General features: G+C 72.6%; 98 protein-coding genes, 2 tRNA genes and 1 riboswitch (2 of these 101 only partly in view). Of the genes, 41 read left to right on the top strand and 59 right to left on the bottom strand.

Going from position 1 to position 114,615, the window contains the following annotated elements; all coding sequences use genetic code 11:
- Window positions 1-390, bottom strand: the start of a protein-coding gene (locus tag CRV15_RS17640; RefSeq protein ID WP_174391377.1) for a 5-(carboxyamino)imidazole ribonucleotide synthase. Its footprint begins 750 nt before the window's first position; only the first 390 of its 1,140 coding nucleotides appear in the window; it begins with the start codon at window positions 388-390; the stop codon falls past the left edge of the window.
- Between the two features lie 187 nt (window positions 391-577).
- On the opposite strand from CRV15_RS17640, the gene CRV15_RS17635 reads away from it, so the two are divergent.
- Window positions 578-1,102: a GtrA family protein gene (locus CRV15_RS17635; RefSeq protein ID WP_003956731.1), complete on the top strand. Its 525-nt coding sequence runs from the start codon at window positions 578-580 to the stop codon at window positions 1,100-1,102.
- A 114-nt stretch (window positions 1,103-1,216) separates the two neighbouring features.
- On the opposite strand, the gene CRV15_RS17630 is transcribed toward CRV15_RS17635, so the two are convergent.
- Together CRV15_RS17630 and CRV15_RS17625 are read right to left on the bottom strand one after the other, a co-directional pair.
- On the bottom strand, window positions 1,217-2,488 hold the full coding sequence (locus CRV15_RS17630; RefSeq protein ID WP_003956730.1) for an ATP-binding protein: 1,272 nt from the start codon (window positions 2,486-2,488) through the stop codon (window positions 1,217-1,219).
- 271 nt (window positions 2,489-2,759) lie between these two features.
- Window positions 2,760-3,437, bottom strand: a complete 678-nt coding sequence (locus CRV15_RS17625; RefSeq protein WP_003956729.1) for a response regulator transcription factor — start codon at window positions 3,435-3,437, stop codon at window positions 2,760-2,762.
- A gap of 502 nt (window positions 3,438-3,939) precedes the next feature.
- Between CRV15_RS17625 and CRV15_RS17620 the strand changes: the two genes are divergently transcribed.
- Window positions 3,940-5,433, top strand: a complete 1,494-nt coding sequence (locus CRV15_RS17620) for a peptide MFS transporter (protein WP_003956728.1) — start codon at window positions 3,940-3,942, stop codon at window positions 5,431-5,433.
- A 128-nt stretch (window positions 5,434-5,561) separates the two neighbouring features.
- Here the strand turns inward: CRV15_RS17620 and CRV15_RS17615 are convergent, their stop codons facing one another.
- From CRV15_RS17615 to CRV15_RS17600, 4 genes are all read right to left on the bottom strand, one after another.
- Complete coding sequence (locus CRV15_RS17615) at window positions 5,562-6,560, bottom strand: neocarzinostatin apoprotein domain-containing protein (protein WP_003960698.1); 999 nt, start codon at window positions 6,558-6,560, stop codon at window positions 5,562-5,564.
- Between the two features lie 29 nt (window positions 6,561-6,589).
- The gene (locus tag CRV15_RS17610; protein WP_009996373.1) at window positions 6,590-7,288 is read right to left on the bottom strand and encodes a hypothetical protein; all 699 of its coding nucleotides are present in this window, start codon (window positions 7,286-7,288) and stop codon (window positions 6,590-6,592) included.
- A gap of 221 nt (window positions 7,289-7,509) precedes the next feature.
- Window positions 7,510-8,040 (bottom strand): ATP-binding protein, encoded by a 531-nt coding sequence (locus tag CRV15_RS17605; protein ID WP_003960700.1) that lies wholly within the window; start codon window positions 8,038-8,040, stop codon window positions 7,510-7,512.
- A gap of 221 nt (window positions 8,041-8,261) precedes the next feature.
- Window positions 8,262-8,630, bottom strand: a complete 369-nt coding sequence (locus CRV15_RS17600; protein WP_003960701.1) for an STAS domain-containing protein — start codon at window positions 8,628-8,630, stop codon at window positions 8,262-8,264.
- A gap of 272 nt (window positions 8,631-8,902) precedes the next feature.
- Between CRV15_RS17600 and CRV15_RS17595 the strand changes: the two genes are divergently transcribed.
- The 5 genes from CRV15_RS17595 (at window position 8,903) to CRV15_RS17575 (ending at window position 13,534) form a co-directional block, all read left to right on the top strand.
- Complete coding sequence (locus CRV15_RS17595; protein WP_003960702.1) at window positions 8,903-9,823, top strand: RNA polymerase sigma factor SigF; 921 nt, start codon at window positions 8,903-8,905, stop codon at window positions 9,821-9,823.
- 430 nt (window positions 9,824-10,253) lie between these two features.
- Entirely contained in the window at window positions 10,254-12,020 is a 1,767-nt protein-coding gene (locus CRV15_RS17590) for an ATP-binding protein (RefSeq protein WP_003960704.1), read from the top strand.
- Window positions 12,017-12,463, top strand: coding sequence for a roadblock/LC7 domain-containing protein (locus CRV15_RS17585; RefSeq protein WP_003960705.1), 447 nt, complete (start codon window positions 12,017-12,019; stop codon window positions 12,461-12,463). The genes CRV15_RS17590 and CRV15_RS17585 overlap by 4 nt, the downstream gene beginning before the upstream one ends.
- Window positions 12,460-12,819, top strand: coding sequence for a DUF742 domain-containing protein (locus CRV15_RS17580; protein ID WP_003960706.1), 360 nt, complete (start codon window positions 12,460-12,462; stop codon window positions 12,817-12,819). Before CRV15_RS17585 ends, CRV15_RS17580 begins: the two co-directional genes overlap by 4 nt.
- Window positions 12,797-13,534 carry a GTP-binding protein gene (locus CRV15_RS17575; RefSeq protein ID WP_003960707.1) on the top strand — a complete coding sequence of 246 codons (738 nt, stop codon included), beginning with the start codon at window positions 12,797-12,799 and terminating at the stop codon, window positions 13,532-13,534. The genes CRV15_RS17580 and CRV15_RS17575 overlap by 23 nt, the downstream gene beginning before the upstream one ends.
- Window positions 13,535-13,649: 115 nt before the next feature.
- Here the strand turns inward: CRV15_RS17575 and hutI are convergent, their stop codons facing one another.
- The 7 genes from hutI to hutU all read right to left on the bottom strand — a co-directional run bounded on the left by hutI (window position 13,650) and on the right by hutU (window position 23,028).
- On the bottom strand, window positions 13,650-14,822 hold the full coding sequence (gene hutI, locus CRV15_RS17570; protein WP_009996381.1) for an imidazolonepropionase: 1,173 nt from the start codon (window positions 14,820-14,822) through the stop codon (window positions 13,650-13,652).
- Window positions 14,823-14,913: 91 nt separating this feature from the next.
- The gene (locus CRV15_RS17565; protein WP_230864129.1) at window positions 14,914-16,632 is read right to left on the bottom strand and encodes a glycosyltransferase; all 1,719 of its coding nucleotides are present in this window, start codon (window positions 16,630-16,632) and stop codon (window positions 14,914-14,916) included.
- 260 nt (window positions 16,633-16,892) lie between these two features.
- On the bottom strand, window positions 16,893-17,417 hold the full coding sequence (locus CRV15_RS17560; RefSeq protein ID WP_003960710.1) for an NUDIX domain-containing protein: 525 nt from the start codon (window positions 17,415-17,417) through the stop codon (window positions 16,893-16,895).
- Between the two features lie 78 nt (window positions 17,418-17,495).
- Complete coding sequence (locus tag CRV15_RS17555; RefSeq protein ID WP_003960711.1) at window positions 17,496-17,675, bottom strand: hypothetical protein; 180 nt, start codon at window positions 17,673-17,675, stop codon at window positions 17,496-17,498.
- 116 nt (window positions 17,676-17,791) lie between these two features.
- Window positions 17,792-19,177 (bottom strand): formimidoylglutamate deiminase, encoded by a 1,386-nt coding sequence (locus tag CRV15_RS17550; RefSeq protein ID WP_003960712.1) that lies wholly within the window; start codon window positions 19,175-19,177, stop codon window positions 17,792-17,794.
- A complete protein-coding gene (locus tag CRV15_RS17545; RefSeq protein WP_003957454.1) occupies window positions 19,168-20,376 on the bottom strand; it encodes an allantoate amidohydrolase in 1,209 nt (402 codons plus the stop codon). The genes CRV15_RS17550 and CRV15_RS17545 overlap by 10 nt, the downstream gene beginning before the upstream one ends.
- 984 nt (window positions 20,377-21,360) lie before the next feature.
- On the bottom strand, window positions 21,361-23,028 hold the full coding sequence (hutU, locus tag CRV15_RS17540; protein WP_003957453.1) for a urocanate hydratase: 1,668 nt from the start codon (window positions 23,026-23,028) through the stop codon (window positions 21,361-21,363).
- 102 nt (window positions 23,029-23,130) lie between these two features.
- On the opposite strand from hutU, the gene CRV15_RS17535 reads away from it, so the two are divergent.
- On the top strand, window positions 23,131-24,444 hold the full coding sequence (locus CRV15_RS17535; protein ID WP_003960713.1) for a type III PLP-dependent enzyme domain-containing protein: 1,314 nt from the start codon (window positions 23,131-23,133) through the stop codon (window positions 24,442-24,444).
- 158 nt (window positions 24,445-24,602) lie between these two features.
- A complete protein-coding gene (locus tag CRV15_RS17530) occupies window positions 24,603-24,923 on the top strand; it encodes a hypothetical protein (RefSeq protein ID WP_003960714.1) in 321 nt (106 codons plus the stop codon).
- Window positions 24,924-24,983: 60 nt separating this feature from the next.
- Here the strand turns inward: CRV15_RS17530 and CRV15_RS17525 are convergent, their stop codons facing one another.
- Entirely contained in the window at window positions 24,984-25,190 is a 207-nt protein-coding gene (locus CRV15_RS17525; RefSeq protein WP_003957450.1) for a DUF397 domain-containing protein, read from the bottom strand.
- On the opposite strand from CRV15_RS17525, the gene CRV15_RS17520 reads away from it, so the two are divergent.
- The 3 genes from CRV15_RS17520 to CRV15_RS17510 all read left to right on the top strand — a co-directional run bounded on the left by CRV15_RS17520 (window position 25,191) and on the right by CRV15_RS17510 (window position 27,277).
- Window positions 25,191-25,577 (top strand): hypothetical protein, encoded by a 387-nt coding sequence (locus CRV15_RS17520; RefSeq protein WP_003957449.1) that lies wholly within the window; start codon window positions 25,191-25,193, stop codon window positions 25,575-25,577. It abuts the gene before it with no gap.
- 168 nt (window positions 25,578-25,745) lie between these two features.
- The gene (locus CRV15_RS17515) at window positions 25,746-26,900 is read left to right on the top strand and encodes an NsdA family TPR-like regulatory protein (RefSeq protein ID WP_003957448.1); all 1,155 of its coding nucleotides are present in this window, start codon (window positions 25,746-25,748) and stop codon (window positions 26,898-26,900) included.
- Between the two features lie 11 nt (window positions 26,901-26,911).
- Window positions 26,912-27,277: an ASCH domain-containing protein gene (locus CRV15_RS17510; RefSeq protein ID WP_003960716.1), complete on the top strand. Its 366-nt coding sequence runs from the start codon at window positions 26,912-26,914 to the stop codon at window positions 27,275-27,277.
- 49 nt (window positions 27,278-27,326) lie between these two features.
- On the opposite strand, the gene CRV15_RS17505 is transcribed toward CRV15_RS17510, so the two are convergent.
- The 3 genes from CRV15_RS17505 to CRV15_RS17495 all read right to left on the bottom strand — a co-directional run bounded on the left by CRV15_RS17505 (window position 27,327) and on the right by CRV15_RS17495 (window position 28,643).
- Window positions 27,327-27,533, bottom strand: a complete 207-nt coding sequence (locus CRV15_RS17505) for a DUF397 domain-containing protein (RefSeq protein ID WP_003960717.1) — start codon at window positions 27,531-27,533, stop codon at window positions 27,327-27,329.
- 64 nt (window positions 27,534-27,597) lie between these two features.
- On the bottom strand, window positions 27,598-27,804 hold the full coding sequence (locus CRV15_RS17500) for a DUF397 domain-containing protein (protein ID WP_003957445.1): 207 nt from the start codon (window positions 27,802-27,804) through the stop codon (window positions 27,598-27,600).
- The gene (locus tag CRV15_RS17495) at window positions 27,801-28,643 is read right to left on the bottom strand and encodes a helix-turn-helix domain-containing protein (protein WP_003957444.1); all 843 of its coding nucleotides are present in this window, start codon (window positions 28,641-28,643) and stop codon (window positions 27,801-27,803) included. The genes CRV15_RS17500 and CRV15_RS17495 overlap by 4 nt, the downstream gene beginning before the upstream one ends.
- 529 nt (window positions 28,644-29,172) lie before the next feature.
- Between CRV15_RS17495 and CRV15_RS17490 the strand changes: the two genes are divergently transcribed.
- Window positions 29,173-29,412: a hypothetical protein gene (locus tag CRV15_RS17490; RefSeq protein WP_029182944.1), complete on the top strand. Its 240-nt coding sequence runs from the start codon at window positions 29,173-29,175 to the stop codon at window positions 29,410-29,412.
- Here the strand turns inward: CRV15_RS17490 and CRV15_RS17485 are convergent.
- Window positions 29,409-29,975 (bottom strand): hypothetical protein, encoded by a 567-nt coding sequence (locus tag CRV15_RS17485; RefSeq protein ID WP_003960722.1) that lies wholly within the window; start codon window positions 29,973-29,975, stop codon window positions 29,409-29,411. The two genes, CRV15_RS17490 and CRV15_RS17485, sit on opposite strands and share 4 nt — an antisense overlap.
- A 97-nt stretch (window positions 29,976-30,072) precedes the next feature.
- A complete protein-coding gene (locus tag CRV15_RS17480; RefSeq protein WP_003957440.1) occupies window positions 30,073-30,909 on the bottom strand; it encodes a MurR/RpiR family transcriptional regulator in 837 nt (278 codons plus the stop codon).
- A gap of 150 nt (window positions 30,910-31,059) precedes the next feature.
- On the opposite strand from CRV15_RS17480, the gene CRV15_RS17475 reads away from it, so the two are divergent.
- Window positions 31,060-31,494, top strand: coding sequence for a hypothetical protein (locus tag CRV15_RS17475; RefSeq protein WP_003957439.1), 435 nt, complete (start codon window positions 31,060-31,062; stop codon window positions 31,492-31,494).
- A 438-nt stretch (window positions 31,495-31,932) separates the two neighbouring features.
- Here the strand turns inward: CRV15_RS17475 and CRV15_RS17470 are convergent, their stop codons facing one another.
- Complete coding sequence (locus CRV15_RS17470) at window positions 31,933-33,330, bottom strand: cystathionine beta-synthase (protein ID WP_009996390.1); 1,398 nt, start codon at window positions 33,328-33,330, stop codon at window positions 31,933-31,935.
- Between the two features lie 186 nt (window positions 33,331-33,516).
- On the opposite strand from CRV15_RS17470, the gene CRV15_RS17465 reads away from it, so the two are divergent.
- The 3 genes from CRV15_RS17465 to CRV15_RS17455 all read left to right on the top strand — a co-directional run bounded on the left by CRV15_RS17465 (window position 33,517) and on the right by CRV15_RS17455 (window position 37,292).
- Window positions 33,517-34,548 (top strand): SGNH/GDSL hydrolase family protein, encoded by a 1,032-nt coding sequence (locus CRV15_RS17465; protein WP_003957437.1) that lies wholly within the window; start codon window positions 33,517-33,519, stop codon window positions 34,546-34,548.
- 107 nt (window positions 34,549-34,655) lie between these two features.
- On the top strand, window positions 34,656-35,876 hold the full coding sequence (locus CRV15_RS17460) for an acetyl-CoA C-acetyltransferase (protein ID WP_003957436.1): 1,221 nt from the start codon (window positions 34,656-34,658) through the stop codon (window positions 35,874-35,876).
- A gap of 501 nt (window positions 35,877-36,377) precedes the next feature.
- Window positions 36,378-37,292, top strand: coding sequence for a hypothetical protein (locus CRV15_RS17455; protein WP_003960724.1), 915 nt, complete (start codon window positions 36,378-36,380; stop codon window positions 37,290-37,292).
- A gap of 86 nt (window positions 37,293-37,378) precedes the next feature.
- On the opposite strand, the gene CRV15_RS17450 is transcribed toward CRV15_RS17455, so the two are convergent.
- Window positions 37,379-37,741, bottom strand: coding sequence for a hypothetical protein (locus CRV15_RS17450; protein WP_003957434.1), 363 nt, complete (start codon window positions 37,739-37,741; stop codon window positions 37,379-37,381).
- A gap of 99 nt (window positions 37,742-37,840) precedes the next feature.
- Between CRV15_RS17450 and CRV15_RS17445 the strand changes: the two genes are divergently transcribed.
- Window positions 37,841-38,071 (top strand): DUF4287 domain-containing protein, encoded by a 231-nt coding sequence (locus CRV15_RS17445; protein ID WP_003957433.1) that lies wholly within the window; start codon window positions 37,841-37,843, stop codon window positions 38,069-38,071.
- 116 nt (window positions 38,072-38,187) lie between these two features.
- On the opposite strand, the gene CRV15_RS17440 is transcribed toward CRV15_RS17445, so the two are convergent.
- Both CRV15_RS17440 and CRV15_RS17435 read right to left on the bottom strand, forming a co-directional pair.
- The gene (locus CRV15_RS17440; RefSeq protein WP_009996395.1) at window positions 38,188-39,066 is read right to left on the bottom strand and encodes a Bax inhibitor-1/YccA family protein; all 879 of its coding nucleotides are present in this window, start codon (window positions 39,064-39,066) and stop codon (window positions 38,188-38,190) included.
- Window positions 39,067-39,500: 434 nt separating this feature from the next.
- Window positions 39,501-39,583 (bottom strand) — tRNA-Leu (locus CRV15_RS17435).
- Window positions 39,584-40,143: 560 nt separating this feature from the next.
- Between CRV15_RS17435 and CRV15_RS17430 the strand changes: the two genes are divergently transcribed.
- Entirely contained in the window at window positions 40,144-40,914 is a 771-nt protein-coding gene (locus tag CRV15_RS17430) for an ABC transporter ATP-binding protein (RefSeq protein WP_003957431.1), read from the top strand.
- Between the two features lie 83 nt (window positions 40,915-40,997).
- Window positions 40,998-43,550: an ABC transporter permease gene (locus CRV15_RS17425; protein ID WP_003957430.1), complete on the top strand. Its 2,553-nt coding sequence runs from the start codon at window positions 40,998-41,000 to the stop codon at window positions 43,548-43,550.
- 353 nt (window positions 43,551-43,903) lie between these two features.
- Here CRV15_RS17425 and CRV15_RS17415 read toward each other — a convergent pair whose 3' ends face one another.
- From CRV15_RS17415 to CRV15_RS17355, 12 genes are all read right to left on the bottom strand, one after another.
- Complete coding sequence (locus CRV15_RS17415) at window positions 43,904-45,220, bottom strand: SAM-dependent methyltransferase (RefSeq protein ID WP_003957428.1); 1,317 nt, start codon at window positions 45,218-45,220, stop codon at window positions 43,904-43,906.
- Window positions 45,221-45,633: 413 nt separating this feature from the next.
- Window positions 45,634-47,013: an NAD(P)/FAD-dependent oxidoreductase gene (locus tag CRV15_RS17410; RefSeq protein WP_003960728.1), complete on the bottom strand. Its 1,380-nt coding sequence runs from the start codon at window positions 47,011-47,013 to the stop codon at window positions 45,634-45,636.
- A gap of 366 nt (window positions 47,014-47,379) precedes the next feature.
- Window positions 47,380-48,324, bottom strand: coding sequence for a Ppx/GppA phosphatase family protein (locus tag CRV15_RS17405; protein WP_003957426.1), 945 nt, complete (start codon window positions 48,322-48,324; stop codon window positions 47,380-47,382).
- A gap of 131 nt (window positions 48,325-48,455) precedes the next feature.
- Window positions 48,456-49,046 carry a DUF501 domain-containing protein gene (locus CRV15_RS17400; RefSeq protein WP_003957425.1) on the bottom strand — a complete coding sequence of 197 codons (591 nt, stop codon included), beginning with the start codon at window positions 49,044-49,046 and terminating at the stop codon, window positions 48,456-48,458.
- A gap of 108 nt (window positions 49,047-49,154) precedes the next feature.
- Entirely contained in the window at window positions 49,155-49,625 is a 471-nt protein-coding gene (locus CRV15_RS17395; protein WP_003960729.1) for an FtsB family cell division protein, read from the bottom strand.
- Window positions 49,626-49,868: 243 nt separating this feature from the next.
- A complete protein-coding gene (eno, locus tag CRV15_RS17390) occupies window positions 49,869-51,155 on the bottom strand; it encodes a phosphopyruvate hydratase (RefSeq protein ID WP_029182945.1) in 1,287 nt (428 codons plus the stop codon).
- A 313-nt stretch (window positions 51,156-51,468) separates the two neighbouring features.
- Window positions 51,469-52,230 carry a LysM peptidoglycan-binding domain-containing protein gene (locus CRV15_RS17380; RefSeq protein WP_003957420.1) on the bottom strand — a complete coding sequence of 254 codons (762 nt, stop codon included), beginning with the start codon at window positions 52,228-52,230 and terminating at the stop codon, window positions 51,469-51,471.
- A 2-nt stretch (window positions 52,231-52,232) separates the two neighbouring features.
- Window positions 52,233-52,443: riboswitch (cyclic di-AMP (ydaO/yuaA leader) on the bottom strand.
- Between the two features lie 260 nt (window positions 52,444-52,703).
- Window positions 52,704-53,744 (bottom strand): LysM peptidoglycan-binding domain-containing protein, encoded by a 1,041-nt coding sequence (locus tag CRV15_RS17375; protein ID WP_009996400.1) that lies wholly within the window; start codon window positions 53,742-53,744, stop codon window positions 52,704-52,706.
- A 158-nt stretch (window positions 53,745-53,902) separates the two neighbouring features.
- Entirely contained in the window at window positions 53,903-55,252 is a 1,350-nt protein-coding gene (locus CRV15_RS17370) for a cytochrome P450 family protein (RefSeq protein WP_003957418.1), read from the bottom strand.
- Between the two features lie 230 nt (window positions 55,253-55,482).
- Window positions 55,483-56,469 carry a nucleoside triphosphate pyrophosphohydrolase gene (locus CRV15_RS17365; RefSeq protein ID WP_003957417.1) on the bottom strand — a complete coding sequence of 329 codons (987 nt, stop codon included), beginning with the start codon at window positions 56,467-56,469 and terminating at the stop codon, window positions 55,483-55,485.
- A 19-nt stretch (window positions 56,470-56,488) separates the two neighbouring features.
- Window positions 56,489-57,148, bottom strand: coding sequence for a SurA N-terminal domain-containing protein (locus CRV15_RS17360; protein WP_003957416.1), 660 nt, complete (start codon window positions 57,146-57,148; stop codon window positions 56,489-56,491).
- Window positions 57,149-57,272: 124 nt separating this feature from the next.
- Window positions 57,273-57,704, bottom strand: a complete 432-nt coding sequence (locus CRV15_RS17355) for a GtrA family protein (RefSeq protein ID WP_003957415.1) — start codon at window positions 57,702-57,704, stop codon at window positions 57,273-57,275.
- Window positions 57,705-57,983: 279 nt separating this feature from the next.
- On the opposite strand from CRV15_RS17355, the gene CRV15_RS17350 reads away from it, so the two are divergent.
- On the top strand, window positions 57,984-59,492 hold the full coding sequence (locus tag CRV15_RS17350; RefSeq protein ID WP_003957414.1) for an FG-GAP-like repeat-containing protein: 1,509 nt from the start codon (window positions 57,984-57,986) through the stop codon (window positions 59,490-59,492).
- Window positions 59,493-59,568: 76 nt separating this feature from the next.
- Here CRV15_RS17350 and CRV15_RS17345 read toward each other — a convergent pair whose 3' ends face one another.
- The 3 genes from CRV15_RS17345 to CRV15_RS17335 all read right to left on the bottom strand — a co-directional run bounded on the left by CRV15_RS17345 (window position 59,569) and on the right by CRV15_RS17335 (window position 64,211).
- Window positions 59,569-61,137, bottom strand: coding sequence for a serine/threonine-protein kinase (locus CRV15_RS17345; RefSeq protein WP_003960734.1), 1,569 nt, complete (start codon window positions 61,135-61,137; stop codon window positions 59,569-59,571).
- Entirely contained in the window at window positions 61,134-61,841 is a 708-nt protein-coding gene (locus CRV15_RS17340) for a hypothetical protein (RefSeq protein ID WP_003960735.1), read from the bottom strand. The genes CRV15_RS17345 and CRV15_RS17340 overlap by 4 nt, the downstream gene beginning before the upstream one ends.
- Window positions 61,842-62,018: 177 nt before the next feature.
- A complete protein-coding gene (locus tag CRV15_RS17335; protein ID WP_009996402.1) occupies window positions 62,019-64,211 on the bottom strand; it encodes an N-6 DNA methylase in 2,193 nt (730 codons plus the stop codon).
- A 397-nt stretch (window positions 64,212-64,608) separates the two neighbouring features.
- Between CRV15_RS17335 and CRV15_RS17330 the strand changes: the two genes are divergently transcribed.
- Window positions 64,609-65,529, top strand: coding sequence for a DUF4352 domain-containing protein (locus CRV15_RS17330; RefSeq protein ID WP_009996404.1), 921 nt, complete (start codon window positions 64,609-64,611; stop codon window positions 65,527-65,529).
- A gap of 221 nt (window positions 65,530-65,750) precedes the next feature.
- On the opposite strand, the gene mfd is transcribed toward CRV15_RS17330, so the two are convergent.
- Window positions 65,751-69,281 (bottom strand): transcription-repair coupling factor, encoded by a 3,531-nt coding sequence (gene mfd / locus CRV15_RS17325; protein ID WP_009996409.1) that lies wholly within the window; start codon window positions 69,279-69,281, stop codon window positions 65,751-65,753.
- Window positions 69,282-69,623: 342 nt separating this feature from the next.
- On the opposite strand from mfd, the gene CRV15_RS17320 reads away from it, so the two are divergent.
- A complete protein-coding gene (locus CRV15_RS17320) occupies window positions 69,624-70,118 on the top strand; it encodes a SigE family RNA polymerase sigma factor (protein ID WP_003953731.1) in 495 nt (164 codons plus the stop codon).
- Window positions 70,111-70,659, top strand: coding sequence for a hypothetical protein (locus tag CRV15_RS17315; protein ID WP_003960739.1), 549 nt, complete (start codon window positions 70,111-70,113; stop codon window positions 70,657-70,659). Before CRV15_RS17320 ends, CRV15_RS17315 begins: the two co-directional genes overlap by 8 nt.
- 191 nt (window positions 70,660-70,850) lie before the next feature.
- Here the strand turns inward: CRV15_RS17315 and CRV15_RS17310 are convergent, their stop codons facing one another.
- Entirely contained in the window at window positions 70,851-73,430 is a 2,580-nt protein-coding gene (locus CRV15_RS17310) for an ABC transporter permease (protein WP_003953733.1), read from the bottom strand.
- Complete coding sequence (locus tag CRV15_RS17305) at window positions 73,427-74,215, bottom strand: ABC transporter ATP-binding protein (protein ID WP_003960740.1); 789 nt, start codon at window positions 74,213-74,215, stop codon at window positions 73,427-73,429. The genes CRV15_RS17310 and CRV15_RS17305 overlap by 4 nt, the downstream gene beginning before the upstream one ends.
- A gap of 454 nt (window positions 74,216-74,669) precedes the next feature.
- Between CRV15_RS17305 and CRV15_RS17300 the strand changes: the two genes are divergently transcribed.
- From CRV15_RS17300 to CRV15_RS17290, 3 genes are all read left to right on the top strand, one after another.
- Window positions 74,670-75,176: a hypothetical protein gene (locus tag CRV15_RS17300; RefSeq protein WP_003960741.1), complete on the top strand. Its 507-nt coding sequence runs from the start codon at window positions 74,670-74,672 to the stop codon at window positions 75,174-75,176.
- A 403-nt stretch (window positions 75,177-75,579) separates the two neighbouring features.
- Window positions 75,580-75,834, top strand: a complete 255-nt coding sequence (locus tag CRV15_RS17295) for a DUF6332 family protein (RefSeq protein WP_003953735.1) — start codon at window positions 75,580-75,582, stop codon at window positions 75,832-75,834.
- 471 nt (window positions 75,835-76,305) lie between these two features.
- Entirely contained in the window at window positions 76,306-77,967 is a 1,662-nt protein-coding gene (locus tag CRV15_RS17290) for an MFS transporter (RefSeq protein WP_003960745.1), read from the top strand.
- Window positions 77,968-77,973: 6 nt separating this feature from the next.
- Here the strand turns inward: CRV15_RS17290 and CRV15_RS35965 are convergent, their stop codons facing one another.
- From CRV15_RS35965 to CRV15_RS17275, 3 genes are all read right to left on the bottom strand, one after another.
- Window positions 77,974-78,861 (bottom strand): coiled-coil domain-containing protein, encoded by an 888-nt coding sequence (locus tag CRV15_RS35965; protein ID WP_003960746.1) that lies wholly within the window; start codon window positions 78,859-78,861, stop codon window positions 77,974-77,976.
- Window positions 78,862-79,170: 309 nt separating this feature from the next.
- Window positions 79,171-81,714 carry an SUKH-4 family immunity protein gene (locus CRV15_RS17280; RefSeq protein ID WP_003960747.1) on the bottom strand — a complete coding sequence of 848 codons (2,544 nt, stop codon included), beginning with the start codon at window positions 81,712-81,714 and terminating at the stop codon, window positions 79,171-79,173.
- Window positions 81,715-81,721: 7 nt separating this feature from the next.
- A complete protein-coding gene (locus CRV15_RS17275) occupies window positions 81,722-82,774 on the bottom strand; it encodes an SMI1/KNR4 family protein (RefSeq protein WP_003960748.1) in 1,053 nt (350 codons plus the stop codon).
- A 252-nt stretch (window positions 82,775-83,026) separates the two neighbouring features.
- On the opposite strand from CRV15_RS17275, the gene CRV15_RS17270 reads away from it, so the two are divergent.
- Entirely contained in the window at window positions 83,027-83,542 is a 516-nt protein-coding gene (locus CRV15_RS17270) for a YwqJ-related putative deaminase (RefSeq protein WP_003953743.1), read from the top strand.
- Window positions 83,543-83,552: 10 nt separating this feature from the next.
- A complete protein-coding gene (locus CRV15_RS17265) occupies window positions 83,553-84,044 on the top strand; it encodes an SUKH-3 domain-containing protein (protein ID WP_003953744.1) in 492 nt (163 codons plus the stop codon).
- A 237-nt stretch (window positions 84,045-84,281) separates the two neighbouring features.
- Here the strand turns inward: CRV15_RS17265 and CRV15_RS17260 are convergent, their stop codons facing one another.
- Window positions 84,282-85,604: a sensor histidine kinase gene (locus tag CRV15_RS17260; protein ID WP_003960749.1), complete on the bottom strand. Its 1,323-nt coding sequence runs from the start codon at window positions 85,602-85,604 to the stop codon at window positions 84,282-84,284.
- A 332-nt stretch (window positions 85,605-85,936) separates the two neighbouring features.
- On the opposite strand from CRV15_RS17260, the gene CRV15_RS17255 reads away from it, so the two are divergent.
- The 6 genes from CRV15_RS17255 (at window position 85,937) to CRV15_RS17230 (ending at window position 90,794) form a co-directional block, all read left to right on the top strand.
- Window positions 85,937-86,010 (top strand) — tRNA-Gln (locus tag CRV15_RS17255).
- A 103-nt stretch (window positions 86,011-86,113) separates the two neighbouring features.
- On the top strand, window positions 86,114-87,559 hold the full coding sequence (gene glmU / locus CRV15_RS17250; protein ID WP_003953746.1) for a bifunctional UDP-N-acetylglucosamine diphosphorylase/glucosamine-1-phosphate N-acetyltransferase GlmU: 1,446 nt from the start codon (window positions 86,114-86,116) through the stop codon (window positions 87,557-87,559).
- Window positions 87,560-87,674: 115 nt separating this feature from the next.
- Window positions 87,675-88,649 (top strand): ribose-phosphate diphosphokinase, encoded by a 975-nt coding sequence (locus tag CRV15_RS17245; protein WP_003953747.1) that lies wholly within the window; start codon window positions 87,675-87,677, stop codon window positions 88,647-88,649.
- 262 nt (window positions 88,650-88,911) lie between these two features.
- Entirely contained in the window at window positions 88,912-89,493 is a 582-nt protein-coding gene (locus tag CRV15_RS17240) for a 50S ribosomal protein L25/general stress protein Ctc (protein ID WP_009996418.1), read from the top strand.
- A gap of 145 nt (window positions 89,494-89,638) precedes the next feature.
- Window positions 89,639-90,238, top strand: a complete 600-nt coding sequence (gene pth / locus CRV15_RS17235; RefSeq protein ID WP_003953750.1) for an aminoacyl-tRNA hydrolase — start codon at window positions 89,639-89,641, stop codon at window positions 90,236-90,238.
- 103 nt (window positions 90,239-90,341) lie between these two features.
- Window positions 90,342-90,794 (top strand): hypothetical protein, encoded by a 453-nt coding sequence (locus CRV15_RS17230; protein ID WP_003953751.1) that lies wholly within the window; start codon window positions 90,342-90,344, stop codon window positions 90,792-90,794.
- A gap of 134 nt (window positions 90,795-90,928) precedes the next feature.
- Here CRV15_RS17230 and ppc read toward each other — a convergent pair whose 3' ends face one another.
- Window positions 90,929-93,658: a phosphoenolpyruvate carboxylase gene (ppc, locus tag CRV15_RS17225; protein ID WP_003953752.1), complete on the bottom strand. Its 2,730-nt coding sequence runs from the start codon at window positions 93,656-93,658 to the stop codon at window positions 90,929-90,931.
- A 221-nt stretch (window positions 93,659-93,879) separates the two neighbouring features.
- Here ppc and CRV15_RS17220 point away from each other — a divergent pair, with 221 nt between their 5' ends.
- A complete protein-coding gene (locus tag CRV15_RS17220; RefSeq protein WP_003953753.1) occupies window positions 93,880-94,866 on the top strand; it encodes an acyl-CoA desaturase in 987 nt (328 codons plus the stop codon).
- Window positions 94,866-95,546 (top strand): TetR/AcrR family transcriptional regulator, encoded by a 681-nt coding sequence (locus CRV15_RS17215; RefSeq protein WP_003953754.1) that lies wholly within the window; start codon window positions 94,866-94,868, stop codon window positions 95,544-95,546. Before CRV15_RS17220 ends, CRV15_RS17215 begins: the two co-directional genes overlap by 1 nt.
- 469 nt (window positions 95,547-96,015) lie before the next feature.
- Here the strand turns inward: CRV15_RS17215 and CRV15_RS17210 are convergent, their stop codons facing one another.
- A complete protein-coding gene (locus CRV15_RS17210; RefSeq protein ID WP_003960752.1) occupies window positions 96,016-96,858 on the bottom strand; it encodes a methyltransferase domain-containing protein in 843 nt (280 codons plus the stop codon).
- A gap of 209 nt (window positions 96,859-97,067) precedes the next feature.
- Between CRV15_RS17210 and CRV15_RS17205 the strand changes: the two genes are divergently transcribed.
- Window positions 97,068-97,565 (top strand): MarR family winged helix-turn-helix transcriptional regulator, encoded by a 498-nt coding sequence (locus CRV15_RS17205; protein ID WP_003953756.1) that lies wholly within the window; start codon window positions 97,068-97,070, stop codon window positions 97,563-97,565.
- Here the strand turns inward: CRV15_RS17205 and CRV15_RS17200 are convergent.
- The 9 genes from CRV15_RS17200 to CRV15_RS17160 form a co-directional block, all read right to left on the bottom strand.
- Complete coding sequence (locus CRV15_RS17200) at window positions 97,524-98,306, bottom strand: LuxR C-terminal-related transcriptional regulator (RefSeq protein WP_009996421.1); 783 nt, start codon at window positions 98,304-98,306, stop codon at window positions 97,524-97,526. The genes CRV15_RS17205 and CRV15_RS17200 overlap by 42 nt on opposite strands.
- Before the next feature lie 302 nt (window positions 98,307-98,608).
- Complete coding sequence (galK, locus tag CRV15_RS17195) at window positions 98,609-99,727, bottom strand: galactokinase (RefSeq protein WP_003960754.1); 1,119 nt, start codon at window positions 99,725-99,727, stop codon at window positions 98,609-98,611.
- A complete protein-coding gene (gene galE / locus CRV15_RS17190) occupies window positions 99,724-100,683 on the bottom strand; it encodes a UDP-glucose 4-epimerase GalE (protein WP_003960755.1) in 960 nt (319 codons plus the stop codon). The genes galK and galE overlap by 4 nt, the downstream gene beginning before the upstream one ends.
- A complete protein-coding gene (gene galT / locus CRV15_RS17185) occupies window positions 100,680-101,723 on the bottom strand; it encodes a galactose-1-phosphate uridylyltransferase (RefSeq protein ID WP_003960756.1) in 1,044 nt (347 codons plus the stop codon). Before galT ends, galE begins: the two co-directional genes overlap by 4 nt.
- A 260-nt stretch (window positions 101,724-101,983) precedes the next feature.
- Window positions 101,984-102,691: a response regulator transcription factor gene (locus CRV15_RS17180; protein ID WP_009996424.1), complete on the bottom strand. Its 708-nt coding sequence runs from the start codon at window positions 102,689-102,691 to the stop codon at window positions 101,984-101,986.
- A 258-nt stretch (window positions 102,692-102,949) separates the two neighbouring features.
- On the bottom strand, window positions 102,950-104,560 hold the full coding sequence (locus CRV15_RS17175; protein ID WP_003960758.1) for an outer membrane protein assembly factor BamB family protein: 1,611 nt from the start codon (window positions 104,558-104,560) through the stop codon (window positions 102,950-102,952).
- 81 nt (window positions 104,561-104,641) lie between these two features.
- Window positions 104,642-106,630, bottom strand: a complete 1,989-nt coding sequence (locus tag CRV15_RS17170; RefSeq protein WP_003960759.1) for an outer membrane protein assembly factor BamB family protein — start codon at window positions 106,628-106,630, stop codon at window positions 104,642-104,644.
- 218 nt (window positions 106,631-106,848) lie between these two features.
- Window positions 106,849-108,645: an ABC-F family ATP-binding cassette domain-containing protein gene (locus CRV15_RS17165; RefSeq protein WP_003953764.1), complete on the bottom strand. Its 1,797-nt coding sequence runs from the start codon at window positions 108,643-108,645 to the stop codon at window positions 106,849-106,851.
- Window positions 108,646-108,812: 167 nt separating this feature from the next.
- On the bottom strand, window positions 108,813-109,628 hold the full coding sequence (locus tag CRV15_RS17160; protein ID WP_003960760.1) for a class I SAM-dependent methyltransferase: 816 nt from the start codon (window positions 109,626-109,628) through the stop codon (window positions 108,813-108,815).
- A gap of 321 nt (window positions 109,629-109,949) precedes the next feature.
- Here CRV15_RS17160 and CRV15_RS17155 point away from each other — a divergent pair, with 321 nt between their 5' ends.
- The 3 genes from CRV15_RS17155 (at window position 109,950) to CRV15_RS17145 (ending at window position 112,048) form a co-directional block, all read left to right on the top strand.
- Complete coding sequence (locus CRV15_RS17155; RefSeq protein ID WP_003960761.1) at window positions 109,950-110,255, top strand: hypothetical protein; 306 nt, start codon at window positions 109,950-109,952, stop codon at window positions 110,253-110,255.
- A gap of 81 nt (window positions 110,256-110,336) precedes the next feature.
- A complete protein-coding gene (locus CRV15_RS17150) occupies window positions 110,337-110,723 on the top strand; it encodes a hypothetical protein (RefSeq protein WP_003953768.1) in 387 nt (128 codons plus the stop codon).
- Between the two features lie 77 nt (window positions 110,724-110,800).
- Window positions 110,801-112,048, top strand: coding sequence for a helix-turn-helix domain-containing protein (locus CRV15_RS17145; RefSeq protein WP_003953769.1), 1,248 nt, complete (start codon window positions 110,801-110,803; stop codon window positions 112,046-112,048).
- Between the two features lie 844 nt (window positions 112,049-112,892).
- Here the strand turns inward: CRV15_RS17145 and CRV15_RS17135 are convergent.
- Complete coding sequence (locus tag CRV15_RS17135; protein WP_003960765.1) at window positions 112,893-113,867, bottom strand: 4-(cytidine 5'-diphospho)-2-C-methyl-D-erythritol kinase; 975 nt, start codon at window positions 113,865-113,867, stop codon at window positions 112,893-112,895.
- On the bottom strand, window positions 113,864-114,615 hold the 3' portion of the coding sequence (gene rsmA / locus CRV15_RS17130; protein WP_029182946.1) for a 16S rRNA (adenine(1518)-N(6)/adenine(1519)-N(6))-dimethyltransferase RsmA. The gene runs 82 nt beyond the window's last position; the window shows 752 of its 834 coding nt (coding positions 83-834); its start codon lies beyond the right edge, outside the window — the gene reads right to left on this strand; it ends in the stop codon at window positions 113,864-113,866. The genes CRV15_RS17135 and rsmA overlap by 4 nt, the downstream gene beginning before the upstream one ends.

Genomic DNA, 114,615 nt, shown 5'->3' with positions numbered 1-114,615 from the left:
GGAGACATCGGCGGGGTCCGTCACGATGCGATGGCGGGGGCAGGGCACGCCAAGACCGGCCAGGCGGGCCCGCATCCGGCCCTTGTCCTGGGCGTGGAGCAGGGCGTCGGGGCCGGGGCGGACGGGGATGCCCTCCGCCTCCAGCGCCCGGAGATGATCGATGGGGACATGCTCGTGATCAAAGGTGATCACATCGCAATCGCGGGCGAACTCACGGAGCGTGTCCAGGTCGCGATGGTCGCCAATGACGACATCGCCGACCACCTGGGCCGCTGAGTCCTGCGGAGTGTCGCTGAGGAGCTTGAAACGGATGCCGAGGGGGATGCCCGCCTCGTGGGTCATACGGGCGAGCTGACCGCCACCGACCATGCCGACTACCGGGAACGTCACCCCCTTAGCGTATCCGCCGCCGTCCGCCCGGCCCCGGGACCTCGCCTCTGTGACCCACCGTCGCCACTTATGACCATGTGTGACGACCTCGCGCCACACCCTCGTTCAGGTGATCGGGCGGCGATCCGGGCGGCTGGTTAGCATGACGGGGTTGGCGATGTCGAGGTGATGGGGCTGGACTCTCACGATGGGTGAACGTGGCGGAACGCTGCGCATGCAGTTCGACCAGCTCATGCGCGAGGTCGCCAAGTTCGGGGCGGTGGGCGGCGCGGGTGTGGTGGTCAATCTCGCGGTCTTCAACCTCGTCCGCGCGACCACCGAGCTGCCCGTCGTACGGGCCTCCCTGATCGCCAACGCGGTCGCCATCCTCTTCAACTATGTGGGGTACCGCTACTTCACCTACCGCGACCGCGACAAGAGCGGGCGCACCCGCGAGATGTCGCTGTTCCTGCTCTTCAGCGTCATCGGCAGTGTGATCGAGAACGGAATCCTCTACCTGGCGACCTACGGGTTCGGCTGGGACGGTCCGCTCCAGAGCAACGTCTTCAAGTTCTTCGGCATCGGGGTCGCGACGCTGTTCCGCTTCTGGTCGTACCGGACCTGGGTGTTCCGGGCCCTGCCGCAGGAGCGGCGGGAGGCCGGGGGGACGGCGGAATCGTTCCTGGAGCCCCCGGGGCCCGCCACCGAGCAGGCCGTCCCCACCCAGCGCTGAGCCGCCGGGCGGGCGCTGGACCGGCGACCGGGGCTCCGGGGCGCTGGACCGGGGCGCTGAGCCGACGGTCGGGGCTCCGAGGGCGGTCAGCGGATCGTCGGCGGGGGCGGGCGGTCAGCGGATCGTCGGTGGCTCTTCCCGGTCCCTGGCCTTCTTCGCGACCCGGCTGAGGAAGAGCGCGAACACCGGCGGATGCTGTTGCAGCAGCTCCAGCCGCCCGCCGTCCGCCTCCGCGAGATCGCGGGCCACCGCGAGGCCGATACCCGTGGAGTTCCGTCCGCTGATCGCCCGCTCGAAGATCCGGGCGCCGAGGTCGGCGGGGACGCCGGGGCCCTCGTCGGTCACCTCGATCACCACCTGGTTGCCGGTGACCCGGGTGCGCAGCGCCACCGTGCCGCCGCCGTGCATCAGCGAGTTCTCGATCAGCGCCGCGAGGACCTGGGCGACCGCGCCGGGGGTGCCGATCGCGGTCAGGTCCTGCTTGCCGGAGCAGACCAGCGCACGGCCCGCGCTGCGGTAGGCGGAGCGCCACTCGGCCATCTGCTGCTGGACGACCTCGTCCAGGTCGAAGAGGATCGCGGAGCCGGTCCGCAGGTCGCGGGAGTTGGTCAGCAGCCGCTGCACCACGTCCGTCAACCGCTCGACCTGGGTGAGGGCGATACTCGCCTCCTCCTTCACGGTCGCCGGGTCGTCGGTCGCGAAGATCTCCTCCAGCCGCATGGAGAGCGCGGTCAGCGGGGTACGGAGCTGGTGCGAGGCGTCCGCCGCCAGTCTCCGTTCGGCGGTGAGCATCCGCGCGACCCGGTCCGCGCTGGCGTCCAGGACATCGGCGACCCGGTCCAGCTCCGGGACCCCGTAGCGGCGGTGCCGGGGCCGGGAGTCGCCCGAGCCGAGGCGCTCGGCGGTCTCGGCGAGGTCGGTGAGGGGGGCGGCGATGCGGTTGCCCATCCGGACGGCGAGGACGATGGCGGCGACGATCGCGATCACCGCGACCCCGCCGATGATGAAGAGGCTGCGGCCCACTTCGCCGGTGATGGTGGAACGGGGGGCCTCGACGGTGACCGTCTCGCCCTTCTCGCCGACCGCCCGGCCCACGATCGCGCCCTCGCCGGGGCGCTCGCCGATCTCGATGGGCGGCTGGCCGGGGATCTCGATCAGGGCGTACCGCTTGGTGCCGCTCTGTTCGGCGAGGATGTCGGGGTTGACGGGCTCGCCGCCGATGAGCCGCCCGTCGACGATGCTGGCCAGGCGGGTGGCCTCGGAGCGGACGTTCTGCTGGGCGCTGCTGGTGATGGTGCGGGTCTCGACGATGACGAGGGAGACGCCGAAGACGGCGATGACGACGAGGACGACGGCGAGGGTGGAGTGGATGAGTCGTCGACGCACAAAGCCCTCCGGGCGGGTGGGGTGTCTCTGGCGGTGGCCCTGCCGGGCTTGGTTCCATGCTTGGGGTGTCGGGCTGCCCGCACCGTGCAGGCCGTCGTCGGGGGCCAGCCCCCGAACCCCCGCGCCTCAAACGCCAGCGAGGCTTGATTTTGCGCGGGCCGATCTCCCTCCGGAGGGGCACCCCCAAGGGGCTTCAATTCAGGCCCCCGCTCCTCGCTCTCCCCCAGACTCCGTCCGTGGGAGGACCCCCAGGAGGCCGATTTTGTGCGGGTCAGCTCTTCTCGAAGCGGAAGCCGACGCCGCGGACCGTGGCGATGTAGCGGGGGTTCGCCGCGTCGTCGCCGAGCTTCTTGCGGAGCCAGGAGATGTGCATGTCGAGGGTCTTGGTGGAGGACCACCAGGTGGTGTCCCAGACCTCGCGCATGAGCTGGTCGCGGGTGACGACGCGGCCCGCGTCGCGGACGAGGACGCGCAGGAGGTCGAACTCCTTGGCGGTGAGCTGGAGCTCCTCCTCGCCCATCCAGGCCCGGTGGGACTCGACGTCGATGCGGACCCCATGGGTCGACGGCGCGGGCGCGGGCTCGGTCGCGCCGCGGCGGAGGAGGGCGCGGACCCGGGCCAGCAGCTCGGCGAGGCGGAAGGGCTTGGTGACGTAGTCGTCGGCCCCGGCGTCCAGGCCGACCACGGTGTCCACCTCGTCGGCGCGCGCGGTGAGCACCAGGATGGGTACGGTGTGGCCCTCGGAGCGCAGCCGTCTGGCGACCTCCAGGCCGTCCATTCCGGGCAGCCCCAGATCCAGCACCACGAGATCGACGCCGCCCGCGAGCCCGGCTTCGAGCGCGGCGGGGCCGTCCTCGCGCACTTCGACCTCGTACCCCTCGCGCCGCAGCGCGCGGGCCAGTGGCTCGGAGATGGATGCGTCGTCCTCGGCGAGCAGTACACGGGTCATGGCAGTGATGGTAGTCCGCGAGAGGGACCCATCGGGGCGTGATCCATAACCCCTGCGGGTCCCAGGGGTGATCACGAATGCGACCTTGGATTCAGGGCATACGGTTCCAGGGTCGCCTGTGATCCATATCTCAAGTCCTTCCATATCCGACACTGTCGTGTCGTATGGTGTCGTGTACGCCTGTAGCACTACACGAAGACCCTTGGGCCTGCCGCGCGAGCAGCCAGTAGGAGTACGTCGCGGCCGATTCCCAGGGGTCTCTTCATGTGCGCGGGGCCGGATGCTTCCGGGCCCGATGACAGTGAATGACCTGTGGGCCGGGCCCCGGGCGCAATGACGCTCCCGGGGCGTGGTTCCCGTTATGGAGATGTCCTTCCGTTCCCGGCCGGCCGGGGACCAGCCCCCGGGCGTGGGGTGGGGCGGATTCCGTATCGGTGCCGGCCACCCCCCACCGGGCGCGTCCCGCCGATCGAGCGGCGCGTCCCGACAGCAAGGAACGACCATGGCGTCAACCCTGACGAAGGATTCCGCGGCCCCGGCCGAGAAGACCTTCCTCGGCCACCCGCGCGGCCTGGCCAATCTCTTCATGACCGAGATGTGGGAGCGGTACAGCTTCTACGGCATGCGAGCGCTGCTCGTGCTCTACCTGTCCACGAACGTGGCCGACGGTGGACTCGGTATGAAGGACGCGACCGCGGTCGCGATCTACTCCGTCTACAACGCCATGGTCTACCTGCTCGCCCTCCCGGGCGGCTGGCTCGGTGACCGCGTCTGGGGCGCGCGCAAGGCGACGGCGATCGCCGGTGTGATCATCATGATCGGCCACTTCCTGCTGGCAGTGCCGGTCGACGCCTCGTTCTTCGTCGGTCTCGCGTTCATCGCGGCCGGTTCGGGTCTGCTGAAGTCCAACATCTCCACGATGGTGGGCCAGCTCTACACGGACAAGAACGACCCGCGCCGCGACGGCGGCTTCACGATCTTCTACATGGGCATCAACCTCGGTGCCTTCGTCGCCCCGCTGACGATCGGCTGGGTCGGCCAGAAGGTCGACTGGCACCTGGGCTTCGCCATGGCCGGTGTCGGTATGGCGATCGGTCTGCTCTTCTACTTCGTGGGCTTCCGCCACCTGGCCGAGGAGTCCTCCCGGGTGCCCGCGCCGCTGCCCGCCGAGGAGCGCGCGAAGCTGGTCAAGCGCGCCCTGATCTGGCTGGGTGTCGCGGTCGCCGCGTACGCGGTCGTCGGTCTCTCGGGCGTCTTCACCGTCGACTGGGTGCTGTGGCCGCTGACCATCCTGGGTCTGCTGCTGCCGACCTGGTACCTGTTCCGCATCAAGCGGGACAAGGACCTGACGGACGTCGAGCAGTCCCGGATGTCCGGCTTCATCTGGTTCTTCGTCGCCGCCGCCGCGTTCTGGGCGATCTACGACCAGAGCGGTTCGGTCCTCTCCCTGTTCGCGAAGAACGACACGCAGGACGCCCTCTTCGGCTTCGAGTTCCCGACCACCTGGTTCCAGTCGCTGAACCCGCTGTTCGTGATGGCGCTCGCGCCCCTCTTCGCGATGCTGTGGGTCGCGCTCTTCAAGCGCGACAAGGAGCCCAGCACAATCTCGAAGTTCGCCATGGCGCTGGTCCTGGTCGGCGGTTCCTTCGGTGTGATGATGGTGGCCCAGGGCATGGCCTCGGGCGACACCAAGATCTCCCCGATGTGGCTGGTCACGGTCTACTTCATGCAGACCGTCGGTGAGCTGTGCCTCTCCCCGGTGGGTCTGTCGCTGACCACCAAGCTGGCCCCCCAGAAGTACGCGTCCCAGATGATGGGCGTCTGGTTCCTCGCCATGACGGCGGGCAACTCCGTGATCGCCCTGCTCCAGCTCCTCGGCGCGCCGACGGACTCGCAGGTGTGGTTCGCGAGCCAGGGCATCATCGCCGCGCTCTCCGGTGTCGCGGTCTTCATGTGGCGCCGCAAGGTCAAGGCGCTCATGGGCGGCGTCAACTGACGTCCGCACCCGTCTGACAGCCGACGGACACGAGAAGGGCCGCCGCCCGGCGCACACCGGGCGGCGGCCCTTCTCGCTCTCTCCGGGCAGTGGCCGGCCCCGGGGCCGCGCGGCGGGTCGGCGGTGGATCAGGGCGGGGACCCGGCCGCGGGCGCCGCCGCCGTCCCCCCGGCCACGGGCGGGCGGACCTGGTCCACGACCGCCATGCCGAGCCGGAAGAGGACCGCCGGGACGACGAGCGCGAGCAGCACCCAGAAGGCCGTGACGCCCCAGGGCCGGGCGACCTCCCAGGGCTGGGTGGCGAGGGTCCTGCCGCCGTGCCGGACGGCGATCTCGTACGCCCCGTGGGCACCCGCCGCCAGCTCCACGTCCAGCTCGATCACGGCCTTCGCGCCCGGCGCCACGGTCCCGCGCCAGCGGCGCTCCTCCCACTGGGGGGCGAAGACGCCGCGGGAGGTGCCGAGCCGGAAGACCGGGTCCCTGACCGGGGTGGTGCCGAGGTTGCCGACGGTGAGGACGAGACGGCGGGCGGGCGGCGCGCCGAAGCGGACCAGGAGACCCGACTCCCCTTCGAGCCGGGCCGTGGTCAGGGCGGTGAGCCGGCCCGTTCCCCGGGGGCGGGGCAGCGGCGCGGTGGGGTGGCCCTCGACGGCCAGGACGGCGTCCTCGGCGGCGGCCCCACCGGTCACGGCGGCCACATGGACCACACAGGGGCAGGGCCGGGGCGGCGCGGCCACCGGCAGGGTCCGGCTGAAGGCGCCCCGGGCGTCGGTGGTGACGGCCCGTCCGTCGGCGTTGGCGCAGGTGTTGGTCCCGCCGATCATGTTCTGGCCGCAGATCAGCAGGGTGAGCAGGGCGCCGGGACGCCAGCCCGCGCCGCTGACGGTCAGCTCCGTGCCCGGGGCCGCCACCCGGTGGGAGAGCTGGATTCCGCGCGGTGTCCCGTCCCAACGCTCCACAGTCGCGGCGGACGCCATGGCCGGCAGGGCGACGAGCAGCAGCGCCACCGCCAGGGCCCGGACCGGGGAGAGCACACGGGTACGGACCGGGGGGAGCGCACGGGCCCGGCGGGGAAGCCCGTTCTCCGGTAACGCCGCTCCGGGCCCCCGGGCCCTCTCCCCGCTCATGTCCACGACCCTCCTCGGACGCGCCCGGTTCAGCCGGTGGCCCTCCGGCCGCGCCGGGTCAGCCAGAGCACGCCCGCCGCGCCCGCGAGCAGCACCGTCCCGCCGAGCGTGCCGAGCGCCGCCGCCGAGTCGAGCGGGCCGGTCCTGGGCAGCTCCCCGCCGCCGGAGCCGCCCGAAGCCCCCGTCCCGCCGGAGTCGGTGCCACCGGAATCCGTCCCGCCGGAGCCGGTGACATCGAGTTCGAGCGACGGCCCCGGGTCGTTCTTCGGCGTACACGTCGTCGTGGTCCCGAGGGCCTTGATCGTGAGCACCCCGGCGGTGAACGTGACCTTCCCGGTCGCTTTCGGGGTATAGGTCCCGGAGAGGTCGCTTATCCTGATCGGCGTATTGGCCGGGACGGCCTCCGTGTTCGCCGGGCCGCTCACCGCCACCGTGCCGGTCTCCGCCCCGCCCAGCTCGATCCGCGCGCTGGGCTTCATCGCCCCCTTGCCCAGCTCCACCGGGCTGGACGAGACGCCCTTCCGGAACGACATCGTCAGCCGGTACGCGTCACCGCTGCGCACCGCCTTGATGTCGATCGGCGACACCGCCGACTTGGGGCCGATCGGGGTGACGCATTGATAGTCGACGTCCACGACGACGGCGTGCGCGGCCGGGGCGGCGAGCAGCGCCGCCGGGGCCGCCAGCGCGGCCGAGAGTGCGAGAGCCGTCCGTTTCCGGTACCTCACCGCGAATCCCCTCCTGTCCCCGGGGCATCGGGTCACTGACGAACTGCTGACGGAACATCAGATGGGGGCTCAAGGTACGCCGGGGCACCCGGGGAGGGAAGACGCGGTGCGCGTCTTGTCGAATGCTCCACAACACCTTCGTACGGGGACGAACACCCCGCACCGGAACAGACGCGCGGGCACCGCCCGTCACGCCGGAACGGACGCGCGGGCGCCCTCCGTCACGCCGGGGCGGCCAGATCCGCCCAGACCGTCTTGCCGGGTGCCCCCGGTGTCCGCAACACGCCCCAGTCCAGACAGAGCCGCTGGACGATGAACATGCCGTGGCCGCCGGGCCGTCCGGCGCGGTGCGGGGTGCGGGGCGCGGGGTGGCCGGTGCCCCGGTCGGTGACTTCGAGGCGGAGCACCTTGCCGTCGCAGGCGACGGTCAGCTCCTCGGGGCCCTCGGCGTGCAGACAGGCGTTGGTGACCAGCTCGGAGACGACCAGCAGGACGTCCTCGGCGGCGGCCCTGCGGTCGGCGGTGGCGGCGGGCAGCCAGCCCCAGTCGTACAGCGCCTGCCGGGTGAAGTCACGGGCGAGCGGGACGATGCCGCTGGCGCTGCCCAGGGCGAGGCGGCGCGCGGGCCCCCCGTACGCCGGGCGGGCGGGCGGCGGCCCGTCGACACCGCCGCCGCTCTCGGCGGGTACGCCTGTGACGACCTGCGGCTCGTGGCCGCGGTCGCCCGGCTGTTGCGGCCGGGTGGTGCTCATCAGCGCTTCACCTCACCGAATCACCAGTACGCCATTGTTCTCTGTCGCCCTTGTCCCGCACTGAAGCGGAAGGGAACGCGCCCGGCCGCCATGGCCGGTCGTCGCGCGCCGGGACGCTCCGGCGCGCGGGGACCGGCGGGAGTTCTCCTGCCCTCGCGCGAGGTGACAACACTCACGAAACCGGGAGAAGTGCGGAAGGGACGACGGTGCGGTCCGGCCGGTCAGCCGGACAGGGCCTCACGGAGGGAGGGGTGGACGGTGAAGACCGCCTCCGCCCCGGTGATCTCCAGCACTCGTGCCACGACGGGCCGCAAGCCGGTCAAATGGACCCCTCCCCCGGCCGCTTCCGCCTTCAGCCGGGCGGAGAGCAGCACATTGAGTCCGGTGGAGTCGCAGAACTCCAGCCGTGAACAGTCGATGACCAGACGGGAACGCCCCTGCTCCAGGGCGGCGTCGAGCGGGGTGCTGAGCGCGTCGGCGGTGTGGTGGTCCAACTCTCCCGCCGGGGTCACCACTTCGCTGACACCTTCGGTCCGGACCTCGACCAGAAGCCGGCCCCGATGTGCGCTGCCGGCCGTCCCGCGGTCCATGTCCGTCCCTCTTCACCGTGTCGTCGTACGCCGCCTGGTGTGACGTCTCTGGTCCGTCGAACCCTACGCCTTTCTGACGGGGGTGGGCCAGTGGAACTTCCCAAGGAAAGCCTTATATCGGGCAAATGCTACTTGCCTCGGAGTGGGGCGAACCGGTAGGGCTGACAGGGAACGAAACGACACAGCCACCCCTCAACCGGCTTGGAGGCGCCGCTCACCGCAGCGCATGCACGGCTTCGGCAGCCATATGCCGAGAACCATGGAGGAGACCCATGTCACCCCGGCTGGACCCCACCACCCTCAGCACGACCCGCGCCGCCGACCGGACCGGCGCGGCCCCCGCCGCCGACGGGACCGGCACGATCGCCGAGACCAGCACGATCGCCGAGATCGATGGCATCGGCGGCATCGATCGCATCGGCGCGATCGGCGCCGTCGACGCGCGCGCCCTCTCGAAGACCCTGTTCGCCCGGCTCGCCCGGCTCGAAGAGGGCACCCATGAACACGCGTACGTCCGCAACACGCTGGTCGAGCTGAACCTCTCGCTCGTCCGGTTCGCCGCCGCCCGCTTCCGCTCCCGCAGCGAGCCGATGGACGACATCGTCCAGGTCGGCACCATCGGTCTGATCAAGGCGATCGACCGGTTCGAGCTGAGCCGGGGAGTGGAGTTCCCCACCTTCGCCATGCCGACCGTGATCGGCGAGATCAAACGCTTCTTCCGGGACACGAGCTGGTCGGTCCGGGTGCCCCGGCGCCTCCAGGAGCTGCGGCTCGACCTGGCCCGGGCCGGGGACGAGCTGACCGCGCGGCTCGACCGCTCCCCCACCGTCGCCGAGCTGGCCGAGTACCTGGGCATCGGCGCGGACGAGGTGGTCGAGGGCATGGTCGCGAGCAACGCGTACACCCCGAGTTCGCTGGACGCCCGGCCGCAGAACGAGGAGCACGACGGCACGCTGGCCGAGCGGATCGGCTACGAGGACGGCGGGCTCGAAGGCGTCGAGTACATCGAGTCGCTCAAACCGCTGATCGCCGGGCTGCCGGACCGGGACCGCCGGATTCTCTCGCTCCGCTTCGGTGCCGACATGACCCAGTCGGACATCGGCGAGGAGCTGGGGATCTCCCAGATGCAGGTCTCCCGGCTGCTCTCGCGCACCCTGGTCCGGCTGCGCCGCGGCCTCACGGCGGAGGACTGACCGCCCATGGGACCGGTGGCGCGCGGCAGAGCGGCGGCCCGCCCGCGGGGTTCCGCGCGGGCGCCCTCGGGTGGAGCCGTGCCGCCGTGACACGTGGCACCTAGCACGAAACGCGAACGAACGCAGCGACAATCTGATGTGACCTGCCCAACTCATATTCGAACACGGTCCGTTGATCGTAGGATTCGGACTGCTCTCGATTCTTACGCGGGAATCCGGCGCCCTGTCCGCTCCCCGGGCGCCCGGACCCCGTGCAAGTCCTCGTGAAAGGCTCGGTCTTCGTGGTCGTCGTTCACGTCGTGGTCACCCGGGGCGCCGCGGTCCTCCCGGACGGCCCGGCCCCCTCCCGCACGGGCCCCCGCTGCCCCGGGCACACCGCCCCCGTCCCCCGGGGGACGGACCCGACGGCCCGCGCGGGGCGGTCGCCGTGGTGAGCCCGCCACCCGGCGGCCCCGGCCACGCCGCCCGCCCGGTGCCGTGGTGGCCGCCCGCGGCCGTCCTCGCGGCCGTCGCATCGGGCGCCGTGCTCGCCGACCGGTACACGGCGGCGGGCAGCCTCCAGATCCTGGCCGCGGCCTGTGCCGCGCTGGCCGCCCTCACCCTGGTGTGGGCCCTGTCCCTGCTGCGGCTGCTGCGCGCCGAGCGCGCGCTGCGGACCGCCGACCGGCGCACCGCCGCCGCCCGGGGCGCCGAGGTGGAACGGCTCGCGGCGGTCCGGCTGCCCGCGATCGCCGAGCGGCTGCGCCCCGGCGGGCGACCCGTCGCGGTACCGGGCCCGCTGGCCCCCGCCGCCGAGACCGGCGAACGCTTCGCCCACGCGCTCGCCACCGTCGTCGACGCCCTCGCCTCCCAGGACGCCGTCCGCCGGGAACGGGCGCTGCGCGACTCCGTGCAGAACGCCTTCGAGTCCGTCGCCCGCAATGTGCACGCCATGGCCACGGTCCAGCAGCAGGTGCTCGACCGGGTCGAGCGCTCCATCGAGGACCCGGCGCTGATGGCCGAGGTGATGAAGGCCGACCACGCCGCCGCGCAGATGACCCGCAAGGCGCAGACCCTGCTGGTGATGTGCGGGGTCTGGCCCACCCGCCGGGAGGCCGCGCCGGTCTCGCTCTACGACTGCGTCCGGGGCGCGCAGTCCCGGATCGTCGAGTTCACCCGGATCGAGGTGCACGGCGGACAGAATCTGTACGCGGCGCCCCCGGCGGTCGAGGCCCTGATGCACGCCATCGCCGAACTCCTGGAGAACGCCACCGCGTTCTCCCCCGCCGGCACCCGGGTGGTCGTGACCGTCCGCGAGGTCGGCGCCGGGGCCGTGGTGGAGATCGACGACGCGGGTGTGGGCATGCCGCCGGACGTGCTGCGGCAGGCCACCGCCCGGCTGCGGGACGAACGGGATCTGGCGCGGCTCGGCTCGGTGCCCCGGCTGGGGCTCGCCTGTGTGGGCCGCTGGATGCGGCAGCTGGGCTTCAACGTCGAGCTGACCGGGGCGTCGGCGTACGGGGGCACCCGGGCGGTGACATTCGTTCCGCACCGGCTGCTGACCGAGGCCCCGGCGGGTGCCCCGGGGCCGGGGCTGCCCCGGCGGACCTCCCGGCGGCAGGCGGGTCCCGACGACCGTCCCGGCGCGGGCGCTCCGGTCCCGTACGGGGCAGCGGTCCCGTACGGCGGCGGCGCGGAGCCCTACGGCCCGGGCGGGGAGCCCTACGGTGTCCCCCCGGGGCACGGGGCGGCAACGATGTCGGCACCCGTGCCGGTGGCCGTGCCCGTGCCGCCGGACACACCCCAGCACGCGCCCGCGTACCAGGAGCCGTTCCCGGTGCGCGGCGGCGGCGACGGAAGACCGCCGCCGACCCGGCAGCCGCTGCCGCCCGAACAGCCGGGCCCGGCGGTCGTGGACGGGGTCCCGGGCGCGCTGCCGCGACGGCGCAGCCGCAGAGGGGCGGCCGTCGAGGCCGCCGCCCGGACGGCGCTGTCGCCCGAGCCGCCCGAGGCGCCCGCGGTGCCGGGCGGGCGGGCCGTGTGGACCCCCGAGGCGGCGCGGGCCTCGATCGCCAGCGTGGTGTCGGGCTCCCGGCGCGGCCGGGCGGCCGTGGCCGGGGAGTTCCACCCCGCCCCCGCTCCTTCCCTCCCTTCCTTCCCCCCGCTTCCTTCTTTCTCTTCCCCCGAACCCGATGCGCACCCTGGAGGTCGGCCATGACCGGGACCATCACCCGACTCCCCGATCTGGGCTGGATGCTGCGGCCCCTCACCGAGATCCCGGGCGTACGGCACGCGGTGGTGGTCTCCGAGGACGGTCTGCGGCTCGGCCATGCCTCGGCCGACCGTCTCACCGGCCCGGTCGCCTCGCTGAGCGTGGCCGAGGCGGAGGCGCTCTCCGCCGCCTGTGCGGCGATGAACATGACCGGGCGGTCCACCGCGGCGCTGCTCTTCGGCCGGGGGGCCGGAGTGCGCCAGCTCATGCTGGAGTCCGAGCACGGCTTCGTCCTCTTCACCCACGCGGGTGTGGGCGCGCACCTGGGCGTCGCCACGGACACCGAGGCGGATGTGGGGCTGGTCGCCCAGCAGATGCAGTTGCTGGTGGCGAAGATCGGCGCTCATCTGTCGACCCAGCCCCGGGAACCCGTGACCGAATCCTCATGACGGACCGTCCGGAGGAGCGGACGCCGTCGGCGGTACGCCCGTATGTGATCACCAGGGGGCGTTCCGGGACCGGCGGCGAGCCGCTGGCCTGGGAGACCCTGGTGATGGCGACCGACGCCGCGTTCCCCCCGTCCCTCCAGCCGGAACACCATCAGATACTGACGCACTGTCAGGGACTGTTGTCGGTCGCGGAGGTGGCGGCACACCTCGGGCACCCGCCTTCGGTGGTCCAGGTGCTCCTCGCCGACCTCGTCGAATGGGGGTTGATCGTGATCCGGCCACCCATCCCACCGGCCGAACGCACCGATGTGACCATGCTCAGAAAGGTCCTCCATGGCCTCGAAAGCCGTCTCTGACGCCCACGAGCGGGCGTCGGGACAACCGGGCCCGTACATACCGCCGGGTGCCCGGCCCGCGGGGCAGCACGGGAAGTACGTCAGCTCCAGCGTGGCGGGCGCGGCGAAGATCCTCGTCGTCGGGCCGCTCGGGGTCGGCAAGACCACCCTGATCGGCACCGTGTCGGAGATCAGACCGCTGTCGACCGAGGCGATGATGACCCAGGCGGGCGCCCGGTACGACACCCTCGTCGACAGCGGGAAGACCACGACCACCGTCGCCCTGGACTTCGGGCGGATCACCATCGACGGCGCGCTGGTGCTCTATCTCTTCGGCACCCCGGGGCAGCAGCGCTTCCTGCCCGCGTGGCGGGATCTCGCCCGGGGGGCGCTGGGGGCGCTGGCGCTCGTGGACACCCGGGATCTCGCCGCCTCCTTCGACGCGCTCGGCAATCTGGAGGAGCTGGGGCTCCCCTTCGCCGTCGCGGTGAACGTCTTCCCCGGCAGTCCTCACCACTCCGCCGATGAGTTGCGGTCCGCGCTGGACCTGCTGCCGGGGACGCCGCTGGTGGAGTGCGACGCGCGGGATCTGCGCTCCTCGGTCCGGGCGCTGATCTCCCTGCTCGGGCATCTCATCGACACCGCGCACCCGGCGGTCGGCACCGGCCCGGGCGCCGTGCCGCCGGCCGGGCGCCCGGGGGCCGCCGGGGGCGCCTCGCTGACCGAGTGGGCCTGACCCCGGCCACGGCGGGCGCTCCCGCGCGGCCGGGGCCCGGGGCCGAGGCCGGGTCTCCGACGGCCGGTGGCCGGTGGGCTGCCTCGCTGCGCTGTTTCTCGGACTGCCTCTCGGACTACTTCTCCTTGACGCCCCGCCGCCAGACGTCCGTCACCAGCGGCACCCCGGGCCGGTAGGCCAGGTGCACCGGGCTGGGCGCGTCCAGCAGCACCAGATCGGCGCGGGACCCGGGAGCGATCCGTCCCACGTCCGTACGGCGCAGGGCGCGCGCGCCGCCCGCGGTGGCCGCCCAGAGCGCCTCGTGGGGCGTCATGCCCATGTCCCGGACCGCGAGGGCGATGCAGAACGGCATCGAGGACGTGAACGAGGAGCCCGGGTTGCAGTCCGTGGAGAGGGCGACCGTCACCCCGGCGTCCAGCAGCCGCCGGGCGTCGGGCCAGGGGGCGCGGGTGGAGAACTCGGCGCCCGGCAGCAGGGTGGCCACGGTGTCCCCGCCCGCGAGCGCGTCGATGTCGGCGTCGGTCAGATGGGTGCAGTGGTCGGCGCTGGCCGCGCCCAGCTCCACGGCGAGCCGCACGCCCGGGCCGTGGCCGAGCTGGTTGGCGTGCACCCGGGGGGTGAGCCCCTTCGCGATCCCGGCGGTCAGCACGGCGCGGGCCTGGTCGCCGTCGAAGGCGCCGCGCTCGCAGAAGACGTCGACCCAGCGGGCGTGGGGCGCGCACGCGTCCAGCATCGGGCCGGTGACGAGGTCGACATAGCCGCCGGGGTCGTCCGCGTACTCGGGGGCGACGACATGCGCCCCCAGATAGGTCACCTCGTCGGTGTGGCGGGCGGCCAGCTCCAGCGCGCGGGCCTCGTCCGCGACGGTGAGCCCGTACCCGGACTTGGTCTCCATGACGGTGGTGCCCTGGCGCAGGGCCTCGTCCAGATAGCGGGTCAGTCCGGCTTCCAGCTCGGCGTCGGACGCGGCCCGGGTGGCGGCGACGGTGGTGCGGATGCCGCCCGCGCGGTAGGGCGCCCCGGACATCCGGGCGTTGAACTCGGCGGTGCGGTCCCCGGCGAAGACGAGATGGGAGTGCGAGTCCACGAAGCCGGGGACGGCGGCCCGTCCGGCGGCGTCGTGGACGGTGTCGGCGGCGGGGGCGTCCTGGGCCCGGCCGGTCCAGACGATGTGCTCGCCCTCGATGACGACGGCGGCGGACTCGACGGTCCCGAGGGGCGAGTCGCCTTCGCGGGCGGGGTCATTGGTGACCAGCGCGGAGATGTTGGTGATGAGGGTGGTGGTCATGGGGTCCTCTCGCACGGCTGCTGGGGGAGAGTCTGCCAAGCCGTCCCGCGCCACGGGCCCCGGGGCGCCAGGGCGTCAGAGCCCCGGGGCGTCAGGGCGTGAGCGTGATGACGGTCGCGTCGCCGAGCGAACCCTCCGTGGGGACGGTCCGGCTGCCGCCGTGCCGGTCGCCGATCAGCCGTTCCAGCGCCGCCGCCCCGGGCTGGTCGCGCCCCTTCTCGAAGAGGACGAGCCGCACCAGGGTGCCCGGCGGCGGGGACATCCGGCGGAACTGGCCGTAGGTGACCGCGTCGCACCCCGAGTACCAGCCCAGATCCGGTTCGTACCCGGTGACGAGGAGACAGGGCCGCCCGTCGTTCCGCAGCTCCAGCGCGACCGGGACGGTGGACTTCCGCTGCGCGTTGGGCGCGGCCATCGCGACGTCCGCGATCACCCGCGCGGTGCCGAGGACGGTGAGCACCGCCATCGCCGCGACCGCCGCGAGCAGCGCCGGTACCAGGGACCCGGCGAGGTCGGCGAGCCTGCCCACGCCGAGGATCGTGAGCAGGACGACGGGGACGTAGACGAAGCGCGGCTCGCCGTCGGTGGCCACGCCGAGGACCAGCGGGATGAGCAGGGCGCAGCAGCCGAGGAAGGCGGTGCGCCGGTCCTCGGCGGCGACCGGGACCGGCGGGGCCGCGCCGCGGTGGGCGCGCCACAGCCGCCGGGCGGCGCGGAACGCGGCGACGGCACCGGCGGCCATGACGATCGCGCCGAGGTCGCCCGCGAGCCGGTACGGGAAGATCGCGAGGTAGTAGAGGAACCCGTCGCCGACGAAGCCGCGTTCGGCCTGGTGGGTGGCCCAGGTGAGCAGCCCGACGGGCGACCCGGTGACCACGGTCGCGTGGACGAGGTGGGGCAGGAGTCCGACGAGGAGCACCGCGCCCGCGCGGGCGAGCCGACGGCTGTGGCGCAGCCAGGAGCGCGGCCCGTAGCAGAGCAGGGCGGCGACGGTGATCGCCAGCAGATTGCCGACGACGCCGTAGCGCAGATAGAAGGCGGCGAGCGTCACGAGGGGGACGGCGTCGAGGGCGCGTCCCGCCGGGTTCTCCTGGGCCCGCACCAGCAGGAGGAGCAGCCAGAGCAGCAGCGCGGTGACGCCGATATCGGTGAGGAACTCGGGCACCCGGCGCAGGAATCCGACCCCGCTGAGCAGGACGAGCACGACGACCACGGCGCGGCGGGGGGAGGCGAGCCAGCGGGCGGCGACGAGGTGGACGGTGAGGAGGGCGCCGAGGGTGAGGACGAGGGCGACGGCCCGCAGCGCTCCGACCCCGGGGTGGATCTCCAGCGCGATCCGCCCCAGCGCGGGCAGCCCGAGCGGCCGGTAGGGGCCCCAGCCCGCGTCGGGGGTGCCGTCGTACCAGGAGCGGGCCTTGTTGGCGTAGACGGCCTCCTCGTGGCCGATCCAGGGCTCCTTGTCCTGGAGCCAGGCCCAGACCCCGGCGGCGAGCGCCAGCGCGCCGAGGAGCCACAGCGCCACGGGCACCCGGCGCACGGCCCGCAGGACCCGGCGGACGGGGCCGGGGAGCGGCGGCGGCCCGTTCCCGGAGAACCGCCGCCGCAGAACGGGCCAGGCGAGGGCGGCGCCGAGCAGCAGGGGCCAGGGCTGCCCGCCGGGGAGGAGATCGCCGAATCCGGCGAGGACGAGTAAGTGCTGGAGGACGGCGAGGGCGCAGAGCGCGAGGGCCGCGCAGAGGGCGAGGCGGCTGCGGGATATGAGCCGCCGTCCGGGCGGTGTTCCGGGCGGCCCGGCGGCTTCGTTCTCCACGCGTATGCACGGCATTCCGGCGCCCTTCCCCCTGCTCTCGTCGTCCGCTCTCCCCGGGTGTGCACGGAGCTGACAACGCGGTGGGCTGGTCCGACGGAACGCGGAACGGCCCACCGGTGTCCCGGTCCGGGCGCGGGCCGGGACCGGGGTCGTTCACGGACCGGGGTCGTTCACGAACCGGGTGGGGGCCATCACCCTACCCCCGGCTATTTCCTGATTTTCGGACAGACCGGGCGATGGTCCGGCTCATCCGAGGAGCATCACGTGATATCCCCGGTGTCACCCGGTGCTGTGGCCGTGTCCGCTGTCGGGTCCGCCGTAGTGTCCGCCGTCGGGTCCGTCGCCGCGGCGATCAACTGCCGGTGGGACTCCTGGAGGCCGTCCGGGAGTTGGTCCGGGGCGCACCAGCGGGCCTCCAGGATCTCCAGGGGGTCGATCCGCAGCTCGCCGCCGATCAGGCGGGCCTCGTAGGCGACTTCCGCGCGCAGGCGGTAGCCGCTGGTGAGGCGGAGGAGGCGGCCGGTGGTGACGTCGAGGCCGGTCTCCTCCTTGACCTCACGGACGACGGTCGCGGCGAACTCCTCGCCCCTGTGGGCGTATCCCGTCGGCAGCCCCCAGGGCCGGTCCTCGGGCCAGAGGCGGTGGCGCAGCACCAGCACCCGGCCCCAGTCGTCGCGGACCAGACCGGTCACGCCGATCATGAACTTGGCGTTGGCCAGCCACATGACGCGCCACTGGACGGGGCCGCTGATGCCGCGCCACATCCGGGCGACGAGCCGTTTCACGCTGTGCGATGCCTCTCTGGGGGGCCGGTGCCGACGGTGGTGCCGGTGGTGCCGGTGGTGCCGGTGGTGCCGGTGGTCTCAGCGGGACGGGCGGACCGCCCGCGCGGCGGCGCGCAGCGCGGGCAGGAAACGCCGCATCAGACCCGGGCAGGAGGCGGGCTGCGGGACCGCCCAGGCGTGCCAGCAGCTCATGCAGCGGATCACCCGCGGGCCCTCCGGGTCGGGCAGGGCGTCGCCGCCGCACTCCGGACACTGCATGCGCTCTCCCTACGCCGGACCACACCGGAAGGCCGTACGGCTGCGTGCCGTACGGCCTCCAGGGTCGCACCACCGGCCGGTTCCGGTCCATCGCACCCCGCCCGGAGCGCGCGGCCCTACCCGCGCAGCTCCGCGACGGCCGCCGCGAGCGCCGCCGCCGGGTCGGGCACGGCCGTGTGCGTCCGGTCGCGGACCACCCGCCTGCCCGCGACCACCACGTCCGTGACGTCCGCCGCCGTCGCCGCGAAGACCACCGCCTCGGCGGCGAGCCCCGGCACGGGACCCGCCGTCCGGACGGAGTCCAGCGCGACGGCGGCGAAGTCGGCGGCCGAGCCCGGCTCCAGCCGCCCCGCCTCGGGCCAGCCGATCGAGGCGTGCCCGGCGGCGGTCGCGGCGTGCAGCAGCCCGGCGGCGGTCCAGTGGCCCCGGGTGCGGGTGCGCAGCCGCTCGTTCAGTTCGAGCGCGCGGGCCTCCTCCAGCAGGTCGATCACGGCGTGGCTGTCGCTGCCCAGCGAGAGGGGGCAGCCCGCGCGGCCGAGGGCGACGGCGGGTCCGATGCCGTCGGCGAGGTCCCGTTCGGTGGTGGGGCACATGCAGACCCCGGTGCCCGCGCCGCCCAGGAGACGGATGTCCTCCTCGGTGAGATGGGTGGCGTGGACGGCGGTGACGGTCGGCTTCCAGAAGCCCGCGTCGGCGAGGAGCCGCGCCGGGGTGCGGCCGTGGACCGCACGGCACGCCTCGTTCTCGGCGGGCTGCTCCGAGAGGTGGATGTGGACCGGGAAGCCGTCGGTGCGTTCCGCGAAACGGGTGTGGTCGTCGGCCCCGGAGAAGGCCCGCACGGAGTGGACGGCGGCGCCGATGCGGGCGAGCCCGGCGGGCTTCAGCCGGGACCAGCGCTCGAACCAGGCGTCGGCGTCGCCGTCCCCGAACCGGAGCTGCGGCCCCGCCAGGGGCTTGTACCCGTCCCGCCCGAGTCCGCCGTGCAGATAGACGGTGTCCAGCAGCGTGATCCGGATGCCCGCCTCCCCGGCCGCCGCGATCAGGGCCTCGCCCATGGCGTTGGGGTCGGCGTAGCGGACGCCGCCGGGGCCGTGGTGGAGATAGTGGAACTCGCCGACCGACGTGATGCCCGCGAGCGCCATCTCCGCGTACACGGCGCGCGCCAGCCGGTGGTAGGAGTCGGGGGTGAGCCGGGAGGCGACCTCGTACATCACCTCCCGCCAGGTCCAGAAGGTGCCCGTGCCGACCTGGACGGTGCCGCGCAGGGCCCGGTGGAACGCGTGCGAGTGGGCGTTCGCCAGGCCGGGGACGGTGAGTCCGCGCAGCGTCTCGGCGCCGGGCGGGGGTGCGGCGACCCCCGTGCGCACGGAGGTGACGACGCCGTCGCGGACGTCGAGCACGACACCGGCGACGACACCGGGGCCGGTACCCGGGCCGGCACCGGACGCGTCCCCGGTGGGCAGCCAGGCGTGTTCCGCCCAGTAGGTGGTGGTCAGCGGCATGCCAGGCCCTCCAGGACGTCGGTGAGCGCGTGGACCCCGGCCAGGCAGTCGTCCTCGGTGGCGGACTCGGCCGGGGAGTGCGAGACGCCGGTGGGGTTGCGGACGAAGATCATGGCGGTGGGGACGGACGCGGAGAGGATGCCCGCGTCGTGGCCCGCGCCGGTGCCGAGGACCGGCACGGCGCCGCCGAGGATACGGTTCAACTCGTCCCGCAGGGCGTGCTCGAACTCGACGACCGGGGTGAACGACTCACGGACGACGGCCAGGTCCACGCCGTCGCGGCGGGCGCGCTCCTCGGCGGCCCGCCGGATCGCGGCGACGACGGTGTCCAGGGTCTCCTGGTCGGCGGCGCGGGCGTCGAGCCAGCCCCGCACCAGGGAGGGGATCGCGTTGACCCCGCCCGGTTCGACGGCCACCTTGCCGAAGGTCGCGAGGGCGCCCGTGAGTTCCGCCTCGCGGCGGGCCGCGAGCACGGTCTCCGCGTAGCTCAGCATCGGGTCGCGGCGGTCGGCGATCCGCGTGGTGCCCGCGTGGTTGGCCTCGCCCGCGAAGTCGAACCGCCAGCGGCCGTGCGGCCAGATCGCGGACGCGATACCGACGGGGTGGCCGCCGAGGTCGAGGGCGCGGCCCTGCTCGACGTGCAGCTCGACGAAGGCGCCGATGCGGGCGAGGCGTTCGGGGTCGGGCCCGAGGTCCGTCGGGTCCTGGCCCGCCGCCTCCATCGCCTCGGGCAGCGTCACCCCGTCCGCGTCGGTGAGCGCGTACGCCTGCTCCCGGGTGAGGCGGCCCGCGCTGAGCCGTGACCCCACACAGGCGAGGCCGAAGCGGGCGCCCTCCTCGTCGCTGAAGTTGGCGATCCCCAGCGGCCGGGTGGGGCGCGCGCCCCGCGCCCGGAGCCCGTCGAGCGCGGCGAGCGCGGAGACGACGCCGAGGGGGCCGTCGAAGGCCCCGCCGTCGGGCACGGAGTCCAGGTGCGACCCGGTGACGACGGCGTCCCCGTCGGCCGGGTCGCCGAGCCAGGCCCACTGGTTGCCGTTGCGGTCGGTCTCGTAGCGCAGCCCCCGGGCGAGGGTCTGCTCCCGGAACCAGGCGCGGCAGTCGGTGTCGGCGCCGGTCCAGGCGTAGCGGCGGTAGCCGTTGGTGGGGGTGTGGCGGCCGATGGGGGTGAGGTCACGCCACATCTCGGTGAAGGTGGGCATGGGTCTCCTTGGGGGTGTTTGTGCGGGTCCGTTGTTGTGTTTCCGGTGCACCGGGGTGCGGGTCGGCTGTGCCCGGGTCCGTTGTTGTGCTTCCGGTGCACCGGGGTGCGGGTCGGCTGTGGCCGGGTCCGTTGTTGTGTTTCCGCTGCACCGGGGTGCGGGGTCCGTCCTCAAGCGCCGGACGGGCTGGTTTTGTGCGGGTGCGTCGGTACCCACCGGCTGGGGTGCGGGCGGCTGGATGGCTCGGGTGGCGTGGGCCTCCGGGCTCACCTCCTCGGGGCCGGCAGACCGAAGGCACACGTCGAGTGCGGGCGGTCGTCCGCCGGTCCCCTGCGGGGGCGACCCTGCACCCCCCGCCTCGCGGTCACCGCCCTCGCTCCAGGCCGTGGACCCACCCCCGCGAGGGGGAAGAGAAACCCCACCGCCCCCGGTGGACGGAGGGAACTCCACAGGCCACCGCCCCGCCTTGGGTCGTGGACCACCCCCGTCCGGCGGAAGGAGGAAAACCCCACGGGCAAGGAACGACGGCAGCCAGGCGTGCACACTCCACTTCTCTGCCCGCCCGGGTCCGACCTCTCGGCCCCGGCCTGCCGACGGTGTTCCGCCCTGCAAGCCCCGGGCAGCTTCTTCCTCCCACCGGGCGGGGGGTGCCCACCGGCGCCGGGCACCGGCCCCCGCACCCCATGGGCGTGGGGTGCAGGGTCGCCCCCGCAGGGGACCGGCGGAGGAGTGCCCGAGTCCGGACATCGGCGTTCGCTCTGCCGGCCCCGAGGAGGTGAGCCCGGAGGCCCACGCCACCCGAGGAGAACGACCGCCCGCACCCCGCCCGGTGGGCACCGACGCACCCGCACATCAAGCCCGTCCGGCGTTTGAGGACGGACCCCGCACCCCGGTGCACCCGAAAGGCCCGACGGACCCGGGCAAAACCGCCCCGCACCCCACCGCACCCGAGCCACAACGACGGACCCGCACCGCACCCCGGAACTACTCCACCGCCCCCTCAGAAATCATCGGCACCCGCACCCCCCGCTCCGCCGCCACCGCCTCCGCCGCCTCGTACCCCGCGTCCACATGCCGGATGACCCCCATCCCGGGGTCGTTGGTCAGCACCCGGCGGATCTTCTCGCCGCCGAGCTTCGTGCCGTCGGCGACGGTGACCTGTCCGGCGTGCAGGGAGCGCCCCATGCCGACGCCGCCGCCGTGGTGGATGGAGACCCAGGACGCGCCGGAGGCGACGTTCACCATCGCGTTCAGGAGCGGCCAGTCGGCGATCGCGTCGGACCCGTCGCGCATGGCCTCGGTCTCGCGGTACGGGGACGCCACCGACCCGCAGTCGAGGTGGTCGCGCCCGATCGCCAGCGGCGCCGTCAGCTCACCGCTCGCGACCATGTCGTTGAAGCGCTCGCCCGCGCGGTCGCGTTCGCCGTAGCCGAGCCAGCAGATCCGGGCGGGCAGCCCCTGGAAGTGGACCCGTTCGCCCGCGAGGGTGATCCAGCGGCGCAGGGACTCGTTCTCCGGGAAGAGGTCGAGGATCGCGCGGTCGGTGCGGGCGATGTCGGCGGGGTCGCCGGAGAGGGCGGCCCAGCGGAACGGGCCCTTCCCTTCGCAGAAGAGGGGACGGATGTACGCGGGGACGAAGCCGGGGAAGGCGAAGGCCCGCTCGTACCCCGCGAGCTTGGCCTCGCCCCGGATGGAGTTGCCGTAGTCGAAGACCTCGGCGCCCGCGTCCAGGAACCCCACCATCGCCTCGACGTGGCGGGCCATGGACTCGCGGGCCCGTTGGGTGAAGTCGGCGGGCTTCTCGGCGGCGTACGCGGCCATCTCGTCGAAGGGGACCCCGACGGGGAGGTAGGCGAGCGGGTCGTGGGCGGAGGTCTGGTCGGTGACGATGTCGATGGGCGCGCCCATCTCCAGGGCGCGCGGCAGCACCTCGGCGGCGTTGCCCAGGACACCGATCGACAGCGGGCGGCGGGCGTCGCGCGCCTCGGTGGCGAGCCGCAGCGCGTGGTCGAGGGAGTCGGCGCGGACGTCGAGATAGCGGTGCTCGATCCGGCGTTCGATGGCGCGCGGGTCGCAGTCGACGCAGATGACGACGCCGTCGTTCATGGTGACGGCGAGCGGCTGCGCGCCGCCCATGCCGCCGAGGCCCGCCGTGAGGGTGATCGTCCCGGCGAGGGTGCCGCCGAACCGTTTGGCGGCGACGGCGGCGAAGGTCTCGTAGGTGCCCTGGAGGATGCCCTGGGTGCCGATGTAGATCCAGGAACCGGCGGTCATCTGTCCGTACATGGTGAGTCCGAGGGCTTCGAGCCTGCGGAACTCCTCCCAGGTGGCCCAGTCGCCGACCAGGTTGCTGTTGGCGATCAGCACCCGGGGGGCCCACTCGTGGGTCTGCATGACGCCGACCGGACGGCCGGACTGGACGAGCATCGTCTCGTCCTGCTTCAGGGTGGTGAGGGTGCGGACCATCGCGTCGAACGAGCGCCAGTCGCGGGCCGCCTTGCCGGTGCCGCCGTAGACCACGAGCCGGTCGGGGTGTTCGGCGACCTCGGGGTCCAGGTTGTTCTGGAGCATCCGGAGAGCGGCTTCCTGCTGCCAGCCCAGGGCGGTCAGCTCCGTGCCGCGCGGGGCCCGTACCGGGCGGGGTCCTGACATGGGCGATGCCTCCCTTGTGAGATATCCATTCACATATTCATGAAGTGAATACTTCTAGTCAACAGTCGCGTGGGAGCCGCCCCGCGTGTTTGGCTGGCGCATATGACTCCAGAACGCCGGAACCGTGCCGTACGAGCCGCTGTTGAACAGGGTCTTCTCAGCGAGGAACGGCCGGTGGCCGCGCTGTTGGACGTGGCCGGGATCAAGGCGTCCGCGACCGCGCTGAAGGAGGCGTTCGCGGGCGTCACGGAGGCGCCCGTGCTGCACGCCTTCGCGGTGAAGGCCGCGCCGCTGGTCCCCGTCGTCGCGCTGCTGAACGGGGAGGGCATCGGCGCCGAGGTGGCGAGCCCCGGGGAACTGGCCATCGCCCGCGCCGCCGGGGTCCCCGCCGCCCGCACCGTGCTGGACTCCCCCGCGAAGACCGTCCGCGAACTGCGTGAGGCCCTGGACCTCGGGATCGCCCTCAACGCGGACAACCCGCAGGAGCTGTCGCGGATCGACGCGCTGCTGGCCGAAACCGATGGGGTCCGCTCCCCCGTCGGCGTCCGGATCAACGCGCAGGTGGGCGCCGGGGCGATCGGGGCACTGTCCACGGCCACCGCCACATCGAAGTTCGGCGTGGCCCTGCGCGACCCGGGCGCCCGCGCCGCCGTCGTCCGGATGTTCCTGGACCGCCCCTGGCTGACCCGGCTGCACACCCACTCCGGCTCGCAGGGCGTCCCGCTGGCCCGGATGACCGAGGGCGTACGGGAGCTGTACGCGCTCGCCGAGGAGATCAACGCGGCGGCGGGGCGACGGCAGATCGACACGCTCGACATCGGCGGCGGACTGCCCGTCAACTTCGCGTCGGACGAGACGACACCGACGTTCGCGGAGTACGCGGCGCTGCTGAAGCGGGAGGTCCCGGGCCTGCTGGACGGGCGCTACGCCCTGGTGACGGAGTACGGCCGGGCGCTGCTCGCGAAGCACGGCACGATCCTCGCGCGGGTGGAGTACACGAAGGTCTCCGGCGGACGCCCGATCGCGGTCACGCACGCGGGCGTGCAGGTGGCGACGCGAACGGTGTACGACCCGGTCTCCTGGCCCCTGCGGATCGCCGCGTACGGCCCGGACGGCCACCCGAAGACCGGCGCTCCGGTGCCACAGGACATCGCGGGCCCGGCCTGCTTCGCGGGCGACCTGCTGGCGGAGGCCCGGGAGCTGCCGCCGCTGGACCAGGGCGATGTGGTGGCGGCGCTGGACACGGGCGCGTACTGCTTCTCGAACCACTACGGGTACAACAGCCTGCCCCGCCCGGGCGTCTACGGATACACCGCCGACGCGACAGCCGTGGACTTCCGCCTGGTCCGGGCCCCGCAGACGGAAGCGGAACTGGTCGCGGAGTCGGGCGGAGCCCAGGCGTCCGCCTTGCTGTAAACGGGGCGCTGCGATCCGTCGCCCATTCGGATGGACCGGCCCCCGGAGGGCCGCCCGAGGCGGGAGGGCGGCAGTAGATGTACGACCATGCCCCAGGGAGACAAGCACCCGAAGAAGGACGCCGAAGCGGCGCTGAAGCGAGCGGAGGCACCGGAACTGTGCGTGACTGGCACTTCAACCTCGTTCTTGACGCCCCGCTGACCGAGGAGCAGCGGGACATCATGAACGGATCGGACCGCATCGCGGAGGGAGGCTTGGGGCTGGCCGAACGGCCGGGTTACTCCCGTTTCATCTGCGTCGTCCGGGCCGACACCCTCACGGCCGCCATCGCGGAAGCGCTGAGCCGGATCGGGGATGTGCCCGGCGCCTTCATCCGCAGTGTCGAGCTGGACGAAATCGCCCTGGACGAGAACGGCATGGCCACCCCGGCGGTGATCCCCGCCCCGCCCCGGCTGGAGGAAGACACCCCGGTGTCGTGACGACGGACGGCCCCGCGCCCTTCCACTGGGGAGGGGTGCGGGGCCGCGCCGTGTGTTCGCCTAGAGGGCGGCTTCGCGGGCCAGGACTACCAGGCCCGCGAACGCGTCAGCCGACACCATCAGGACGGGGCCATCGACCCGCTTGCTGTCCCGCACCGGAACAACACCCTTCACGGACGCGTACGAAGGGGACACCTCCACACACTGCCCACCCTGGCCGCTGTAGCTGGACTTGACCCAGCCGACACGAGAGGTGATACCTGCCATATGCGTATTCCTCCAGATCCTTACGAATGCGCGCCTGAGACCGATTCACAGAGAGGCACCGGGACTGTGCGTGAGTGGTACTTCGACCTCGTTCTTGATGCCCCGCTCACCGAGGAGCAGTCCAACACTCTGGCCCATCTCGACCGCTTCAACGACGGACGGATCGGCTTGACGGAGGGGCCTGGCCGTAGCTGGTTCATGTGCGCGTTCGAGGCCGAGACCCTGACCGAGGCCGTCGCGGAAGCGCTGGACTTCTTCGAGGACTTCCCGGAAGTCCTGGTCCGCAGTGTGGTGATGGACCACTTCGACCTCAACTGGAACGGGATGGCCACCCCAGCGGTGGTCCCCGTTCCGTCCCGTGTGGAGGGGCACTCACCGGTGCCGTAGCAGCGGACAGCCCTGTGCTCTTCCCTTGGGGAGAGCACAGGGGCCACGCTGTGTTCGCCCAGAAGAGATCGTCCGGCGTCGGCCTTCACAGAACATCGTCGAAGTCCGCTGGTCGGCAGGGAGTACTACGGCGTCGGATACGGCGATCTCGTTCGCGGTCGCTTCCACTTGGATCAGGCTGGCGCCTCTGGTGGAAGACTTCCCGAAGGGGAAGCAGCCCGTACCGACGCGGGTCCGCAGACCATCACGGAGGTGGGGCCGACGAAACGCCGCAGCGCGGTGAAGCTCGCCGGACTGGCCGTGGCCGCTCCGGCCGCCGCGGCGCGGGTCCTTGAGGAGGCCGCCGCCGAGGCCATGGAGTTCACCCGGCAGGCCGAGGCGACCTCGCTCGGCTCGGGGACCCTGGACCACCTTGACCTCGCGGTCACCGAGTTCAACCGCGCGTACTCCCTCAAGCCGCCTCAGGCCGTCTTCGACGCGGTGCTCGACTACCGGCGCAAGGTCGCCGCCCTCCTGGCGGGGCGGCATACCCACCGCCAGGAACGCGAACTGCTGGCGTTCGCGGGCTGGCTGTCCGAGCTTCTGGCCTGGCTCGCCCACGACCTCGGGGACGCCCGTACCGGTCTGGCGTTCGCCACCGACTCCTTCGTCCATGGTCAGCAGGCCGGACACGGCGAGTTGTGCGCGTGGGCGATGGACGCCGCCGCCTCCATCAACCTGTACGAGCAGCGGCCCGGCCAAGCGCGTGAAGCGGCCCTCAAGGGGCTCATCGAGGCCCCCGCCACCCACCCGCTGACCGTGAGGCTACATGCCCAGGCCGCGCGGGCCGCTGCCGCCGACGGCGACGCGGACGGCTTCACTGCCGCCTTCCGGGCCGCCGAGGACGCGCACCGGCTCCTGCCGCCCCGCTCACCCCGCCGCTTCGGCATGGATGTCCTGCCGCTCGCGGACTATGCCCTCACTTCCTATCCGGCGACCTCGTTCATCTGGCTGGGACAGGCCGAACAGGCCCGCCGACACGCCGAACAGGCACTGGCGACCTATGAGGCGGCCCCCGCCGCGTCGAGGTCCCCGAGCCGCGAGGCCATCGCCCGCATCGATCTGGCCCTGGCCCATGCCCTCCTCGGCGACCCCGACGACGCCATCGCCCTCGGCCACCAGGCACTCGGCTCCGCCCGCGTCGTCGACTCCGTCCGCCACCGCGCGAGCGACCTCGTCTCGTTCCTGAACCGCCGCTATCCCCGCCAGTCGGCCGTCGAGGGCCTGAGCGAACGACTGGCCGCCGCCCGCCAGGCGCTGCCCGCAGAATCCCCCGGAGCGTGAAGGACATCCTGATGACGAGCAACGGTCCCCGGCCCCGCGAGCACTCCCTCACCATCCGCAAGCCGTACTTGGACCTCATCGCCTCCGGCGCCAAGACCATCGAGGTCCGCGTCGGCTATCCCAAGATCCGCAGGTTCGCCCCCGGCGACATCCTCACGATCATCTGCGCGGACGAGTCCGTGACCACCCGCATCACGGCGGTGAGGGAGTACGAGTCCTTCGCGGCGATGGTCGACGCGGAGGACGCTGCCGCGATCGGCGGACCGGGCATGACCCATGACCAGCTCGTCGCCGCGATCCGGAGTATCTACCCGCCCGAGAAGGAAGCCCTCGGCGTCTTCGCCCTCCACCTCGCCCTCGTGCCGAGCAGGGCCTGAAACGAACGGCCCCGCACCGAGAGGGTGCGGGGCCGCGTCGTGTGTTCGCCTAGAGGGCGGCTTCGCGGGCCAGGACCACCAGGCCCGCGAACGCGTCAGCCGACACCATGAGGACGGAGCCGTCGGCCCGCTTGCTGTCCCGCACCGGAACGACACCCATCGCGGACGCGTACGAAGGCGCCCACTCCACGCATTCGCCGCCGTTGGGGCCGCTGTAGCTGGACTTGACCCAGTCGAGAGAAACGATCGCAGTCATCGAACGCACTCCTTCATGATCGAGCGGATCAGCCTGAACGAGTGGAGCTGTGCGGCGCGCTCACTTACAGGGACGCGTCACGGGCCATGGTCACGAGGCCCGCGAACGCACCGGCGGACACCATCAGGGCAGGGCCGTCGGCCCACTTGCTGTCCCGCACCGGAACGACACCCGTCGTGGACGCGTACGAAGGCGCCCACTCGACGCATTCGCCACCCTCGCCGTCGCTGTAGCTGGACTTGATCCAGTTGAGGGAATCGATCGTGGTCATCGAGCGTGCTCCTTCATGATCGAGTGAATCAGCCCGAGCGAGCGCGTCTCCGACTCCGCTGCCATACGCAGCCGATCGAAGGTGGACCCCCACGAGCTGACGACGGCCGGAGAGTCATTCATGTACCCGTGGCCGATGGTATCCGAGTACAGAATTCGCCCCTCCTGATTGCCCTGCGTCAGCAGCATGAAGGGCGACCCCGCTGCGGGCGCACCGGCCGAGAACGGGAGTACTTGCACCACCACGTTGGGGCTCTCCGCCATCTGCGCCAAGCGCTCAAGCTGCCCCACCATCACTTCAGAGCTGCCCACGACTGTACGCAGCGCTCCTTCGTGGATGATGAACCAGAGAAGCGGCGGATCGGTGCGCTCCAAGACCTCATGGCGGCGCATTCGAGCTGCCACACGAGTCTTGATGCGGGCGTCCGTCTCTCGCGGATGGGCCGCACGGAAGACCGCGTACGCGTACTCCGGGGTCTGGAGCAGGCCCATCATGAAGGAGTTGGCGTAGCCGTGGATCTCCACGACTTCCCGCTCCAGCGCCACGTACTTACGGAACCACCCCGGGTGGCCCATATCCAGCAGTCGACGCCGCAGCCGCGTGTAGACCCCGGATGTGCCAAAAATTCTGTCACACGCTTCCACGTAACGTTCGCTGGGGAAACGCGTTCCGGACTCCACGCGCGAAACGTAGGTCCGTTCGACTTGGCAATCGTCAGCAAGCGCCGATTGCGTCATACCCGCGTGATCACGCGCGTACATCAGCTCGGTTCCCAGCCAGGCCCCGGCGTCTTCGGGTTCCTCGGGGGCTTCATCCTTCGGTTCCTTTTCCTCGCTCACACGTCCACCTTTCGCGTGCCCGCATGGGTGCCAGCCCGCTTTGGCACGCCCATTTCGTTGGTTTCGGGTGCTTGACCAGGCCAGGGTGGATGTCGGCAGCGGCCAGAGCCCACCCCGCGCCTATGGCTACTGAGTTGATAGCACGTCAGCTCGTACGAACGGATGCGCTTTACGGATTTCTGGTCGCCGCCGGACCCCCACGTTCAAAATTCACCCTCGGAGGTTGACGTTGCGTCAGCCCTATCGCATGGACCCGGATTTCAACCCGTTCGATTTCGGGCCGTGCGGCTGCCCCGAACCGGACTGCCCCCTCAAGCCGCGCCCCATCCCCCAGGACCCGTCCCCACCAGCACCGAAAGGCTTTCCGTGCGACGAGCCCGAAAATCCAAGCACGTCATAGCCAACGCCCTGATGATCATCTCTCTGTGGGTCATCGCCCTGGCGATATTCGCCTCGGGAATCGCACAGGAACTCGACGCCCTCCGGCTCCCCGCATAACGGGGCCCCGCCGCAACCGAAAGGCATGCTCATGTCGATTCATGTCGAGGCGGGCCCCGACGGGCCCTTCGAGCTGCGCATGGTCCGGATCTACGACTGCGTCGTCCCGGAGCGCGTCATCGTCATCGCCCGGGTCGCGTTCACGGTGTTCGCGAACGATCTGCGTGCGGGCAGACTGGACCACCTGATGGCGTCCGACGAGGAGATGGCCGACGCGTCGGCGCTCGTGGACTGGTTCCGCGAGTCGGGGTCCGACCCCGGCGACAGCTAACGGCGGCGGCGGGCGCCGCCCGGAGCGGCGTCGCCCGCGCCGATGCCCGTGCTCCGGAACGCGGTCACGGGCTTGCCGACGGCCCCGGCGGATGACATCTCGTCCACGGAGACCCAGTACAGGGTCTCCGTGTCCTCCTCGCGGCGGCCGATGCGGACCGCCTTCAGCCAGAGGCCCGCGCCGATGCCCGCGAGCAGCAGACCGCCCGCGCCCGGCAGGGCGAAAGAAGAAACGACGGCGGCGAGGAAGGCCGACGGGTACACCCAGCGGCGGGCCCGGCGGCGGACCCGGAGGGTGACGCGGCGGTCCTGGAGGACGTCGTGGCGGCCCGCGCGGTCGGCGGCGGCCATGAGGGACGTGCAGCGGCCCCAGCGGGCCGACGCGGTGACGGCGGCGGCGATGAGCAGCAGCGCCGCTCCGGACAGCAGGCCGATGCGCCGGCCCGTCAGACCGGGCAGCAGCGCGCCGATGCCCGCCGCGAGCAGCCCCAGCCACCACAGGGGGGCCGCCCCGGCCCGTACCACCACGGCGACCCGCGCCAGCGACCGCGTCCCACGTGCCACGTGCGTTCACTCCCGTCCATGCTCAGGTGTCCGGTGTCCGGCCCGGCAGGTTAGCCCCGTTTTCTGAGGGACGTCTGAGAGAGCCGGGACCGGGGGGTCACTCCGCGAAGAGACCCCGCGCGGCGGCCCGCGCGTCGAATTCCTCCAGCCGGGCCTGCGCGTCCGGCAGCTCGTCGCACATCGCCTCCAGCAGCACCCGTCCCAGCAGCATCGGCGCGCACACGGTGTCGAAGGAGAGCCCGGTGCCGACCGCCGCCGGGAGCAGCAGGTCGCTGTGTCCGGCGACAGGCGCGAACGCGGAGTCCGCGACGGTGACGACGGTCAGCCCGGCCGAGCGGGCGTACTCCAGGGCCTCCACGACCTCCTTGGGGTGGCGCGGCAGCGCGAAGCAGAGGAGAGCGTCCGCGCCCGCGCGCCGGGCGGCGTCGACGCGGTCGGCGAGGAGGGTGCCGCCCTCGTCGAGGACCCGGACGTCGGGGTGCACCTTGGCGGCGAAGTAGGCGAAGCCGCGCGCCTGCGCTGCGGCGGCCCGCAGGCCGAGGACGGGCAGCGGGCGGGAGGCGGCGAGCAGCCGTCCGGCGCGTTCGACGGGTTCGGGGTCGGCGAGGAAGTCGGCGAGCCGCCGCAGATTCTCGATCTCGGCGTGCACCGCCTGCTGGTACTCGTTGGGCACGGCCTCGGCGGGGCCGCCGCCGCGCGGCGCGAACTCCCGCAGATGGCGGCGGAGCGCCGGGTAGCCGTCGAAGCCGAGGGCGACGGCGAACCGGGTGACGGACGGCTGGCTGACCCCGGCGACCTCGGCCAGCTCCACACTGGACAGGAACGGCACCTCCGCCGCGCGGCGGACCATGCTGTGGGCGATCCTGCGCTGGGTGGGGGTGAGCCGGTGCCCCTCGAAGAGCTGCTGAAGTCGTGCGGCAGCGCTGTCGCTCATGCCTTCCCTCTCGTCACGGTCACCGGCCGGTGCGCCGGTCGAGCGGCGTCGCCGCCGCTGTCACATCATCCGTCAGCGCTCGGTCGCGGGCTGCCGGAAAGGGGGGCCAGCCCCCCTGACGGGGGCGGTGCCCGCCCGTAGCGTGAAGGCATGGAAACCCGCGACCCGGAACTCAAGAAGGAGCTCGACGCCACCCTGCACGCCCGGCGCGAACTGGGCGAGGAGTACGAGTCGGCTCTGGTCGACTCGTTCCTGGACAAGGTCGAGCAGCGCATCGATGACACGGTCGACCGCAGGGTCCGCCGTCACCTCGCCGAACAGCAGATGGTCGCCGCCCGGGGCAGCGGTCCGGCGCGGCACTCCCCGGAGCCCGGCTTCGGCGAACGTTTCGGCTTCGGTGTCGTCTCGTTGCTCCTGGCCGTCCCGCTGTCCGCGATCGGCGTGGTGAACGCCGGTCTGCTGGGTCTGATCACCGCGTGGGCGGGGATCGTGGGGGTGAACGCCGTGCACGCGGCGGGTCCGTCGCTGCACCGGTGGCTGCGCCGGGGCGGAGGGGACCGGTCCGCGTCCGAGCGGGAGGACTGACCGGAGCGACTGACCGTTCCGGAGTGCCGGTACCGGCCCGGTCACCGGCTCCGCACAGGGGAGGGGACGGGAGAGGTCTGACGCGGGGGCCGCCGCACTCCCCGGCCGCCGGCCGGGTAGCGGGACGACGACGGCCCCCGCGTGAGACACGGTCCCGGGTCAGGGCCGGTCTCCGCGTCCAGGCGCAACCCGGGGCCCGGGAGCCGCTCCGGAGCCCAGGACACCGCCTGTGGCACCGGCGGATTCCCGTTTCCGGGGGTCCGCCGACACTCACCACTGTGCCCGCTCCGTGTTAAGGCGGTGCTGCGCGAACGTGACACGCGCGTACCGTTTCCGCGAACGGCGCGAAGGGGCGGAGCAGCGGTTTTCCGCCCAGGGCGCTCGTCCGTCACCGTGACCGGATCGGGCCACCGGGCCGGGACCCGGTGGCCCGGCGGGTCACTTCCCGTTGTCGGCGAGGAACGCCAGCAGGTCCTGGCGGCTCACCACCCCGGTGGGCTTGCCCTCCACCAGCACGATCGCCGCGTCCGCGCCCGGGACCGAGCTGAGGACGGTCATCAGGTCCTCGACCGGCTCGCCCGAGCCGACCTGCGGCAGCGGGGCGCTCATGTGCTTCTCCAGCGGGTCGACGAGGTGGGCGCGCCGGTGGAAGAGGGCGTTCAGCAGCTCCCGCTCGACGACCGAGCCGATGACCTCGGCGGCCATCACATCGGGGTGCCCGGCGCCCGGCTTGACGATCGGCATCTGGGAGACGCCGTACTCGCGCAGCACCTCGATGGCCTCGCCGACGGTCTCCTCCGGGTGCATGTGCACCAGGCTGGGGATCTTCCCGCCCTCCTTGTGGCGGAGCACATCGCCGACGGACGCGGACGGACCGGCCTCCTCCAGGAAGCCGTAGTCGGCCATCCACTCATCGTTGAAGATCTTGGAGAGGTAGCCGCGCCCGCTGTCCGGGAGCAGGACGACGACCACGTCGTCCGGGCCGAGCCGCTCGGCGACCCGCAGCGCGGCGACGACGGCCATCCCGCAGGAGCCGCCGACGAGCAGCCCCTCCTCGCGGGCCAGCCGCCGGGTCATCTGGAACGAGTCCTTGTCGGACACGGGGACGATCTCGTCCGCCACCGTCCGGTCGTACGCCGTCGGCCAGAAGTCCTCGCCGACGCCCTCGACGAGGTAGGGGCGGCCCGAGCCGCCGCTGTATACAGAGCCCTCGGGGTCGGCTCCGACGACCGTGACCGCCCCGTCGCTGACGTCCTTGAGGTAGCGCCCGGTGCCGCTGATGGTGCCGCCGGTGCCCACGCCCGCGACGAAGTGGGTGATCCTCCCCTCGGTCTGCTCCCACAGCTCGGGGCCGGTCGTCTCGTAGTGCGAACGGGGGTTGTTCGGGTTGGAGTACTGGTCCGGCTTCCAGGCCCCGGGGATCTCCTTGACCAGCCGGTCGGAGACGTTGTAGTACGAATCGGGGTGCTCGGGGTCCACGGCGGTGGGGCAGACGACCACCTCGGCGCCGTAGGCCCGCAGTACGTTGATCTTGTCCGTGGACACCTTGTCCGGGCAGACGAAGACGCATTTGTAGCCCTTGCGCTGGGCCACGATCGCCAGTCCGACGCCGGTGTTCCCACTGGTGGGCTCGACAATCGTGCCGCCCGGCCGCAGCTCGCCGCTCCGCTCGGCCGCCTCGATCATGCGCAGCGCGATACGGTCCTTGACCGAGCCTCCGGGGTTGAAGTACTCGACCTTCGCGAGCACGGTCGCCTGGATGCCCTCCGTGACGCCGTTCAGCCGCACGAGCGGGGTATTACCGACAAGATCGATCATCGAGTCGTGAATGCGCACAATGATTCTCCGGGGTCTCCGTAGTGAATGCGGTCAGCGTATGCGGACCGTGGCCGGGATTGGGCTACGGCGCCTTCGGGGCAGTCAGCTCATGACCGACTGGCATAACCGGCCGCTGCCGGGCCGGTCGGCCAGGGGCGGCCGGTCATGACCGGCCGGTCGGTCACCGGGAGAGGAGGCGGGGCGGTGTCGAGGGCGAGAGTGGCACGGCGGATCGCGGCGGGCGCGGCGTACGGAGGCGGCGGCATCGGGCTGCTCGGAGTGGCCACCGTCGGGGTGGTCCTCGCCGAGGTGCAGTTGGCCAAACGGTCGGTGGCCGGAGTGGCCGCCCCCGTGCCGCCCCGGGGCGAGGGGCTGTACGGGCTGGCCTTCGGCCGCAGGGACCCGCTGCTCCTGGGGATACTGGGCGACTCGACGGCGGCGGGGCAGGGGGTGCGCCGGGCCGGGCAGACCCCGGGCGCCCTGCTGGCCTCCGGGCTCGCGGCGGTCGTCGAACGGCCGGTGGAGGTCCGCAACGTGGCCCTGCCCGGGGCCCGCTCGGACGATCTGGACCGGCAGGTGCGGCTGCTGCTCGCGGACGCCTCCCGCCGTCCCGACATCTGCGTCCTCATGATCGGCGCGAACGACGTCACCCATCGGATGCCGCCGACCGAGTCGGTGCGCCATCTGGCGGCGGCGGTGCGGAGGCTGCGCACGGCGGGAGCCGAGGTCGTCGTGGGCACCTGCCCCGACCTGGGCACGATCGAGCCCGTGTACCAGCCGCTGCGCTGGCTGGCCCGGCGGGTCTCCCGGCAGCTCGCGGCGGCCCAGACGATCGTGGTGGTCGAGCAGGGCGGCCGGACCGTCTCGCTGGGGGATCTGCTGGGGCCCGAGTTCGCGGCGAACCCGAGGGAGATGTTCGGGGCGGACAGCTACCACCCCTCGGCGGAGGGGTACGCCACCGCCGCGATGGCGATGCTGCCGACGGTCTGCGCGGCGCTCGGCGTGTGGCCCGAGTCGGACCGCCCGGAGGCCGCGCGGGACGAGGGGGTGCTGCCGGTGGCGCAGGCGGCGGCCGAGGCGGCGCAGGAGGCGGGCACCGAGGTCACCGCCGCCCGCGCGCCATGGGCCCTGCTCAAGCGGAGACGCCGCAGGCGGCTGCCTGTCTGGGACGGGGAGGCGGTGGGTGAGGGCTCCTCCGGGGCGGCGGACGGCGGCGTACACCTCCCGCAGGACTGAGCGGTCGCTTAGAATTGAGGTCCGCATCACACCCGGCACCCCGTGACCCCGAGGCTACTTACAGGTAACTTCCCACCCAGTCCACCCTCTCCACCCCTGGAGCCGTGATGCCCGAAGCCGTCATCGTTTCCGCCGCCCGCTCCCCCATCGGACGGGCCTTCAAGGGCTCACTGAAGGAGTTGAGGGCGGACGAGCTGACCGCGACCATCATCCGGGCGGCACTCGACAAGATCCCCGCGCTCGACCCCGCCGACATCGACGACCTCATGCTGGGCTGCGGCCTGCCCGGCGGGGAGCAGGGGTACAACCTGGGCCGCATCGTGGCCGTGCGGATGGGCCTGGACCGGCTGCCCGGCTGCACGATCACGCGGTACTGCTCCTCCTCGCTCCAGACCTCGCGGATGGCGCTGCACGCGATCAAGGCGGGCGAGGGCGACGTCTTCATCTCGGCCGGTGTCGAGATGGTCTCCCGTTTCAACAAGGGCTCGTCCGACGGACTGCCCGACACCCAGAACCCGGTCTTCGCCGAGGCCCAGGCGCGCACCGCCAAGGTCGCCGAGGGCGGGGCGGACTCCTGGCACGACCCGCGCGAGGACGGGCAGCTCCCGGACGCGTACATCGCGATGGGGCAGACCGCCGAGAACCTGGCCCGGTTCAAGGGGGTCACCCGGCGCGAGATGGACGAGTTCGGCGTACGGTCGCAGAACCTCGCCGAGCAGGCCCTCGCGAACGGCTTCTGGGAGCGGGAGATCACCCCCGTCACCACCCCGGACGGCACGGTCGTCAGCAAGGACGACGGCCCCCGGGCCGGGGTCACCCTGGCGGGCGTCGAGGGGCTGAAGCCGGTGTTCCGGCCGGACGGCCTGATCACCGCCGGGAACTGCTGTCCGCTGAACGACGGCGCCGCCGCGCTCGTCATCATGAGCGACACCAAGGCCCGGGAGCTGGGGCTCACCCCGCTCGCCCGGATCGTCTCCACCGGGGTCTCCGCGCTCTCCCCCGAGATCATGGGCTACGGCCCGGTCGAGGCCAGCGAGCAGGCGCTCGCCCGCGCCGGGATGACCATCGGCGACATCGACCTCGTCGAGATCAACGAGGCGTTCGCCGCGCAGGTGATCCCCTCCTACCGCGATCTGGGCATCGACCTCGACCGGCTGAACGTGAACGGCGGCGCGATCGCCGTGGGCCACCCCTACGGCATGACCGGTGCCCGGATCACCGGCACCCTGATCAACAGCCTCCAGTTCCACGACAAGCAGTTCGGCCTGGAGACGATGTGCGTGGGCGGCGGCCAGGGCATGGCGATGGTCATCGAGCGGCTGAGCTGAGCGGTAGCGGAGGGTAGGGGTCGCCCGAGGGACGAGGGCGGGACCTGCCCACAGCGGAGGCGAAGCTCAGCGCGACCACAGACACGAGCGGCTGAGCTGAGCGGTAGCGGAGGGTAGGGGTCGCCCGAGGGACGAGGGCGGGACCTGCCCGCAGCGGAGGCGAAGCTCAGCGCGACCACAAACACGAGCGGCTGAGCTGAGCGGCAGCGGAGGCGAAGCTCGGCGCGACCACAGACACGAGCGGCTGAGCTGAGTCGCAGCGGAGGGCCGCAGACACGGGTGGCTGAGCCGGCAGGTCGGTTCATCACGTGGTGGCCATGACTCCCCCAGGGGTTCGATACCCCTGGGGGAGTGACGTTTCCCCTGGTCAAACCCCCTCATTGGTAAAGCCCAGGACAAAAGTCCTCCTGACCCGGTGACGTATTGCACTGACGGTGGGGTCCCCACACGCCTCAAGCTGAGGTAGGAAGTCGGGGTGTCGATCGAACCGGGAGTACGTCAGTGAGCGCTCTGTCTCTGGTCCTGCTGCTGACCACGGCCGCCGCCACCGTCGTCGGTGCCGCCGCTCTCCACGGTGCCCGCGGCCTCCGCGAGGAGCTGGCGGCGCTCCGCCGTGAACTCGGCCGGGCGACCGGGTCGGGCACACTGCCCCTCGTGCCCGCCGCACGGCAGACCCCCGTCGAGGAGATACGCGCGGCCGTCGCCGAGGCGCTCGCCGAGGAGCGCGAACGGGAGCTGGCCGAGGCGCGCGCCTTCTGGGCCGCGCAGGAGAGCCGGGACGCGGCGGAGTCGTCCGCCCGGTTCGGCGGGGAGCCGTCCGCCGCGCCGCTCGTCGGTGTCACGGACGACCTGTCCGGCGAGGAGCTGCCGTTCTATGTGCCCCGGCAGAGCGACTTCGTCGGTCTGGAGTCCCTGGACCCGGAGCCCGTCCAGGCCCTGGAGGAGCAGGCCGAGCTGGAGATCCAGCTCCGGGAGGAGCGCGCGGAGCTGGCGGCCGACCTCGCCGCCGATCTCGCCGCCGTGACGGAGTCCGCCGAGGACTCCCCCGAGCTGGCCGCCGCCCGGCGCCGCCACCCCTCGCACCCGGACTTCGTGCCGGACCGGTCCCCCGTCGTCAGCGATCACGAGCAGACGGTGGCCCGGCTGGAGGAGCTGGCGAGCGCCCGTACCGCGCTGGCCGATGTGCGGCCGGGGCCGCTGGGCACGCTCGATGTCTATGTCTTCGCGGACGGGACGACGCTCTGTGTGACCCCGGGCCACCGGGAGACCGCCGAGCAGCTCGCCGACGCCCTGCGGCTGGGTCGGACGCCCGCTCTGCTGGGCGGCTCCACGATCTCCGGCGCGTACGCCCTGACCTTCGTCTGCGGCGAGGACACCGTCTATCTCCTGGCGGACCGGGTCGTCGTCTCCCACTGAGGCCGCAGGGTCTCCGCCCGGGGTCCGGCCCTCCGCCCGAGGCCCGGCGCGCCCCCGCGCATCCGGCCGGACGCGCGCGCTCCGGCCTACAGCCCCGCGCGCTCCGCCGCCGCCCGTACCAGCTCGACCGCCTCGGCCAGTTCCGCCGCGCGCCGGGCGTCCCGGGCGCTCTCGGTGGCTTCCGCGCCCCCGAATGACGCCGTCCGCAGCGCCTCCGCCAAATCCATTCCGGCCACAGTCACTTGATCTGCCACAGCGAACATGCCCGCGTCGGGCATGATCAGCGGGATTTCGCCGGGGTTCTCGGCGAGCTGGGCACGGCGTGCCAACTCCCTGGCCAGCTCCAGTCCCTCCGTCGCGGCCCCCCGGGCGAGACGGCTCTGCGGGGCGGCCCGCAGCCGGTCGGCGAGGCGTTCGACGGCGGTCGTCAGATCGGTCGTATCCAGCACAGCACGACCCTATGCAACGGACGTGGAGTGTTGCCAATACGTCCGTGCTCGGGCACGGTGGCGGGAAGGAGCACACGCGCAACGCGTCCGGAGGCGCCGATGTCCCCAGTCTTCTCCGAAGAGACCCACCGCAACCTCCTCGCCCGCATCCCCCAATGCACCGGTCGTGAGATCTCCGACTGGCTGCGTGCCGTCGACGATGGGCCGTCCCTCACCCGCTTCGAGGAGAAGGTCAGCTGGCTCCGTGGCGAACACGACCTGTCGCACGGGTACGCCAAGGCGATCATCCACGAGCACGATCTGAGGCGAGCCGCCCGCAAGCTGCTGTAGCCATGGCCGCGCCCGGGCGGGCCCGACCGGGGCTCCGGAGACGGCGGAGGGCCCGCAGGCACTGTGCCTGCGGGCCCTCCCTCCGTTCGGTCGGCCGGACCGGCCTCGTCCAGGGGTCAGTCGTCGCCCTGGAGGATGGAGACCAGACGCAGCATCTCCAGGTAGATCCAGACCAGGGTCAGCGTGAGGCCGAAGGCGGCGAGCCAGGACTCCTCACGCGGGGCGCCGTAGGTCAGCCCGTCCTCGACCTGCTTGAAGTCCAGGGCGAGGAAGCAGGCGCCGAGGACGACACCGAGCACGCCGAAGAGGATGCCGAGGCCGCCGGAGCGCAGGCCCAGGCCGTCGCCGCCGCCGATGACGGCGACGAGCAGGTTGACCGCCATCAGCAGGACGAAGCCGATCGCGGCGGCGCTGACGAAGCCGGCGAAGCGCCGGTTCACCCGGATCCAGCGCATCTTGTAGGCGATGAGCACACCGGCGAAGACCGCCATCGTGCCGAGCACCGCCTGCGTGACCGCGCCGGGCGCGATGTGGGTGGACACCGTGTTGGACAGCACGCCGAGGAAGACGCCCTCGAAGGCCGCGTACGTCAGGATCAGCGCCGGGACCGGCTTGCTCTTGAAGGACTGGACGAGCGCCAGCACCATCGCGACCAGCGCGGCACCGATGGCGATGCCGTAGGACTGGCCGAGGTTGTCCTTGTCGACGGGCAGCAGGAACCACGCGAGCATCGCGGTGACGACGACCGTGCCGAGCGTCATCGCGGTACGCGCCACGACGTCGTCGATCGTCATCACCCGGTGGGCGGGGGCCTGGGCCGCGCCGAGCTGGGTGTCGGCAGGTGCGTACGGGTTGGTGGCGTACGGGTTGGCCGCGCCCTGGGCATAGGGGTTACCGGCGACAGGGCTCCCGGCCTGCTGCTGCGCGTTGAAGCCCGCAATGCCGTTGTCGCGGCTGAAACCCCGTCGCGAGAAGACCGGGTTACTGCTCCTCATCTCACTCCTCCATGGCCGCCGTGCGCGGCCTTGCGTCAAGAGTAATAGGGGCGCAAAGGAAGAAGCCTAGTGCTGAGGGAGGATCTTTCCCGATTGTGACCTGGCATACGTTTCCGGCCATGCCGCCTGCCCGGACGCGGGGCGCCGGTCGCGGACGGGTCCGGGTGGGGCGTGTCGCCGTTCGGCCGGACGGGCGGCCGGGGTGTCCGGGGCCGCGGGGAGCGGCCGGGGTGTCTCCTCGGATGCGTCACGAGGAGGGGGGCGGAGATCCCGGGGCGCGGGTCTCGGGGCCGGATCGGGGGTGGATCAGGGGTGGATCAGGGGGGATCGGGGGCTCGTCAGGGGTGGCGCGCGGGGGCCGCGGGGTGCGACGATGAGGCGATCTTGAATGTCAAGCATTCAACTACCCGGCGTCCCGCTCTCGTTACGGAGAGTGCCCGGAGCCGGACTCGAACCGGCACGGCCATGAAGGCCAGCGAGGTTTAAGCTCGCCGTGTCTGCATTCCACCATCCGGGCCAGGAGCGTGGCTCCGCGTAAGCACATGAGCCTATCCGGGGAGATCGACTCGCCCGGCGGCCCGTGGCCCGATGTTGTCTTATTTTATTGCCGCTTGAGGGTGCGTCAGCCCAGGTGGAAGAGGATCACAAGGCGTTCCATGGCGAACGCCGGGCGTCACGACCCCCGCACGCGAATGACGGAAACTCGTCGCAACCGAGTCGGCTTCGGACGCGTCCGCCCTCTCTCCGCACCCCGCACACGCGGTCGGCACCCGGCCTCCACCGAACAGCCACGCGACGCTCACCGGATCGAGGGCGGCGCCCGCGCCCCCGGACACCGCAGCGAAGAGTGACGACGCTCCGGAGCGCCCCGTCCCCTTTCCGCCCTCAGGGGCACCGTCATACCCAAGGAGGATGATCGCCGCTCCTGGTGCGACCAAAGGGGGCCCCGGGAACGGGCACGGGGGCTGACGATCCCCGCCCGGAACAAGGACAGGATGGTGTGTGTCCTCGGAGACGGCCTCCCGCAGTGGCCGCCCCCGGGTCCCCGGATCGACCCGCCCGAACAGGAGTGCCCCCGTGACCACCATGCCCATCGCACACCGCGCCACCGCCGTGGCCGCCCGCGCCACGGAACTGTCCAAGGTGTACGGGGAGGGCGAGACCCAGGTGGTGGCCCTGGACCGGGTCAGCGTCGACTTCCGGCAGGCCGAGTTCACCGCGATCATGGGGCCCTCGGGCTCCGGCAAGTCGACCCTGATGCACTGCGTCGCCGGGCTCGACAGCTTCAGCTCGGGCTCCGTCCGGATCGGCGAGACCGAGCTGGGCTCCCTCAAGGACAAGCAGCTCACCCAGCTCCGCCGGGACAAGATCGGCTTCATCTTCCAGGCGTTCAACCTGCTCCCCACGCTCACCGCGCTGGAGAACATCACGCTCCCGATGGACATAGCCGGCCGCAAGCCCGACCGCCGGTGGCTGAACTCCGTGATCGAGATGGTCGGGCTCTCCGGGCGGCTGAGCCACCGGCCCACGCAGCTCTCCGGCGGTCAGCAGCAGCGCGTCGCCGTCGCCCGCGCCCTCGCCTCCCAGCCGGAGATCATCTTCGGTGACGAGCCCACCGGAAACCTGGACTCCCGCTCCGGCGCCGAGGTCCTCGGCTTCCTCCGCAACTCGGTGCGCGAGCTGGGCCAGACCGTGGTGATGGTCACCCACGACCCCGTCGCCGCCTCCTACGCCGACCGGGTGGTCTTCCTGGCGGACGGCCGGATCGTCGACGAGATGGAGCACCCCACCGCCGACGCGGTGCTCGACCGCATGAAGGCGTTCGACGCCAAGGGCCGGACGAGCTGAGCCGACCCCGCCCAGCACCTCTCCGGACCCTCGGGGCCCGCCCGGCCCGGCACGACCGCCACCGACCCAGGACTTGAATCGACATGTTCCGTACCGCCCTGCGCAATGTGCTCGCGCACAAGGCCAGACTGCTGATGACCGTGCTCGCCGTGATGCTCGGCGTGGCCTTCGTCTCCGGCACCCTGGTCTTCACCGACACCCTCGGCAACGCCTTCAACAAGCAGTCCGCCAAGAGCTTCGACAACGTCGCCGTGGCGGTCACCAGCCCCAGCCGTGAGGACGGCGGCGAAACCGTCCGGGGCGGCCTCAGCGACGCCACCCTGAAGCGGATCGACGCGGTCGACGGCGTCGCCGAGGCCACCGGCCGCGTGGGCGGCTTCGCCGCCGTCGCCGACCAGGACGGCAAGCTGATCGGCAGCGACTGGGGCGCCAAGGGCTCCAACTACTTCCCGGGCACGGACGGCGAGGACGCCGCCTACGACTTCGTCCAGGGCACCGGCCCGGCGAAGGCGGGCCAGATCGCCCTGGACAAGGAGAGCGCGCGGAAGGGCGAGTACACGATCGGCGACACCGTGCGCGTCGCCACCAACGGCCCGGTGCGCGAGTACACCCTCTCCGGCGTCTTCACCACCGACGACGGCGCCGTGACCACGGGCGGCAGCCTGGTGCTCTTCGACACCGCCGAGGCCCAGAAGCTCTACCTCCAGCCCGGGGTCTTCGACGGGATCACCGTGGCCGGCGCCGCCGGGGCCGACCAGGAGAAGATCCTCGCCGGGGTCGAGAAGGTGCTGCCGAAGGGCGCCGACGCCAAGACCGCCCAGGTCCTCGCCGACGAGCAGGCCGAGATGATCGAACGCGAGATGAGCGGCATGAGCCAGATGCTGCTCGGCTTCGCCGCCATCGCGCTCTTCGTGGGGATCTTCCTGATCGCCAACACCTTCTCCATGCTCGTCGCCCAGCGCACCAAGGAACTGGCCCTGCTGCGCGCCGTCGGCGCCTCCCGCAGCCAGGTGCGGCGCTCGGTGATCCTGGAGGCCGCGGTCGTCGGCACGGTCGCCTCCGCCATCGGCTTCGTCCTCGGTCTCGGCCTCGCCACCGCGCTCCGCAGCGGCCTGGGCTCCTTCGGGGTGGAGATCCCGAACGGCCCGCTGATCATCTCCTCCGCCGCCGTCCTCGCCGCGCTCGCCGTCGGTGTGCTGATCACCGTGGTGGCCGCCTATCTGCCGGCCCGCCGCGCCGCGAAGATCGCCCCGGTCGCCGCCATGGGCAGCGCCCACCTCCCCGAGAACACCAAGTCCCTGGTCATCCGGAACTCCATCGGCGCCGTGCTCACGCTGGCGGGCCTCGTGGCGGTCCTCGCCGGAGCCGCGGCCGGTGCGTCCGACGGCCGGATGATGATCGGTCTCGGCGCCTTCCTCGCCCTCATCGGGGTGATCGTGCTGATCCCGCTGCTCTCCCGGCCGGTGATCGCGCTGCTCCGCCCGGTGCTGGACAAGCTGTTCGGCGTCTCGGGCAAGCTGGCCCGGCAGAACGCGGTCCGCAACCCGCGCCGCACCGGCGCCACCGCCTCCGCGCTGGCGATCGGCCTCACGCTGGTCACCGGTCTCACCGTCATCGGGGTCACCGTCGGCCAGGCCATCGACAAGGCGACCACGGAGAACATCCGTGCTGACTACATGGTCATGATGGCCAACAACGGCCCGCTGGACCGCTCGGCGGTCACCGCGCTGGAGAAGGCCCCCGGCGTCACCGCCGTCTCCCCGGCCCAGATGGCCGATCTGAAGATCGAGGGCTCGATGGAGGCCGCCGCGGCGGTCACCCCCGGCGCCATCGAGAAGGTCGCCGCCCTGAAGACCGTCTCCGGCTCCATCGGCTCCCTCGCCGACGGCCGGATCGCCATCTCTGAGGAGACCGCCGAGGACAAGGGGTGGAAGACCGGTGACGTCCTGCCGGTGACCTTCGAGAAGGACGGCGACGCCCGCACGGCCGAGACGAAGAAGCTCACCGTCGGCGCGGTCTACGAGAACAACGAGATGCTGTCGTCGATCCTGGTCTCGACCGACCTGGTCGCTCCCTACGAGTCAAAGCCGTACATCCAGAACATCCTGGTCGCCATGGACGGCGGCGAGACCTCCGCCAACGAGCAGGCCCTGGTCGACGCCCTCGGGAACAACCCCGGCATGAACGTGATGGGCAAGCAGGACATCCGCGACATGTTCGGCGGCATGATCAACACGATGCTGAACATCATGTACGGGCTGCTGGCGATGGCCCTGATCATCGCGGTGCTCGGGGTCGTCAACACCCTGGCGATGTCCGTCTTCGAGCGTCAGCGCGAGATCGGCATGCTGCGGGCCATCGGTCTGGACCGGGGCAAGGTCAAGCGCATGATCCGGCTGGAGGCCGTGGTGATCTCGCTCTTCGGAGCCACCATCGGCATCGCGCTCGGCAGCTTCCTCGGCTGGGCCATCGGCGAGACCATCAAGAGCGAGATCCCGGGGTACGCCCTGGTGATCCCGTGGGACCGGATCGGTATCTTCCTGCTGCTCGCCGGAGTCGTGGGCGTGCTCGCCTCGCTGTGGCCCGCCCGCAGCGCCGCCCGGCTGAACATGCTGACGGCGATCAAGACCGAGTAGTCACGGCCGGCCGGGACGGCGACCCGGGCGGACGCCGTCGCGCTCAGCGCCGTCCCCGCGGCTGGAGCCCCGTGGCAGGGAGCACGTCTCCCCGCCACGGGGCTCATCCCTTTTCCGGGAAGGGCTTCCGGTTTCCGAGACGGGCTTCCGGGAGGACTTCCCGGAGGGGCCGGTTCCCGGGAAGGGACCGGGCGCCCTTCCCGGGAAGGGTCCGGGTGCCTTTCCGGGGAGGGACCGGGCGCCTTTCCCCAAGAGGGCCGGGGCCGCGGCTCCCTCCCCGACGGGGACGGACGCCTCCCGGCCGGCGAGGGGCGGCGGACCGGACCGGCAGAGGGCGGCGGACGGGGCCCGGCTCAACCCGTCCAGGTGCGGGTGCGCAGCGGCAGGCCCGAGGCGCCGCCGGGCGGGGTGTTCACGGCCAGGACCTGGTTGACCCCGATCCGGCCGTGTTCGAAGGCGAGCGCGGACGCGGCCATGTAGAGCCGCCAGACCCTGGCCCGCCCGGGGGTGGCGAGGACGACGGCCCGCTCCCACCCGTCCTCCAGCCGGGCCACCCAGCGCCGCAGGGTGAGGGCGTAGTGCTCCCGGATCGACTCCACGTCGCGCACCTCGAAGCCCGCGCGCTCCAGGGCCGAGACGGTGCTGCCGAGCGGGGACAGCTCCCCGTCGGGGAAGACATAGCGGTCGATGAACTCGTCCACCTGGTAGACCGACCCCGCCCGCTCGGGGCGGCGCGCGATCTGGTGGTTGAGCAGCCGTCCGCCGGGCCGCAGCAGCGCGCGCAGCTGCCGGGCGTACTCCAGATAGGGGGCTGCGCCCACGTGTTCGGCCATGCCGATGGAGGAGACGGCGTCGTAGGGGCCGTCCCGGACGTCCCGGTAGTCCTGGACGCGGATCTCGACGCGGTCGGCGAGCCCGGCGTCGGCGACGCGTTTGCGGGCGTGGTCGGCCTGCTCGCGGGAGAGGGTGACCCCGGTGACGCGGACGCCGTACTCCCGGGCAGCGTGCAGGGCCATGGAGCCCCAGCCGCAGCCCACGTCGAGCAGCCGCATGCCCTGCTGGAGGTCGAGTTTGCGGCAGACCAGGTCCAGCTTGGCGCGCTGGGCGTCCTCCAGGGTGAAGCCGGTGCGGCTCCCGTCGGGGGCGGTGACGGTCGCGGTGTCCCAGTAGGCGCAGGAGTAGACCATGGACGGGCCGAGGACGAGCGCGTAGAACTCGTTGCCCACGTCGTAGTGGTGGCTGATGGCGGCCCGGTCGCGGCGCCGGGTGTGGGAGACGCCCGCGGAGCGGCGGACCTCCTCGGGGGGCGGGGGTGGCGGGGGCAGCAGACCGGCCAGGCCGATCAGGGCGCGCAGGGCGGCGCGTTGCCGGGGGTCGCGCGGGGAGAGGCCGATCGTTCCGCGCCGCCGCGCGGCGAAGGCGGTGAGCTGGTCGAGCGCGGTGTAGAGGTCGCCGTCGACGTCGAGTTCCCCGGCGACCCAGCCCCGGGCCAGGCCGACCTCCCCGGGCCGCCAGAGCAGCCGCCGCAGGGCCCGCCGGTGGCGGACCACGAGCACGGGGCCGCCGGGGGGTCCGGCCGTGGAGCCGTCCCAGGTCCGCAGCCGGAGCGGGAAGGGGGTACCGAACAGCTCTTCGACGAGGTTCGTCAACCGCGCTGCGGCGTCGGCCATGGGGCACACCTCCGGGTGGGGTCGGTCGATGCGGGTGTTCCGACCTGCCGGGGTCCGCCCAGGACACGTCGCGCACGGTGGGTACTTCCCCGCGTTCGCCCGTTACCGCACGGTTTGCTCCATGGTCCGCCCGCACGGCGGCGATCCCACCGGCCGAAGGGGCCCGCTCCCGGACGGTCCCGGAGCGGAGCCGGGTGCGCGGGAGGGCCGCCCCGGACGGTTCCGGACCGGGGCCCCGGACCCGGTCGCCACGCGGCCCCGGCGCACCCCCCGCCGGTCGCCGCCCGGCCGCAGCGCGCTCCCGCCCGGGCCCCGGGCACGCGGGAGGGCCGCCCCGGACCGGCCCCGGGTACGCCGAAGGGCCGCCCGCACCACGGATGGCGGGCGGCCCTTCGGACAGGCTGAGCCAGGGGTCAGGAAGCCTTGGCCTTCTCCGGCGCCGGGGCGGCGACGGCCGGGGCGGGCTTGGCGGCCTCGTAGAACTCCTCGCGCGGGGCGTGGATCGCGCCGAGCGAGACGACCTCGCGCTTGAGGAACATGCCGAGCGTCCAGTCGGCGAAGACCCGGATCTTACGGTTGAAGGTCGGCATGGCCATGCCGTGGTAGCCACGGTGCATGTACCAGGCGAGACGGCCGCGGACCTTGATCTTCATCTTGCCCATGACGATCATCGCGACGCCCTTGTGCAGACCGAGGCCCGCGACCGCGCCCTTGTTGGCGTGGCTGTACTCCGTCTGCGGGAAGCCCCGCATACCGGAGACGACGTTGTCGCCGAGGACCTTGGCCTGGCGCAGCGCGTGCTGGGCGTTCGGCGGGCACCAGGCGTTCTCGACACCGGCCTTGCGGGCGGCCACGTCCGGGATCTGGGCGTTGTCGCCCGCGGCCCAGATGTAGTCGCTGCCCTGCACCTGAAGCGTGGTCTGGGTGTCCACGTGGCCGCGCGGGCCGAGCGGCAGACCGAAGCGGGCGAGCGCCGGGTTCGGCTTCACACCGGCGGTCCAGACGACGGTGTTGGCGTCGACCTCCAGGCCGTTCTTGAGCACCACGTGCCCGTCGACGCAGGAGTCCATCGAGGTCTGGAGGTAGATCTCGATGCCGCGGCCCTCAAGGTGCTCCTTGCCGTACTGGCCGAGCTTGGGGCCCACCTCGGGAAGGATCTTGTCGGCGGCGTCGACCAGGATGAAGCGCATGTCCTCGCGCTTCACACTCCGGTAGTACTTCGCGGCGTCGCGCGCCAGGTCCTCCACCTCGCCGATGGTCTCCGCGCCGGCGAAGCCACCGCCCACGAAGACGAAGGTCAGCGCCTTGCGGCGGACCTCCTCATCGGTCGTGGAGTCGGCCTTGTCGAGCTGTTCGAGCACATGGTTGCGCAGCCCGATGGCCTCCTCGACGCCCTTCATACCGATGCCCTGCTCGGCGAGGCCGGGGATCGGGAAGGTACGGGAGACCGCGCCGAGGGCGATCACCAGGTAGTCGAAGGGCAGCTCGTACGCCTCGCCGACGAGCGGCGCGACGGTGGCGACCTTGCGGTCCTGGTCGATGGTGGTGACCCGGCCGGTGAGCACCTCCGCCTTGGGCAGCACGCGTCGCAGCGGGACGACGACATGCCGGGGCGAGATGCTGCCGGCGGCGGCTTCGGGGAGGAAGGGCTGGTACGTCATGTACGAGCGCGGGTCCACGACCGTGACGGTCGCTTCGCCGTACCGCATCTTCTTCAGAATGCGGCGCGCCGCGTACAGGCCTACGTACCCACCGCCTACTACGAGGATCCTGGGACGCTCCGTGGTGCTCATGCCATCGAGTATCCACCCCCCTGTGGAGGGGTGCTCGTGAGCCCCTTCACATGTTGTTGGGTGACCCGTGCTAAACTGCGCCGCTTTTGGCGCCGAAGAGGCGCCCGAGCGGGTGAACCACCACCCCCTCCAGCGCCCCGACATGGCCTGTGAGCTGGCACTTAACCGTTCTTTACATATGAACCACCGGCGCCGTTCACACGGCTGACATGTGCCGGTGACCGTCCCGCCCCCCACCCCTGGGGCCGAATGGCCCCCAGGAGCGGGCCTTTTGTCCTTTCGCGGCACCCATCAGGGGCCTTTTCCTTGTGAAGAACTTCACGAACTTGCTTCGCGGGGCTCTCCGAGGTGCCGTCCGGCGGGGGTTCAGTCCACCGGAGCGGGGTCCTCCGCGGCCCGGAGCGCGATGCCGTCCAGGATGTCGTTCTCGCTGACGATCACCTCGGCGGCACCGATCCGCTCCATGATCGTGAGGAGGATCAGCGCACCCGAGACAATGACGTCGACCCGCCCCGGATGCATCACGGAGATCGCGGCCCGCTCCTCGCGGGTGGCGCCCAGCAGCCGTCGGGTGACGGCCGCGACCTGCTCGTACGAGATCCGGGAGCGGTGGATGACCTGCCGGTCGTAGTGGTCCAGGCCAAGTGCGATCGCGGCCACGGTGGTCACCGAGCCGGCCAGGCCCACCAGGGTCCGCACCCCCCGGAGCGGCACGGTCTCCTCGACGGTGTCGAGCGCCGCCACCACATCGGCGCGGACCGCCGCCAGCTCCGCCTCGGCGGGCGGGTCGCTGCGCACATGGCGCTCGGTGAGCCGGACACAGCCGATGTTCACCGAACGGGACGCCTCGACGTGCTCCCGGCCGACGACGAACTCGGTGGAGCCGCCGCCGATGTCCACGACCAGCCGCTCCTCGGCCCCGGGCCCCTCGGCCAGCTCCAGGGTGGCGCCGGTGAAGGAGAACTCGGCCTCCAGCTCACCGCTGATCACCTCGGGGTCCACCCCGAGGATGCCGCGCACCCCGGCGACGAACTCGTCCCGGTTGGAGACGTCCCGGGAGGCGGACGTCGCCACGAAGAGCACCCGCTCCGCGCCCAGCTCCGCGATGACCGCCGCGTACTCCCGGCAGGCCGCGAAGGTGCGCTCCAGCGCCTCCGGGGCGAAGCGGCCGGTGCGGTCGACGCCCTGGCCGAGCCGGACGATGGTCATCCGGCGGTCCAGCTCGGCCAGCGTGCCCGCGTGCGGGTCCACATCGGCGACCAGCAGACGGATGGAGTTGGTACCGCAGTCGACGGCGGCGACCCGGGTCATGGCGTGGCTCCTGGGAGGGGGAGGACGGAAGGACGGGACGGGGTGCGCGTACGGGTCCGGAGCCCGGGGGCCGCACGGGCGACGGCCCGAAAAGCCCGAGAGCCCGAAAGCCCGGACGGCTGTGCGAGCGGCTACGCGGAGGGCTGCCCGGGCGACGGCTCGGACGGCTCGGACGGCTCAGCGGAGGACGGCTCGGCGGAAGACGGCTCGCAGGGCGTGACGCAGGGGCCCTTGCGCCACCACTCGGGGAGCATGGCGATGGTCTCGTCACCCAGCGGGTTGACCCCGGGGCCCGCGGCCAGCGAGTGGCCGACCAGCACATGGAGGCACTTCACCCGGTCCGGCATGCCGCCCGCGCTGGGGAAGCCCGCCAGCACCTCGATGGCGTCGCGGCGGGCGATGTAGTCCTCGTGCGCCGCCCGGTAGGCCGCGGCCAGCTCCGGATCGGACTCCAGCCGCTCCGACATCTCCTTCATCACCCCGTTCGCCTCCAGCGTGCCGATCGCGGACGCGGCCCGGGGGCAGGTCAGGTAGTAGAGCGTCGGGAACGGGGTGCCGTCGGGCAGCCGGGGCGCGGTCTCGACGACATCCGGCTGCCCGCAGGGGCAGCGGTGCGCGATCGCGCGCAGCCCGCGCGGCGGGCGGCCGAGCTGCTCCTTGAAGGCGGCGATGTCCGCTTCGGTCGGCTCGGTCGGTTCGGTGTGGGGAGGAGGGGTTTCCATGCCTGCCTTGGCTCTGCTCGTCTCGGTGGTTTCGCCGGGGCGGACGCCGGGGTGCCGCTCCGGCGGTCCGGCGGCGGGTCGGGGTGGTGGACCGGGGGGAGGTCCGGCTCAGCGGCGGTCCGCGCTGTCGACGCCGTCCCAGACCCTGGAGTACCAGGCCCGGCCGTCCACGTCGTCCCCGGGCCGCTCACGGGGCTCGGCGCCGGGGTCGATCATCGTGTATCCGGCCTCGCCCGGCAGCACATAGTGCAGATGCTCCCGTGCCAGCCGCCGGATATAACGGTCGTCCTGGAGCCGGGCCTTCTCGTCCCGGAGCTGTTCGACCGCGCGCTCGGCCTCCGCCATTCTCTCCCGCTGCTCGGCCATCTCGCCGCGCTGGGCGATGTACTGCCGCATCGGGTACGCGAGGGCGACCACCAGCGAGCAGACGACGAGCGCGAGGAAGGCGGCGCGGCCCGTGAGCCGGGAGCGGCGGGCCTGGCGCCGGTTCTGGGAGCGGTACACCCGGGCGGCGGTCTGCTCACCGATCAGCCGCAGCCTGGTCGCGGTGGAGAACCGGTCGCGGTTCTTCCCGGCCATTCGTATCCCGCCTCCCCTGTTCGCCGCTTCCGCCGCTTCCGCCGGTTTCGCCGCTTTGCTCGCTCGCGTTTGTTCGCTCGCACCGGGCGGCGTCCCCTGTCGTGTCCGGGGACGCGGACGCGGACGCGTCCCCGGACACGGTACGGGACCGCGGCCGGGGACGCCGGTACGACGGGCCAGGAGCCGGGCCGGGCGGCCCCGGGGATCTTCCCCGGTCCGTCCGGCCATCGGCTCCCGGGGCGGTCAGCCCTTGAAGCGGGGGAACGCGCTGCGGCCCGCGTAGACGGCCGCGTCGTCCAGGATCTCCTCGATGCGCAGGAGCTGGTTGTACTTGGCCACGCGCTCGGAGCGGGCCGGGGCGCCGGTCTTGATCTGGCCGCAGTTGGTGGCGACGGCCAGGTCGGCGATGGTGACGTCCTCGGTCTCGCCGGAGCGGTGGGACATCATGCACTTGAAGCCGTTGCGCTGGGCCAGCTCCACGGCGTCCAGGGTCTCGGTCAGCGAACCGATCTGGTTGACCTTGACGAGCAGGGCGTTCGCGGAGCCCTCCTCGATGCCGCGGGCCAGGCGCTCCGGGTTGGTGACGAAGAGGTCGTCGCCGACGATCTGGACCTTGGTGCCCAGCTTGTCGGTGAGGACCTTCCAGCCGGCCCAGTCGTCCTCGAAGAGCGGGTCCTCGATGGAGACGAGCGGGTAGGCCGCGACCAGCTCCTCGTAGTACTCGGTCAGCTCGGCCGCGGAGAGGGGCTTGCCCTCGAACTCGTAGACGCCGTCCTTGTAGAACTCGGAGGCGGCGACGTCGAGCGCCAGCGCGATGTCCTTGCCCGGGACGTAACCGGCCTCCTTGATCGCCTCAAGGATCAGGTCCAGGGCGGCGCGGTTGGAGTCCAGGTTCGGGGCGAAGCCGCCCTCGTCGCCGAGGCCGGTGGCCAGGCCCTTCTGCTTCAGGACCTTCTTGAGGGTGTGGTAGACCTCGGTGCCCCAGCGCAGGGCCTCGGAGAAGGACTCCGCGCCGATCGGGGCGATCATGAACTCCTGGATGTCGACGTTGGAGTCCGCGTGGGAGCCACCGTTGAGGATGTTCATCATCGGAACGGGCAGCAGGTGCGCGTTCGGGCCGCCGAGGTAGCGGAAGAGCGGCAGGTCGGACGCCTCGGAGGCGGCGTGGGCCACGGCGAGGGAGACACCCAGGATGGCGTTGGCGCCGAGGGAGCCCTTGTTCTCGGTGGCGTCCAGGTCGAACATCGCCTGGTCGATCAGGCGCTGCTCGGTGGCGTCGTAGCCGACCAGCTCCGGGCCGATCTGCTCGATGACGGCGAGGACGGCCTTCTCGACACCCTTGCCCTGGTAACGGTTCGGGTCACCGTCGCGGAGCTCGATGGCCTCGAAGGCACCGGTGGAGGCACCGGACGGAACGGCGGCACGACCCGTGCTGCCGTCGTCGAGGCCAACCTCGACCTCGACCGTGGGGTTGCCTCGGGAGTCCAGGATTTCCCGGGCTACGACGACGTCGATGGACGGCACGAGCATCTCCTTCTGGGATGTGACGCATGGGTGCAGGGCTCCGTTGGCCTTGCGACAAGAGCCTAACCGGCGGGCGGGGTCCATCCGGGCGGATGCCCGCCCGCTGGGACGAAAAAGGTAAAGAAGTAGAGCAGAGCGGGGCAGACCGCTGCATAGCTACTGCCGAGTAGCGATTCCCGGGAGCTGCGGCGCCGGGCCCCTGGCCGGGCCAGGGGCCCGGACATGACAGAGCCCCGGTCCGGCGCGCACGGGGGGAAGCGCACCGGACCGGGGCGGTCCGTCACCCGGGGCTTCCCGGGGCATCGGGGGAGGGCGGGGCTCAGCGCAGGTGGAGCTGCTGACCCACGTAGATCACGTCGGCGTTGTCGACGATGTCCTCGTTGAGCTGGAACAGCTTCTGCCAGCCGCCCTTGACCTTGTGGTCCTCGGCGATGGAGCTGAGGGTGTCACCGGCCTTGACCTCGTACTCGCCGTCACCCTTCAGGAAGCCCTTGGCCGGGGCCTGGGTCTGCGGGGCGGCCTGCTGCGGCGCCTGCTGGACCGGGGCCGGGGCGGTGCGCTCCACGGAACGGGTGGTCGGGGCCTCGGCGCGCTGCTGCGGCGCCGGGGCGGTCTGCTGCTTCGGGGCCTGCTGCACCTGCTTCGGCGCCTGCTGCTGCGGCTTGGGCTGGGCCGGGGCCGGGGCGGCGCTGCCGTACGGGGTGTTGGACAGGCCCACACCGCACTTCGGCCAGGCGCCCTTGCCCTGACCCGCGAGGGTCTTCTCGGCGATGGCGATCTGCTGCGCCTTGGTGGCCTTGTCGGCGGTCGGGGCGTAGGCGGTACCGCCGTACGCGGCCCAGGTGGAGGTCGAGAACTGGAGGCCGCCGTAGTAGCCGTTGCCGGTGTTGATGGACCAGTTGCCGCCGGACTCGCACTGGGCGACCTTGTCCCACTCGGCGGCGGTGGCGGCGGTGGCGGTGCTCGCACCGGCCAGCGGGGCGGCGACGGCGGCACCGGTCACACCGGCGAACGCGACGATACGGGTGGCACGGTTGAGGGCCGTGGGACGACGGTGCTTGCCCTTGCCGGAAAACAGCATGGAGGTCTCCTCACCGACGCCTACGAGGTGAGCTGTCGGGTTCGGGCCGTGTGAGTTGCCCGGCCGCGCGTCCTTGCGCGCGGCTCCACCCCAAGCCGGTCGGCCCACCGGCGTCCGGTTCCGGCGCACTCCTCGTGCACCGAACCGTCCGTCAGCGACCGGGACCGGCGCTTACCTTGGGTCCCCCGCTCCTGCCTTCGGCGCTCTGCGCGTCGACTGATGCCCCCCGACCGACGGCAGGATTCGGCGTGACGGTCGTTGGTGCCCGCTGTGGCGAGCGGTTCAGACCGAATCACAGCTCTTCCTGATGTTCAAAGGAGAACATCGAGGAAAAATCGCCCATCTCGCCACTCCGGATACCTTCGTTTCCGCAGGTGGGGGCTGGAATCCGAGATTCCGCTGCGCGGGGTTCGCCCGTTTTCGCAAAGAGACCCTTGTCTCATTTCTGCAAACCAGGACAAACCCCGACACAACTACTGCTGGGCGTTCTCCAGATCCAGGCTCTGACCAGGGTGGATGAGGTCCGGATCGGCACCGACGGTGTCCTTGTTCCGCTCGTACAGGGAGTTCCAGCCGCCGTCGACGTCCTTCTCCGCCGCGATGACGGAGAGGCTGTCGCCGGGCTGGACCGTGTACGAGGAGGGAGAGGTGTCCGCCGCACCGGCGGCCGTGGCCCTGTCGGCGGCGGTGGCGGCGGTGTCCGCCGTCAGCTCCGTACGGGCCTCACCGGCGCGCGAGGGGCGGTCGGCGGTGCCGGTGGCGCGGTCCTGGGGCGCCGCGCCGGTGTCGGCGGTCGCCGCCTCGGACGCGGTGGACCCGGCGGCCGGGGCGGACGCCGCGTCCTGCCCCGCCGTCCCGTCCCGGTCGGCCGTCCCCGCCGTCTTCTCCGCCCGCGCGGCGGACTCCTCGGCGGGCGCGCCCCGGTGCTTGCCGCCGCCGGTCGGAGCGGGCGTGCCCTTCCCCGCCGCCGGGGCGCTGTCGGTGCCGTTGCCCACGCCCTGGGTGCGGGCGGGAGCCGGGGACCCCTGCTCCGCGTTCCGGTCCGTGGCGCCCTTGTCCTTCCCGGCGGCGGCCGACGGGGCCGCGTCCCCCGCCCGCGCCTTCCCGGACGGCCCGCTGTCGGCGTCGGCGCCGCCGGAGCGCGCGCCGGACGGCGCGGCGTCCTCGGTGGCGCCCGTGGCCTTCTTCGGGGCGGCGTCGGCGCCCGGGACGGCCAGACCGGCCATCCCGGCGCACGAGGCCCACGCCTTGGCGCCCTCGGCCGCCAGGACCTTCTCGGCCACGGTTATCTGCTGCGAACGGCTCGCGAGGTCCGGGCCCGAGGCGTACTCCAGACCGCCGTACGCCTCCCAGGTCTGCTGCGACATCTGGAGGCCGCCGTAGTAGCCGTTGCCGGTGTCGGCGCTCCAGGCGCCCCCGCTCTCGCACTCGGCGACCCGGTCCCAGACGGCGGAGTCGGCCGCCGTCGCCGAACCCGCGCCCAGAAGCGGGAGCGCGATGGCCGAGCCCGTCACTCCTGCCGCGACGACGAGAGCCGGAGCCTGACGGGGTCGGCGATGTCGACCATTCCCGGAGAGCATGCGGTTGCCTTTCGCGAGACTGCTGAGACGGGGTGAACGTAGCGGCAGTCGAACATCAGTCACAAGTCGATGCAGCGGAGATCACGCGAATATCACGATCCTGACACGCCATCAATTTCCGCGTGGCGCGGGGCGGGAGAGAACGTGACGGGGAGGGTCCGAAGTCCCCTCATGATCAGGCCGCCGCGCCAGCGCAATTCGGACGGATCGACCGAGAGCCGCAGCTCGGGAAGGCGGGTGAAGAGGGTCGCCAGCGCGGTCTGCGCCTCCAGCCGGGCGAGCGGCGCGCCCAGGCAGTAGTGGATGCCGTGCCCGTAGCCGAGGTGCTGATTGTCACGCCGCGCAAGGTCCAGGACATCCGGTTCGCCGAACCGCTCCGGATCGCGGTCGGCGGCGGCGAGCACCACCAGCACCGGATCGCCCGCCGCTATCCGCTGCCCCCCGATCACCAGCGGTTCGGTGGCGAACCGCCAGGTCGCCATCTCCACCGGCCCGTCGTGGCGGAGCAGCTCCTCCACCCCGGTCTCCAGCAGCCCGCTCTCGCCCGCCGCGAGGGAGCGCTGGAGCCGCTCGCGCTGCTCCGGGTGGCGCAGCAGGGCGAAGGTGCCGTTGCCGATCAGATTGACGGTGGTCTCGAACCCCGCGAAGAGCAGGATGAAGGCCATGGCGGCGGCCTCGTTCTCGGTGAGGTGCTCGCCGTGGTCACTGGCCCGGATCAGACCCGAGATCAGGTCGTCGGCGCCCTCGTCGGTGAGGGAGGCGCGCTTGCGGTGGATCAGCTCCAGCAGATAGCCGCGCATCTTCTTGACGGAACGGGCGACACCGCCGCGCGGGCCGCCGCCGTGACGGATCATCATTCCGGCCCAGTCCCGGAATTGGTCCTGGTCCTCCGGGGGGACGCCGAGCAGATCGCAGATCGCGTAGATGGGCAGCGGGAACGCGAACTCATGGATGAGGTCGGCCTCGCCCCGTTCCGCGAAGCCGTCGATCAGCCGGTCCGTCAGCTCCTGCACCCGGGGGGCGAAGGCGGCGACCCGGCGCGGGGTGAACGCCTTGGAGACGAGACGGCGGAGGCGGGTGTGGTCCGGGGGGTCGATATTGAGCAGATGGGTCATCAGCTCGGCCTGACGTTCGCCCGGGATGCCGGTTTTGCCCTTGGCGTGCGCGGGCTCGTCATGGTGCGCCGGATTCTTGGACAGCCGCTGGTCGGCGAGGGCCTGGCGGGCGTCGTCGTAGCGGGTGACGAGCCATGCCTCGACCCCGCTCGGCAGCTTGGTCCAGTGGACCGGGGAGTTCTCCCTGAGCCAGGCGTAGGCGGGGTAGGGGTCGCTCGCGAACTCCCAGCTGAAGAGTTCCGGGGCGGGCCCCTGACCAGGTCCCTTGCCTGGTTCCTGGCCTGGTCCCCGGCCGGGGGCGGATGCGGATACGGGACAGTCACTCACCCTTCGACGGTAACCCGCGCCGTTCCCCCGGGCCGGGGGCAGGGGGCCGGGCAGGCCCGGGCTCGCCGTCGGGGGCCGGCCCCCGAACCCCCGCGCCTCAATCTCCCCCGGACTCCGTCCGGGGCCCCCAGAGGCTAGATCTTGCGCCGCGCCCCCGAACCGGCGGAGGGGATTTCAGGGGGCGTCCCCACCGGGATGAATGTGACGCGTGCCGCAAGCGGCGGCGGGGCTTACGCCGACTCCGACTCCGACTCCGCCTCCGTCGCGCGGATCGCGGAGCGGTAGGCGCGGGCCGTGGCGCGGAGGGCCGTTTCCGGGTCGATGCCGGAGGCTTCCGCACGCGCGGCGAGCGCCAGCAGTTCGGAGCCGACGGTGCCGTCCGCCGGGAGGGGGACGTCGAGACCCGCGAGGCGGACGCGGGAGGCGAGCTTTGTCGCGAGGGCCAGGGCGGGCTGGCCCTGGGGGATGCCGTCGGTGACGGAGGCGCGCCGCTTCTCCTCCGCCTTCGTCCGCAGCCAGTGCTCCCGCACCTCGTCCGGCGTCTCGGCCCGCTCCGCGCCGAACACATGCGGATGCCGGTGGATCAGCTTCTCCACCAGCGTCCCCGTGACGTCGTCCACGGAGAACGGCGCCTCCTCGTCCTCCTCGGCGATCCGCGCGTGCAGGACGACCTGGAGCAGCACGTCCCCCAGTTCCTCCCGCAGATCGTCCCGGTCCCCGTCCTCGATCGCGTCGACCAGCTCGTACGCCTCCTCGATGGCGTACTTGGCGAGCGCCCGGTGGGTCCGTCCGCCGGTCCACGGGCACTCGCTGCGGATGCGGTCCATGACCTGGACGAGGTCGAGGAACCGGCTGCCCGGCAGGTCGTACGAGCCGGGCAGCAGTTCGAGGTCGGGCATCCGCTCCCGGCCCGAGCCCGCGAGCCGGGCCAGGCCGTCGGTGAGGGCTCGGTCGCCCTCACCGCAGGCGAGGACCACCACGGTCGCGCCCCGGGCGCAGCCGTCGACCAGTTCCCGCGCGGTGGGCTCGGCGATCTCCACCGTCACGCCCGCCTCCCGGAGATAGGGGAGCTGCGGATGGCCGGGGTCCGCGCACAGCACCCGGTCGGCCGCGCGCAGCGTCTGCCAGGCGGGCCAGGACAGCAGCCCGGGCGCCACCCGGTGGCTGGCGGTGAGCAGGACGATACGGCCGGTGTCGGGGGGCGTGGTGGTGGTCACCCCTCGAACCTACCTCCCGTCACGCGCCGCCGGGCGGGACGGGCTGCGGCTGCGGCTGCTGGGTGACCTGCTTGATCCAGGGCGCCTGGTAGCCCTGGAGTTCCAGCTTCTGGTCGTCCCAGCGGCCGAAGCGCGGATTGACGTCGATGTCGAGCGCCTTGGACGCGGCGACGAACGCCTCCTGGAGCCGGTTCTGGTCGGCGGGGGTGCCGGTGCCGCCGAGGGACTGGGCCAGCTTGTTGATCAGGATCTCCCGCCGGACGGCGTCGTCGACCTGGTCGGGGGCGACGCCCCGGTCCTGGAGGTACGCGGCGGTGAGGGCCTGCTCCCCACCCGACTGCTGGGCGAGCGCGTCCTTGGTCTGCTGGAGCTCCTTGCGGGTCACGCTCACCTCCGCGTCCTCGGCCGCCCGGGCCACGACCCGGTCCACGATGAAGTCGTAGAGCTTGGCCCGGCTGAGCTGGCCGCTGTCCTTGATGAGCTGGGCGGCGTGCGGGGAGCGCGCCTGCGCGGCGCGGACGTCCTTCGCCGCTGCCTGCACGGTGGACACCTCGATCCGCTGTCCCCCGATGAGGGCGGCAGCGCCGGGGCGGGCCTCGTCGCCGCAGGCGGCGAGCAGGGGCGTGGCGAGAAGCAGCGCGGCGGATGCGGTGATGGCGGTGCGACGGCGGCGGTGCAAGGAATCCTCCCGACATGTGCGGTCCGACATTGTGCGGTGGTTCACAAGAGCCCTGAGGTGACGATGGTAGGGAGTGGGAGGTGCTCCGGCCACTACTTCCGCCGCACTGATTCCGATCAGGTGATCAGACGGGTACGGAACGGGGCTCCGGCTCGGGGTCCGCGCCGGTCCGCGCGTCCGGGCGCGGGTCCGGGCGCAGCATGATCGTCCGGGAGACGAGGAAGGTGACCGGGATGGCGGCGGCAGCGGCGATCAGGGGCGCGTAGCGGCTGCCGAAGTGCAGCACGTCGACGAGGAGATAGACACCGGTCGTCGTGATGACGAAGTTCGCCGCGTTGGTGAGCGGGAAGAGCAGGAACTTCCGCCAGGTGGGCCGGGTCCGGTAGGTGAAGTACGAGGTGAGGAAGAAGGAACCCACCATGCTCAGCGCGAACGCGGCCACATGCGCGGCGACATAGGGCAGCCGCAGCAGGAAGAGCAGATAGAGGCCGTAGTAGGTGCCGGTGTTCACCGCTCCCACCAGCGCGAAACGGAACAGCTGCCCCCGTACGGCCATCGTGGTGCCAACTCCCCCGTGCGCGGTCCCTGGGTCTGTGCGGTCCTCCTTAGCGTGACACATCCGCCCGCGTCCGCCGCTCCCCGGCGGCGATCGGCGGCGATCGGCGGCGACCGGCTGTCCCCCGGCGGCTCTCGACGGCTCTCGGCTGTCTCTCGATACGGGCACAACCCTTTCGATGTCCCACGGGTCACAGCAGTCACATCTGGCGGATTCCGCCGGAAGCGCGGACGCATATCGCTCCGCGCCTCTCCAGCCGTACATCCGAAAGGCTGACTCATGACCTCTCACCGACTGGCCCGGGGGCCCGTACTCGCCGCCGCCGTCATGGCCGCCGCGGCGCTGACCGCTCCCCTGGCGCTCGCCGCGCCCGCCGAATCCGTGCGGCCCGCCGCGCCCAAGAACGCGGTGGCGAAGCCGAACGACTTCAACGGCGACGGTGTTCTCGACCTGGCGGTCGCGGCGCCCGGCGGCACGGCGGGCACGACGGCGAAGGCCGGTCATGTCTCCGTGCTGTTCGGGTCGAAGACCCAGCCGCTGACCGCGCAGAAGCAGCTCTTCCACCAGGACAGCGCGGGTGTGCCCGGCACCGCGGCGGCCGATGAGCGGTTCGGTTCCGCCATCGCCAGCGCCGACCTCGACCGGGACGGCTACGCCGATCTGGTGGTGGGCGCCGACAGGGACCAGCTCGGCACCGGCCGGGCGTCCGCCGGTTCGCTGACCGTGCTGTGGGGCGGGCCGCAGGGCCTGTCCGGCGCGGCGACCCTGGCGGAGGGCACGGCCGCCCACGCCGGGCTCGGCGGCTCGGTCGCGGTGGGCGACTTCGACGGGGACGGCGACCACGATGTGGCCACCAGCGTCGACGAGGCCGATCTGCGGGTGCTGTCGGGCCCGTTCCAGCGGGACGGCTCGGCCGCCGGGTCGACGCTGATCGACGACATCGACCCCTACCGGATCACCGATCTCGCCGCCGGTGACGTGAACCGCGACGGCCGCGCCGACCTCGTCGCCGCGCGCTACAGCTCCGATCTGTACGAGTACCCGGAGACGGCCGTGTGGACGGGCACCGCCCAGGGGCCCGCCACCGCGCCGCAGCTCGTCAAGACGTCCGATCTCAATCTCCAGGGCGGCGAGAACGTCGACGTCGGGGATGTGAACAAGGACGGGTTCGCGGACATCGTCGTCGGCCGGGACGACTTCCGCGAGAACGACATGTCCGGTGGCAAGGGCGGCCGGGTCCTCTTCTACCCGGGTTCGGCGAAGGGCGCGGTCGGGGCGAAGGCCGTCGCGTTCACGCAGGACACCAACGGGGTGCCGGGCACCGCCGACTGGAAGGAGTACTTCGGCTCCGGTGTCTCGGTGGCCGATGTCGACGGCGACGGCTACGGGGACATCGCGACGGGCATCCCGGGCAAGGCCGTGGACAACGCGCAGAAGGCCGGTGCCGTGATGGTCCTGCGCGGCTCGGCGACGGGCCCGACCGCCACCGGGGCGAAGGTCTTCACCCAGAGCACCGCGGGCATCCCGGGCGCCACCGAGGCGAACGACGGCTTCGGCTCCGCCACGGGCCTGCTCGACCTCAACGGCGACAGCCGTCCCGAGCTGGTCGTCGGCGGCACCGGCGAGGACCAGGGCGCGGGCGCGGTCTGGGTCCTCAAGGGCTCCGCCACCGGCCCGCTCACCACCGGCGGGCTGCTGTTCGGCAACGGCACGGTCGGCGCCCCGGCGGCCCCGGGCACCGCGCTGGGCTCCGCGTTCGGCAACTTCACCACCTACACGCGGCCGTAGTCCGGTCCCGATACTCCCCCGGCGTCCGCCACCTCCCGTCGGACGCCGGGGGTCCACCGCCCGGCCGCGCCTCGCGCTAGGTCGTGTCGAACCGCTGCTGGTGGTCGAGGGCCCGGCGGAGTTCCCCCGCGAGCGGGTGGTAGGGCCCGTAGCCGCGTTCGGCGTCGTACAGCAGCGACTGGAGCTGGCTCCGGCCGCCGGTGTGGTCGCCGAGGGCGAGCAGCAGATTCCCGATCCGGTGCCGGATGTCGAAGGCACGGGCGGGGTCGGAGCCGTTCTGATGGAACGGGAGCAGCGCGCGGTACTCCGCGAGGGCCGCCGCGGGCTGGCCGAGCTGTTCCAGGCAGTGGGCGGCGTCGTAGCGGAACTGAAGGGTCTGCGGGTCGGCCGCGCCCGCCTCGGCGGCGCGTTCCTCGGCGAGCCGGCGCAACTCGGGCAGGGCCCTGCGGTACTGGCCGTCGTCCATCAGGGTGCTGGCGTACTGCTTGCGCAGAATCCGGACGACGGGGGAGCTCTCGCCGTGTTCGGCCGCCGCGGCAGGGAGGATGCCGCCGAGGAGGTCCACGGCCTGGGTGATGCCGCCCTCGCCGAGCAGGCGTTTGACCTCGTCCACGGCGGCGGCCACATCGAGCCGGGGCACCGGGGGCGGCTGCTCCGCGGGGACGGGCCGCACGGGCGCGGTCGCGGTCGCCGGGGCCCGGTCCGGCCAGGGGGCGAAGGGGCGGAGGAAGGGCCGCGCGGGGTCGAGCGGACGGCCCGGGGGCACCCCCGGATCGCGGGGGTCGCGGGGGTCGCCGACGGGCGCGCCGCGCGTGGGCAGCAGCGGCGCCAGCGCCTCGTACACCTCCGGCGCGCCGGACGGGCGGTGCTGGGGGTCCTTCGCGAGCAGCCGCAGCACCAGCGTCTCCAGCGCCTCGGGTATGCCGGGCCGGGCGCGGCGCACCGGCACCGGCGGCTCGTACAGATGGCGGTGGAGGACCCCGAGCGCGGTGGACCCGGCGAAGGGGACGGAGCCGCTGAGGAGTTCATGGAGCAGCACGCCGAGCGCGTACAGATCGGTGTAGGGGCCGACGGCGCCGCCCATGGCCTGTTCGGGGGCCATGTACGCGGGGCTGCCGATGGGGGACCCGGTGTGGGTGAGGCGGGTGGTGTCCCTGTCGATGACGGAGGCGACACCGAGGTCGAGCACGGTGATCGTGCCGTCGGGTTTGACCATCACATTGCGGGGTTTGAGGTCGCGGTGGACGATCGGCACCGCGTGGACGGCGGCGAGGACGGCGCAGAGCTGGGCGGCGACGGAGACCGCCCACGGCCAGGGGTAGGGCTCGTGTTCGGCGAGGTGGTCGGCGAGGTCGGCGCCCTCGACGTACTGCATGACGAGGTAGAGGTCGTCGCCGTCGCTGCCCGCGTCGTGGACGGTGACCAGGCCGGGGTGGCAGACCTGGGCGGTCACCCGGCACTCGCGGATGAAACGGCGGCGCATCTCGTCGGCGCCGGTGCCCGCGGCCATCCGGTCGGGGCGCAGGAGTTTGACGGCGACGCGGCGGTCGAGCCGGCCGTCGTATCCGGTCCACACCTGGCCCATGCCGCCCTGTCCGATGACGGTGGACAGTTCGTAGCGGCCCGCGACGACACGCCCGTTCACCGGCCCTGCTCTCTGCGGAGGTAGTCGCTCAGCTCGTCCAGCTCGGCCCGGACCTGGTCGATCCGGGGGGTCTCGGACGCGGGGACGGGCGGCGGCGGGGGCGTGTGCGGCGGCGCGGGCCGGGGGGCGGGCGCCGCCGCGGTGTACGGGGACGGGGCGGCGGGCGGCTGCCGGTGCGGGTAGCCGTAGCCGGGCGCGGGCGGCGGATATCCGTAGCCGGGCGCGGACGGCGGCGGGCCGTAGCCGTGGGCGGCGGGCGCGGTGGCGGTGTACGGCGGCAGGGGCGGCGTGCCCGGCAGCGGTCCGTGCCCGGGGGCCTGGTCGAACTGCTGGAAGTGCCGGATGTCGGCGAAGAGATAGTGCACGGGGGCGGCGATCGCCACGGCCACCATCGTGAGGATCAGGGCGAGTTCGAACCCGGTCGCCGTCTCCTGCTCCTGCTCCCCGCCCTCGGGCTGCCCGGTCTGCTCGCCGATCTCGGCGGCCATGACGAAGAAGGCGACCGCGAGGGCGAGGGAGATCCAGAAGAGCACCCAGTCCAGCCTGCGGCGGCGCAGGACGGCGACCCGCAGCATCGCGGCCCAGGAGAGGATGCCGAAGCTGACGACGGAGAGCAGCACGAGGAGGCCGCGCAGCACATAGAGCGTCGCGGTCGCCGGGCGGCGGCGGCCGGGGTGGGGCGGGGCGTGGCCGGGGCCGTGCATTCCTGCTCCTGATGGCCTGGGGACAGAGCTGACAAGCTGAACAGGGGATGAGCGTATACACCGACCGGCGTGGGGTCTTCCTGGTTGCACGGGATGGCGCGGGGCACCGTGGACCGCTCCGGTCCCGTCGCGGTCCGCGGGGCACCGCGCCGGGCGGCGGGACGGGGTGGAAGGGCGTCAGCCGGGGGGTACGGTGCCGTCCGTCAGACCGTCGAACAGGCCCTGCACCAGCCGTTCGCCGAGCCGTCCCGCGAGCCGCAGCGCGTCCTCGAACGCGGCGAGCGCGCGGAAGCGTTCCCCGTAGCGCCGCTGGTCGTCCAGGGGCAGCCGGGGCAGTTGCAGCCTGCGGACGTCGAGCCGGGTCGCGGTGGAGGCGTGGCTGCTGGCCTGCCGGGTGTTGGCGGTGCCCCGGAGGAAACCGGCGAGGAACCAGGGGTCGAGCGCGTCGGGCTCGGGGCGCAGCAGATGGAGGTTGCGGCCGAGCACGGCCCCGGCGGTGGACTCGTCGACGACCCGGACGACGGAGCCGCCGCCGAGCACGGGGACGACGACGTCACCCGCCGCGACCCGGACCAGACCGTCGTCGCCGCCCGTGCCGGTACCGGAGCCGGTGCCGGTACCGGTACCGGTACCGGTACCGGCCGCGAGGTCGCCGTCGCGGTCGCGGTCGGGCAGGGCGCCGGACGGGGGCGCTCCGGTGAGGACGTCCTGTTCGGTGAGGACGGTGTCCCCGGCCGTGCCGGGCCCGCCCGCGGGGACCGTTCCCGAGCCGGGCTGGGCGGTGCCGACGCGGAGCAGCAGCGCCCGGGCGCGGGCCAGTTCACCGACGGTGGTGAGGGGCCAGGGCGCGGGCCGGTCCGGGGCGGGGGGCACGGGGGTCAGCTCGGCGGTGAGCCGCAGCGTCTCGGCGAGGTGGTCGCGGACGGCGAGCAGATCGGCGGCGTCGCCCCCGGCGGCGGGCGGCGGGACATGGCGGGCGGGCGCGAGGTCCACGTCGTCGTCGAGGAGTTCGATGACGGGGACGCGGCGGCTGACGCCGGGCCCGGCGCCGGACCCGGTCTCCGCCGCCGGCCGGTCGTCGGTGTCGGCGGCGGCGAAGGGGCGCCAGGCGTCGAGGACCGCGTTCCGTACGGCGGTCCAGTCCAGCCGGTCCCGTCCGCCGCTCGCGCCGGACAGTTCGGCGGTGTCGACGAAGAGCACATCGGGCGCGGGGGTCCGGCCCGGCTCCGGTCTGCGCAGCACCCACAGATGGAGCGGGATGCCGTACGGCGGCGCGGCTCCGGCGGGCAGCGCGACGACGGCCCGCAGCGCGCCCCGGCGCAGCAGCCCGGCGCGGACCCGGCGGCCCGAGCGGCGGGAGGCGGCGGCGGGCGGCATGAGCACGACGGCGGTGCCGCCGGGCCGCAGCCGGGCCAGCGCGTGCTGCACCCAGGCGAGTTCGGACTCGGTACGGGCCGGGAGGCCGTACTCCCAGCGTGGGTCGTAGGCCAGTTCCTCGTGGCCCCAGTGGCGTTCGTTGAACGGGGGGTGGGTGAGGACGGCGTCGGCCTCGGCGCCGGGGAAGGCGTCGGCGCGCAGGGAGTCGCCGGAGCGGGCGCTCACGGCGGCGTCGGTGCCGAGGGCGAGCCGGAGCGCGGCGAGCGCGGTCAGATCGGGGTCGGTGTCCTGGGCGAGGAGGGCCCGGGGGGCGGGGACGGCGGCGAGCAGCCCGCCCGCCCCGGCGGCCGGGTCGAGCACGGTCGCGCCCTCGTCGGGCACGGCGATCGCGGCCATCAGGGCGGCGGGGCCGGGCGGGGTGAGCGTGTACTGCCGGAGGTTGGCGTCGAGGTGGCGGCCGTAGAGGAAGGCGTAGGCGTCGTGGGGGCCGATGTCGGCGGCGAGTTCGGCGGCGGAGCGCAGCAGCGGCATGGACCCGGGGGCGGGGCGCCCGCCGCCCGGGAACGCGGAGCGGAACAGCTCGGTGCGGTCCGCGCCGAAGCGTGCGGTGAGTGTCTGCTCCAGTGCGGTGGGGAGGAGTTCGGCCATCCGCTCGTCATCGGCGGCGGTCAGTTCGCGCCAGAGCGCGGGGCGGGCCTGGAGGAGGAGCAGGGCGCAGCCGGTGCGCATGAGCGCGGTGGCGGTGGTGTCGGGGGCGGTGGGTGCGGCGAGCTGCTGCCAGACCCGTTCGCGGAGCGGGACCTCGGCGAGCTTTCCCTGCTCGCGCAGCCAGCGTTCGATCTCGGCGAGGGCGAACGCGGGGCTGGTCTCGGTGCCGCCGACGGGTTTGGGGAAGTCGGCGTGGCGGCGGCGCCAGTTGCTGACGGCGGCCCGTCCGACGCCCGCCAGCCGCGCGATCCCGGCCGCGGTCACCTCGTTCGCGTTCTCCGGCACCTGCCCGCCTCCGTGGGTGTGTGTCCGTGGCCTGTGGCCTGTGTCCGTGGTCCCGTGCCGGTGGTGGCCGTGGCCCCGTGTCCGCGGCCGTCGGGCTGCCTGTCCGGCTGTCGGCGGTCCGGCTCTCCGGCCCTTGGGTGGTCCGGCCCTTGAGCGGTCCGTCCCTTGGGCGGTCCGCTGATGCCTGCTCGTCATCGCTGGTCGCCCGGTGGCCGAAACCGTCCGTGCCCGGTCGAGCATAGCGCGGCACGCGGCAGAGACCCTTTCACAGTGTGGATGAATCCAATCCCGTGAACTCGTGTTGACTCGGTTCACAGCTCATGCTCTTATTGACCCGTCACCACGGGGGGCTCCCAGCGGGTCCCGATCACACCGCATGTCCGGGAGGGCACCACTCATGTCCCACTCCACGCCGCAGCAGCCGTACGACCCCTACGGCAGCGGGACCCAGCAGACCCACGGGGCACAGCAGCCGTACGGGCAGCAGCCCGCCGGGCCGTCGTTCGGACAGCCCCCGGCGCCGCCCCGGCGGATGCGCAACGGGCTGGGGACCGCGGCTCTCGTCCTGGGACTGATCGGAGCGATCAGCGGGCTGATCCCGCTGTTGTTCTGGCTCGGCGGCACCCTGGGGCTGATCGCCCTGATCCTGGGGCTGAGCGGCCGGGCCCGGGCCAAGCGCGGCGAGGCGGACAACCGGAAGGTGGCCCTCGCCGGCGCGCTGCTCGGTCTGGTGGCGATGGTCGCGGGCGTGGCCGGGGCCGTGATCACGTTCAAGGCGGTGGACGACGCGGTGGACGACATCGACAAGATCACCACCGGTCAGTCGGCCTCCAAGGAGCCCGGCGCCGACTCCGGCCCCGGCGGCAAGGACGGCGCGGACGGCGCGGACGGCAAGGACAAAGCCAAGGGGACGGAGAAGAAGGGGGACTCCGCGCTCACGGCGGGCGACTCCGCCTCGTACCCGGACGGGCTCAAGGTCACCACCGCCAAGCCGCAGGACTTCACGCCGGACGAGTACGCCGCCGGGCACGCCGAAGGCAACAAGGCGTACAGGATCACCATCACCGTCGAGAACACCGGCACGAAGAAGTTCGACACCGCGCTGCTGATGGTGGAGGCCCGCGCGGGCGCCGAGGGGGTCACCGCCGAGCAGATCTTCGACGGCTCGGTCGGCAATGGCTTCAGCGGCACCCTGGCACCGGGCAAGAAGGCGACCGCGACCTTCGGCTTCTCGGCGCCCGGCGACGCCCGGGACCTCACCCTGGAGGTCACGCCCGGCTTCGACCACGACGCCTCGCAGTGGGAGCTGAAGCTCTAGCGGCAGGGAGAGAAAGAGGGGCGGCGGTCCGCGTCAGCACAGACGCGGACCGCCGCCCCTCGTCACCGCACGGCCGTCACCGCACCGTCGTCACCGCGACGCCGTCCCGGCCACGGCCGTCACGCACCGCCGCCGGGTACGGCGTCACCGCACCGCCGCCGGGTCCGGCCGTCATCGCACAGCACACCGTGCGGGCCCTCGTTCCCCCTTCGGGGCCCGCGTCACGACCCCAGGACCGTCGTCAGGAACTCACCGGTCCAGGCGAGCAGCTCCCGGCCCACCACCGGCTTGCCGCCGATCTTCCCCGTGGTGGGCCGGGGCACCAGCACCTGACCGGTCGCGGACTTGATCACCGTACGGGGGTACAGCCGCATGAGCCGCAGCTCCTGCGACTCCCGCAGCTCCACCGGGGCGAAGCGGATATTGCTCCCCTGGAGCACGATCTCGCCGACCCCGCAGGCCCGCGCCAGCATCCGCAGCCCCGCCACCAGCAGCAGATTCTCCACCGGCTCCGGCAGCTTGCCGTAACGGTCGGTCAGCTCCTCCCGTACCGCCTTGATGTCCTCCTCGGTGTTGGCCGAGGCGATCGAGCGGTACGCCTGGAGCCGCAGCCGCTCGCCGGGCGCGTAGTCGTGCGGCACATGGGCGTCCACCGGAAGCTCGATCTTGACCTCCAGCGGCGGCTCCTCCTCGGCCCCGCCTTCGAGGGAGGCCCGGTAGTCGGCGACCGCTTCCCCGACCATCCGGACGTACAGATCGAAACCGACCCCGGCGATATGCCCGGACTGCTCCCCGCCGAGCAGATTGCCCGCGCCCCGGATCTCCAGGTCCTTCATCGCGACATACATCCCCGCGCCCATCTCGGTGTGCTGGGCGATCGTCGCGAGCCGTTCGTGCGCGGTCTCCGTGAGCGGCTTCTCCGGCGGGTAGAGGAAGTAGGCGTAGCCGCGCTCACGGCCCCGGCCCACCCGGCCGCGCAACTGGTGGAGCTGGGACAGGCCGAAGTTGTCGCCGCGTTCCACGATCAGCGTGTTGGCGTTGGAGATGTCGATCCCGGACTCCACGATCGTCGTCGAGACCAGGACGTCGAACTTCTTCTCCCAGAAGTCCACGACGACCTGTTCGAGGACCGACTCCGACATCTGGCCGTGGGCGGTCGCGATCCGCGCCTCGGGGACGATCTCCCGCAGCCGGGCCGCCGCCCGGTCGATGGACTCGACCCGGTTGTGGATGTAGAAGACCTGGCCCTCCCGGAGCAGTTCGCGCCGGATGGCCGCGCCGATCTGCTTCTCCTCGTACGGGCCGACGAAGGTGAGCACCGGGTGGCGCTCCTCCGGCGGGGTGGTGATCGTCGACATCTCGCGGATGCCGGTCACCGCCATCTCCAGCGTGCGCGGGATCGGCGTCGCGGACATCGTCAGCACGTCGACGTTGGCGCGCAACTTCTTGAGCTGCTCCTTGTGCTCGACGCCGAAGCGCTGCTCCTCGTCGACGATGACCAGCCCGAGGTCCTTGAACTTGGTCTCGGAGGAGAAGAGGCGGTGGGTGCCGATGACGATGTCGACGGCGCCGTCCTTCAGCCCCTCCAGGGTCGCCTTCGCCTCGGTGTCCGTCTGGAAGCGGGAGAGCGCCCGGACGTTCACCGGGAACTGTCCGTACCGCTCGGAGAAGGTGCCGTAGTGCTGCTGCACCAGCAGGGTGGTCGGGACGAGGACAGCGACCTGCTTGCCGTCCTGGACCGCCTTGAACGCGGCCCGCACCGCGATCTCCGTCTTGCCGTAGCCGACGTCGCCGCAGATCAGACGGTCCATGGGGACGGTCTTCTCCATGTCCTCCTTGACCTCGGCGATGGTGGAGAGCTGGTCGGGCGTCTCCGCGTACGGGAAGGCGTCCTCCAGCTCCCGCTGCCAGGGGGTGTCCGGGCCGAAGGCGTGGCCCGGGGCCGCCATCCGGGCCGAGTAGAGCTTGATCAGATCGGCGGCGATCTCCTTGACCGCCTTCTTGGCGCGCGCCTTGGTCTTGGTCCAGTCGGCGCCGCCGAGGCGGTGCAGGGTCGGGGCCTCGCCGCCGACGTACTTGGTGATCTGCTCCAACTGGTCGGTGGGGATGTAGAGCCGGTCGCCGGGCTGGCCGCGCTTGGCCGGGGCGTACTCCACCACCAGATACTCGCGGGTCGCGCCCTGGACGGTGCGCTGCACCATCTCGATGTAGCGGCCCACGCCGTGCTGCTCGTGGACGATGTAGTCGCCGGTCTCCAGGGTGAGCGGGTCGATGGTCTTGCGGCGCCGGGTCGGCATCCGCTGGCCGTCCTTGCCCGCCGCCTTCTGCCCGGACAGGTCGGTCTCGGTGAGGACGGCGAGCCGCAGCCCGGGGGCGGTGAAGCCGTAGTCGATGGAGCCGCAGACCACCTGGACCACGGCGGCGGGGATCTCGCCGGTCCCGGCGTCCAGCCGGGCGGGCACGCCCTCGCCGCTCAGCACCTCCACGGTGCGGGCGGCCGGGCCGTGGGCCTCGGTGACGAAGACCGTGCGCCAGCCGTCGGCGAGCCAGCCCTTGGTGTCGGCGAGCGCGCGGGCGGTGTCGCCCCGGTAGGACTCGGGGGCGTTCAGGCCGAGGGTGAGCGTGTCCCGGCCGCCTTCCTCGTCGGCGGCGAACGGGGACACCGACCACCACATCATGCCCAGCTCACGGGCGCGGTCGCGGACGTCGGCGATGGACCGGAGGGAGGCCGCGCCCACATCGATCGGGGCCTCGCCGCCGCCCGCCGTGGCCGCCCAGGACGCCTGGAGGAACTCCTGGCTGGTGGCGACGAGGTCGGCGGCCCGGGTACGGACCCGCTCCGGGTCGCAGACCACGGCCATCGAGCCCGTGGGAAGCACGTCGAGCAGCAGCTCCATCTCGTCGACGAGCACGGGGGCCAGGGACTCCATGCCCTCGACGGCGATCCCCTCGGAGATCTTGCCGAGGAGTTCGCCCAGCTCGGGGTGGGCCTCGGCCAGCTCGGCGGCCCGGCGGCGCACCTCGTCCGTCAGCAGCAGCTCACGGCAGGGCGGGGCCCACAGCCCATGCTCGGCGACTTCGAGGGAACGCTGGTCGGCGATCTTGAAGTAGCGGATCTCCTCGATGTCGTCGCCCCAGAACTCGACCCGCAGGGGGTGTTCCTCGGTGGGCGGGAAGACATCCAGGATGCCGCCGCGCACGGCGAACTCGCCGCGCTTCTCGACCAGCTCCACCCGGGAGTACGCGGCGGCGGCCAGCGCGTCCACGACCTCGTCGAGATCGGCCTGCTGCCCGGTGCGCAGGGCGACGGGCACCAGCTCGCCCAACCCCTTGACCTGCGGTTGCAGTACGGAACGGATGGGCGCGACGACAACGGAGACGGGGCCCGCCGCCGGGTCGTCCGCCGCGGGGTGGGCCAGTCGGCGCAGCACCGCCAGGCGGCGGCCGACGGTGTCGGAGCGGGGGGAGAGCCGTTCGTGCGGCAGGGTCTCCCAGGCGGGGTACTCGGCCACGCCCTCCTCGGGCAGCAGCGAGCGCAGGGCCGCCGCCAGATCCTCGGCCTCCCGGCCGGTCGCGGTCACGGCGAGCACCGGGCGACCGGCCTCCCGGGCCAGCGCGGCCACCGCGAAGGGGCGGGCGGCGGGCGGTCCGACCAGGTCGACGTGGGTCCGGGTGCCGCCCCGGGCGGCTTCCACCGCCTCCGCGAGCGCGGGATCACGTACGACGGCATCGAGCAGACCGTGCAGGCTCATGAAAGGCTTTCCGTCCCGGGGAGTGGGTGGCACTGGCAACGCGATCGCGATCGCGCCGGATCGCACCGGGCAACGCGAACGGCCCGACACGTCTGACGGGCCGGGGGTTCCAGCGTACGCCCGGACGGCTCGGGGCCGCCTCCGCACCGGCGGGCCCGGCCGGGGCCGGACGGCCTTCGCGTCAACCCTGTGCGACGGTGTCGGGCGTACCCGGCGTGGGAGGGCGTACCGGGCGTACGGCAGGGTGGGGCACGGTACCTCCGGTATCCCGGGTATCTCCTTCACCTCGGACACCTCTGGTCACCTCGGATACCCAGCCCAGCCCAGCCAGGAGCCGCCGCCTTGACCGACGAGGAGTTCGAGGAGTTCTACACGCACTCCGTGAAACACCTGGTCGGTCAGGTGTATCTGATGACCGGCGATCTCCACGAGGCCCAGGACGTGGTCCAGGAGGCGTTCGTCCGGGGCTGGTCCCGGCGGGCCGCCCTGGAACGGGACGCGGGGCCCGAGGCATGGATTCGCACGGTCGCCTGGCGGCTCGCGGTGAGCCGCTGGCGGCGGCGCGGCCGGGCGGCTGCGGCCTGGCGGCTGCGGGACGGCGGGGCACCGGCCGCCTCGCCCGCGCCGGACCCCGGGACCGTGTCGCTGGTCTCGGCCCTGCGCACCCTGCCGGAACGCCAGCGGCGGATGGCCGTCCTCCACTATGTGTGCGACCTCAGTGTGGAACAGGTGGCCGCCGAGACCGGTATCTCGGCGGGCACCGTCAAGACCCATCTCTTCCGCGCCAGGGCCGCGCTGCGGCCCCACCTCGTCCCCGAGGAGGAACACGGTGTCTGAGGAACCGCGACCCACCGATTCCACCCGATCCACTGAATCCACCCGCTCCGCCCGATTCACCGGATCCGGCAGATCCGCCGGATCTGCCGGATCTGCCGGATGCACGGCACCGCTCGCACCCGCCGAGCCCTGGAGCCCGGACGACGAGGCGCTGGCCAGGGCACTGAAGCAGGCCGCGGCGGCGGGGGGCGCCCGGATCGTCCCACCGGCCGCGCCCCGGGTCAGGGAACGGGGCATCCGGCGGCGGCGCCTGCGCGCGGCGGGGACCGCCGGGGTGGTCTGCGCGCTCGCCGTGACGGGCGCGGTGGCCGCGTTCTCGCTGCGCGGGCCGGACGGGGCCGGGGTCCCGGCGTCCCCTCCGGCCGCCGTCTCCCCACCGGCCGTACCGTCGGGAGCACCGTCGGGGGACCCGCCGCCCGCGACGACCGGGCCGCGACAGCCCGCCGTCTCCCCGCCCCCGGAGCCCACCCCGCCCGCGCCCACCGGCACGGGTCCCGGGGCCCCGCCGACACCGACGATGCCGCCGACACCGTCCCCCTGAGCCCCGCCGGGGCGGCCCGGCGGGGCTCCGCGCGGGAACGGGGATGGCCCCGGGGGTCCCCGCAGAACCCCCGGGGCCACCCCCGTCTCCCCCGTCCCCCGCCCGTGCCGCGCGGCACGGGCGGGCCGTTCCTCCGGCCGGACGATCCCCCGTTCGGCCGGGCCCCTGGCCGGTGGGGCCCCGACCGCCGGTCAGTCCGTCGCGATGGCGTTCAGGACGTTCATCCGTCCGGCCCGGAAGGCGGGCACCAGCGCGGCGATCAGGCCCACGAACGCCGATCCGACGAAGACCGCGCTGATCGTCGGCCAGGGGATCTCCAGGACCTTGAGTCCTTCGAGCGCCAGGAGCTGCTGGGCCGCGGTGCCCCAGCCCAGGCCCAGCCCGAGACCGAGCAGAGCGCCGAAGAGCGCGATGACGACGGACTCCAGCCGGATCATGCGGCGCAGTTGGCGGCGGGAGAGCCCGATCGCCCGCAGCAGCCCGATCTCGCGGGTGCGCTCGACCACCGACAGGGCCAGGGTGTTCACCACACCGAGGACGGCGACGACGATCGCGAGCGCCAGCAGCCCGTAGACGATGTTGAGCAGGGTGTCGATCTGCGCCTGGAGGTCCTCCTTGAAGTCCGTCTGGTCGCGCACCTTGTACTGGGGGTACTCCGCGAGCGAGGTCTTCAGCGCCTCCTGCGCCCGCTTCTGCTGCCCGTCCTCGGCGGCGGCCAGGACCATGAAGCTCAGCGGGAACTTCTCCGCCGGTATGTGGCTCCGGGCGGTCTCGGTGCTGATGTACTTCGCGCCCTGGTCCATGGAGCTGTCGTCGGACGCGATACCGGTGACCTTCAGCCGGGCGGGCGCCCCGGCGCCCTCCGCGAAGTCGACGGTGAGGGTGTCGCCGACCTTCACCTTGTGCTTCTTGGCGTACTCGTCGCCGATGACGATCGCGTCCTTGCCGTAGGCGGAGGACTGGTCGCCCTCGGTCATCTCCCGGCGCAGGTCCTTCGGATAGGTCGGGTCGGTGGCGACCAGGGACTCCTTGGCCGTCCTGCCGTCCGGGGCGGTGATCTCCGCCTGCACCAGCCGGACGTCGGTGATGTGGCCGATGCCCTCGGCGCGCGCCAGAGCCTCGCGGGCCTGCGGCAGCACGGGCTGGCCGGTGCCGGTCTGGATGATGAAGTCCGCGCCGACGCTGCGGTCCACTTCCTTGTTGGCCGAGGCGACCATCGAGGCGCCGACCACGGAGAGGCAGGCCACCAGGGCCAGGCCGATCATCAGCGCGGTGCCGGTGGCACCGGTACGGCGCGGGTTGCGCAGGGCGTTGCGCTCGGCCATCCGGCCCACGGGGCCGAAGAACCGCAGGACGACGGCGCTGAGCGCCCGGACCACCACTCCGGCGAGCACGGGGCCGAAGACCACGAAGCCGAGCAGGGTGAGGAAGATCCCGACACCGAGGAAGAGCGAGCCGTCGGCCGCCTTCTCGACCTGGGTGGTGACGCTCAGCGCGGCGGCGCCGGCACCCGTCAGCAGCAGCCCGATCGAGGCCCGTACCCAGCCGGAGCGGCCGTCGGCGGGGGTGCCCGCGTCCCGCAGGGCCGCCATCGGGGAGACCTTCCCGGCCCGGCGGGCGGGGACATACGCGGCGACGACGGTGACGACGACGCCGAGGACGAGCCCGACGGCCGGGGTGGTCCACTTCACCGTCAGATCCTCGGTGGACAGACTCATGCCCACCGCGCCCATCATCTCCATCAGCCCGACGGCGAGCCCGACACCGGCGGCGACGCCCGCCACCGAGCCCACGATGCCGAGGAAGAGGGATTCGACCAGCACGGACCGGTTGACCTGCTGACGGCTGGAGCCGATGGCCCGCATCAGACCGATCTCCCGGGTGCGCTGGGCCACCAGCATGGAGAAGGTGTTGACGATCAGGAAGATGCCCACGAGGAAGGCGATCCCGGCGAAGCCGAGCATCGCGTACCGCATCACGTCCAGGAACTCCGCGACATCCGCACGGCCCTCGTCGGTCTGCTCCTTCGCGGTCAGGATCTTGAGGTCCCCGCCGAGGGCCCCGGCGACCCGCTTCTTGAGCTGCTCGTCGGTGACACCACCGGCGGCGGTGATGTCGATATAGGTGAACAGGCCCTCCGTGCCCAGCAGTTCGCGCTGCGCGGTGGGGGTGTCGTAGAAGAAGAGCGCGGCACCGGGGTTGGTCACCTTGATGTCGACGATGCCGGAGATCCGGGCGCGGTGGTCACCGACGGCGGAGATCGTGCGCAGTTCGTCGCCGATCCTCAGCTTCTGCTTGTCGGCGGTCTGCCGGTCGACCATCATCTCGGTGGGGCCGCGCGGGGCGTGGCCGGAGCCGATCTCCATGGCCCGCAGGTCGTTGCGGGTCCAGTTGCCCACGACGGTGGGGGCGCCGCCGGTGGGGCCGAGGCTCTTGTTCTCCTTGTCGACGACGGTGACGCTGTCCAGGGAGACGGCGCCCTCGGCGAACGCGACCCCCTCGACCTTGCGCACCTGCGCGAGGGTGGAGGCGGGCAGGGTGTCGGGCTTCCCCGTCTGCGAGGCGAAGCCGTCGTCCTCCTTCTCCTTCGGCGTGATCTTCACATCGGTCGAGGTGACGGCGAAGAGCTTGTCGAACGTGGTGTTCATGGTGTCGGTGAAGACGAGCGTCCCCGACACGAAGGCCACGGACAGCAGCACCGCCACCGCCGAGAGCGCCATTCTTCCCTTGTGCGCGAAGAAGTTACGCAGGGAGGTCTTGAGCACGGTCACGAGGTACGCCCCCGGGCGTCGAAGTCCTTCATCCGGTCGAGCACGGCCTCCGCGGTGGGCCGGAACATCTCGTCGACGATCCGTCCGTCCGCGAGGTAGAGCACGCGGTCCGCGTAGGAGGCGGCGACCGGGTCATGTGTGACCATGACGATGGTCTGCCCCAGCTCGTCCACCGACTGCCGCAGAAAGCCGAGTACTTCGGCGCCCGCGCGGGAGTCCAGGTTCCCCGTGGGCTCGTCCCCGAATATGATCTCCGGCCGCGCGGCGAGCGCCCGCGCGACGGCCACGCGCTGCTGCTGACCACCGGAGAGCTGCGTGGGCCGGTGCTTCAGCCGCTCCGCCAGGCCCACCGTCTCCACCACCCGGTTCAGCCAGGCGGCGTCCGGCTTGCGGCCGGCGATGTCCATCGGGAGCGTGATGTTCTCCAGCGCGTTGAGCGTCGGCAGCAGGTTGAACGCCTGGAAGATAAAGCCGATCCGGTCCCTGCGGAGCTGGGTGAGCCTCTTGTCCTTGAGGGTCGTGATCTCCGTGTCGTCCAGGTAGATCTTCCCGGAGGTCACCGTGTCCAGCCCGGCGAGGCAGTGCATCAGCGTCGATTTGCCGGACCCCGAGGGCCCCATGATCGCCGTGAACTGCCCCCGGTTGATGTCGACGTCGACATGGTCGAGCGCGACGACCCGGGTCTCCCCCGCCCCGTACGCCTTCACGACCTGCCGCCCACGCGCGGCGACGGCCGTCACTCCTCCTGCGCCCGCATGGCGGGGAATGGTCACAGCCGTTGTCACTGTCGTCTCCTAGATCGTCGTTCAGGCGCGGTCGGGGGCGTGCGGCCCACAAGGTCGACGCGCCCGGAAGGAAGCGCCCCGAGGGGGCGGCGCGGCCCGTCCGAGTCTGCCGCCGCGGGGGCACGGTCCGCGCTGGGGCGGGGCGCAGTCTTGGCCCGGGGGTTTTCCCCACCCCCGGCCTCCCGTGTCCCCCCGGTGTCCCGTCTCCCCATCCCTGTGCCATCAACGTACGGACCGGCCCGCCTCCCGCACGTCGTTCCCTGGGACGAACGGTCCCTGGATCTCGCTCGGGAGAAGCCCCTAGGGGACACAGCCCCCTCGGGCGACTCCATGTCAGGGGCGGTGTTCCGCACGCGGGGTTGCCCGGACGGCCGTGGGGCGGGAGGGTCTGGTGAGGAACACGGGCCGGACAGCGCGATACGCACATGACTCCACGGCGGACGAGGTGATGTGAATGGCGGACGACACCGGCACGCACACGGAGGCTGACGGCCCCCGGGGCGGCGGGGCATCCCGCCGGGGCGGCAAGCGGCGGGGCGTGGTGGCGACGGCGGTCGCGGTCGGCGCCGTCGGCGTGGTCGCGGCCCTGCTGTACGGGCAGCGCGAGAACGAGGACAGCGCGCCCGCCGCACCGCCACCGCCCGCCACCGCGGGCGCGGCCGTCTGCGCCCGGGTGATCGCCCAGGGCACCGTGGTCCGGACCGAGCCCCAGGGCGACCGTGCCCGGGTGACGCTCGCCGTGGACCGTTACCTCAAACCGTCCAAGGGCCCGCGGAACACCGCGTTCACCGTGGAGCGCGCGGAAGCGGGTTTCTTCACCCCGGGCGATCGGATGCTCGTGTCCGTCCCCGCTTCCGGCGCGGAGCCCGTGCAGTCGTACACGGGCGCGGAGGTGGCGCACGCCTGGAAAAGGCTCTCGGCGGAGCTGGACGCGGGGGGTGGGGCGGGGTGCCCGGGTTGAGCCTCGCCGGCGTTTGAGGCGCGGGGGTTCGGGGGCCGGCCCCCGACGACGGGGCCGCGCCTGGGGGGTGGGCCGGGGGGTCCGTCGGCTTACGCGTGAGCCTTGCGTTGGACGCGGGGTCCGTCCTCAAACGCCGGACGGGCTTGTTGTGCTCGGGTCGGTCGTCGGGTGCGGGGGTGGGGGCCTCCGGGCTCGACTCCTCAGGGCCGGCAGACCCAAGGGACGACGTCCAGGCGCGGGCGGTTCTCCGCCGGTCCCTTCCGGGGACGACCCTGCACCCCCCCACCGCGGGGAGACGGCCCACTCGGTGCGGGGAGGTGTTCCAAGTGCCCTTGCGGACATCTGAGTACGCCCACACGCTCTACCGAACGGACTCGTCATTCACTGATGTGAGACTTGCGGCATGGACATGGGACGTGAGTCACGGTGGGAAAAGGACGCAGTGACGGTGGAGATCGTTTTCGCCCTGGTGACCGCCGTCGCGCTGGCTGCGGCGGTTTTCGCCGGTGCTCTGGCTCTCGCACTGTCCTTCGACATCTCCGGTTCAGTGAGGCAGGGCGTGTTGACGGGGGGCGCGCTGCTCGGAGCGACGGCCGGAGTGTGGCGTCTGATACGGGTGCTGCTTCGGTTCGACAAGCAACGCCGGATGGGCCGCTGACTGCCGGGCTTCTCCTTGAGCCCGGTGGCCTGCCGACGCGGGAGCGAGGCTGCTTGCTGCCGTCCGCCAGGGCTTGCGTCGAGGTCGGGGCCTCCCACATGAGAGGGACGGCCGCGTGAATTCGGGATCTCCCCCGCATCCGGGCGGCCGTCTGCCCGTGGTGGGGAGTGCAGGGTCGTCCCCGGAAGGGACCGGCGGAGAACCGCCCGCGCCTGGACGTCGTCCCTTGGGTCTGCCGGCCCTGAGGAGTCGAGCCCGGAGGCCCCCACATCCCGCACCTGACGGCGTGACCCGAGCAAAACAAGCCTGTCCGGCGTTTGAGGACGGACCCCGCACCCAACGGAAAACCTCACGCGCAAGCCGACGAACCCCCGCGCGGCCCCGCGCCGACGCATCGCGCCCTCCCGCAGAGCCACCCCCGGGTGAGACAGTGACCCCGGCCTTCAGACTGTATGACGAAAGGATTTTGCGGTGGGGGAGAATCCGCAGGTGTCGGCGTCCGGTCACAGACCCGCCGGACCCCAGGGGGAGACCGGTCAACGAGGCTCTGTCGTCGCCGCGTTGATGCTGAGCATGGCGCTCGTCGCGCTGGACGGGACCATTCTCTCCACCTCCGTCCCGTCGATCGTCGCCGACCTCGGCGGGTTCTCCATCTTCTCCTGGCTCTTCGCCGGGTATCTGCTCGCGATCACCGTCTCGCTCCCCGTCTACGGGAAGCTCTGCGACACCGTCGGACGCAAACCCGTCCTCGTCTTCGGCATCGTCCTCTTCCTCCTCGGCTCCGTGCTGTGCGCGATGGCCTGGAACATGGGGTCGCTGATCGCCTTCCGGATCATCCAGGGGCTCGGCGGCGGCGCGCTCCAGGGGACCGTGCACACCATCGCGTCCGATCTCTACCCCTTGAAGGAACGTCCCCGCATCCAGTCCCGGCTGTCGATCGTGTGGGGTGTGTCCGCCGTGACCGGACCGGCGGTCGGCGGGGTCCTGGCGACGTACGCGGACTGGCGGTGGATCTTCCTGATCAACGTCCCGGTGGGGCTGGTGGCGCTCTGGCTGATCGTCCGGCAGCTGCGGGAGTCCGCCCCGGGCGTGCACGCGAACGGCCCCGGTGCGGGGGGAACACGCGGCATACGGGGCTTCCTCGGCGGCCGTACGGCAGACGGTTCCGAGCGCGCGCCCATCGACTGGCTCGGCGCGCTCACCGTCTTCGCCGCCGGTACCGCCCTGCTCGCCGCGCTCGTCCAGGGCGGAATCGCCTGGTCCTGGTTCTCGGCTCCCTCGCTCGCGCTGCTCGGCACGGGCGCCGTCCTGATCGTGGCGCTGGTGCTGATCGAGCGGCGGGCCGCCGAACCCATGCTCCCGGGCTGGGTCTGGCGGCGCCCCACCATCGCCGCCGTCAATCTCGCCCTCTGCGGACTCGGCGTCCTCATGACCGCGCCCGCCGTCTTCCTGCCGACGTACGCGCAGTCCGTCATGGGGCTCGACCCGATCGCCGCCGGGCTCGTGCTCTCCGTGATGACGCTGAGCTGGCCGGTGACCGCCGCCTGGTCCAACCGGATCTACAACCGCATCGGCTTCCGGCAGACCGCGATGATCGGTGTCGGCTGCGCGGCCCTGGTGCTCGCCGCGTTCCCGCTGCTGCCCTATCCGCCCTCGCCCTGGCAGCCCGCCCTGATGATGCTGCTCCTCGGCGCGGCCCTGGGCATCTTCCAGCTCCCGCTGATCGTGGGCGTGCAGTCCACCGTCGTCTGGTACGAGCGGGGTGTGACGACGGCGTCCGTGCTGTTCTACCGCCAGATCGGGCAGAGCGTGGGCGCCGCCGTCTTCGGCGCCGTGGGGAACGCGGTCCTCGCCTCCCGGCTCGGCGGCACGAGCGACCTCGACTCCGTCTCCCGCACCCTGGAGGACTCCGACTCGCTCTCCGAGGAGGCCGCCGACGGGCTGCGGCGCGCCGTGGACGCGGCCGTCGACCATGTCTTCGTCGGCGGCGCGGTCGCGGCGGTGCTGGCGCTGCTCGCCCTCCTGCTGCTGGCCCCCCGGCACTTCCCCGTCATCGACGACGAACCGGGCCCCGGACAGAACGCGGAGGGCACAGCGGACGACGGGCGCCCGAGGGAGAGAACGGAGGGCTGAGCGGAGTCAGTCCTCGGCCGCCGGGCGGCCCGTCAGCGCCGCCAGGCTGTTGCGGATGTGCGCCATGTGCCCGTGGATCTCGTCCCGGGACTCCTCGTGCTCCCGCAGCACCCGCTCGGTCTCGCGCACCGTGCGCTCCTCCTCCAGCCCGGCCTGCGCCAGGATCTCCGCCGCCTGTGCCTCCGCGTCCTCCTGGCCGTGCCGGGCGCTCTCCTCCGTCTCGGCCAGCCCCCGCTTCGCCTGGTCGAGCACCGCCTCCGCGCGGTCGATCAGCTCCGTGAGCCGGGCGTCGTGGTCGGCGGCGCGGGCGGCCAGTTCGCGGCCCTCGGACTCCCAGCGCTCCGCCTGCTGCGCCTCCAGCTCCGCGAGCAGCGCCTCCGCCCGCTGCCGGGTCTCCTGCCAGTCGTCCAGCGCCTTCGACCGGGTGCCCTGCGCCTCGGCACCCGCCGCCGCCAGCAGCTCGCCCGCCTCGGTGTTGGCCGCGAGCAGCGTCTCCTCGGCACGGGCGTCGGCCGCCGCGCGCGTCGCCTCGGCCGCCTCCCGGGTCTCCTCGCCCAGCCGCCACCCCGCGTTCTGCGCGCCCTCCCGGGCGCCCTGCGCGTCGGCGAGCGCCGTGGAGCGCACCTCGGCGGCCTCCTCCTCACTCAGCGAGAGCACCTGCCGGGCACGGGCGCTGAGCGTCTCGTACGTCGGCTGCTCCAGCGTGGCGACGGCCTCGCGCAGCCGCTCGGCCTCCGTCTCCAGCTCCTGCGCGAGCACGGTCAGCCGGGAGGCCCGCTCCCACGCCGCGTCCCGCTCCCGGGACAGATCGCCGACCCGGGCGTCGGCCGCGTCGGGGCGGTAGCCACGCCGTACGACGGTGAAACCGTGCGGCGACACGGATGCAGCGCTCATCCCTCAGCCCCTCATGTCCTGTGCTGTCCGGACCTCGGTGGTCCGGGCTCGATCCCGGTCGGCGGCTCCGCCCCGGTGGCCCCGGCGGCAGCGCATTACGCGATTGTGCTCATATCCTCTCGGATCTAAAGCAAACACTCCTAACGCCACACCATCCTCCTCGGCGAAAGAATCACGCCCAGACACGGACGACCCGTATGCCCCGTACGTCACAGCCTGTGGACCGGGGAGAACGGGGCTCCCCGGCCCGTCGGCCGTGCGGACATCCACCCCCAACCGCACCGGAACCGTGCGGCAGACGGGTTCGGCCTAGAGCAGCCCGTCCCACATCTGTTCGAGCAGAACCGACCACCAGTTCTCCGGTGAGGAGAGCGCGGCCGGATCGAGCGCCGTCAAATGCGCCTGGAAATCGACCGTCCAGCGCCCCGCCTGCTCCGGTGTGAGCCCGTAGCGGAACCGCCACATCCGGCCCAGCATCGCCATACAGCGGACGAACTCGGGCAGCCCGCTGTTCACGAACTGCGGCTGCGCGGGCGCCCCGTCCGGACCGGCCTCCAGCGGTACGGCGACGATGTGCGCGGTGCCGTACTGGACACAGATCTGGCGGCCGAAATCATTCCCCACCACCAGGTACGAGGCCGCGTCGGACGCGGACCGCACCTGGCGCTGGGCGGCCAGTTCGGCGAGGGTCAGGACGACGGGGTGCGCGGGCTGCGCCCAGAAGAACGGATTGAAATCGGCCGGGAGGCCCGCCCACGCCAGCGTCGCCGACACGGCCTCGGGCACCCCCTGGCGGGAGACGGCCCGCTGGTCGAACCGGCAGATGCCCTGCGGTCCGAACGCGGCGGCCAGCTCCTGCGCCAGCGCCTGCGGCGGCACCGGCGGGGCGGGCGGCAACTGCGGCAGCGGCGCCCGTGCCGGGGCGGGGCGCGCCGGGCCGTCGGCTACCTGGTGCAACTCCCCCTGATGAGTGAGAAGTTGGCTCATTCCCTGCTGTCGTGCGGCATGGTCCGTGCCGTAGGGGGCGATGCTGGTGATCCGGGCCTGGGGCCAGCTCTCGGCGATCATCCGGGCGCAGTAGCCGCCGGGCAGCCTGCACGACTCCAGCTCGGTGTGCAGCTCCAGCACCTGGTGCGGCGGCACGCCGAGGGCGCGCAGCTCGTACAGGAGCTGCCACTCCGGGTGCGGGGTGCCCGGCGCGGAGCGGCGGATGAGCCGGGCCTCGGAGCCGTCGGGCGCGCGGTAGCGCAGGACGGCCTGGTACCCGGGGCCGACGGTGGGTACACCGGTGGGCCGCAGCGGATATCCGTACGCGGCGGGGCCGGGCGGCCCGGGGGGCGACACGGGCGGCAGCGGCCCCGCACCCGCACCCCCCGCACCCGTACCGCCCAGACGGCCCGGCTCGGACAGCACCGTCGCCGCATGGTGCACCCCGCCCGGGGGCGTGCCCACCACCGGAGGCGAACCGGGCGGACCGGGGGGCGCGGGCGGCGACACGGGCGGCAGCGGCCCCGCACCCGCACCGCCCGCACCCGTACCGCCGAGACGGCCCGGCTCGGACAGCACCGTCGCCGCGTGATGCACCCCGTCCGCAGGCGTACCGACCGCCGGGGGCGGACCGGGCGGCGGGGTCTTCCCCTGCTCGGGCGGGAGCTGGGGGTTCTGCTGCGTGGGCCGGTAGCCGCTCGCGGGCGCGCCCGGCCCCCCGGGCCCTGCGGGCACAGCGGACGCGGCGGGCCGCGCCGACGGCGGAGGGGGCGTGGCACCGGAAGCCGAAACGGAACCTGAAGCGGAACCCGGGGCGGAAAGCGAACCGGCGTCCCCGACGGGCGCCTCCGGCCGCTCCCCGCTCTCCCTCTCGCTCCCCTTCCCGCGCAGCTCCCCGTTCGCCTTCTCCTGTCGTCCGTCGCCCGTCGGCCGCCCGTCCCGGCCGGGCGCCCCGATGCCCGCCGCGCGGAGCACCTTCTCCCGCGACTCCCGCACCGTCGGCGGCAGCTGGCTGCCCCCGGGGATCAGCGCCGTCGGAGCCTCGGCGTCCGCTTCCGCCGCCGCGGTCTCCGCCCCGCTCCGGCGGACCGGCGCCGAGTACACGGTGTCCGGCAGCGGCACGGAGGCGTCGTCCGTGCCGCCGTCGGCGTTCACATCCGTCCAGCGCGTCGGGGTCGCGGAACCCGCCGCGGCGGCACCCGTCCCCGAGGAGTCGTCCCATGCCCCGTCGCCGCCGAGCGAACGGCCGCCCGCCTGCGACGCGTTGGCCGCCGTCGGCCCGCCCGCCCACGCGCCGGTCGGGCCGGACCCGGGGACGGAGACCGAAGCCGTACCGGGAGCCGAAGCACTGCCGGTCCCCCCGGACACGGGAGCCTCACCAGTCCCACCAGCCCCACCGGACGCAGTACCCGGTCCGGTACCGGAGCCGGGGGTGTCCGCCCGCGCCCCGCCACCCGGGCCCGTGGCGTCGTCCCGCCCGGCCGCCGTCGTCCCGCCCTCGTCCTCGCCCTCGTCCTCCAGCCACTCCGGCGGGCTCAGCAGGAACGACGTCTGATGCTGGTCGATCCGCCGCTGCTGCTCCGGCACGGCGGCCGGGGCGGCGTCCCGTACGCCGTACTCCTCCTCGTACCGCCGGATCACCTCGCCCACCGGCAGCCCCGGCCACAGCGTCGCCTCGCCGCTGTCCCGGGCGATGACGAGCCGCTGCCCGCCGCCGTCGGCGCGCCCCCCGCCCTCGCGGTCCTCGGCCCAGACCACGAAGCCCAGCTCGAACTCCCGTACCCGCACCTCGCGCTGCTGGTACGGCGGCACATCGCCGTTGACCCACTCGTCGGCGCGCTCCTGCGCCTGCGCGAACGTCACCATCGGAGCGTCACCCCTCGTCCGGGACGGGTACCGCGCGCGCGAAGCCGCCGTCCACCATCAGCTTCGCCACGTTCTCCAGCTCGGGCGGGCTGCCCGCGAGCCGCTTCAGAAAGGCGTCGAAGTCGTCGCCGCACGGCAGCAGCAGCCGTTCCATCCGCTCCTGGACCGGGAGTCCGTCGCGGTCCCGGGCGTCGTCGTGCGCGCAGAACCAGACCGACCCGGTCGCCGTCCCCCGCGCCTTGACCGCGAGCAGACCGCCCTGGACGAATCCGACGCCCAGATAGTCCTTGGTCAGATGGTCGCGCAGACATTTGTTGACATACACGAGGTCGTTGAGGGACGCCTCGTCCCGCACGGTCAGGAAGGGCTGGTCGACGAGGAGGCCCAGCTCCGCGTCGAGCGCCACCCCGGCCGGTGCCGCGCCGCCCGCGGCCTTGAGGAAGGTGCGGTAGGCACCCGGCAGCCGGAAGCCCAGGTCCTCCTCGACACCGGCGATCTGCTGCTCGGTGACGGCGAGCGTCCCCTTCGGCAGCCTGAAGTGCGCGGGCCGGGTCTCCTGGAGCGGGCGGGTGCCGCGCTTGTCGTGGTCGACGGCGGCGGTCGCCAGCCCGCCGTGGTGCCTCAGCAGCGCCTTGACCTCGACAGGGATCAGTTCGAGCCGACGGGTGCCGCGGACGTGGTGCCAGGTCCAGCCGTGCGGGGTCGCGACGGCCGGGAGCGTGTTCCACAGCGGATGCCCGCTCGCGTGCAGCGCGGCGTTCGCGGAGACGTAGTCCGTGAGCCGCAGCTCGTCGACGCCGAAGCCCGCCGGGGGCTCGGCCACTTCGGCCGCCGCGCGCGCGTACGGGGAGAAGTCGGGGTAGCCGTCGGCGTCCACCCGGACGCCCCGGGGATGGCGGGAGGCCCGTACGGGGTCGGGGAAACGGACGAGCTGACCGGCGTAGACCGCGTTGGGCGCGCCGGGCGCACCCGGCCCGGCGGCACCGGCCGGGGCCGCGCCCGGCGCTCCCTGGGTCCCGGCACCGGGCGGGCCCCCCAGCCCCTGCCGATCTGTCGTCATGGCGATCTGCCCCCTGCTGGCTGCTGACTGTCCCGGACAGCCTAAGCGGTGGAACCACACCTTCCCCGGGCTCCGCCAGCGCACATCCGGCCACCCCGTACAGCACCGGCAGAAACGTCACGAACTGTCACAAGCGGGTGACCGAACGCCCACGGACCCGCACGCTTGATCGACCCAGCTTCCCCACGGAGCGTCGCATTTGGCACGCTGTTCCTTCACTTCGGGGGAGTGCGGGGAGGAAACGACAACACCATGCACACAGCGCGACCAGACAGTCCGGCGACAGCGGGGGACCCCCGGCTGAGTTGGAGTGCCACCGGGGAGGTCCGTCCGCCCGCTCTCAGCCACCGCCGCGACGGCATACTGCCCGCCGTGGCCGCGGCGCTCCTCGTCCGGGGGGAGACGCTGAAGTCCACGGCGGGCAAGGGCGATCAGCCACCGGTTCTGCACCCGCTGGTGCAGGACTTCCTCGACACCCTGCCCAGCGGGCAGCGGGAACGCTTCACCGGGCGCTGCGCCGAGGCGATCCTGCTCTCCCGGCATCTCGCCACCGCCGAGACCGAGCGCTCCAAACGGGCCCGGCGCCGCCCCCTCTCCCCCAGCGAGGCCAAACGCTCACTGAAGCAGGCCCGGCTGACGGCCCGCAGGATCCGGGAGGACGGCGACCCGCTGCACGGCAGCTATGCGCCGCCCTGCCGCTCCTGTACGGCGATGCTCGACCACTTCGGGGTCCGCGCCGTGGACCCGACCGCACCCGAGAACGGCTGAATCCCCACCGATGTCCGACAAACTCAGCACCACCCGGTTCCCGGTCGCCGTCGACGCGGCGCTGCGCGACGCGGGGTGGCAGCCCGGCCGCTGGGACATCAAGCTGGCCGAACACTGGGCCGACGCCCTGCGCGCGTACGAGTCGCCCGCGGGGCACCGGCACGCCGTCTCCCCCGCCGCCGTCGAGGCGTGGGCCGAGTTCGGCGGGCTGCGGATAGCCCCGCCGGGGCCCGGGCGGCAGACCGCGCCGCCGGTGGTGCTCATGGAGCCGCTGGCGGGTCTGCACCTGGCGCGCACCCTCGCGGACCTGGGGCGGGCGCTGGACACGGAGATATCCCCGCTGGGGGTGGAGGGAAACGATCAGGCGGTGCTGGCCATCGACGCGGAGGGCCGCGTCTACAGCGTGGACCACACCGGGGACTGGTATCTGGGCCCGGACCTCGACCAGGCGCTGACCACCCTGGTCACGGGGCTGCTGCCGCGCCGTCTCACCCTGACCTGACCCGACCCGACCTGCCCGCGCTCCGTCCCGTCCCGGCCCGAGCGGCGCGGCCCGTACGGGGCGGCGGTACATCGGCGGGTGCCGGGGAGCCGTACGGTGCCGGCCCCGGGACCCGCACGGCACGCGGACCCGCACGGGCGCCGGTCCCGAGGACCGCAGAGGCGGGGACCGCGGGGCACGGCGCAGGCCCCGGGACCCGGCACGGGCCCCACCGGCCGCGGGGCCACGGCTCCGAGGTCAGACGTCCGCCCGGTGCGGCAGCACCGCCGAGACCCGGAAGCCGCCCGCGTCCGTCGGCCCCGACACGAAGACGCCCCCGAGCGCGAGCACCCGTTCCCTCATCCCGACCAGCCCATTGCCGCCGCTGGGCAGATCCGCGTCGGCGGCGCTCCCCGCCGCGTCCGGCGCCCCGTTCTCGACCTGCATGGCGACCTCGCTCTCCCGGTGCGCGAGCCGCACCAGGACCTTCGCGCCCGCCGCGTGCTTGTGGACGTTGGTCAGCGCCTCCTGCACCACCCGGAACGCGGTCTGCTCGACCTCCGGGGCGTAGGCGCGGACCTCCCCCTGGACGGCCAGCTCGACGACCATCCCCGTCTGACGGGACTGCCCGACCAGGTCCTCCACGTCGGCGATGCGCGGTCCGCCGTCCTCGGCGGCGGCAGCGGCAGCCGCCGCGGCGGCGACGGCGACGGCGGCGAGCGGCACCTGCCCGGTGCGCCGCTGCCCCCCGTCGCCCGCGCGCAGCACGCCCAGCATCTCCCGCAGCTCGGTCAGGGCCTGCCGCCCCATGTCCCCCACCAGCGCCGCGTTCCTGACCGCCTTCTGCGGGTCCTTCAGCGCGATCGCCTGGAGCGCCGCCGCGTGCACCACCATCAGGCTCACCCGGTGCGCGACGACGTCGTGCATCTCCCGCGCGATCCGGGTCCGTTCCTCCGTGCGCGCCCACTCCGCCCGTTCCTCGGCGCGGTCGGCGAGCAGCGACAACTCCTGTTCCAGGCTGTCGGCGCGGTCCCGCAGACTCTCCATCAGCCGCCGCCGCGCCCCCACATAGAGACCGAGGAGCACGGGCGGCACGGTGAGGCCGACGGCTATGAATCCGGCCATGATCGGTACGTACCAGACGCCCGGGTCGTCGAGCTGTGAGGACTGCACATCATGACGGACCGCGACAAAGCTGATGATCAGGGTCGCGGTCAGCGACATCCCGCTGAGAATGCCGATGATCCGGCGCGGCACCTCGGACGCGGCGAGCGTATAGAGGCCGACCATGGTCATCCCGATGCCCATCTCGGCCGGGGTGATCGCGATCGAGACCAGGACGACGGCGAGCGGCCACTGTCTCCGCAGGACCAGGAGCGAGCCGATGAGCAGTCCGAAGACCGCTCCGAACGAGGTCGACGCCCCGATCTGGGCCGTGAACCGCACCGCCTCGGCCGAGCACTCCACCGCCGAGACCAGGGCGAGCCCGATGTCGAGCACCGCGCTGCGCCGCCGTCCCCACCACAGCCAGGTGCGGGGCGGCGTGCCCGTGGCGTCCTGGTGTGCCCCCGTTGTGGTCATGTCTCCCAGACTACGGGCGCGTGCCGGTGGTACTTGTAGTGGTTATCGCGCGGGCGCAGGCGCCGCGAACCGGGACCACTCGGAAAAACCGCAGGTCATAGCCGAGTCGATCAGATTTCGGCCGCTTCTCTTCTGTCCTGGACGTGTCCCGGACGTGTCCCGGACGTGCCCTGGGCGCGCACGGCGGACACCCGGGAGGCGCACCGGACCCGGGGGGCGTCGACCCGGTACGACTGCCCCGCGTCCGACCGTCGCGGCGAGGGGGCCGGGTACGGCATAGTAGGGGCTGCTGTCCCCGCCCGGCGTACAGAACGGTCGGGGCAGACGATCCATCCCAGGTCGTCTAATGGCAGGACAAATGGTTTTGGTCCATTGAATGAGGGTTCGATTCCTTCCCTGGGAGCCATGAGGGTGGGGCCCGGCCTGGTGCCGGGCCCCACCCATATTTCGCTGGTGAAACCCCCCGGTATCCTTCGGATGTCCACCTCCCGAAGCCGAAGGGCATTCCCGTGAGCGCCAACCGCCCGGCCGCCGTCGTCGTCCTCGCAGCGGGTGAGGGCACCCGTATGAAGTCGAAGACCCCCAAGGTTCTGCACGAGATCAGCGGGCGCTCGCTCGTCGGGCACGTCGTCAGCGCGGCCCGGGAACTGGACCCCCGCAACCTCGTCGTGGTCGTCGGCCACGCCGGCGAGCGGGTCACAGCCCATCTGGCGGAACGCTTCCCCGGCACCCGTACCGCCTTCCAGGCGGAGCAGAACGGCACCGGGCACGCGGTCCGCATCGCCCTCGGTGAGCTGGGCGGGGAGACCGACGGGACCGTGGTGGTCGTCTGCGGGGACACCCCGCTGCTGTCCGGCCGGACCCTGACCGCGCTGGCCGCCACGCACGCCGCCGACGGCAACGCCGTGACGGTGCTCACCGCCGAGGTCCCCGACTCGACCGGCTACGGCCGGATCGTGCGGGACGCGGACGGCGCGGTCACCGAGATCGTGGAGCACAAGGACGCCACCGCGGGGCAGCGGGAGATCCTTGAGATCAACTCCGGTGTCTTCGCCTTCGACGGCAAGCTGCTGGCGGAGGCGCTCGGCAAGGTGCGCACCGACAACAGCCAGGGCGAGGAGTATCTGACCGATGTCCTCGGCATCCTGCGGACGGCCGGTCACCGGGTCGGCGCCTGTGTCGCCGGTGACCACCGCGAGATCCTGGGGATCAACAACCGGGTCCAGCTCGCCGAGGCCCGGCGGCTGCTCAACGAGCGGCTGCTGGAACAGGCCATGCTCGCCGGGGTGACCGTCGTCGACCCGGCCTCCGTGCTCGTCGATGTCACCGTCACTTTTGAGCCGGACGCCGTCATCCACCCGGGCACCCAGCTCCTGGGCGCCAGCCACCTCGCCGAAGGCGCCGAGGTCGGCCCCAACACCCGGCTGAAGGACACCGTCGTGGGCGCGGGCGCCCGGGTCGACAACGCCGTGGCCGACTCCGCGGAGATCGGCCCCGGCGCCTCCGTCGGCCCGTTCGCCTATCTGCGTCCGGGCACCAGGCTCGGCACGAAGGCCAAGGCCGGGACCTATGTCGAGATGAAGAACGCGACGATCGGGGAAGGCACCAAGGTTCCCCATCTGTCGTATGTCGGTGACGCCACGATCGGCGAGTACACGAACATCGGCGCCGCCAGCGTCTTCGTGAACTACGACGGCGAGGCCAAGCACCACACCACGATCGGTTCCCACTGCAAGACCGGCTCCGACAATATGTTTGTGGCGCCTGTCACGGTCGGGGACGGCGCCTACACCGCGGCCGGGTCCGTCATCACCAAGGACGTACCGGCGGGCTCACTGGCCGTCGCCCGTGGCCAGCAGCGGAATATCGAGGGCTGGGTGGCCCGCAAGCGCCCCGGGAGCGCTGCCGCCCAGGCCGCCGCCACGGCGTCCGAACGAGCCACTGGCGAGAACTGACCGGAAACAACTACGCCGAACTCGGCGTACCGTGATACGTGCACACAAATTCGGCTGGCTCGCGCCCCCCAAGCATCCGCGGCCAGAGAACACCCCCGTCTGAGGAGACAGTGCTGTGACCGGGATCAAGACGACCGGCGAGAAGAAGCTGATGCTCTTCTCCGGCCGCGCCCACCCCGAGCTGGCCGAGGAAGTCGCACATCAACTGGGTGTCACCCTGGTGCCGACGAAGGCCTTCGACTTCGCGAACGGCGAGATCTACGTGCGGTTCCAGGAGTCCGCGCGCGGCGCCGACTGCTTCCTGATGCAGAGCCACACGGCACCCATCAATAAGTGGATCATGGAACAGCTGATCATGATCGACGCTCTGAAGCGGGCCTCCGCGCGGAGCATCACCGTGATCGTCCCGTTCTACGGCTACGCCCGCCAGGACAAGAAGCACCGCGGCCGGGAGCCGATCTCCGCCCGCCTGGTCGCCGATCTGATGAAGACGGCCGGTGCCGACCGGATTCTCACCGTGGATCTGCACACCGACCAGATCCAGGGCTTCTTCGACGGCCCGGTGGACCACCTCATGGCCCTCCCGGTGCTGGCCGACTACGTCGCCGCCAAGGTCGACCCGACCAAGCTCACCGTGGTCTCCCCCGACGCCGGCCGGGTCCGCGTCGCCGACCGCTGGTGCGACCGGCTCGGCGCCCCGCTGGCCATCGTCCACAAGCGCCGGGACAAGGACGTCGCCAACCAGGTGACCGTCCACGAGGTCGTCGGCAATGTCGAGGGCCGGGTCTGCGTCCTGGTCGACGACATGATCGACACCGGTGGCACCATCTGCGCCGCCGCCGACGCGCTCTTCGCCAACGGCGCCGAGGACGTCATCGTGACCGCCACCCACGGTGTGCTGTCCGGCCCCGCCGCCGACCGGCTGAAGAACTCCAAGGTCAGCGAGTTCGTCTTCACCAACACGCTGCCCGACCCGAGCGATCTGGAGCTGGACAAGATCACGGTGCTGTCGATGGCGCCGACGATCGCCCGCGCCGTGCGCGAGGTCTTCGAGGACGGCTCGGTCACCAGCCTCTTCGAGGAGCAGTAGGCGGCCGCGCCTGCCGCGCGGCCGTAGCGCACAGGGCCGTGTCCCCCGCCCGGGGACACGGCCCTGTCGCATGCCCCACTAGGGCCCGGGGAGATCGATTGGGGCCTGTCGGCGGCATTGCGTAGACTGGCGAGGTTGCTCGGCGAGGGAGGCCGCACTCCGGTGCGGCGGTCCGTTATCGACGCGCGCTCTTCGCAGCAGGCGTAGCAGGCCGTTCATGGCCGGGTGACCATTCGATCCGTCTGTTGTACGAGGAGTGCACATGTCCGAGGTGAAGATCGCCGCCGAGCTCCGTACCGAGTTCGGCAAGGGTGCCGCCCGCCGCGACCGCCGCGCCAACCTGGTTCCGGTCGTTCTCTACGGCCACGGCACCGACCCGGTCCACCTGACCCTGCCGGCCCACGAGCTGCTGCTCGCCCTGCGTACCCCGAACGTCCTGCTCTCCCTGGACATCGAGGGCCGCAACGAGCTGGCCATCCCGAAGGCCGTCCAGCGCGACGCCCTCAAGGGCTTCCTGGTCCACGTCGACCTGCTGCTGGTCAAGCGCGGCGAGAAGGTCACCGTCGAGGTTCCGGTGCAGACCGAGGGCGAGCTGGCCCCCGGCGGCAACCTGGCCGAGCACGTCCTCGTCGCCCTGCCGGTCGAGGCCGAGGCCACCCACATCCCCCAGGCGCTGACCGTCTCCGTGGCCGGCCTGACCGCCGGTGACGCCATCCACGCCAAGGACATCACGCTGCCCAAGGGCGTCGAGCTGGCCGTGGACGCCGACGCCGTCGTCATCCAGGTCCTGGCCGCCCAGGCCGAGGAGCCGGCCGCCGAGGGCGACGCGTCCGCCGAGGGCTGAGCCTTCCCCCTGTGAGGGCCCTCCCCCGGAGGGTCCTTGAGGACCCCTCTCCCCCGGGCCGCGTCCCGGAGGAGCCTTTCCCTGGCCGCCGTCCGTACCCCACCGGGTGCGGGCGGCGTCCGGGTTCCGGATGGAGACCGCAGCGATGACCACGCCCGACCCGAACGCCCCCTGGCTGATCGTGGGCCTCGGCAACCCCGGCCCCGGCTACGCGGCCAACCGGCACAACGTCGGCTTCATGGTCGCCGACCTGCTCGCGGAGCGCGTCGGCGGCGCCTTCAAGCGCGCCCCCAAGGCACAGGCGCAGGTGGTCGAGGGCCGTATCGGCCCGCCCGGACCCGCCTCCCGCCGGGTGGTGCTGGCCAAGCCGATGTCGTTCATGAACCTCTCCGGCGGGCCGGTCGTCGCGCTGCGCGACTTCTACAAGGTCCCCACCGAGCGGATCGTGGCCATCCATGACGAACTGGACATCGACTACGGCACCCTGCGGCTGAAGCTGGGCGGCGGCGACAACGGCCACAACGGGCTGAAGTCGATGACGAAGGCGATGGGGCCCGACTACCACCGGCTGCGGTTCGGCATCGGCCGTCCGCCGGGCCGGATGCAGGTCGCCGACTTTGTGCTGAAGGACTTCTCCGGCGCCGAACGCAAGGAGCTGGACTACTTCGTGGACCGGGCGGCCGACGCCGTCGAAGCCCTGGTCACCGAGGGCCTGGAGCGGGCGCAGAGCGCGTACAACTCCTGAGCAGCGCGCACACCCGCGGCACAGCGGCGCGGGGCGGGCCCGAGCGTCCCCGCACGCCCGCGGAGTTGACCGGAGCTGTCCGGATGCCGAAGGATCGCGCCCCATGAGTGGGATGCTCCTCTACCTCCGGCTGACGGCGATGGGCCTGGTCGCGCTGCTGGTGCTGGCGGCGGCCGGCTGGTCCTCCTGGGACACGGCCCGGCACATCATGTTCACCGACGACCGCGAACGCGGCACGATCGCCGTCTCCGGCTGCGGCGAGGAGACCTGTACGGGGCTGTACGACCCCGAGGGCCCGGCGGCGCCGCGGGCGGGGCTGCGGATCGACGAGTCGGTGACGGTCGACAAGGGCGACCGGATCGACGTCGTGGTCAAGCCCGAGAGCGACGAGGTCGTGCGCCGGGGGGTCGGCGGGGTCTTCTACGCCTGGCTGCCGCTGGGCGGCGCGCTGCTCCTCGCGTCGTTCCTGATCGCGGGGATGGGGCTGACGAAGGTCGCGATGGGCTCCGCGATCGCCGGTGCGGCCGTGATAGCGGGCACCTTCTTCACCGTCTGAGCCCTGCCTGCACCGTCTGAGCCCTGCCTGCACCGTGCGAGCCCTGCGGAGCCACCGGAGCCGCACGGAGCCATGGAGTGCCGTATGCCCCGGGGCCGCGCCGTACGCACGGCCCCGGGGCACATCGGCACAGGTCAGCCGGTGTTGCGCAGACCCGCGGCCACCCCGTTGACGGTGAGCAGCAGGGCACGGCCCAGCAGCGGGTCGGCGGGCTCACCGCGCTCCGCGGCACCGCGCTGGCGGGCCAGCAGGGAGACCTGGAGATAGGAGATCGGGTCCAGATAGGCGTCCCGGATGGCGAACGTCTGCTGGAGCACCGGGTTGGAGCCGAGCAGCCGCTCCCCGCCGGTGACCTTCAGGACCTCGCTCACGGTCAGCCGGTGCTCGGCCTCGATCGTGTCGAAGACATGCTTCAGCTCGTCCGGCACCAGGGTGTCGACGTAGTGCCGGGCGATCCGCAGATCCGTCTTCGCGAGCGTCATCTCCACGTTCGCGATGAAGTTGCGGAAGAAGTGCCACTGCTCGTGCATCTCCGACAGGACGGTGTCGAGTCCGGCCTCCCGCAGCGCCTTCAGCCCGGAGCCGACCCCGTACCAGCCGGGGACGATCTGCCGGGACTGGGTCCAGCCGAAGACCCACGGGATCGCCCGCAGCCCGTCGAGCCCGGCGCCGCTGTCGGGGCGGCGCGAGGGGCGCGAGCCCAGGTGCAGATCGGCGAGCTGGTCGACGGGGGTCGACGCGAAGAAGTACGCGGGCAGGTCCGGGTCCTCGACCAGGGCGCGGTACACGCGGTGCGCGGCGTCCGAGACGGTGTCCATCGCGGCGTCCCAGCGGGCCAGCGCCTCCACGGACTGGCGCGGCGCGGTGTGCAGGGCGGACGCCTGGAGCGTGGCGGAGACCGTCAGTTCCAGGTTCTCCCGGGCCAGGGACGGGATCAGATACTTGTCGGAGATGACCTCGCCCTGCTCGGTCACCTTGATCTCGCCCTCCAGCGTGCCCCAGGGCTGCGCCAGGATCGCGTCGTGGGTGGGGCCGCCGCCGCGGCCGACGGTGCCGCCGCGGCCGTGGAAGAGCCGCAGCCGCACCCCGTGGCGGTGGGCCACGTCGCGCAGTCGCCGCTGGGCCCGGTGGATCTCCCACTGCGAGGTGGTGATGCCGCCGAACTTGGAGGAGTCGGAGTAGCCGAGCATGACCTCCTGGACCTCGCCGCGGAGCGCGACGAGCCTGCGGTAGGAGGGGTCGGAGAGCATCCCGTCCAGGATCACATCGGCGGCGCGCAGCTCGTCCGTGGTCTCCAGGAGGGGCACGATGCCGATCTTCGCCCAGCCCGCGTGGAGGTCGATGAGTCCGGCCTCGCGGGCGAGGACGGCGGCGGCGAAGACATCGTCGGCGCCCTGGCACATCGAGATGATGTACGACTCGATGACCTCGGGCCCGAACCGCTCGAACGCCTCCTTGACGGTGTGGAAGACCCCGAGGGTCTTGGCACCGGCGGCGTCCAGCGGGGCGGGGGTGGGCGCGAGCGGGCGGCGCGAGCGCAGCTCCTTCGCGAGCAGCTTCTGCCGGTACTCGCGCGGCATGTCGGAGTACCGCCAGGACTCCTCGCCGAGCCGGTCGAAGAGCTGGCCGAGGGCGTGGTGGTGGGCGTCCGCGTGTTCGCGCACGTCCATGGTGGCGAGCTGGAGGCCGAACGCGGAGAGCGTGCGGATGGTGCGGTCGAGGCGGCCGTCGGCGAAGAGCCCGGCCCGGTGCTCGCGCAGCGAGGTCTGGATCAGGGTGAGGTCGGCGAGGAGTTCGGAGGTGCCGAGGTAGTCCCGTCCGGGCTGGTGCGGGGTGCCCTTGGCCAGGCGCTCGCGGGTGTTGACGAGCTTCTGCTGGATGCAGGTGGCCTTGAGGCGGTACGGCTCCTCCGCGTTGAGCCGCTTGTAGCGGGGGCTGATCTCCGGCAGCCGCTCCAGGTCGGTCTGGAGGGAGGCGAGGAGTTCGTCGGTGGCGCCGGTGTAGCGGATGGACTGGGAGAGCTGTCCGCGCAGCGCGTCGATGAGGGCGAGGGCGTCGGTGATGCCGTGCTCGTGCTGGAGGATCAGCACCTCGCGGGTGACGGCGGGGGTGACGTTGGGGTTGCCGTCGCGGTCGCCGCCGATCCAGGTGCCGAAGGTCAACGGGCGGGTGCCCGCGGGCAGCTCCAGGCCGACCCGCTCCAGCTCCGCCGCCAGGTCCTCCAGGACGTCGCCGACGGCGTCGGCGTGCAGCTCGTCCAGGTAGTAGATGGCGTTGCGGGCCTCGTCGGCCGGTTCGGGGCGGACGACCCGCAGCTCGTCGGTCTGCCAGATGAGGTCGATGTTCTCGGCGAGCCGCAGATCGATGCGGCGGCGGTCGGAGGGGACCGCGGGGGTGTCGAGGAGTTCGGCGATCCGGCGCAGCTTGTTGAGGACGGAGCGCCGGGCGGCCTCCGTGGGGTGCGCGGTGAAGACGGGCCGGACGTTGAGGTTCTTGACGGTCTCCCGCAGATGGGCGGGGTCGGCGTCCTTGAGCCGGTCGGCGGTACGGGCCAGCAGGCTGCCCTCGGCCGCGCGCAGTCGGCGCAGCTCATGGCCGCGGTGCACCTGTTCGGTGACGTTGGCGAGGTGGAAGTAGGTGGAGAAGGCGCGGACCAGCTTGGCCGCGGTCTCCAGGTCGGTGTCGCCCAGCAGATGGGCGGCGGCCTCCCCGTCGCTGCGGGTCAGGGCGCGTACCTGCTCGACGAGTTCGAGCAGTTCGGGGCCTTCCTGCCGGACGATCGTCTCCCCGAGGAGGTCGCCCAGTCGGCGGATGTCGGCACGGAGTTCGGCGCTGGCCGTGGGTGTCTGGTCGGCACTGCTCACAGGTGCGGCTCCTTGCAGTGTTTGAGCACGTCTGGAGGGGTACTGGAGGCTGCGGACCGCGCTGTCCGACGAGACCCAGGATAGGTCGCCGGGTCCCGGCGTCTGTCCACAGGGCCCTTGCCGCGCGGCCGGGCGCTGCCATACTGACGTCGCCGTTGGTCACCTGCCGGTGGCTCGGTGTGATCATCTTCCTCTCCCCAGGGACGCGAGGGACGCTCACCATGACAACCAGCCCGGATGTGGTCGACGCCGCGGACCCGGTCGGCGCGGCGGTCGACGGCCTTCCGTCCGCGACGCTCGGCGGCGACAAGAAGGGGTCGATCGAGCAGCTCGCACTGCTGTTCTTCATCGTGGTGCCGTTTCTCGCGCTGGCGGCCTCGGTGCCGCTGGCCTGGGGCTGGGGCGTGAGCTGGCTGGATCTGGGGCTGCTCGTGGGGATGTACTTCCTGGGCTGCCACGGGATCACGATCGGCTTCCACCGGTACTTCACCCATGGCGCCTTCAAGGCGCGCCGCCCGCTGCGGATCGCGCTGGCGGTGGCGGGTTCACTGGCGGTCGAGGGGCCGTTGGTGCGCTGGGTGGCCGACCACCGCAAGCACCACCGCTTCTCCGACGAGGAGGGTGATCCGCACTCCCCGTGGCGGTACGGGGAGAGCGTCCCGGCGCTGCTGAAGGGGCTCTGGTGGGCCCATATCGGCTGGATGTTCGACTCGGAGCGGACCTCGCAGCACAAGTACGCGCCGGATCTGATCAAGGACCCGGCGCTGCGGCGGATCTCCCGGGACTTCGTCTGGTGGACGGTGCTGTCGCTGGCGATCCCGCCGCTGGCCGGATGGGCAGTGACGGGGACGTGGCAGGGCGCCGCCACCGCGTTCTTCTGGGGCTCCCTGGTGCGGGTCGCGCTGCTGCACCATGTGACCTGGTCGATCAATTCGATCTGTCACGCGGTGGGCCGCCGTCCGTTCCGCTCCCGGGACCGCTCGGGGAATGTGTGGTGGCTGGCGGTGCTGTCCTGCGGGGAGTCCTGGCACAACCTGCACCACGCGGACCCGACGAGCGCCCGGCACGGGGTGCTCCGGGGGCAGCTCGACTCCAGCGCCCGGCTGATCCGCTGGTTCGAGCGGCTGGGGTGGGCATACGACGTGCGGTGGCCGAGCGCGGCACGCATCGACGCCCGGCGCAGTACCACAGCGCCCGACACGGCATGATGGAGGGCGTGGCGACGGACGGCAACAGCAATGGCACCGAGAAGAACCGGTCGGGACGGCGGGCGCGCCGGGTGCGGATGACCGGTGCGGAACGCCGTGAACAGTTGCTGGACATCGGCCGCACCCTCTTCGCCGACAAGGGGTTCGAGGGCACCTCGGTGGAGGAGATCGCCGCGAAGGCGGGGGTGTCCAAGCCGGTGGTGTACGAGCACTTCGGCGGCAAGGAAGGGCTGTACGCGGTCGTCGTCGACCGTGAGATGCGCCAGCTCCTCGACATGGTGACGGGCGCGCTGACCGCCGGGCACCCCAGGGAACTGCTCGAACAGGCGGCGTTCGCGCTGCTCGACTACATCGAGCGGTACACGGACGGCTTCCGCATCCTGGTGCGGGATTCGCCGGTGGCCCAGTCGACGGGCACGTTCGCCTCGCTGATCAGCGATATCGCCACACAGGTGGAAGACATCCTGGGGATGGAGTTCAAGAACCGGGGCTTCGATCCCAAGCTGGCGCCGCTGTACGCGCAGGCGCTGGTCGGGATGGTCGCGCTCACCGGCCAGTGGTGGCTGGACGCCCGCCGCCCGAAGAAGGCCGAGGTCGCCGCGCACCTGGTGAACCTGGCCTGGCACGGCCTGGACGGCCTGGAACCGAAGCCCCGCCTGATAGGCCACCGCAAGAATTAGGGGCCCCCTTTTTTTGTGGCTCGGTTCGCCTCCGGAGCGCTGAAGCGTCTGCCGACGGTCGACCGTGCTCGCCCGCTCGTTCCTCACGGGCTCCGCGCGCTCTCCACTTTCGGCAGCCACGCGCCCCTTCGGCTCACTCGCCGCAGGGTCGAGGCAAACGCCCGGCTCGGGGGCGGGGTGCGGGCCATCGCCCGGCCCGGGAGAGAGGCGGAGGTGCGCCCCTTCGGCTCACTCGCCGCAGGGTCAAGGCAAACGCCCGGCTCGGGGGCGGGGTGCGGGCAAACGCCCGGCCCAACAGACAGGCGGGCGCTCTCCGCATTCGGCACCCGCGGCACCCCTTCGATTCACGCGCCGCAGGGGCAGGGCAAACGCCCGGCTCGGGGGCGGGGTGCGGGCCATCGCCCGGCCCGGGAGAGAGGCGGAGGCGTACCCCCTTCGGCTCACTCGCCCCGGGGTGCGGGCAGTCAGGTCAGGCCCTCGCGACGGCGAAGACGCGGCGGAAGGGCAGGACCGTCCCCGCCGGGCCCGGTGGGTAGGCGGTGCGCAGACGGCCGGCCAGTTCGGTGAGGAAGGCGTCGGTCGCGGCGGGGTCGTCGGCCAGTTCGGTGAGGAGGGGGCGCAGCACCGTGCCCTTGATCCAGTCGAGTACCGGGTCCTCGCCGGTGAGGAGCTGGAGGTAGGTGGTCTCCCAGACGTCCGGGTCGAGCCCCAGCCCCACCAGCCGGGTCAGATACTCGGCGGGTTCATGGACGGAGGCGATGACGCCGTGCTCGCCGAGCCGGTCCCGCCAGCGGGGTTCGGCGACGAGTCCGGCGACCAGGGTGTGGCTGGGGGCGGCGAAGTTCGCGGGCACCTGGAAGGCGAGGACGCCGCCGGGGTTCAGCGCCTCGGCCCAGCGGCCGAGGAGCGCGCGGTGGCCGGGCACCCAGTGCAGGACGGCGTTGGAGACGATCAGGTCGTAGCCGCCCTCGGGGAGCCAGTCATGGGCGTCGCCCTCGGTGAAGTCCAGCCGTCCACCGCCCGCCGTGGGGCCGCCGTGCGCGGTGCGGGCGTGTTCGACCATCTCGGGGGAGTTGTCGAAACCGGTGATCAGGGCGTCGGGCCAGCGCTCGGCGAGCAGGGCGGTGACATTGCCCGCGCCGCAGCCGATGTCGGCGATCCGCAGCGGGGCGCGCGTCCCCCCGCCCCCGCCGCCGGGGCCGGGGCGCCCCGGCTCGGGAATCCGGGCGAGCAGGTCGAGGAAGGGGCGGGTGCGGTGGCCCGCGTGACGCAGATAGAGCCCGGGGTCCCAGGTGGGAGCGGCGGATGTCATGACGTACAGACCTCGCGTATCTGAAGAAATCGCCGGGGAGAGCGGCGGGGCGACGAGGAGCAGGGCGGAAAAAGAACGCAAAGGAACAGCAGGCCGCGAGGGGAGAAGTCGGTCGAAAGACCCCTCCCGCCCCGGTGATCCCATCCTGCGCCCGAAACTATCTTGACGTCAAGAGACTTCACATCGACAGACCAACTACACTGATCGTCATGGAGGACGAGGTCGATCGACTGGTCGCGGCATGGCGCCGGGAGCGCCCCGACCTCGACGTGGAACCGCTGGAGGTGCTGAGCCGCGTCTCACGGCTCGCCCGCCACCTCGACCGGGCCCGCAGGCTCGCGTTCTCCGAGCACCAGCTCGAACCGTGGGAGTTCGACGTCCTGACCTCGCTGCGCCGCGCGGGGGACCCGTATCAGCTCTCCCCCGGCCAGCTCCTCACCCAGACCCTGGTCACCTCGGGCACCATGACCAACCGCATCGACAGGCTCGCCAAGAAGGGCCTGGTCGAGCGGCTGCCCGACCCCAGCGACCGGCGCGGGGTGCTGGTGCGCCTGACCGCCGAGGGCCGGGACCGCGCGGACCAGGCCCTGGCCGGGCTGCTCGACCAGGAGCGCGCCATCCTCTCCCGGCTCTCCCACGCCCAGCGGGCCGAGCTGGCCGCGCTGCTACGCGAGCTGACCGCCCCGTTCGACAACATCCCCGGCTAGGTCCACCGGGCCCACGCCCGCCCGCCGGGCCAGCGCCACCGCCGCGAGCGTCGAGTGCACCCCCAGCTTGCCCAGCACGTTCTGCATATGGGTGCGGACCGTGTGCGGGGAGAGGAAGAGCCGCTCGGCGACCGCCTTGCGCCCCAGCCCCGCCACCATGCACCGCAGCACCTCCCGCTCGCGCGGGGTCAGCGACTCGACCAGCCGCTCGCTCTCGGTGCGGTGCTTGCGGGCGGCGGTCAGCTCCCGCAGCACCCCGGTGAGCAGCGCGGGCGGCAGATGGGTCTCATCCCGCAGCACCCCCCGGATCACCGCGAGCAGCCGCTGCAACGAGCAGTCCTTGGCGACCCAGCCGCACGCCCCCGCCTGGAGCGCGAGCGCGGCCCGGCGCGGGTCGTCCTTCTCGGCGAGGACGACCGTACGGACGGCGGGATGGACCGAACGGACCCCGGCGACCAGGGTGATCCCGTCCACCAGCCCCTCGTCCCCGTCGTCGGGGACCGCGCGGGCGACGGGCGCGCGCACGGCCTGCGGCCGTCCCCCGCCCGCGCCGAGATCGGCGTCGACGAGCATCACATCGAAGCCCCGCCCGTCGGCGAGGGCTCTTTCCAGACAGCGCAACGCCGCCGGGCCGCTCCCGGCCGCCGCCACTTCGACATCGGGCTCGGCCGCGAGAGCGGCGGCCAGGGACTCGGCGAAGATTCGGTGGTCGTCCACCACCAGGACCCGAATACGGATCACAGACACCCCCAGGCTCGGAGGACGGATGACGCGGGCACGGCGCCCGGGGGAACGGGGAGAACGCGCACGGCCGCCGCCGCGCACACTGCTACCCCGCCCCGGGCGTCGTACCCGACTGATCTCGCCCCCTGATACACACCGGCCCCCACCGGTGCTGAACATCAGAGTACGGCGGGGGAACGGCAGGGGAAGGCTATTTGCAGAACTGATTACCTGCGCTGTGCAAGATGTGCCGTAAGTTTTACCCCGGAAGGTGAACCCATGGCGTTCGACCGGTCGCACGCCTGGAAAAGCGGGCCCGGTCAGGAGATCCGGCGGGCCCCGCCGGCCGGGTCCGCCGCCCTGACGACAGGTTCGGTAAGGCTCGCCTCCGCAAACGCCCGCCGCACCGCGGCCGCCACCGCGCCCGCCGCCGCCGCGCGGGTGAGCACGATCGCCGAGCCCCCGAAACCGCCTCCGGTCATCCGCGCGCCCAGCGCCCCGGCGGCCAGCGCCGCGGACACCACGAGGTCCAGCTCCGGGCAGGAGACCCGGAAGTCGTCACGGAGCGAGACATGCCCCTCGGTGAGCACCGGCCCGACCGCGTGGACATCCCCGGTGAGCAGCGCGGACGTCACCCGTTCCACCCGGTGGTTCTCCGTCACCACATGCCGGACCAGACGGCGCTGCTCCGGGTCGGCGAGCCGGGCCAGGGCCGCGGGCAGCTCATCGGGCCCCACGTCCCGCAGGGCCGGGACCCCGAGCGCGGCTGCCGCCGCCTCGCACCCCGCGCGCCGTCTGCCGTACGCGCCGGTGCTGTGGGCGTGGGTCACCCGGGTGTCGACGAGCAGCAGCGCGAGCCCGTGCGCGGCCGGGTCGAACGGGATCTGCCGCAGCGACAGGTCCCGGGTGTCCAGGGCCAGGACATGGCCCTCCGTACAGCAGGCGGAGGCCATCTGGTCCATGATCCCGGTGGGCGCCCCGGCGTACGCGTTCTCGGCCCTGCGGGCGATCCGGGCCAGCTCCGGCAGGTCCGGCGCCGGGTCGAGGCCGTACAGCTCGCTCAGCGCCAGGGCGGTGACGACGCCGAGCGCGGCGGACGAGGAGAGCCCCGCGCCCTGCGGCAGGGTGGAGGTGAAGCGCAGTTGTGCGCCGCCGATCCGGTGTCCTGCCTCCCGCAGCGCCCAGAGCACCCCCGCGGGATAGTCGGTCCAGCCGCGCGGGCCGTGCCCGGGGGCGAGGTCGTCGACCCGCAGATCGACGGTGCGGCGGCCGGGCTCCGCGCCGTCGGAGCCGAGGCTGAGCACCCCGTCCTCGCGGCGCCGTCCCTCGGCGACGACCGTGAGCGGCAGGGCGAAGGGCGCCACCAGGCCGTCGTTGTAGTCGGTGTGCTCACCGATCAGATTGACCCGGCCCGGGGCCTGCCACACCCCCGCGTTCACGCGTGCCGGGCCCGGGCGAACTCCCAGGCGTCCGCGACGATCCCGGTGAGACCGGGCCGCGCGGGGCTCCAGCCGAGCCGTTCCCCGGCGGTCTCGGACGAGGCCACCAGGACCGCCGGGTCGCCCGCCCGGCGCGGGGCGGCCGTCTCGGGCACGGGGTGCCCGGTGACCCGGCGCACGGTGTCGACGACCTCGCGCACCGAGAAGCCGTTCCCGTTGCCGAGGTTGCAGATCAGATGCTCGCCCGGACGCGCCGCGCCCAGCGCGAGGAGATGCGCGTCGGCGAGGTCGGCGACATGGATGTAGTCCCGGACGCAGGTCCCGTCGGGCGTCGGATAGTCGTCCCCGTACACGGCGATCGACTCCCGGCGGCCGAGGGCCACGTCCAGGAGGAGCGGGATCAGATGGGTCTCGGGGTCATGGCGCTCGCCCTGGCCCCGGTGGGCGCCCGCGACGTTGAAGTAGCGCAGGGAGACCGCCGCGAGGCCGTGGGCGGCGGCCTCGCCGCCGATCATGTGGTCGACGGCGAGCTTGGAGGCGCCGTACGGATTGGTGGGGGCGGTGGGGTCGGACTCGGCGATGGGGGTGCGCACCGGCTCGCCGTAGGTCGCCGCCGTCGAGGAGAAGACCAGGGTGCGCACCCGCGCGGAGCGCATCGCGGACAGCAGCGCCATGGTGCCGCCGACGTTGTTCTCCCAGTACTTCTCGGGGTGCGCCACCGACTCCCCGACCTGGGAGAACGCGGCGAAGTGCAGCACCGCGTCATAGGAGGGGTCGAGCCACTTGGCCGCGTCCCGGATGTCGCCCTCGATGAATTCGGCGCCCTCGGGGACGCCCTCCCGGAAGCCGGTGGAGAGATTGTCGAGGACGGTGACCCGGTGCCCGGCCGCCAGCAGCCGCAGCGCCACCACGCCGCCCACATAGCCCGCCCCGCCCGTCACCAGGTACTTGTTCATACGCTCGCCGCCTCTCGCAACCGCCGTGCCGCCGTCTCCGGCAGGACGTCATTGATGAACACACTCATTCCCGACTCCGAACCCGCGAGGAACTTCAGCTTTCCGGGAGTGCGGCGGATGGTGAAGAGCTCCAGATGGAGGGCGAAGTCGGCGCGTCCCTCCGGGTGGAACGGGGCCTGGTGCCAGGCCGAGATGTACGGGGTCGGGGGCTGGCCGTCGCCGAAAACCCGGTCGAAGCGGCGCAGCAGCTCCAGATAGACCCCGGGGAACTCGGCGCGGGCCGCGTCGTCCAATGCGCGCAGGTCGGGGACGCGGCGCCGGGGGTAGAGGTGGATCTCGTACGGCCAGTGCGCGGCGTACGGGACGAAGGCGAGCCAGTGGGCGGTGGCGAGCACCACCCGTTCGCCCTCGGCGCCCTCCCGTTCCACGATGTCGTCGAAGAGATTGCGGCCGGTGCCGCGCCGGTGGGCGGCGGCCGAGGTCAGCATCTGCCGGGTGCGCGGGGTGACGAAGGGGTACGCGTAGATCTGGCCGTGCGGATGGCCGAGGGTGACGCCGATCTCGACGCCCCGGTTCTCGAAGCAGAAGACCTGTTCGACCTGGGGGAGCGCGGCGAGTTCGGCGGTGCGGTCGGTCCACGCGGCGAGGACCAGCGCGGTCTGCTCCTCGCCGAGGTCGGCGAAGGAGGCGTCGTGGTCGGAGGTGAAGCAGACCACCTCGCAGCGGCCCAGCTCCCCGGAGAGGGAGGGGAAGCGGTTCTCGAAGACGACGACGTCGTAGTCCTCGGCCGGGATCTCGCTGAGCCTGCCGCCGCGCGAGGGGCAGAGCGGGCACTGACCGGCGGGCGGCTGATAGGTGCGGTCCTGGCGGTGGGCGGCGATGGAGACCGCGTCCCCGAGCAGCGGATCGCGGCGGATCTCGGTACGGCTGGTGACGGGGGTGAGCGGTCTGCGGTCGACGCTGTCGCGGACGGCGTCGTCGCGGGAGTCGTAGTAGAGCAGTTCACGACCGTCGGCGAGCCGGGTCGACGTCTTCTTCACGGAGACTCCCTCACCGTTCCCAACATAACCGCACACAACAAACCATGAGCCAACAGTGCAGTCAATGGGCCGCCAGGAAGCGTGAGTTCATGACGAACCCCTGCACATCTACTCATAGTCCGGTCGGAAGACGACCGATGACGCGCGCGCCGCGCGGGGGTGGGAAGGAACCGGTCCGCAGGACCACCCGGCTCGGCCGGGGCTCGGCTCCACCAGGGCTCGGCTCCGCCGGGCCCCGCCCCGGCCCGGCCCGGCCGGGCTCAGCGCTCGTGGAGGCGGGAGACCGGGGCGATGGGGGCGGTGGCCGTGGTGGCCCGGTCGAGCAGCCCCGTGCGCGCGGCGAGCGCCGCCGCCTCCAGCCGGGAGCCCACGCCCAGCTTCATCAGCACCCGCTGCACATGCGTACGGGCGGTGCTGGGGGCGATCCCCATGCCCGCCGCGATCAGCCGGGTGTCCTCGCCCTCCGCGACCCGGACCAGGACCTCGATCTCCCTCGGGGTGAGCAGCCGCAGCAGCCGCTGCCCCTCGTCGTCGGGCTGGGCCACCGGGTTCAGCAGCTCCGCGAAGGCGCCCTGGAGCAGGGCGGGGGCGACGACCGCCTCACCCGCGCGGGCCTTCATCATGGCCCGTTCCACGCCCTCGATCCGCTCGTCGTGGCGGACATAGCCGGAGGCTCCCGCGGCGAACGCCGCCGCGATCCCCCGGGGGCTGGGCACGGGTCCCAGGACCACGACGGCCACCTGGGGCCGCTCCCGTTTGATCTTCACCACCGGATCAAAGGCACCCGGCTCGGCCGGCCCCGCCGTCCCCAGCAGACAGACCTCAGGCGCCCTGCTGACCACCAGGTCAGCGGCGCCCGCCGCCGGTGCCGCCGCCGCGAGCACCCGGTGCCCGCGCAGCTTCAAGGCCGACGCGAGCGCCTCCGCGAGCAGTCGGTGATCGTCGACCACCATGAGCCGCACGCCCATCGAGCAAACCCCCACTCCCCCGCAGCCCCGGCTCCCGGGCCTGACCCGGCAAGCTACACGCTTGTTCGACTGTGCGCGGCCACAACCCAACAGAAGTCCCCCATCGTGCGGAATCAGACGCCGCACGGGGATGGTTATGACCACACCATGACCAACACATGACCTGTGACCGACACATGGCGCCGATCGGTCTTGACCCTGGCCCAGTACACCGGAGTACCGATATACCGGGCCTGGGGTGCGACCGTAGCGAGAAAATCAGTCGGCGGTCGTGAAGGCCAGAATCAGTTGCCCGTCCTCCGTGGACGACGGGCTCATCAGGGTGGCGCTCAGATAGAGCCGTCCCCGGTCGTAGACGATGTCGTCGGAGGAGACCGGAAAACCGCTCTCCGCCCGACGGGTCCGCTCCTCGTCCGGGTTGCTCATCAGCACGGTCTGCTCGAAGCCCGCGCCGTCGACGCTGACCACCTGGCCGCCGGAGTCGTGCGACGGGGTGCGGTAGGCGATGACGTCGCCGCCGTCCATCCGCAGCGGGTAGATCATGTGGGAGCCGCCCGCCGCCAGCCGGCCGGGGGTGGGCCTGCCCGTGCGGAGGTCGTACGAGACCAGGTCGTTGGTGTTGCGGAAGCCGGACGCCCCCTCCCGTTCGGAGGTCGGCAGATAGACCCGGCCGTTGCCGACGGCGATCAGCCGGCAGCTCTCGGCCTCGGTACTGGCGCAGTCCGTCGCGAAGGCGTCGCCGGTGGCGGGAATCCGGGCGAGCTGACGTCCTTTCGCGTCGACCGAGAACAGGTCCGAGAAGCCCCCCGCCCCGGCGGTGTCGCCCACGTCGGCGGCGATCACCAGCGGATCGGCGGAGACGATGTTCGCGCTGTCGGTGGCCTCGGGGAGGCGGTACGAGAAGACGGGCCGACCGCTCAGGGGGTCGAGGCGCTGCACGGTCAGCCGGGGCCGGTCCGGGGTGCCGCACTGGCGGACGGCGACCAGGGCGGGGCCGCCGCCGTAGCCGCGGTCGCGGCAGCCGTCGGAGCCGACCGTGGGCTTCCACCGCACCCTGCCGCTGCCCAGGTCGAAGGCGGCACCGCCGGTGACACCGCCCGCGGCGACGGTCCGTCCGCTCTGGGTGACCTCGCTGAACGAGACCTTCTGATCGCCGCCGGTGGCGCTGGTGACGGAGGTCCGCCAGCGCAGTGCGCCGGTGCCCAGATCGACGACGCCGACCTCGGTGCAGGGCTGGAAGTGACGGGGGGCCGTGCGCCGGGCGGGCTCGAAGAGGAACGCGGCCCCGCCGTCCGCCGACTGGTGGCGGGACGCGGCGCAGATCTGGCCGGGGAGGTCCAGCGTCCAGGCGGCGGTGCCGTCCTTCGCGCGGTGGCCGACGACGGAGCGGATGCCGGGCTTGACGAAGAGCTGCTCGGTGGTCCAGGCGCCGCCGACGTCGGTGATGTCCTCGACGGGGGGCTCGGGGAGCCGGAAGGCCACCCGGGACCCGACCCGCTCGGGCACCTTCTCCCGGCCCGCTTCCTCCCGGCCTGCTTCCTCCCCGCCCCGACCGCCGCCGCCCCGGTCCGCCGCCGCGGCGGCGCCCCCGTCGTCGTCCCGGCTGTGGGAGTACCACACACCGCCGCCGACGATCAGCGCCATGGCGGCGAGGGCGGCGACGACGATCAGCGCACGGGTCCCGCGCCCGTCACCGCCGGAGGGCGGCGGCTGCGGGGGGAGGGGCGGCGGTGCGGGCGGCTGGTACGCGTACCCCGGCCAGGGGGGTCCCGGCTGCGGCTGCGGGGCGCCGAAACCGCCCGGCGGAGGCGGCTGCGGCGGCCCGAAACCCGGGGACTGAGGGGCGCCCGGCGGCGGGGGCTGTGTCATGGCGTGCGTACCTCGGGGGTTCGGCGGCTGCGGCGGGACGGGACGGCCGGGCCCGGCGCGGTCACCGGGCCCCGGCCCGGGTCACCGGGTGAAGGCCATCATGGTCGGGGTCCGGAGTTCCTCCGCGTCGTCACGGGCACTGACCCGGCCACTGGCGATGAAGAGGGTGCCGCCCCCGTACACCAGCCGCGGCGAGTAGAGAGAGGACTCGGTCCGCGCGGTGGCGGCCTGGAGCCGCAGCAGGGTGCGGGGCGCGCCGCCGCCGGGCGGGATGACCGTCAGGGCGCCGCCCCGGTCGTAGGTGGGCTCGCGGTAGGCGAGGACGTCCGTGCCCTCCATGCGCAGCGGCAGCAGGGTGCTCCCGCCGCCCGACGGGGTGCGCCATGTCTCGCGCCCGCTGTCGAGGTCGAAGGCGACGACCTCGTTGGCGCCGCCGGGGCGTTCGGGCTGGGTGGCGATGTAGAAGGCGTCGTCGTCGGCCGCGACGCCGGCGCAGCCCTCCAGATGCTCACCGAGCACCACGAAATTGCCGCCGCAACGTGGCTGGAACCGGTCCTTCCCGCCCTGGATCCGGGAGCGTTCGGTGCCCCGGTCCGTGAGGGCGACGACACCCCACTTCTTCTCCCGGCTCTGCTTGAGCGAGACGACGACCGGATCGGCGGAGAAGACCTTCTCGACCTCCCAGCCCTCGGGCGCGCTGTAGGTCCACTTCACCCGGCCGGTGGCCGCGTCCAGCTCCTGGAGCTGCTGTCTGGGCTTCTTCCAGTCCTTGGTGGGGCAGCTCACGGCGGCGAGCAGCCGGGGCCCGCCCGCGAAGGCGAACGGCTTGCAGCCGGTGGCGGGGCCCTCGAAGAGCGGGCGGCCGTCGCGCAGCGAGAGGCCGAAGGAGTTGCCGAGCCCGGCGGCGCCGAGGGTGTCACCGCTGATGGTGAGCGTGAACTCGGTGAGGGACCGGAAGCCGGAGCCGGTGCGGAGGGTCTTCTTCCAGCCCACGGTGCCGGTGCGGATGTCGACCATCCGCAGATCGAGGCACTTGGCCCGCTCCCCGGTGCCGTCCTTGACGCCGATGACGACCTTGCCGTCGGCGGACGCGTTGAACGTGGCGGAGCAGATGTCGGTGCCGACGGGGAGGGTCCACTTCTTGCGGCCGTCGGCGGTGGAGTAGCCGGTGATCTGCCGGTGCACCGCGCGGACGACGGTGTCGCCCGCGGTCCAGGGGCCGAAGGCGTCGACGCCGTTGCGGGGCAGGTCGACGTCGTTCTTCGTCACGAACGAGACTTTCGCCTCGCCGTCCTCGCGGCCCGCGTTGAGGGCGTCGTCCGCGCTCCGCCCGGAGCCGCCCGCCCGTTCCCCGTTCTCCCCCTTCTCTTCCTTCTCTTCCGTCTCTTCCTTCCCCTCCTGCTCCTGCTGTTCCTGCTGCTCCTCCGCCTGGCTCTCCCTCTGTTCCGGCGCTGTCTCCTTGTCCCCGGAGAGGGCGAGATACCCGCCGCCGCCGACCAGGAGCAGCACGGCGAGGCCCGCCGCGAGAACCGCGCCGGGCCTGCCGCGGAGGCCCTTCCGCCGGTGGCCGCCGGTGGTGTCCGGGGCGGGCGGGGCGGGGGTGCAGGGGTACGGCTGCTGCGGGGCGCCGCCGTACGCGACCACGCCGGTGGGGACGGGGCCGTAGGGGCCCTGCGGGCCGGGGCCCGGCTGCCCGTACGGCTGCTGCCCGCCGTACGGGGGCTGCCCGTAGGGGGACTGCCCGTACGGGGTGCCGGGCGGGGGTACGGGCGCCTGCGGGTACGCGGGACCCGGCGCGGGCGCGGGCGTCTGCGGGTGTACGGGCGGAAGGTGCCCCGTCCCGGGCACGGGCTCCTGGAGGAACGGCCCCGGCGGGGGCGCGGCGGAACGCGGGTCCTGGGGCGGGCCGGGCCGGAACTCCGGCGGATCGTGCGGGAAGGACCCCTGCCGGTCCTCCTGGTGAGGGGGCTCCTGGTACGGAGGCTCCGGCCGGTCCTGCGGGGACCACTGGCGCGGGTCCTGCGGAGCGCCGAAGCCTCCCTGCGGCGGCGGGCTGGGCGGCTGGGACATCGGCGCGTCCCCTTTCCCACGGTCCGCCGCCCGAACGCCGCTCCCGCTCCCGGTCCCCGTCTCCGGGGCTCCCGGTTGCGGAGGCTCCGGAGGCTCCGGAGGCTCCGGCGATTCCGGCGGGCGTGCAGCGTTTTCGGACAGCGGTTCCGCGTATTCATGTCAGGTGAAGCCGGATACTTTCTATCACCCGGACGGACGCGGGAAGGGGGCCGGTCGGCTCAGGCGTCCTCGGCAAGCTCCAGCCAGTGCAGCTCCAGTTCTTCCCGCTCACCGGCGAGTTCCCGCAGCTCGGCGTCGAGTTGGGCGACCTTCTCGAAGTCGGTGGCGTTCGCCGCGATGCGGTCGTGGAGCGCCGTCTCCTTCTCGGAGATCTTGTCCAGCCTGCGCTCGATACGGGCCAGCTCCTTCTGCGCGGCCCGGGCCTCTCCGGCGGACTTGGCCTTGGCCGGGGGCGCGACGGGCGCCGGGGCCGCGGCCTCGATCATCTTCTGGCGGCGCTCCAGATACTCGTCGATGCCGCGCGGCAGCATCCGCAGGGTGGCGTCGCCGAGCAGGGCGAAGGTCCGGTCGGTGGTGCGCTCCAGGAAGAACCGGTCGTGCGAGATCACGACCATCGAGCCGGGCCAGCCGTCGAGCAGGTCCTCCAGCTGGGTCAGGGTCTCGATGTCGAGGTCGTTGGTGGGCTCGTCGAGGAAGAGGACGTTCGGCTCGTCCATCAGCAGCCGCAGGAGCTGGAGGCGGCGGCGCTCACCGCCGGAGAGGTCGGCGACGGGTGTCCACTGCTTCTCCTTGCTGAAGCCGAAGCGCTCGCAGAGCTGGCCCGCGGTCATCTCCCGGCCCTTGCCGAGGTCGACCCGGTCCCGGATCTGCTGGACGGCCTCCAGCACCCGGAGGGCACCGGGCAGCTCGGTGACGTCCTGCGAGAGGTAGGCCAGCCGGACCGTCTTGCCGACGACGATCCGTCCGGCGTACGGCTGGGTCTCGCCCTCGGTGCGGGCGGCCTCGGCCAGGGCCCGCAGCAGCGAGGTCTTTCCGGCACCGTTGACGCCGACCAGGCCGATCCGGTCGCCGGGGCCGAGCTGCCAGGTCAGATGCTTCAGCAGCACCTTGGACCCGGCCTGGACACCGACGTCCTCCAGGTCGAAGACCGTCCTGCCGAGCCGTGCGTTGGCGAACTTCATCAGCTCGCTGGTGTCCCGGGGCGGCGGCACGTCCGCGATCAGCTCATTGGCCGCCTCGATCCGGTACCGGGGCTTGGAGGTCCGGGCGGGCGCGCCCCGGCGCAGCCAGGCCAGCTCCTTGCGGACCAGGTTCTGCCGCTTGGCCTCCTCCGTGGCGGCGATGCGCTCGCGCTCGGCGCGGGCGAAGACATAGTCGCTGTAGCCGCCCTCGTACTCGTACACCGAGCCGCGCTGGACGTCCCACATGCGGGTGCAGACCTGGTCGAGGAACCAGCGGTCGTGGGTGACGCAGACCAGGGCGGAGCGGCGGGTCTGGAGGTGGCGGGCGAGCCAGGCGATGCCCTCGACGTCGAGGTGGTTGGTGGGCTCGTCCAGGACGATGAGGTCCTGCTCGGCGATGAGCAGCTTGGCGAGCGCGACCCGGCGGCGCTCACCGCCGGAGAGCGGAGCGATGACGGTGTCCAGGCCCTGCGGGAACCCGGGGAGGTCGAGCCCGCCGAAGAGCCCGGTGAGCACGTCCCGGATCTTGGCGTTGCCCGCCCACTCGTGGTCCGCGAGATCACCGATGACCTCGTGCCGGACGGTGGCCTCCGGGTCCAGCGAGTCATGCTGGGTGAGCACCCCGATGCGCAGCCCGCCGCTCTGGGTGACCCGGCCGCTGTCCGGCTCCTCCAGCTTGGCGAGCATGCGGATCAGCGTGGTCTTGCCGTCTCCGTTGCGTCCGACGACACCGATACGGTCGCCTTCGGAGACGCCGAGGGACACGGTGTCGAGCAGGGCGCGGGTGCCGTACACCTTGCTGACGGCCTCGACATTGACCAGGTTGACGGCCATTTTTCTCCATGCTGGGGCGGGACGGGGTCGGCCTTCCAGGGTAGTCCGCCCCTGGACCCGTCCTCCCGGGGAGGCCGCCCCTGGGCCCCGCGCCCGGACAGGGGGCGTGGCGAGGTCACCGTCCGCACACGCTCCGTATGAGGAGGGGCGCTCGCGGACCGGGCGGGTCATCCCCTCCGGCACACGAGCAGACCTCCCAGGCAGGTGATGCGGAACGCCCCCTCCGCCCGGATGGTCTCCTCGACCCGTTCCCGGGCCCGTTCGACGGTCTCCCGGAACGGGACACCCATCCGGTCCGCCCAGGCTTCGTACGAGGCCAGGTGGGCGACGACCGGTGCGGAGTCCGTCACCGTGACCACTCCGGGCAGGGGGATCGTACGGATGTCGGCGAAGACCGCGCCCAGGGTCGCCGGAGCGTCCTCCAGGGTGAAACGGGCGGACAGCCGCACCCGGGCCGGGCCCTCCGGAACACCCAGGACATCACCGGCCGCCCGGCTCCAGAGGGTTTCCAGCTCCCGTTTGTCGCTCCGGCTGTTGGTGGAGACGACCGCCACCCCGCCGGGGGCCAGGACCCGGCCCAGCTCCCGCACGGCCCGGGCCCGGTCCTCCACGTGGTAGAGCATGTGCAGCGCGAGCACGGCGCCCAGGGTCCCATCGGCGACGGGGAGCCGCTGAGCATCCGCGACGACAGCTCCCGGCAGACCGGCGAGAATGCCGGGGGAGACATCCAGCGGCAGCACGGCCAGACCGGGCCGCTCCTCGCGCACCCGCCGCACGAACGTCCCGTTGCCACAGCCCACATCCGCGACCGGGCCCCGCACACCGGCCAGTTCGTTCACGACCAGACCCGGCATGTCGTGGCGCGGCGACTGCCACCGGTAGAGCGACTGTCGGGCAGCCAGATGCCGGTCCGTTCCATACGCCCTGGTCGAGAGAAGACCGCGGTCGGTGACCGAAAGATCGCGCGCGGGGTGGGCGGTCATCAGTGCTCCGTGGGGTGGTCGGCAGGCGGTGAATAACGCGAACAGGGGCTGGGCCCGTGTGATCCTATGCGCGGCAGCCCCACGGGCCGTCGGCACCAGGCCACCGCGGGATGTCGCACGATCGGGCGGTTCGTCCCTCGTCCGGCGTCTTCTCCCGTCGCCGAGGCGTAGGACGTGGTGGCATGCGCCTGGGGGACAAGCATTGGTGGGGTGCCGTCGTCTGTTGTCGCTGTACCGGAAGGATGCCGGTCTTCTGCACTCCCCGGGACGCAGGTGATCACGCGAAGAGGATCGATGAATTCATCAAGGACCACATCCGCTGTGCATAGCTGGCACTTTGTCATGCATACCCTGGAACCCTTCACGCCGGAGCAGTCCGACACCATCGACGGGCTCGACAGCTTCGCCGACGGATTCCTGGGCCCGGAAGAGGGGCCGGGGTACTCGAAGTTCGTCTGCTACTTCCCTGCGGAAAGCCTCCGGGACGCCATGGTTCAGGCGTTGGAACGCGTGGCAGAGGTGCCGGGCGTACTGATCCGCAGTATTGAGCTGACGCCGCATTCGCTCGACCACAACGGTATGGCAACCCCCGCCGTCGTCCCTGCCTTTGAGGACCCGGTGGTCTGACTCCTACAGCCCCGCAGGGACGGGTCCCGCGCAACCGTACGAGGCATCCCCACAAGCCCTCGTCACCACTACGCTGCCTCCGTGCCTTTTCACAAAATCTGGTACGACGTCAGCGCTCCGGGTACGGCGGCGGACAGCCGGGTCGAAGTGCTTGAGGACCCGGTCGGCACATGGATCGGCGCGACCGACGGGCCGCATATGCCGTCCGTGATCCGGACGATCAGGGACGGCCATCACCCGGCCTCCGCCACGATCACCGTCACGCGCATGGCTCCCGTGACCCGCTGGAGGCTCCGGTACGTCCTGGACACCGGCGACGGCATGCACGGCCTGGAGCCGGGCACCGAGCGGGTCCTCGACGTGGACGACCCCGCGCTGACCGTCGAGAAAGCGCACCGCATCGTCCACGAACACGCGGGCCACGGCGCCATGTTGCTCAAAGCTGAGGGATTCACCGCTCAGGAGTGAATCCGATGGGCAGCAGCCCTGTGAAAGGCCCTTCGCCGTCGTACCGTTCCTCGTGGGCGCCAGGAAGGAAAACCAGCATGCCGCAATGGAACGAGTACAGCGACGGCGAGCGCATCAAGATCCTCCGAGGCAAAGAGATCCGGCAGTCCGATCTCGCCGAAATGACCGGCCTCTCACTGCCGACCATCCAACAGGCTGAACAGGGACGTCGGCTGACTCTCCGCACACTCATGAAAATCGCGGTCGCCCTGGGGGTCGACACCTCCGTCGTCCTCGGCCAGCAGGCACCGCGCCGCAGCATGGACCGCGCCGACCGGACCACGCTCCGGGACCTGTCCCAGACCGTCCACGACACGGCCGCCGGAATCCTCCCCGACGCCATCGACGACGTCCCCTCCGTCGCGGAACTGCACGAGACCGCCGCGGCATGCTGGGACGTCTACTGGCAAGGCGCCTACATGGAGGCGGCGGCCCTCGCGCGCCCGCTCTTGGTGCAGGCCGCAGCCCGGCTTCGCGAGCAGTCGGCGGCCGGCCGGGGCGAGATGCACGGAATCCTCGCCGACGCCTTCCGGCTCGCCGCGTACGTGGCGAACCTGACCAGCAGCCGGGATCTCGCCTACGCGGCGATCGGGCACGCCCAGCACGCCGCCTCCCTGGCGGCCGACGACCTCCGTCAAGCCCTTGTCCTGTCCGGGCGCGCCTGGGTGTACCTACGGGACGCGCGGCTCTCCGACGCCCTCACCTTCGCCGAGCGCGCGGCGACGGACATCGAGCCGAAGTTCTCCACCGCGACCGTGGGGGAGTTGGTGGCCTACGGATCGCACATCAACTTCGCCGCCGTCGTCGCCTCCCGGCTGAACAACCGGGACCGGGCGGAGGACTATCTCTCCCAGTCGCACGCGGCCGGGGCCCGGATGGGCCGGGAGCACAGGGCCCACGGCACCGTGTTCGGACCGGTGTCGGCGACCACCCAGGCGGTCGGGATCAACGTGGCGCTGGGAGAGACGGGGAAGGCGCTCGCGCTGATCAGCGAGATCAAGCCCACGCACGAGGGGGCCCTTTCGACGGCCGCGCGGAACCGCTACGCGATGGACAAGGCGCTCGCCCAGGCCGACGCGCGGATGTGGGACGCGTCGCTGGAGACGCTGGAGACCGCGTTGCTCGCCGATCCGAAGTGGGCTCGGCACCAGGCGTTGCCGTCGGTGATCGTGCAACGGGTGACGCGGGGCTCCACGGCCCGCCTGAGGCGCGTGTCCAAACTGGTCGGCACGGCACCTCCGCCCGTGAGCGGCTTCCTTCCCGCCACCGCCCGTACCGCCCTCTGAGCCCTCTGGGTCGTACGACTCGTACGACCCAGGACTGCTGAGAGCAGACCGGCACCACGCCCCGTACGGGTCCCGGTCCCAGACATGCACGGCGGCGATACGGGGCGTCTCTTCATGTGCGCGGACAGTGACGAGACCCTGGTCGCATGCGCACTCCCCAGCAGCAGGACCGTCGCAGAGCCCTCGCCGACGCGGCGACCGGCCAGCACACCCCACGACGCGGAAGCCGATGATGCGCCAGCCCCTGAGCCAGAGGCTTGAGCTGAACCCGTTCGACTTCGGCCCCTGTGCCTGTCCCCGCCCCGACTGCAAGCTGAAGAAGAAGCCTCGCGCCGACGGCCCCAAGCCGCCCGTGCCCGTCGCTCTTGACGAGGGCGACGATCGCCGACCGGCGTCGCATGGGCCGTTGAGCGACGAAATACTCCGCCTCCCCCGTTTGACGGAAGCCCCGCACCCGGGTGGGCCGTCTGCCCGTGGTGGGGGGTGCAGGGTCGTCCCCGGAAGGGACCGGCGGAGAATCACCCGCGCCTGGACGTCGGACCTCGGTCTGCCGGCCCTGAGGAGTCGAGCCCGGAGGCCCCCACATCCCGCACCTGACGGGTGACCCGAGCACAACAAGCCCGTTGGGGGTACCCCCTCTGGGGGAGATTGAGGACGGACCCCGCACCCAACGGAAAACCTCACGCGCAAGCCAACGGACCCCCGCGCGGCCCCATCGTCGGGGGCCAGCCCCCGAACCCCCGCGCCTCAAACGCCGGAGGGGCTGAATGTGCGCGGAGCAACCTCCCCCAGAGGGGGCACCCCCACGAGGCTGATTTTTGCGGCCTCGGTCTCCCCCCAGAGGCTAAAGGACCGTCGCGCCCGCCGCAGGCGACGTCGCCGTGTGGGTCGCCACGCATGTACCCGAGGCCAGGAGGGCCCGAGCGATGGCCACCGCGGAGACGGCGTCAGACGCCAGGAAGGCCGTCGTGGGGCCCGAGCCCGAGACCAGGGCGGCGAGGGCGCCCGCCGCGCGGCCCGTGGTGAGGGTGGTCGCGAGGGAGGGGCGGAGGGAGAGGGCCGCGGGCTGGAGGTCGTTCGACAGGGCCGCGCCCAGAGCGGGGGCGTCGCCCGTGCGCAGGGCCGCCAGCAGCGGCTCCGACGCCTTCGGCGCGGGGACGCGCACGCCCTCGTTGAGGCGGTCGAACTCCCCGTACACCGCGGGCGTCGACAGACCCCCGTCCGCGACGGCGAACACCCAGTGGAACTCCCCGCCGACCTCCAGCGGCGTCAGCCGCTCGCCCCGGCCGACGCCCAGCGCCGCCCCGCCCACCAGGCTGAACGGCACATCGCTGCCGAGCCGCGCGCACAGCTCCAGCAGCTCGGCCCGCGAGGAGCCGAGGCCCCACAGCGTGTCGCACGCGAGCAGCGCCGCCGCGCCGTCCGCGCTGCCGCCCGCCATGCCCCCGGCGACGGGGATCTCCTTGGCGATGTGGAGGTGCACATCCGGGGCGATCCCGTGCCGCTCGGCGAGGAGCTTCGCGGCGCGGGCGGCGAGGTTGGTGCCGTCGAGGGGGACCTGCGCCGCGCCGGGGCCCTCGCAGGTGATCGTCAGCGTGTCCGCCGGGCGGGCGGTGACCCGGTCGTACAGCGACACCGCGAGGAAGACATTGGCGAGATCGTGGTAGCCGTCCGGGCGGGCGCCGCCCACCCCGAGCTGGATATTGACCTTGGCCGGGACACGGACCGTGACCGTGTCGGCGCCCCCGCCCCCGGCGGCCTCCGCCGCACCGCCCTCCCGTACGCCGCTCTCCGTCACGCCGTTCTCCGTCACGCTCACGCCTTCGCCTCCGCGATTCGTGCGAACTCCTCCACCGTCAGGGACTCGCCCCGCGCCTGCGGGGAGATCCCGGCGGCCACGAGGGCCGCCTCCGCCGCGGCGGGCGATCCCGCCCAGCCCGCGAGCGCCGCCCGCAGCGTCTTGCGCCGCTGGGCGAAGGCCGCGTCGACCACCGCGAAGACCTGCGCCTTGGTGGCGGTGGTGCGCGGCGGGTCCCGCCGGACCAGCGACACCAGGCCGGAGTCCACGTTCGGCGCGGGCCAGAAGACATTGCGCCCGATCGCGCCGGCGCGCTTGACGTCGGCGTACCAGTTCGCCTTGACCGAGGGCACCCCGTACACCTTGTTGCCGGGCGCGGCGGCCAGCCGGTCCGCGACCTCGGCCTGCACCATCACGAGGGTGCGTTCGATGGTCGGGAAGCGGTCGAGCATATGGAGCAGCACGGGCACGGCGACGTTGTACGGGAGGTTCGCGACGAGCGCGGTCGGCGGCGGTCCCGGCAGCTCCCGTACGAGCATCGCGTCGGAGTGGACGAGCGAGAAGCGGGGCGCGCGCTCCGGCATCCGGGCGAGGATCGTGGCAGGCAGCGCGCCCGCGAGCACGTCGTCGATCTCGACGGCGACGACGCTGTCGGCGGCTTCGAGCAGGGCGAGGGTCAGCGAGCCGAGCCCGGGGCCGACCTCGACGACGACATCGTCCGCGCGGACCTCGGCGGTCCGCACGATCCGGCGGACGGTGTTCGCGTCGA

Source organism: Streptomyces clavuligerus (genome assembly GCF_005519465.1).
Taxonomy (GTDB): Bacteria; Actinomycetota; Actinomycetes; order Streptomycetales; family Streptomycetaceae; genus Streptomyces; species Streptomyces clavuligerus.
This window is presented reverse-complemented; position numbering and strand designations above follow the sequence as displayed.

What these genes read in the sequence shown, in the direction of transcription:
- CRV15_RS17635 (WP_003956731.1), top strand. Translation starts at nt 578, where the DNA reads ATGGGTGAACGTGGCGGAACGCTGCGCATGCAGTTCGACCAGCTCATG.
- CRV15_RS17625 (WP_003956729.1), bottom strand. Translation starts at nt 3,437, where the DNA reads ATGACCCGTGTACTGCTCGCCGAGGACGACGCATCCATCTCCGAGCCA.
- CRV15_RS17620 (WP_003956728.1), top strand. Translation starts at nt 3,940, where the DNA reads ATGGCGTCAACCCTGACGAAGGATTCCGCGGCCCCGGCCGAGAAGACC.
- CRV15_RS17615 (WP_003960698.1), bottom strand. Translation starts at nt 6,560, where the DNA reads ATGAGCGGGGAGAGGGCCCGGGGGCCCGGAGCGGCGTTACCGGAGAAC.
- CRV15_RS17605 (WP_003960700.1), bottom strand. Translation starts at nt 8,040, where the DNA reads ATGAGCACCACCCGGCCGCAACAGCCGGGCGACCGCGGCCACGAGCCG.
- CRV15_RS17600 (WP_003960701.1), bottom strand. Translation starts at nt 8,630, where the DNA reads ATGGACCGCGGGACGGCCGGCAGCGCACATCGGGGCCGGCTTCTGGTC.
- CRV15_RS17595 (WP_003960702.1), top strand. Translation starts at nt 8,903, where the DNA reads ATGTCACCCCGGCTGGACCCCACCACCCTCAGCACGACCCGCGCCGCC.
- CRV15_RS17585 (WP_003960705.1), top strand. Translation starts at nt 12,017, where the DNA reads ATGACCGGGACCATCACCCGACTCCCCGATCTGGGCTGGATGCTGCGG.
- CRV15_RS17580 (WP_003960706.1), top strand. Translation starts at nt 12,460, where the DNA reads ATGACGGACCGTCCGGAGGAGCGGACGCCGTCGGCGGTACGCCCGTAT.
- CRV15_RS17575 (WP_003960707.1), top strand. Translation starts at nt 12,797, where the DNA reads ATGGCCTCGAAAGCCGTCTCTGACGCCCACGAGCGGGCGTCGGGACAA.
- hutI (WP_009996381.1), bottom strand. Translation starts at nt 14,822, where the DNA reads ATGACCACCACCCTCATCACCAACATCTCCGCGCTGGTCACCAATGAC.
- CRV15_RS17555 (WP_003960711.1), bottom strand. Translation starts at nt 17,675, where the DNA reads ATGCAGTGTCCGGAGTGCGGCGGCGACGCCCTGCCCGACCCGGAGGGC.
- CRV15_RS17550 (WP_003960712.1), bottom strand. Translation starts at nt 19,177, where the DNA reads ATGCCGCTGACCACCACCTACTGGGCGGAACACGCCTGGCTGCCCACC.
- CRV15_RS17545 (WP_003957454.1), bottom strand. Translation starts at nt 20,376, where the DNA reads ATGCCCACCTTCACCGAGATGTGGCGTGACCTCACCCCCATCGGCCGC.
- hutU (WP_003957453.1), bottom strand. Translation starts at nt 23,028, where the DNA reads ATGTCAGGACCCCGCCCGGTACGGGCCCCGCGCGGCACGGAGCTGACC.
- CRV15_RS17535 (WP_003960713.1), top strand. Translation starts at nt 23,131, where the DNA reads ATGACTCCAGAACGCCGGAACCGTGCCGTACGAGCCGCTGTTGAACAG.
- CRV15_RS17525 (WP_003957450.1), bottom strand. Translation starts at nt 25,190, where the DNA reads ATGGCAGGTATCACCTCTCGTGTCGGCTGGGTCAAGTCCAGCTACAGC.
- CRV15_RS17520 (WP_003957449.1), top strand. Translation starts at nt 25,191, where the DNA reads ATGCGTATTCCTCCAGATCCTTACGAATGCGCGCCTGAGACCGATTCA.
- CRV15_RS17510 (WP_003960716.1), top strand. Translation starts at nt 26,912, where the DNA reads ATGACGAGCAACGGTCCCCGGCCCCGCGAGCACTCCCTCACCATCCGC.
- CRV15_RS17505 (WP_003960717.1), bottom strand. Translation starts at nt 27,533, where the DNA reads ATGACTGCGATCGTTTCTCTCGACTGGGTCAAGTCCAGCTACAGCGGC.
- CRV15_RS17500 (WP_003957445.1), bottom strand. Translation starts at nt 27,804, where the DNA reads ATGACCACGATCGATTCCCTCAACTGGATCAAGTCCAGCTACAGCGAC.
- CRV15_RS17490 (WP_029182944.1), top strand. Translation starts at nt 29,173, where the DNA reads ATGTCGATTCATGTCGAGGCGGGCCCCGACGGGCCCTTCGAGCTGCGC.
- CRV15_RS17480 (WP_003957440.1), bottom strand. Translation starts at nt 30,909, where the DNA reads ATGAGCGACAGCGCTGCCGCACGACTTCAGCAGCTCTTCGAGGGGCAC.
- CRV15_RS17475 (WP_003957439.1), top strand. Translation starts at nt 31,060, where the DNA reads ATGGAAACCCGCGACCCGGAACTCAAGAAGGAGCTCGACGCCACCCTG.
- CRV15_RS17460 (WP_003957436.1), top strand. Translation starts at nt 34,656, where the DNA reads ATGCCCGAAGCCGTCATCGTTTCCGCCGCCCGCTCCCCCATCGGACGG.
- CRV15_RS17445 (WP_003957433.1), top strand. Translation starts at nt 37,841, where the DNA reads ATGTCCCCAGTCTTCTCCGAAGAGACCCACCGCAACCTCCTCGCCCGC.
- CRV15_RS17440 (WP_009996395.1), bottom strand. Translation starts at nt 39,066, where the DNA reads ATGAGGAGCAGTAACCCGGTCTTCTCGCGACGGGGTTTCAGCCGCGAC.
- CRV15_RS17425 (WP_003957430.1), top strand. Translation starts at nt 40,998, where the DNA reads ATGTTCCGTACCGCCCTGCGCAATGTGCTCGCGCACAAGGCCAGACTG.
- CRV15_RS17415 (WP_003957428.1), bottom strand. Translation starts at nt 45,220, where the DNA reads ATGGCCGACGCCGCAGCGCGGTTGACGAACCTCGTCGAAGAGCTGTTC.
- CRV15_RS17410 (WP_003960728.1), bottom strand. Translation starts at nt 47,013, where the DNA reads ATGAGCACCACGGAGCGTCCCAGGATCCTCGTAGTAGGCGGTGGGTAC.
- CRV15_RS17405 (WP_003957426.1), bottom strand. Translation starts at nt 48,324, where the DNA reads ATGACCCGGGTCGCCGCCGTCGACTGCGGTACCAACTCCATCCGTCTG.
- CRV15_RS17400 (WP_003957425.1), bottom strand. Translation starts at nt 49,046, where the DNA reads ATGGAAACCCCTCCTCCCCACACCGAACCGACCGAGCCGACCGAAGCG.
- CRV15_RS17395 (WP_003960729.1), bottom strand. Translation starts at nt 49,625, where the DNA reads ATGGCCGGGAAGAACCGCGACCGGTTCTCCACCGCGACCAGGCTGCGG.
- eno (WP_029182945.1), bottom strand. Translation starts at nt 51,155, where the DNA reads ATGCTCGTGCCGTCCATCGACGTCGTCGTAGCCCGGGAAATCCTGGAC.
- CRV15_RS17380 (WP_003957420.1), bottom strand. Translation starts at nt 52,230, where the DNA reads ATGCTGTTTTCCGGCAAGGGCAAGCACCGTCGTCCCACGGCCCTCAAC.
- CRV15_RS17355 (WP_003957415.1), bottom strand. Translation starts at nt 57,704, where the DNA reads ATGGCCGTACGGGGGCAGCTGTTCCGTTTCGCGCTGGTGGGAGCGGTG.
- CRV15_RS17350 (WP_003957414.1), top strand. Translation starts at nt 57,984, where the DNA reads ATGACCTCTCACCGACTGGCCCGGGGGCCCGTACTCGCCGCCGCCGTC.
- CRV15_RS17340 (WP_003960735.1), bottom strand. Translation starts at nt 61,841, where the DNA reads ATGCACGGCCCCGGCCACGCCCCGCCCCACCCCGGCCGCCGCCGCCCG.
- CRV15_RS17330 (WP_009996404.1), top strand. Translation starts at nt 64,609, where the DNA reads ATGTCCCACTCCACGCCGCAGCAGCCGTACGACCCCTACGGCAGCGGG.
- mfd (WP_009996409.1), bottom strand. Translation starts at nt 69,281, where the DNA reads ATGAGCCTGCACGGTCTGCTCGATGCCGTCGTACGTGATCCCGCGCTC.
- CRV15_RS17300 (WP_003960741.1), top strand. Translation starts at nt 74,670, where the DNA reads ATGGCGGACGACACCGGCACGCACACGGAGGCTGACGGCCCCCGGGGC.
- CRV15_RS17295 (WP_003953735.1), top strand. Translation starts at nt 75,580, where the DNA reads ATGGACATGGGACGTGAGTCACGGTGGGAAAAGGACGCAGTGACGGTG.
- CRV15_RS35965 (WP_003960746.1), bottom strand. Translation starts at nt 78,861, where the DNA reads ATGAGCGCTGCATCCGTGTCGCCGCACGGTTTCACCGTCGTACGGCGT.
- CRV15_RS17280 (WP_003960747.1), bottom strand. Translation starts at nt 81,714, where the DNA reads ATGGTGACGTTCGCGCAGGCGCAGGAGCGCGCCGACGAGTGGGTCAAC.
- CRV15_RS17275 (WP_003960748.1), bottom strand. Translation starts at nt 82,774, where the DNA reads ATGACGACAGATCGGCAGGGGCTGGGGGGCCCGCCCGGTGCCGGGACC.
- CRV15_RS17270 (WP_003953743.1), top strand. Translation starts at nt 83,027, where the DNA reads ATGCACACAGCGCGACCAGACAGTCCGGCGACAGCGGGGGACCCCCGG.
- CRV15_RS17265 (WP_003953744.1), top strand. Translation starts at nt 83,553, where the DNA reads ATGTCCGACAAACTCAGCACCACCCGGTTCCCGGTCGCCGTCGACGCG.
- CRV15_RS17260 (WP_003960749.1), bottom strand. Translation starts at nt 85,604, where the DNA reads ATGACCACAACGGGGGCACACCAGGACGCCACGGGCACGCCGCCCCGC.
- CRV15_RS17240 (WP_009996418.1), top strand. Translation starts at nt 88,912, where the DNA reads ATGTCCGAGGTGAAGATCGCCGCCGAGCTCCGTACCGAGTTCGGCAAG.
- pth (WP_003953750.1), top strand. Translation starts at nt 89,639, where the DNA reads ATGACCACGCCCGACCCGAACGCCCCCTGGCTGATCGTGGGCCTCGGC.
- CRV15_RS17230 (WP_003953751.1), top strand. Translation starts at nt 90,342, where the DNA reads ATGAGTGGGATGCTCCTCTACCTCCGGCTGACGGCGATGGGCCTGGTC.
- CRV15_RS17220 (WP_003953753.1), top strand. Translation starts at nt 93,880, where the DNA reads ATGACAACCAGCCCGGATGTGGTCGACGCCGCGGACCCGGTCGGCGCG.
- CRV15_RS17215 (WP_003953754.1), top strand. Translation starts at nt 94,866, where the DNA reads ATGGAGGGCGTGGCGACGGACGGCAACAGCAATGGCACCGAGAAGAAC.
- CRV15_RS17210 (WP_003960752.1), bottom strand. Translation starts at nt 96,858, where the DNA reads ATGACATCCGCCGCTCCCACCTGGGACCCCGGGCTCTATCTGCGTCAC.
- CRV15_RS17205 (WP_003953756.1), top strand. Translation starts at nt 97,068, where the DNA reads ATGGAGGACGAGGTCGATCGACTGGTCGCGGCATGGCGCCGGGAGCGC.
- galE (WP_003960755.1), bottom strand. Translation starts at nt 100,683, where the DNA reads ATGAACAAGTACCTGGTGACGGGCGGGGCGGGCTATGTGGGCGGCGTG.
- CRV15_RS17180 (WP_009996424.1), bottom strand. Translation starts at nt 102,691, where the DNA reads ATGGGCGTGCGGCTCATGGTGGTCGACGATCACCGACTGCTCGCGGAG.
- CRV15_RS17175 (WP_003960758.1), bottom strand. Translation starts at nt 104,560, where the DNA reads ATGACACAGCCCCCGCCGCCGGGCGCCCCTCAGTCCCCGGGTTTCGGG.
- CRV15_RS17170 (WP_003960759.1), bottom strand. Translation starts at nt 106,630, where the DNA reads ATGTCCCAGCCGCCCAGCCCGCCGCCGCAGGGAGGCTTCGGCGCTCCG.
- CRV15_RS17165 (WP_003953764.1), bottom strand. Translation starts at nt 108,645, where the DNA reads ATGGCCGTCAACCTGGTCAATGTCGAGGCCGTCAGCAAGGTGTACGGC.
- CRV15_RS17160 (WP_003960760.1), bottom strand. Translation starts at nt 109,628, where the DNA reads ATGACCGCCCACCCCGCGCGCGATCTTTCGGTCACCGACCGCGGTCTT.
- CRV15_RS17145 (WP_003953769.1), top strand. Translation starts at nt 110,801, where the DNA reads ATGCCGCAATGGAACGAGTACAGCGACGGCGAGCGCATCAAGATCCTC.